Origin of the sequence: Stenotrophomonas humi (assembly GCF_001431415.1) — a bacterium.
Classification (GTDB): Bacteria; Pseudomonadota; Gammaproteobacteria; order Xanthomonadales; family Xanthomonadaceae; genus Stenotrophomonas; species Stenotrophomonas humi.
This window is the reverse complement of the sequence record NZ_LDJI01000003.1, coordinates 1-115,343: the sequence shown is the minus strand read 5'-3', so window position 1 is coordinate 115,343 and position 115,343 is coordinate 1. Positions and strand designations below refer to the sequence as shown.

Annotated in this window: 87 protein-coding genes, 2 pseudogenes and 1 riboswitch (1 of these 90 running past the window's edge); of the genes and pseudogenes, 41 read left to right on the top strand and 48 right to left on the bottom strand. The window is 63.9% G+C overall.

Going from position 1 to position 115,343, the window contains the following annotated elements; translation table 11 throughout:
* Window positions 1-357 carry the start of a threonine/serine exporter family protein gene (locus tag ABB26_RS01125; protein WP_057631731.1) on the bottom strand. The gene continues 915 nt to the left of window position 1, outside the view, so the window shows 357 of its 1,272 coding nt (coding positions 1-357); the start codon lies at window positions 355-357; its stop codon lies beyond the left edge, outside the window.
* A gap of 84 nt (window positions 358-441) precedes the next feature.
* On the opposite strand from ABB26_RS01125, the gene ABB26_RS01120 reads away from it, so the two are divergent.
* From ABB26_RS01120 to ABB26_RS01105, 4 genes are read left to right on the top strand one after another with little or no spacing between them, the layout of a single operon-like run.
* Window positions 442-1,554 (top strand): ABC transporter permease, encoded by a 1,113-nt coding sequence (locus ABB26_RS01120; protein ID WP_057631781.1) that lies wholly within the window; start codon window positions 442-444, stop codon window positions 1,552-1,554.
* Window positions 1,555-1,572: 18 nt separating this feature from the next.
* Window positions 1,573-2,385 carry an ABC transporter ATP-binding protein gene (locus ABB26_RS01115; RefSeq protein WP_083490622.1) on the top strand — a complete coding sequence of 271 codons (813 nt, stop codon included), beginning with the start codon at window positions 1,573-1,575 and terminating at the stop codon, window positions 2,383-2,385.
* 2 nt (window positions 2,386-2,387) lie between these two features.
* Window positions 2,388-3,314, top strand: coding sequence for an MlaD family protein (locus tag ABB26_RS01110; protein ID WP_057631729.1), 927 nt, complete (start codon window positions 2,388-2,390; stop codon window positions 3,312-3,314).
* On the top strand, window positions 3,311-3,967 hold the full coding sequence (locus ABB26_RS01105; RefSeq protein ID WP_057631728.1) for an ABC-type transport auxiliary lipoprotein family protein: 657 nt from the start codon (window positions 3,311-3,313) through the stop codon (window positions 3,965-3,967). Before ABB26_RS01110 ends, ABB26_RS01105 begins: the two co-directional genes overlap by 4 nt.
* On the opposite strand, the gene ABB26_RS01100 is transcribed toward ABB26_RS01105, so the two are convergent.
* Complete coding sequence (locus ABB26_RS01100) at window positions 3,912-4,526, bottom strand: alpha-ketoglutarate-dependent dioxygenase AlkB family protein (RefSeq protein WP_057631727.1); 615 nt, start codon at window positions 4,524-4,526, stop codon at window positions 3,912-3,914. The genes ABB26_RS01105 and ABB26_RS01100 overlap by 56 nt on opposite strands.
* A 123-nt stretch (window positions 4,527-4,649) precedes the next feature.
* Between ABB26_RS01100 and ABB26_RS01095 the strand changes: the two genes are divergently transcribed.
* Window positions 4,650-6,728, top strand: a complete 2,079-nt coding sequence (locus ABB26_RS01095) for a glycoside hydrolase family 99-like domain-containing protein (RefSeq protein WP_425477228.1) — start codon at window positions 4,650-4,652, stop codon at window positions 6,726-6,728.
* Window positions 6,729-6,771: 43 nt separating this feature from the next.
* Here the strand turns inward: ABB26_RS01095 and ABB26_RS01090 are convergent, their stop codons facing one another.
* Together ABB26_RS01090 and ABB26_RS01085 are read right to left on the bottom strand one after the other, a co-directional pair.
* Complete coding sequence (locus ABB26_RS01090; protein WP_057631725.1) at window positions 6,772-7,404, bottom strand: CoA transferase subunit B; 633 nt, start codon at window positions 7,402-7,404, stop codon at window positions 6,772-6,774.
* Window position 7,405: 1 nt separating this feature from the next.
* Window positions 7,406-8,140 (bottom strand): CoA transferase subunit A, encoded by a 735-nt coding sequence (locus ABB26_RS01085; RefSeq protein WP_057631724.1) that lies wholly within the window; start codon window positions 8,138-8,140, stop codon window positions 7,406-7,408.
* Window positions 8,141-8,282: 142 nt separating this feature from the next.
* Here ABB26_RS01085 and ABB26_RS01080 point away from each other — a divergent pair, with 142 nt between their 5' ends.
* Both ABB26_RS01080 and ABB26_RS01075 read left to right on the top strand, forming a co-directional pair.
* Window positions 8,283-9,629, top strand: coding sequence for a phosphohexomutase domain-containing protein (locus ABB26_RS01080; RefSeq protein WP_057631723.1), 1,347 nt, complete (start codon window positions 8,283-8,285; stop codon window positions 9,627-9,629).
* An 8-nt stretch (window positions 9,630-9,637) separates the two neighbouring features.
* Window positions 9,638-11,041, top strand: a complete 1,404-nt coding sequence (locus ABB26_RS01075) for a mannose-1-phosphate guanylyltransferase/mannose-6-phosphate isomerase (RefSeq protein WP_057631722.1) — start codon at window positions 9,638-9,640, stop codon at window positions 11,039-11,041.
* Between the two features lie 58 nt (window positions 11,042-11,099).
* Here ABB26_RS01075 and rfbD read toward each other — a convergent pair whose 3' ends face one another.
* The 4 genes from rfbD to rfbB are packed head-to-tail and all read right to left on the bottom strand — an operon-like array spanning window position 11,100 to window position 14,556.
* Window positions 11,100-12,005: a dTDP-4-dehydrorhamnose reductase gene (gene rfbD, locus ABB26_RS01070; RefSeq protein WP_057631721.1), complete on the bottom strand. Its 906-nt coding sequence runs from the start codon at window positions 12,003-12,005 to the stop codon at window positions 11,100-11,102.
* The gene (gene rfbC, locus ABB26_RS01065; protein ID WP_057631720.1) at window positions 12,002-12,559 is read right to left on the bottom strand and encodes a dTDP-4-dehydrorhamnose 3,5-epimerase; all 558 of its coding nucleotides are present in this window, start codon (window positions 12,557-12,559) and stop codon (window positions 12,002-12,004) included. The genes rfbD and rfbC overlap by 4 nt, the downstream gene beginning before the upstream one ends.
* Window positions 12,556-13,443, bottom strand: a complete 888-nt coding sequence (gene rfbA, locus ABB26_RS01060; RefSeq protein WP_057631719.1) for a glucose-1-phosphate thymidylyltransferase RfbA — start codon at window positions 13,441-13,443, stop codon at window positions 12,556-12,558. Before rfbA ends, rfbC begins: the two co-directional genes overlap by 4 nt.
* Window positions 13,444-13,500: 57 nt before the next feature.
* Window positions 13,501-14,556, bottom strand: coding sequence for a dTDP-glucose 4,6-dehydratase (rfbB, locus tag ABB26_RS01055; RefSeq protein WP_057631718.1), 1,056 nt, complete (start codon window positions 14,554-14,556; stop codon window positions 13,501-13,503).
* A gap of 246 nt (window positions 14,557-14,802) precedes the next feature.
* On the opposite strand from rfbB, the gene ABB26_RS01050 reads away from it, so the two are divergent.
* The 8 genes from ABB26_RS01050 to ABB26_RS01015 all read left to right on the top strand — a co-directional run bounded on the left by ABB26_RS01050 (window position 14,803) and on the right by ABB26_RS01015 (window position 23,917).
* Entirely contained in the window at window positions 14,803-15,549 is a 747-nt protein-coding gene (locus tag ABB26_RS01050; protein WP_057627298.1) for an electron transfer flavoprotein subunit beta/FixA family protein, read from the top strand.
* On the top strand, window positions 15,549-16,484 hold the full coding sequence (locus ABB26_RS01045) for an electron transfer flavoprotein subunit alpha/FixB family protein (protein ID WP_057631717.1): 936 nt from the start codon (window positions 15,549-15,551) through the stop codon (window positions 16,482-16,484). The genes ABB26_RS01050 and ABB26_RS01045 overlap by 1 nt, the downstream gene beginning before the upstream one ends.
* 246 nt (window positions 16,485-16,730) lie before the next feature.
* On the top strand, window positions 16,731-17,132 hold the full coding sequence (locus ABB26_RS01040) for a GtrA family protein (RefSeq protein ID WP_057631716.1): 402 nt from the start codon (window positions 16,731-16,733) through the stop codon (window positions 17,130-17,132).
* A complete protein-coding gene (locus tag ABB26_RS01035) occupies window positions 17,125-17,814 on the top strand; it encodes a glycosyltransferase family 2 protein (protein ID WP_057631715.1) in 690 nt (229 codons plus the stop codon). Before ABB26_RS01040 ends, ABB26_RS01035 begins: the two co-directional genes overlap by 8 nt.
* A gap of 2 nt (window positions 17,815-17,816) precedes the next feature.
* Window positions 17,817-18,152, top strand: coding sequence for a DUF2304 domain-containing protein (locus tag ABB26_RS01030; protein WP_057631714.1), 336 nt, complete (start codon window positions 17,817-17,819; stop codon window positions 18,150-18,152).
* 277 nt (window positions 18,153-18,429) lie between these two features.
* The gene (gene galE / locus ABB26_RS01025) at window positions 18,430-19,437 is read left to right on the top strand and encodes a UDP-glucose 4-epimerase GalE (RefSeq protein WP_057631713.1); all 1,008 of its coding nucleotides are present in this window, start codon (window positions 18,430-18,432) and stop codon (window positions 19,435-19,437) included.
* A gap of 53 nt (window positions 19,438-19,490) precedes the next feature.
* Window positions 19,491-21,677, top strand: a complete 2,187-nt coding sequence (locus ABB26_RS01020; RefSeq protein ID WP_152982495.1) for a hypothetical protein — start codon at window positions 19,491-19,493, stop codon at window positions 21,675-21,677.
* Window positions 21,678-21,760: 83 nt separating this feature from the next.
* A complete protein-coding gene (locus ABB26_RS01015; protein WP_057631711.1) occupies window positions 21,761-23,917 on the top strand; it encodes a hypothetical protein in 2,157 nt (718 codons plus the stop codon).
* A 2-nt stretch (window positions 23,918-23,919) separates the two neighbouring features.
* On the opposite strand, the gene ABB26_RS01010 is transcribed toward ABB26_RS01015, so the two are convergent.
* The 11 genes from ABB26_RS01010 to ABB26_RS00960 all read right to left on the bottom strand — a co-directional run bounded on the left by ABB26_RS01010 (window position 23,920) and on the right by ABB26_RS00960 (window position 37,939).
* Window positions 23,920-24,918, bottom strand: a complete 999-nt coding sequence (locus tag ABB26_RS01010) for a glycosyltransferase family 2 protein (RefSeq protein ID WP_057631710.1) — start codon at window positions 24,916-24,918, stop codon at window positions 23,920-23,922.
* A gap of 121 nt (window positions 24,919-25,039) precedes the next feature.
* Window positions 25,040-26,863: a glycosyltransferase family 2 protein gene (locus tag ABB26_RS01005; RefSeq protein WP_161808997.1), complete on the bottom strand. Its 1,824-nt coding sequence runs from the start codon at window positions 26,861-26,863 to the stop codon at window positions 25,040-25,042.
* 332 nt (window positions 26,864-27,195) lie between these two features.
* Window positions 27,196-29,373 (bottom strand): glycosyltransferase, encoded by a 2,178-nt coding sequence (locus ABB26_RS01000; protein ID WP_083490616.1) that lies wholly within the window; start codon window positions 29,371-29,373, stop codon window positions 27,196-27,198.
* Window positions 29,374-31,683 carry a methyltransferase domain-containing protein gene (locus ABB26_RS00995; RefSeq protein WP_057631707.1) on the bottom strand — a complete coding sequence of 770 codons (2,310 nt, stop codon included), beginning with the start codon at window positions 31,681-31,683 and terminating at the stop codon, window positions 29,374-29,376.
* A 4-nt stretch (window positions 31,684-31,687) separates the two neighbouring features.
* Window positions 31,688-32,413, bottom strand: a complete 726-nt coding sequence (locus ABB26_RS00990) for an ABC transporter ATP-binding protein (protein WP_057631706.1) — start codon at window positions 32,411-32,413, stop codon at window positions 31,688-31,690.
* Between the two features lies 1 nt (window position 32,414).
* Window positions 32,415-33,242 (bottom strand): ABC transporter permease, encoded by an 828-nt coding sequence (locus tag ABB26_RS00985; protein ID WP_057631705.1) that lies wholly within the window; start codon window positions 33,240-33,242, stop codon window positions 32,415-32,417.
* A 29-nt stretch (window positions 33,243-33,271) separates the two neighbouring features.
* Window positions 33,272-34,456, bottom strand: a complete 1,185-nt coding sequence (locus ABB26_RS00980) for a cystathionine gamma-synthase (protein ID WP_057631704.1) — start codon at window positions 34,454-34,456, stop codon at window positions 33,272-33,274.
* Window positions 34,457-34,548: 92 nt separating this feature from the next.
* Window positions 34,549-35,919, bottom strand: a complete 1,371-nt coding sequence (locus tag ABB26_RS00975; RefSeq protein WP_057631780.1) for a pyridoxal-phosphate dependent enzyme — start codon at window positions 35,917-35,919, stop codon at window positions 34,549-34,551.
* Between the two features lie 202 nt (window positions 35,920-36,121).
* Entirely contained in the window at window positions 36,122-36,340 is a 219-nt protein-coding gene (locus ABB26_RS00970) for an HP1242/YdcH family protein (protein ID WP_057631703.1), read from the bottom strand.
* A gap of 331 nt (window positions 36,341-36,671) precedes the next feature.
* Window positions 36,672-37,553: an OmpA family protein gene (locus ABB26_RS00965; RefSeq protein ID WP_057631702.1), complete on the bottom strand. Its 882-nt coding sequence runs from the start codon at window positions 37,551-37,553 to the stop codon at window positions 36,672-36,674.
* On the bottom strand, window positions 37,553-37,939 hold the full coding sequence (locus tag ABB26_RS00960; protein WP_057631701.1) for a DUF4398 domain-containing protein: 387 nt from the start codon (window positions 37,937-37,939) through the stop codon (window positions 37,553-37,555). The genes ABB26_RS00965 and ABB26_RS00960 overlap by 1 nt, the downstream gene beginning before the upstream one ends.
* 99 nt (window positions 37,940-38,038) lie before the next feature.
* On the opposite strand from ABB26_RS00960, the gene ABB26_RS00955 reads away from it, so the two are divergent.
* Window positions 38,039-39,169, top strand: a complete 1,131-nt coding sequence (locus ABB26_RS00955; protein ID WP_057631700.1) for a PilT/PilU family type 4a pilus ATPase — start codon at window positions 38,039-38,041, stop codon at window positions 39,167-39,169.
* Between the two features lie 45 nt (window positions 39,170-39,214).
* On the opposite strand, the gene maiA is transcribed toward ABB26_RS00955, so the two are convergent.
* Window positions 39,215-39,871, bottom strand: a complete 657-nt coding sequence (gene maiA, locus ABB26_RS00950) for a maleylacetoacetate isomerase (RefSeq protein ID WP_057631699.1) — start codon at window positions 39,869-39,871, stop codon at window positions 39,215-39,217.
* Window positions 39,872-40,109: 238 nt separating this feature from the next.
* Complete coding sequence (locus tag ABB26_RS00945; RefSeq protein WP_057631698.1) at window positions 40,110-41,099, bottom strand: fumarylacetoacetate hydrolase family protein; 990 nt, start codon at window positions 41,097-41,099, stop codon at window positions 40,110-40,112.
* A gap of 373 nt (window positions 41,100-41,472) precedes the next feature.
* Between ABB26_RS00945 and ABB26_RS00940 the strand changes: the two genes are divergently transcribed.
* Window positions 41,473-42,873, top strand: coding sequence for a DEAD/DEAH box helicase (locus tag ABB26_RS00940; protein ID WP_057631697.1), 1,401 nt, complete (start codon window positions 41,473-41,475; stop codon window positions 42,871-42,873).
* Window positions 42,874-43,175: 302 nt separating this feature from the next.
* On the opposite strand, the gene ABB26_RS00935 is transcribed toward ABB26_RS00940, so the two are convergent.
* Entirely contained in the window at window positions 43,176-45,752 is a 2,577-nt protein-coding gene (locus ABB26_RS00935; RefSeq protein ID WP_057631696.1) for a M14 family zinc carboxypeptidase, read from the bottom strand.
* Between the two features lie 205 nt (window positions 45,753-45,957).
* Window positions 45,958-48,588: a TonB-dependent receptor plug domain-containing protein gene (locus ABB26_RS00930; RefSeq protein WP_057631695.1), complete on the bottom strand. Its 2,631-nt coding sequence runs from the start codon at window positions 48,586-48,588 to the stop codon at window positions 45,958-45,960.
* A gap of 198 nt (window positions 48,589-48,786) precedes the next feature.
* Here ABB26_RS00930 and queD point away from each other — a divergent pair, with 198 nt between their 5' ends.
* The 4 genes from queD to ABB26_RS00910 all read left to right on the top strand — a co-directional run bounded on the left by queD (window position 48,787) and on the right by ABB26_RS00910 (window position 51,004).
* Window positions 48,787-49,143: a 6-carboxytetrahydropterin synthase QueD gene (queD, locus tag ABB26_RS00925; protein WP_057631694.1), complete on the top strand. Its 357-nt coding sequence runs from the start codon at window positions 48,787-48,789 to the stop codon at window positions 49,141-49,143.
* A 267-nt stretch (window positions 49,144-49,410) separates the two neighbouring features.
* Window positions 49,411-49,773 (top strand): phasin family protein, encoded by a 363-nt coding sequence (locus ABB26_RS00920; RefSeq protein WP_057631779.1) that lies wholly within the window; start codon window positions 49,411-49,413, stop codon window positions 49,771-49,773.
* 389 nt (window positions 49,774-50,162) lie between these two features.
* Entirely contained in the window at window positions 50,163-50,645 is a 483-nt protein-coding gene (locus ABB26_RS00915) for a GAF domain-containing protein (protein WP_057631693.1), read from the top strand.
* Window positions 50,642-51,004 carry a TfoX/Sxy family protein gene (locus ABB26_RS00910; protein WP_057631692.1) on the top strand — a complete coding sequence of 121 codons (363 nt, stop codon included), beginning with the start codon at window positions 50,642-50,644 and terminating at the stop codon, window positions 51,002-51,004. Before ABB26_RS00915 ends, ABB26_RS00910 begins: the two co-directional genes overlap by 4 nt.
* Window positions 51,005-51,255: 251 nt before the next feature.
* Here ABB26_RS00910 and cobS read toward each other — a convergent pair whose 3' ends face one another.
* The 3 genes from cobS to cobT are packed head-to-tail and all read right to left on the bottom strand — an operon-like array spanning window position 51,256 to window position 53,650.
* Complete coding sequence (gene cobS, locus ABB26_RS00905) at window positions 51,256-51,999, bottom strand: adenosylcobinamide-GDP ribazoletransferase (protein ID WP_057631691.1); 744 nt, start codon at window positions 51,997-51,999, stop codon at window positions 51,256-51,258.
* Window positions 51,996-52,583, bottom strand: a complete 588-nt coding sequence (locus ABB26_RS00900; protein WP_057631690.1) for a histidine phosphatase family protein — start codon at window positions 52,581-52,583, stop codon at window positions 51,996-51,998. The genes cobS and ABB26_RS00900 overlap by 4 nt, the downstream gene beginning before the upstream one ends.
* Window positions 52,580-53,650, bottom strand: a complete 1,071-nt coding sequence (cobT, locus tag ABB26_RS00895; RefSeq protein WP_057631689.1) for a nicotinate-nucleotide--dimethylbenzimidazole phosphoribosyltransferase — start codon at window positions 53,648-53,650, stop codon at window positions 52,580-52,582. Before cobT ends, ABB26_RS00900 begins: the two co-directional genes overlap by 4 nt.
* Window positions 53,651-53,924: 274 nt before the next feature.
* Window positions 53,925-54,162, top strand: a riboswitch (cobalamin riboswitch).
* A 115-nt stretch (window positions 54,163-54,277) separates the two neighbouring features.
* Here cobT and btuB point away from each other — a divergent pair.
* Window positions 54,278-56,137, top strand: a complete 1,860-nt coding sequence (btuB, locus tag ABB26_RS00890; protein ID WP_057631688.1) for a TonB-dependent vitamin B12 receptor — start codon at window positions 54,278-54,280, stop codon at window positions 56,135-56,137.
* Between the two features lie 102 nt (window positions 56,138-56,239).
* Here the strand turns inward: btuB and ABB26_RS00885 are convergent, their stop codons facing one another.
* The 8 genes from ABB26_RS00885 to dinB all read right to left on the bottom strand — a co-directional run bounded on the left by ABB26_RS00885 (window position 56,240) and on the right by dinB (window position 66,137).
* Window positions 56,240-57,010 (bottom strand): heme ABC transporter ATP-binding protein, encoded by a 771-nt coding sequence (locus tag ABB26_RS00885; RefSeq protein ID WP_057631778.1) that lies wholly within the window; start codon window positions 57,008-57,010, stop codon window positions 56,240-56,242.
* Window positions 57,007-58,050 carry a FecCD family ABC transporter permease gene (locus tag ABB26_RS00880; RefSeq protein WP_057631687.1) on the bottom strand — a complete coding sequence of 348 codons (1,044 nt, stop codon included), beginning with the start codon at window positions 58,048-58,050 and terminating at the stop codon, window positions 57,007-57,009. The genes ABB26_RS00885 and ABB26_RS00880 overlap by 4 nt, the downstream gene beginning before the upstream one ends.
* Window positions 58,047-59,090, bottom strand: coding sequence for a heme/hemin ABC transporter substrate-binding protein (locus ABB26_RS00875; protein ID WP_245626104.1), 1,044 nt, complete (start codon window positions 59,088-59,090; stop codon window positions 58,047-58,049). The genes ABB26_RS00880 and ABB26_RS00875 overlap by 4 nt, the downstream gene beginning before the upstream one ends.
* Before the next feature lie 126 nt (window positions 59,091-59,216).
* Window positions 59,217-60,599, bottom strand: coding sequence for a YncE family protein (locus tag ABB26_RS00870; protein ID WP_057631686.1), 1,383 nt, complete (start codon window positions 60,597-60,599; stop codon window positions 59,217-59,219).
* Window positions 60,600-60,773: 174 nt separating this feature from the next.
* Window positions 60,774-61,766 carry an alpha/beta hydrolase gene (locus ABB26_RS00865; RefSeq protein WP_057631685.1) on the bottom strand — a complete coding sequence of 331 codons (993 nt, stop codon included), beginning with the start codon at window positions 61,764-61,766 and terminating at the stop codon, window positions 60,774-60,776.
* A 13-nt stretch (window positions 61,767-61,779) separates the two neighbouring features.
* A complete protein-coding gene (locus tag ABB26_RS00860; RefSeq protein ID WP_083490612.1) occupies window positions 61,780-64,023 on the bottom strand; it encodes a TonB-dependent siderophore receptor in 2,244 nt (747 codons plus the stop codon).
* A 248-nt stretch (window positions 64,024-64,271) separates the two neighbouring features.
* On the bottom strand, window positions 64,272-64,922 hold the full coding sequence (gene gph, locus ABB26_RS00855) for a phosphoglycolate phosphatase (protein WP_057631684.1): 651 nt from the start codon (window positions 64,920-64,922) through the stop codon (window positions 64,272-64,274).
* Window positions 64,923-65,033: 111 nt separating this feature from the next.
* Complete coding sequence (dinB, locus tag ABB26_RS00850; protein WP_057631683.1) at window positions 65,034-66,137, bottom strand: DNA polymerase IV; 1,104 nt, start codon at window positions 66,135-66,137, stop codon at window positions 65,034-65,036.
* Between the two features lie 211 nt (window positions 66,138-66,348).
* Here dinB and fabA point away from each other — a divergent pair, with 211 nt between their 5' ends.
* Complete coding sequence (gene fabA / locus ABB26_RS00845; protein ID WP_057631775.1) at window positions 66,349-66,864, top strand: 3-hydroxyacyl-[acyl-carrier-protein] dehydratase FabA; 516 nt, start codon at window positions 66,349-66,351, stop codon at window positions 66,862-66,864.
* Complete coding sequence (gene fabB, locus ABB26_RS00840; RefSeq protein WP_057631682.1) at window positions 66,864-68,072, top strand: beta-ketoacyl-ACP synthase I; 1,209 nt, start codon at window positions 66,864-66,866, stop codon at window positions 68,070-68,072. The genes fabA and fabB overlap by 1 nt, the downstream gene beginning before the upstream one ends.
* Before the next feature lie 189 nt (window positions 68,073-68,261).
* Here the strand turns inward: fabB and ABB26_RS00835 are convergent, their stop codons facing one another.
* From ABB26_RS00835 to ABB26_RS00825, 3 genes are all read right to left on the bottom strand, one after another.
* Window positions 68,262-68,609, bottom strand: a complete 348-nt coding sequence (locus ABB26_RS00835) for an SH3 domain-containing protein (RefSeq protein WP_057631681.1) — start codon at window positions 68,607-68,609, stop codon at window positions 68,262-68,264.
* Between the two features lie 77 nt (window positions 68,610-68,686).
* Complete coding sequence (locus tag ABB26_RS00830) at window positions 68,687-70,714, bottom strand: M3 family metallopeptidase (protein WP_057631680.1); 2,028 nt, start codon at window positions 70,712-70,714, stop codon at window positions 68,687-68,689.
* Window positions 70,715-70,749: 35 nt separating this feature from the next.
* Entirely contained in the window at window positions 70,750-71,871 is a 1,122-nt protein-coding gene (locus ABB26_RS00825; RefSeq protein ID WP_057631679.1) for a PLP-dependent cysteine synthase family protein, read from the bottom strand.
* Window positions 71,872-72,095: 224 nt separating this feature from the next.
* Between ABB26_RS00825 and ABB26_RS19105 the strand changes: the two genes are divergently transcribed.
* The 5 genes from ABB26_RS19105 (at window position 72,096) to ABB26_RS00800 (ending at window position 76,457) form a co-directional block, all read left to right on the top strand.
* Window positions 72,096-72,443, top strand: a complete 348-nt coding sequence (locus ABB26_RS19105) for a CopL family metal-binding regulatory protein (protein ID WP_161808996.1) — start codon at window positions 72,096-72,098, stop codon at window positions 72,441-72,443.
* A gap of 124 nt (window positions 72,444-72,567) precedes the next feature.
* Window positions 72,568-74,382, top strand: coding sequence for a copper resistance system multicopper oxidase (locus tag ABB26_RS00815; protein WP_057631774.1), 1,815 nt, complete (start codon window positions 72,568-72,570; stop codon window positions 74,380-74,382).
* Complete coding sequence (locus tag ABB26_RS00810; protein ID WP_057631677.1) at window positions 74,379-75,500, top strand: copper resistance protein B; 1,122 nt, start codon at window positions 74,379-74,381, stop codon at window positions 75,498-75,500. Before ABB26_RS00815 ends, ABB26_RS00810 begins: the two co-directional genes overlap by 4 nt.
* 61 nt (window positions 75,501-75,561) lie before the next feature.
* Window positions 75,562-75,858 (top strand): EF-hand domain-containing protein, encoded by a 297-nt coding sequence (locus ABB26_RS00805; RefSeq protein ID WP_057631676.1) that lies wholly within the window; start codon window positions 75,562-75,564, stop codon window positions 75,856-75,858.
* Between the two features lie 56 nt (window positions 75,859-75,914).
* A complete protein-coding gene (locus tag ABB26_RS00800; protein ID WP_211261929.1) occupies window positions 75,915-76,457 on the top strand; it encodes a DUF411 domain-containing protein in 543 nt (180 codons plus the stop codon).
* A gap of 515 nt (window positions 76,458-76,972) precedes the next feature.
* Here ABB26_RS00800 and ABB26_RS19640 read toward each other — a convergent pair.
* The 5 genes and pseudogenes from ABB26_RS19640 to ABB26_RS00780 form a co-directional block, all read right to left on the bottom strand.
* Window positions 76,973-77,341, bottom strand: a pseudogene (locus ABB26_RS19640) (hypothetical protein); the annotation flags it as partial.
* A 510-nt stretch (window positions 77,342-77,851) separates the two neighbouring features.
* Window positions 77,852-78,082: pseudogene (locus ABB26_RS19635) on the bottom strand (2Fe-2S iron-sulfur cluster-binding protein); the annotation flags it as partial.
* 707 nt (window positions 78,083-78,789) lie between these two features.
* Window positions 78,790-79,482 (bottom strand): PepSY domain-containing protein, encoded by a 693-nt coding sequence (locus ABB26_RS19505; protein WP_057631674.1) that lies wholly within the window; start codon window positions 79,480-79,482, stop codon window positions 78,790-78,792.
* Between the two features lie 57 nt (window positions 79,483-79,539).
* Window positions 79,540-82,257, bottom strand: coding sequence for a TonB-dependent receptor (locus tag ABB26_RS00785; protein WP_057631673.1), 2,718 nt, complete (start codon window positions 82,255-82,257; stop codon window positions 79,540-79,542).
* A 101-nt stretch (window positions 82,258-82,358) separates the two neighbouring features.
* A complete protein-coding gene (locus ABB26_RS00780) occupies window positions 82,359-82,760 on the bottom strand; it encodes a CopL family metal-binding regulatory protein (RefSeq protein ID WP_057631672.1) in 402 nt (133 codons plus the stop codon).
* A gap of 429 nt (window positions 82,761-83,189) precedes the next feature.
* Here ABB26_RS00780 and gloA point away from each other — a divergent pair, with 429 nt between their 5' ends.
* The gene (gene gloA, locus ABB26_RS00775) at window positions 83,190-83,717 is read left to right on the top strand and encodes a lactoylglutathione lyase (protein ID WP_057631671.1); all 528 of its coding nucleotides are present in this window, start codon (window positions 83,190-83,192) and stop codon (window positions 83,715-83,717) included.
* A gap of 209 nt (window positions 83,718-83,926) precedes the next feature.
* On the opposite strand, the gene ABB26_RS00770 is transcribed toward gloA, so the two are convergent.
* The 6 genes from ABB26_RS00770 to glmS form a co-directional block, all read right to left on the bottom strand.
* Window positions 83,927-88,939 (bottom strand): autotransporter domain-containing protein, encoded by a 5,013-nt coding sequence (locus ABB26_RS00770; RefSeq protein ID WP_057631670.1) that lies wholly within the window; start codon window positions 88,937-88,939, stop codon window positions 83,927-83,929.
* A 509-nt stretch (window positions 88,940-89,448) separates the two neighbouring features.
* Window positions 89,449-90,045, bottom strand: a complete 597-nt coding sequence (locus ABB26_RS00765; RefSeq protein ID WP_057631669.1) for a LuxR family transcriptional regulator — start codon at window positions 90,043-90,045, stop codon at window positions 89,449-89,451.
* Window positions 90,046-90,244: 199 nt separating this feature from the next.
* On the bottom strand, window positions 90,245-97,156 hold the full coding sequence (locus ABB26_RS00760) for a DUF4347 domain-containing protein (protein WP_057631668.1): 6,912 nt from the start codon (window positions 97,154-97,156) through the stop codon (window positions 90,245-90,247).
* The gene (locus ABB26_RS00755; RefSeq protein WP_057631667.1) at window positions 97,153-98,010 is read right to left on the bottom strand and encodes a sulfotransferase family protein; all 858 of its coding nucleotides are present in this window, start codon (window positions 98,008-98,010) and stop codon (window positions 97,153-97,155) included. Before ABB26_RS00755 ends, ABB26_RS00760 begins: the two co-directional genes overlap by 4 nt.
* Before the next feature lie 663 nt (window positions 98,011-98,673).
* On the bottom strand, window positions 98,674-99,105 hold the full coding sequence (locus tag ABB26_RS00750) for a CBS domain-containing protein (protein ID WP_057631666.1): 432 nt from the start codon (window positions 99,103-99,105) through the stop codon (window positions 98,674-98,676).
* A gap of 463 nt (window positions 99,106-99,568) precedes the next feature.
* On the bottom strand, window positions 99,569-101,401 hold the full coding sequence (gene glmS, locus ABB26_RS00745; protein WP_057631665.1) for a glutamine--fructose-6-phosphate transaminase (isomerizing): 1,833 nt from the start codon (window positions 101,399-101,401) through the stop codon (window positions 99,569-99,571).
* Window positions 101,402-101,616: 215 nt separating this feature from the next.
* Between glmS and ABB26_RS00740 the strand changes: the two genes are divergently transcribed.
* From ABB26_RS00740 to ABB26_RS00690, 11 genes are all read left to right on the top strand, one after another.
* On the top strand, window positions 101,617-102,885 hold the full coding sequence (locus tag ABB26_RS00740; protein ID WP_057631664.1) for an efflux RND transporter periplasmic adaptor subunit: 1,269 nt from the start codon (window positions 101,617-101,619) through the stop codon (window positions 102,883-102,885).
* Window positions 102,886-103,154: 269 nt separating this feature from the next.
* A complete protein-coding gene (locus ABB26_RS00735) occupies window positions 103,155-103,877 on the top strand; it encodes an ABC transporter ATP-binding protein (RefSeq protein WP_057631663.1) in 723 nt (240 codons plus the stop codon).
* A gap of 15 nt (window positions 103,878-103,892) precedes the next feature.
* Entirely contained in the window at window positions 103,893-105,221 is a 1,329-nt protein-coding gene (locus ABB26_RS00730; RefSeq protein WP_152982496.1) for an ABC transporter permease, read from the top strand.
* 2 nt (window positions 105,222-105,223) lie between these two features.
* Window positions 105,224-106,441: an ABC transporter permease gene (locus ABB26_RS00725; RefSeq protein ID WP_057631661.1), complete on the top strand. Its 1,218-nt coding sequence runs from the start codon at window positions 105,224-105,226 to the stop codon at window positions 106,439-106,441.
* A gap of 17 nt (window positions 106,442-106,458) precedes the next feature.
* Entirely contained in the window at window positions 106,459-107,763 is a 1,305-nt protein-coding gene (locus ABB26_RS00720) for an ABC transporter permease (RefSeq protein WP_057631660.1), read from the top strand.
* 101 nt (window positions 107,764-107,864) lie between these two features.
* Window positions 107,865-109,088, top strand: a complete 1,224-nt coding sequence (locus ABB26_RS00715) for an ABC transporter permease (protein WP_057631659.1) — start codon at window positions 107,865-107,867, stop codon at window positions 109,086-109,088.
* A gap of 23 nt (window positions 109,089-109,111) precedes the next feature.
* Window positions 109,112-110,425: an ABC transporter permease gene (locus ABB26_RS00710; RefSeq protein WP_057631658.1), complete on the top strand. Its 1,314-nt coding sequence runs from the start codon at window positions 109,112-109,114 to the stop codon at window positions 110,423-110,425.
* Window positions 110,426-110,730: 305 nt separating this feature from the next.
* Window positions 110,731-111,954, top strand: a complete 1,224-nt coding sequence (locus tag ABB26_RS00705; RefSeq protein WP_057631657.1) for an ABC transporter permease — start codon at window positions 110,731-110,733, stop codon at window positions 111,952-111,954.
* 38 nt (window positions 111,955-111,992) lie between these two features.
* Window positions 111,993-112,475, top strand: coding sequence for a nuclear transport factor 2 family protein (locus tag ABB26_RS00700; RefSeq protein WP_057631656.1), 483 nt, complete (start codon window positions 111,993-111,995; stop codon window positions 112,473-112,475).
* A 128-nt stretch (window positions 112,476-112,603) separates the two neighbouring features.
* Entirely contained in the window at window positions 112,604-113,947 is a 1,344-nt protein-coding gene (locus tag ABB26_RS00695; protein ID WP_057631655.1) for a sigma-54-dependent transcriptional regulator, read from the top strand.
* Window positions 113,948-113,957: 10 nt separating this feature from the next.
* Entirely contained in the window at window positions 113,958-115,310 is a 1,353-nt protein-coding gene (locus ABB26_RS00690) for a sensor histidine kinase (protein ID WP_057631654.1), read from the top strand.
* Window positions 115,311-115,343 lie beyond the last annotated feature (33 nt).

Here is a 115,343-nt window from a genome sequence, read left to right as displayed (position 1 = left end):
GCCCTGGGCAATGCTCATGCGCGCGGTGGACACCGCGTCGGCAATCTCATCGGCCATGGCCAGTTTATGCAGATCGGTATCGCCGGGCCCAAGGCGGATCACACGGGTGATATCACTGGAGCCGATGGCCTGGGTGGGGTCGCTGAAACTCAGTATCAAACCGGTGGGGTTTGACCAGGGCTCGCAGTCCAGATCCAACTGCTGCGCCAATGCCACCACCGCCGCCTCCAGCCGCTGCGCGGTGGTGCCGTAGCGGTGCAGGCGCCCGGCCATTTCTGAAACGAAGGCCACGCGCTGTGCATAGGTCGCCCGGCTGGGGGCTGAGACAGGAATGGAGGCAAGGGTTTCGGCGGACATGTTCGGTAGTATCGCCCGAAGCGGAAGCATTGCATCATCCGCGCTCAACGGATGACAGGTTATTCTCGGCAACGGATGCCAATGATGACAAACACCTCCCCACCCAGCTGCACGATGGAACCCGGTACCGAAGGCCAGCTGCGGCTTTCAGGCAGCTGGACGCTGTCCACCGCGCTGAGTGCGGTCAATGCCCTGGATGGCAGCGCCAAACCGGTCACGGCCATTGATGCACGGGGAATCGACCAGCTCGATTCGGCCGGCGTGCTGCTGTTGCTGCGCTTTGTGCACAAGGCGGGGCTGGCCGACGACAGCTTGCTGTTCCGCCAAGAGCACCAGGCGCTGGTCTGCACCATCGAAGAAGTTGCTGATGAGCGCCCCCGGCCACAGCGGGACTATGGCGTGGCGGCGGCTCTGGAGCGGCTCGGCCGCTCGGTGCAGGCCATCGGCCGCAACGTGGTGGTGATGCTCAATTTCCTGGGCGAGAACCTGTCCAAGATGGCACGGCTGCTGCGCGAACCACGGCGCCTGCGCCTGACCGCCACCATCAACCAGATGGAACAGGTGGGCCTGGATGCGGTGCCGCTGGTGGCACTGCTTTCATATCTGGTGGGTGCGGTGATCGCCTTCCTCGGCTCGACGATCCTGCGTGATTTCGGCGCGGAGATTTACGTGGTGGAACTGGTGAGCATCGCCTTCCTGCGCGAGTTCGCGGTGTTGCTGACCGCCATCGTGCTGGCCGGACGCACCGCCAGCGCCTTCACCGCGCAGATCGGCGCGATGAAGGCACGCGAGGAGATCGACGCCATCCAGACGCTGGGCCTGGACCCCATCGACCTGCTGGTACTGCCCCGCGTGCTCGCCCTGCTGGTGATGCTGCCCTTGCTCACCTTCATCGCGATGCTCGCCGGTCTGGCTGGCGGCATCACCGTCGGCGCATTCGATCTGGGTATCCCGCCGCAGATGTACCTGGCACGCATGCACGAAACCATGGAGGTGCGGCACTTCCTCGTCGGCCTGTCCAAGGCACCGGTATTTGCATTGATCATCGGCCTGATCGGCTGCCTGGAGGGCCTGAAGGTTGAAGGCACCGCGCAATCGGTGGGCGAGCGCACCACTTCCAGCGTGGTGCAGACCATCTCGCTGGTCATCATCCTCGACGCCATGGCCGCGCTGTGGTTCATGCACATGGACTGGTAGGCGGACCACTGGACGATGATGGCAATTCATTCCCTCACCACCGACAAACCCGCGGCTGACATGGCCATCCGCGTGCGTGGGCTGGTCAACCGTTTCGGCAGCCAGACCGTGCATGAAGATCTGGACCTGGACGTGCGGCGCGGCGAGATCCTCGGCGTGGTCGGTGGCTCGGGTACCGGCAAATCGGTGTTGATGCGCTCCATCCTGGGCCTGCGCAAACCCGATGCCGGGCAGATGGAAGTACTGGGCATCGACGCACGCTCGGACAACCCGGCCGACCGGCTGCAGATCGAGCGCAATACCGGCGTGCTGTTCCAGGATGGCGCCCTGTTCTCCTCGCTAACCGTCGGCGAGAACGTGCAGGTGCCGCTCAAGGAGCACCACCCGGAATTGAACGAACGCTGGCATTACGAACTGGCGCTGTTGAAAGTGAAACTGGCCGGCCTGCCGGCCGATGCCATCAACAAACTGCCGTCGCAGCTGTCTGGCGGCATGCGCAAACGCGCCGGCCTGGCCCGCGCACTCGCGCTTGACCCGCCACTGCTGTTCCTGGACGAACCCACTGCCGGCCTGGATCCCATTGGCGCGGCCGCGTTCGACCATCTCATCAAGACGCTGCAGGAAGCACTGGGCCTGACGGTCTTCCTCATCACACACGATCTGGACACGCTTTACGCTATCTGTGACCGGGTGGCGGTGCTGGCCGACCGCAAGGTGGTGGCGTGTGCACCGCTGCCGGAGATCGAACAACTCGACCATCCGTGGATACGCGAGTATTTCCACGGCCCCCGTGCCCGCGCCGCGCGCGGCATCCAGTCCGAGAACGCCTGACCATGGAAACCAAAGCCAACTACGTCCTGATCGGCGCCTTCACCATAGTGGTGGCCATGGCGCTGCTGGTGTTCGGCCTGTGGGCTGCCAAGTATTCCTCCGACCGCACCTGGCAGGAGTATCGCGTGGTGTTCACGGAAGCCGTCACCGGCCTGTCGGTAGGCAGCCCGGTGCAGTACAACGGCATCGCGGTGGGCTCGATCACCGAACTGACGCTGGCCCCGGATGACCCGCGCAAAGTCATCGCCCGGCTACGGTTGAACTCGACCACACCGGTAAAGACAGACACCCGCGCCAAACTGGCCATCACCAGCCTCACCGGGCCGTCCATCATCCAGCTCAGCGGCGGCACGCCCCAGGCGCCGGCACTGACAGCCTCCAGCCGCGAGCCCATTCCCACCATCGCCACCGCACCCTCGGCATTGCAGAACATCACCGACGTGGCCAACCGGGTGGTCGAGCGCATGGACCAGCTGCTCAGCGACAAGAACGTGGACCGCATCTCGACCACCCTGGCCCACCTGGAAACCATCAGCAGCGGCCTGGCCGACCGCGATGCAGGCACGCAGGCGCTGCTGGTCGAAGCGCGCGATGCCGCGCGCAACCTCAACACCACGCTCAACACCGCCAACGGTGCCATCGCCAACCTCGACCAGAACGTGCTGCGGCAGCTGCCAGCCACGCTGGACAAGCTCGACACCAGCCTCAGCAAACTCGACTCGGCGGCCGGCAATGCCGACGCCATCCTTGGCGAGAACCGCGCCGCCATCAACAGCTTCGCCAACGACGGCTTGGCCCAGCTCGGCCCGACCCTGACCGAACTGCGAGGCCTGATCCGTGACCTGCGCCGCGTCAGCGACCGGCTGGAGAACAACCCGGCCCGCTACCTGCTCGGTCGCGATGCCCCCAAGGAGTTTGATCCCAAATGAAGCGCGCCCTGCCGACCCAACTGCTCGCCCCGTTATGCCTGCTGGTGTTGTCCGGCTGCTCGGTCCTTGCCGGCGGCGACCGCCAGTCCACCACCATCTATGCCCCGCAGGTGCGGGTCGCCGCCGACCCCGCGTGGCCGCAGGTGAACTGGCAGCTGTCCATTGCCAAGCCCAGCGCCGCGCGCCTGGTCGACAGCCCGCGCATCAATGTGCGCCCTACGCCCGGCGAACTGGAGGTCTACCGTGGCGCGACCTGGTCGCAGCCGGCCACCGACATGCTGGAAGACACCCTGCTGCGCGGCTTCGAGGATTCGGGGCGGATCAGCGCGGTGGCCCGCATCGCCACCGGCATCCGTTCGGACTACAAGCTGACCACCGACCTGCGTCGCTTCGAGGCCGACTACCGCGGCGGCGACATGCCCGCAGCCACCATCGAACTGAACGCCAAACTGATCCACAGCATCGACCAGCGCGTGGTGGCCTCACGCACCTTCCTGGTCGCCGAGCCGGCAACCTCCACCGAACTGCCCCATGTTGCCCATGCCTTTGAAGGCGCGTTGGACAAGGTAGCCACCGAGTTGATCGGTTGGACCCTGGTCAGCGGCCAGCAGGATGCCGCTCGGGCCACCGGCCTGAAACCCAGCGGAAAGTAAGGTTGATCCGCTCGCCCAGCGGGCGGGCGGTCTTCGGCAACGCATGCTGGTAGAAGCGCTGGGTATCGCCGGCCATCACCAGCAGGTCGCCATGGGCGAGCAGGAACTCGGCCGTCAGCGCATGATCGTCACGCCGGCGAAGGAGGAAGCGCCGGGCTGCGCCAAGGCTCAACGAGGCGATTACCGGGCGCTCCGCCAGTTCAGGCTCATCATCGCTGTGCCAGCCCATGCCGTCGCGTCCATCGCGATAGCGGTTGATCAACACGCTGTTGAACCGCGCCGCGCAGGCCTGCTGCAGACGTTCGCGCAAGGGCAACAACGACGGCGGCCAGGGCTGCGGCACGAAATCCGCACCTGAATACCGGTAGTGCGCCTGCGGATCGCCGATCCAGCAACTCAGCCGGGGTGAGTCCACCCAGCGGCCGAACATCCGGATGCGGTGGACGTCCCACGGTACCGTTTCGCCCAAGGTGTGGAGCAAGGCATCCGCCTCGGCGGGCTGCAGCCAGCCGGGAAGGTGGCGGATGTCGGCGTCGGGGAGCTCGCGGGGGAACAGCATGGCCGAACGCTAACATGGCAATTGGGTTTGCCGGGAAAGCCACAACATCCGAGAATGCCAACCGCATATGCTTTTCGGAGTTCGGATGCCCGCCTCTCTTCATCGTCCGCAGGTCATCGGCCCGTGAACAACAACCGTCTGCGGCAGGCGCTCTACCCATTGTTGCGCAGCCTGTTCCGCGCGCTCCCACTGAGCGAGGGGCAACGCGATCGACTGCGGACACGGCTGATGAGCCGTCATGGGGATTGGATACCGCTTCCAGCACGCGGGCGTGACAGTGCCCATGAGGTCACCGGACACTCGACGACACGCCCGTATTGGCGTGCCGACGAAGCAGCCATTGGCCATGTGCCATACAAGCAAGCGCCCTTGCCATCCCCCGTGCCGGCGACATTGGTGGCTTTCTATCTTCCCCAGTTCCACACTTTTGCGGAGAACGATGCCTGGTGGGGCAAAGGATTCACCGAGTGGCGCAATGTCACCCGAGCGCTGCCGCAGTTTGAAGGTCACATCCAGCCACGCCTGCCCGCCGATCTCGGCTTCTATGATCTAGGCAACCCTCAGATCATGCGCGATCAGGCTCAACTGGCCGCCGAGTATGGCATTGGTGCCTTCTGCTTCTATTTCTATTGGTTCAGCGGGCGCACCCTTATGGAGGCACCGCTGCGTCAATGGTTGGCCGACGACAGCATCGACCTGCCTTTCTGCCTGTGCTGGGCAAACGAGAACTGGGCAAGACGTTGGGATGGTCGCGACGAGGACATCCTTATCGGGCAACAACATAGTGCGGAAGATGATCTGGCCTTCATCAGCCACATCGCCCCTTACCTTCGTGATCGCCGGGCGCTCAAGGTCGACGGCAAGCCGATGCTGTTGGTGTACCGACCCAATCTACTGCCCGATGCCCGTGCAACGGGACAACGCTGGCGTAACTGGTGCCTGGACAATGGCATCGGAGAGATCCACCTGGCCTATGTCCAAGGCTTCGAGCGCCCCGATCCCCGCGACATCGGCTTTGACGCTGCGGTCGAATTTCCGCCGAACATGAGCAACCCACGCTCACTTTCGGCCAATCAGTGGCTGATCAACCCCGATTTCCAGGGGGATGTACGGGACTGGCGTGAGCTTGCCCGGGAAGTTTCCAACCGGAAGCTTCCCGACTACACGCTCTATCCGGGAGTCAACCCGGGTTGGGACAATGAAGCCCGCCGCTCCGGTCGCGGAAGGGTCTACCTGCATGCATCGCCACGCGGCTATTGCGATTGGCTGCACACAACCCTCCACAAGCGGCTTGCTGATACACCGCCAGCGCAGCGCGTGGTTTTCATCAATGCCTGGAACGAATGGGCCGAAGGGGCAGTACTGGAACCGGATGCGCGCCTGGGCCATGCGTGGCTGGCCGCAACCCGACAGGCACTCAAGCCTCGGACTGTCTCTGTACGTCGGCCATGTATCGTCATACATGCTTGGTACCTGGACGTGCTTGAAGAGCTGCTGGGCATCGTTGAATCCAGCGCACTGCAGGCACGTATCGTGATAACCACCACGCACGAACACGACACGGACGTGCGCCGAATTGTTGCCAAGCATCGACTTGGCGACGAAATAGACGTGCTGGCATTCGCCAACAGAGGACGGGACATCCTGCCCTTCCTGCATGCAGCCAATCGTCTGCTCGACGAAGGCGAGGATGTCGTGCTGAAGCTGCACACAAAGCGCTCGGTCCACCGCGGCAACGGTGACCAATGGCGCAGGGAAATGGTGGACAAGCTGATTGGGAATCAAACTGGCCAAACCATCCTGGAGTATCTGCGCCTACATCCTGATGTGGGCATGATCGCTCCTGCCGGCCATCTGCTTCCTGTCACACAGTTCATGGGAGGCAATATCTCCCATCTTGAAAAGCTGCAGGCCCGCCTGGGACTTGACGAGGACATCGAGGCCGATCTGTTCGCTTCTGGCAGCATGTTCTGGGTGCGGCTGTCGGCGCTACGCCCGCTGCTGGATGCGCATCTCCATACGAGTGCGTTTGAATCTGAAACAGGACAGATCGACGGCACACTGGCGCATGCCATCGAGCGGATAAGCGGTGCGGTTGTTCATGCCGCGGGCTTCCAGATCATCGAAACATCCACGCTGACCGGTAACTCAAACCAGGATCCAGCGCCTGATCACGACTACGCGTACGCCCGCCGTCGGTAACACCCAGGACTGCGGGCCGAAAGTTCGGCCCGCAAGACCCGGCTCACGCGTGCCCGAACGTCACACCCGTCTTTTCCTTCAGCTCTTCATCGCTGACGCCAGGTGCAGCCTCGACCAACACCAGGCCCTCAGGAGTGACATCGAACACCGCGAGGTCAGTGATGATGCGGTTGACCACGCCCACGCCGGTCAGCGGCAAGGTGCATTCGGGCAGCACCTTGTGCTCACCGTTCTTGGCGGTGTGCTCCATCAGCACCACCACGCGCTGCACCCCGGCCACCAGGTCCATCGCGCCGCCCATGCCCTTGACCATCTTGCCGGGCACCATCCAGTTGGCAAGATCACCCTTGTCGGTGACCTGCATCGCGCCCAGGATGGCCAGGTTGATGTGACCGCCGCGGATCATCGCGAACGAGTCATGACTGCCGAAATAGCTGGCACCGGCACGCGCGGTGACGGTCTGCTTGCCGGCGTTGATCAGGTCGGCGTCGACTTCGCTGTCGGTCGGAAACGGCCCGATACCGAGCAGGCCGTTCTCGGACTGCAGCCAGACATCCATGCCTTCCGGGATATGGTTGGCCACCAGCGTCGGCAGGCCGATACCGAGGTTCACGTAGGCGCCGTCGGTCAGCTCACGGGCAGCACGCGCTGCCATTTCGTCACGGGTCCAGGCCATTTCAGTTCCCCTCCTGACGCACGGTGCGCTGTTCGATGCGCTTCTCCGGCGTTGCGTTCAATACGATGCGATCCACGTAGATGCCCGGCAGGTGCACCTGGTCCGGGTCGATCGCGCCAAGCGCCACGATCTCCTCCACTTCGACCACGCAGACCTTGCCAGCCATGGCGCAGGCCGGGTTGAAGTTGCGCGCGGTCTTGCGGAACAACAGGTTGCCCGCGGTATCCGCCTTCCAGGCCTTGACCAGCGACACGTCGGCCTTGAGTGCGGTTTCCAGCACGTAGTGCTTGCCATCGAACTCGCGCGTCTCCTTGCCTTCGGCCACGATCGTGCCGTAACCGGTGGCGGTGAAGAAGGCGGGGATTCCGGCGCCGCCCGCGCGCAGACGCTCGGCCAGGGTGCCCTGCGGATTGAACTCCAGCTCCAGTTCGCCGGCCAGGTATTGCCGCTCGAACTCCTTGTTCTCGCCCACATAGGACGAAATCATCTTCTTGATCTGGCGGGTTTCCAGCAGCTGGCCCAGGCCGAAGCCATCGACACCGGCATTGTTGGAAATGGCGGTCAGGCCCTTGACCCCGCTGTCACGCAGCGCGGCAATCAGCGCCTCGGGGATGCCGCACAGTCCGAAACCACCGACGGCCAGGGTCTGGCCATCGGCCACGATGCCGGCCAGGGCCTGCGCGGCGCTGGGAAACACTTTGCCGCGCTGCCCGGTCGGGATTGAGAGATCGCTCATCGCTTCACGCCCACAGTAGTAATGATTCCCGCATTCTAGCCATTGTCCGCCGCCAGCCGCCTTGGACGTTCGTCCAGTCCACAGACAGCTTTGCGCCCCTGAGCCGATTAAACTAGCCGTCTATCACCCGCAGGACGCTTGCATGCCCCTTCCCGCCTTCAAGGCTTATGACATCCGCGGCCGCGTGCCCAGCGAACTCAACGAAGACATGGCCCGCAAAATCGGCAAGGCACTTGCGACGCAGCTCGACGCCGGGCCGGTGGTACTGGGCCATGATGTGCGCCTGACCAGCCCGGGCCTGCAGGATGCACTTGCTGATGGCCTGCGTGGCGAGGGCCGCGACGTCATCGACATCGGCCTATGCGGCACCGAGGAAGTCTATTTCCAGACCGGCCACCTTCACGCGGCCGGCGGGGTGATGGTCACTGCCAGCCACAACCCGATGGACTACAACGGCATGAAGCTGGTGCGTGAGCAGGCCAAGCCGATCAGCTCGGACACCGGCCTGCTTGCCATTTCCGACGCAGTAGCCGCCGATGACAGTGCACCGCAGGCACCCCGCGCCGGACAGGTGGCCGAGCACGACAAGAGCGCCTACATCCAGCACCTGCTGAGCTATGTGGATGCGTCCACGCTGAAGCCACTGAAGCTGGTGGTCAACGCGGGCAACGGAGGCGCGGGTTCCATCATTGATCTGCTGGCCCCGCACCTGCCGTTCGAGTTCGTGCGCATCTGCCATGAACCCGATGGCAGCTTCCCGAACGGCATCCCCAATCCGTTGCTGCCGGAAAACCGTTCCGCCACCGCCAATGCGGTGCGCGAGCATTCCGCGGATTTCGGCATTGCCTGGGACGGTGACTTCGACCGCTGCTTCTTCTTCGACCACGATGGCCGTTTCATCGAGGGCTACTACCTGGTTGGCCTGCTGGCCAAGGCCATCCTGTCGCGCAATCCGGGTGGAAAGATCGTCCACGATCCCCGCCTGACCTGGAACACCGTGGAAATGGTGGAAGCAGCCGGTGGCGTGCCGGTGCTGTGCAAGAGCGGCCATGCCTTCATCAAGGAAAAGATGCGCGCGGAGAATGCCGTGTATGGCGGCGAGATGAGCGCGCACCACTACTTCCGTGAGTTCGCTTATGCCGACTCGGGCATGATTCCGTGGTTGCTGATCGCTGCGCTGGTCTCCACCAGTGGCAACTCGCTGGCCGATCTGGTCGAAGACCGCATCGCCCGCTTCCCCTGCAGCGGTGAGATCAACTTCAAGGTCAGCGACGCCAAGGCGGCCGTGGCACGCGTCATGGCGCACTTCGCCGAACAGTCGCCCGCGCTGGATCACACCGATGGCATCAGTGCCGATTTCGGCCAATGGCGCTTCAACCTGCGCAGTTCCAATACCGAACCTTTGCTCCGCTTGAATGTGGAAACCCGGGGCGATGCCGCATTGCTGGCCGAACTCACCCGCAAAATTTCCGAACTGATCACCGCCTGAGGAACGCCATGAGCCCGATCCTGCCTGTCATCCTCTCTGGTGGTTCCGGCACGCGGCTGTGGCCGCTGTCGCGCGAAGCCTATCCCAAGCAGTTCCTGCAGCTGTCCGGGACACACAGCATGTTGCAGTCCACCTGGCTGCGCGTGGCCGATGTGGCCGCGCTGCCACCCATTGTGGTGGCCAACGAAGCGCACCGCTTTGTTGCCGCCGAGCAGCTGCAGCAGGTGGGCACGACGCCATCGGCGATCCTGCTGGAGCCGATTGGTCGCAACACCGCCCCGGCCATCGCCGCGGCAGCACTGGAAGCACGCCGCAATGGCGATGATCCGTTGCTGCTGGTGTTGCCGTCGGATCACCTGATCCGCAACGTCGAGCACTTCCATCAGGCCATCACCCTGGCCGCCACAGTTGCCGAACAGGGCAAGCTGGTCACTTTCGGCATTCAACCAACGGCCCCCGAAACCGGCTACGGCTACATCAAGGCAACCGCCGGCGAAGGTCCCCGCGCCATCGAGCGCTTTGTCGAAAAACCCGACCTGGCCACCGCCGAGGCTTATGTCGCCTCGGGCGAGTACTACTGGAACAGCGGCATGTTCCTGTTCCGCGCGTCGCGCTACCTGGAAGAACTCGAACGCCTGCAGCCGCAGATTCTCGCCGCCTGCCGCGCATCGTGGGACAAGGCACGCCGTGACAGCGATTTCATCCGCCTGGATGCCGATGCATTCGCGGCCAGCCCATCCGACTCCATCGATTATGCGGTGATGGAAAAGACCAGCGACGCCGCCGTGGTGCCACTGGATGTAGGCTGGAGCGATGTCGGTTCATGGACTGCGTTGCGTGATGTGTCAGAGCAGGATGCCGACGGCAACGCGCACAACGGTGATGTCATCGCCATCGATTGCCGCAACACCTTCGCCTACGGTGAGCGCCTGATTGCGATGGTCGGACTGGATGACGTCATCGTGGTTGAGACCGATGACGCGGTACTGGTCGGCAGGTCCGACCGCATGCAGGAAGTGAAGGATGTCGTGGCGCGCCTGAAAGCCGACGGCCGCAGCGAGGCCACCTGGCACCGCAAGGTCTATCGCCCTTGGGGCGCGTATGACTCCATCGATCATGGCGAGCGTTTCCAGGTCAAACGCATCACCGTCAAGCCCGGTGGCACGCTGAGCCTGCAGATGCACCATCACCGCGCCGAGCATTGGATCGTGGTCAGCGGTACCGCTGAAGTCACCCGCGGTGATGAAGTGCTGTTGCTTGCCGAGAACCAGAGCACCTATATCCCGTTGGGTGTTACGCACCGCCTGCGCAACCCGGGCAAGCTGCCGTTGGAGCTGATCGAAGTGCAGTCGGGCAGCTATCTGGGCGAGGATGACATCGTGCGCTTCGAGGACACGTACGGTCGCGCCTGAGCCACCGCCATCGTCCCCATGAAAAATCCCGGGCATGCCCGGGATTTTTCGTTTCCACTTATGCCTTGGCGGAAGCCAGCTCGCCAATGATGCGATGCAGGCCCTGCTCCCATGGCGGCAGCACGATGCCGAAATCCTGCTGCAGCTTGCGGTTGTCCAGTACCGACCACGAGGGACGTTTGGCCGGCGTTGGATACTCGGCGCTGCTGATCGCATGCACCATCGGCGCCTTCGCAAGCAGCCCCGCGGCTTTGGCCTCATTGAAGATCGCCTCGGCAAAGCCGTGCCAACTGGTCTGCCCGGAGGCTGTCAGGTGCCACGTGCCGGAGAGCTGATCCGGGTGCTGCAAGCCCTTTACGGTCACGTCGGCAATCAGCGCAGCCGGTGTCGGCGTGCCGACCTGATCGGCCACCACGCGCAACTCGTCGCGTTCGGCGCCCACGCGCAGCATCGTGCGCAGGAAATTCCCGCCATGCGATGCATAGACCCACGCAGTGCGGAAGATCAGATGACGGCCGCCGGCTGCACGAACCGCCTCTTCGCCATCGCGCTTGCTGGTGCCATATACGCCCAGCGGCGCGGTCGGCTCGTTCTCGCGGTATGGCGCAGTTCCTTCACCGTTGAACACGTAGTCGGTGGAGTAATGCACCATCGGCACGCGATGTGCAGCGCACCACCGCGCGATCACTCCCGGCGCCTGCGCATTGACCAGAAACGCGGCCTCAGACTCCTGTTCCGCGCGGTCCACCGCAGTATAGGCCGCAGCATTGATGACCACCGATGGACGCAGACGGTCAAGCAGTGCAGGCAGGCTTTCAGGCTCGCCGAAATCAGCGATTTCGCAGACGCGACCATCAGGCAGAAGGCCGCTGCGTGTCGTTGCCACCACATTGCCCAACGGTGCCAGCGCGCGCAGCAGTTCCTGGCCAACCTGGCCGTTGCCGCCGAAAACAAGGACTGTCACGGCATATAGACCGGCAGGCGTTCTTCCGCGATGTCCTGCAGGAAGGGCGCATTCTCGTCCTTGGCCGACAAGATCGGACCGCTGATCGGCCAATCCACGCCGATGGAGGCGTCGTTCCAGCGCACAGCGGCATCCACGTCCTTCAGGTACACCTCCGTGCACAGATAACTGAACACCGCGCGCTCGGAGAGCACAGCAAACCCATGCGCGAAGCCTTCCGGGATCCAGAACTGGCGCTTGTTCTCCGCGCTAAGGATCACCGCCTCCCAACGACCAAAGGTCGGCGAGCCGCGACGGATATCCACCGCCACGTCATACACCTCACCTTCCAGCACGCTGACCAGCTTGCCCTGCGGACGCGGCCACTGGTAATGCAGGCCACGCAGCACCCCCTTGCTGGAAGCGGAAACATTGCTCTGCACGAATTTATCGGGCAGACCCAACGCCCCGAACCGCTCGGCATTCCAGGTTTCGAAGAAGAAGCCACGCTCGTCGCCAAACACCGCCGGCTCGATGACGACGCAACCCGGCAATGCGGTTCCAATTACCTTCACGGAACAATTCCTCGTTCAACAAGCTTCTTCAGATACTGGCCATAGCCGTTCTTGGACAAGGGTGCAGCCAACGCCAGCAACTGTTCGCTGCTGATCCAGCCCTGGCCGTAGGCAATCTCCTCCGGACAGCAGACCTGAAGGCCTTGGCGCGTCTGGATGGTTTCGATGAAATTGGAGGCTTCCAGCAGCGACTGGTGCGTGCCCGTATCCAACCAAGCAAAACCGCGACCCAAGGCTTCAAGCTGAAGTGAACCTTCGTCCAGATACCGTTGATTGAGATCGGTGATTTCCAGCTCATTACGTGGCGAGGGCTTCAACGCCGCCGCATAGTCGCTCGCATTTCCGTCATAGAAGTACAGGCCGGTTACCGCATAGTTGGAGCGCGGCTTCTCCGGCTTCTCCACCAAACCGACAACCCTTCCCTCCTTGTCGAACTCAGCCACGCCATAGCGTTCCGGGTCATTGACCCAGTAGCCGAACACGGTTGCGCCCTGCTGCTGGCTATCGGCACGCTTGAGTACTTCACGCAGACCATGGCCGTGGAAGATGTTGTCGCCCAGCACCAAGCAGCTTGGCTGGCCAGCGACAAAATTACGGCCAATCAGATACGCCTGCGCCAGGCCATCAGGGCTCGGTTGCACCGCGTACTCGATGCTCATGCCCCACTGCGATCCATCCCCCAGCAACTGCTGGAACAGCGCCTGCTCATGCGGCGTATTGATGATCAGCACCTCGCGGATACCCGCCATCATCAGCACGCTGAGCGGGTAATAGATCATCGGCTTGTCGTACACCGGCAGCAGCTGCTTGCTGACCCCTTTGGTGATCGGGTACAGCCGCGTGCCGGAGCCGCCAGCGAGGATGATGCCTTTACGTCGCGTCATGGATTTTTCCTTGGAACGCCCAAACACAAATGTGCAGGCTCTTGCTGGGTTTTCACATCAAGCCGCGGTACCGATGCGCTGCAAACGATAGCTGCCATCAAGCACGCCATTGACCCACTCCTGGTTATCCAGGTACCAGTCAACCGTGAAGGCGATACCTTGTTCGAACGTATACTTCGGCTCCCAGCCCAACGCGTTCTTGAGCTTGGAAGCGTCAATCGCATAGCGGCGGTCATGACCGGGGCGATCCGTGACATAGGTGATCTGGCTGCTGCGCGGCTGCCCGTCGTCACGCGGACGACGCGCATCCAGCAACGCACAGATCGCCTGCACTACTTCAATGTTCTGCTTCTCCGAATTGCCACCCACATTATAGGTCTCGCCAACCATGCCCTTGGCCAGAACGGTGCGGATTGCTTCGCAATGGTCTGCAACGAACAGCCAGTCGCGCACCTGCTTGCCGTCACCATAGACAGGTAAGGGCTCCCCGGCCAACGCCTTGGCGATTACCAGCGGGACGAGCTTTTCCGGGAAGTGATACGGACCGTAATTGTTGGAGCAGTTGGTGGTCAGCACCGGCAGTCCATATGTATGGTGAAACGCGCGCACCAGATGGTCCGACGCCGCCTTCGAAGCCGAATACGGCGAGTTCGGTGCATATGGTGTGGTTTCGGTGAACTTACCGGTTTCACCCAGCGTGCCGTAGACCTCGTCAGTCGACACATGCAGGAAGCGGAATGCCTGCGCCTTGTCGGCCGGCAGCGCCTTCCAGTAGTCACGCACCGCCTCAAGCAGGCCCAGGGTGCCGACGACATTGGTCTGGATGAAGGCACCCGGCCCATCGATGGAGCGGTCCACATGACTTTCCGCCGCAAAATTCAGCACCGCATCAGGCTGATGCCCAGCCAACAGACGCGAGACAAGCTCACGATCCCCGATGTCTCCCTGTACGAACACGTGGTCCGGATTACCGTCCAGACTCGCCAGCGTCTTCAGGTTGCCGGCGTAGGTAAGCGCATCCAGGTTAACGATACGGACGCCCTTGCTCACCGCCTCCAGCACAAAATTGCCGCCGATAAAGCCGGCACCGCCGGTCACAAGCCAAGTAGCCACGCCACGATCCTCCTCGCTGTCGCCAATTGCAGCGAACTAATCCCATAAGGATATAACGCGAGCACTTCCGGCCAGCCTCCCCCGTTGACAGCACATGGACTATTCCCGAATTATGTCCGGACAATTGCTGCTAAGCAGCATCACCATACGCATTCGCATGGAAGCACCTACCCGGCTAGAATCGCGAACAAACACCAATCACCGGCTTGCGTCGGCCCCCTCAGCAATCGAAGGACCCTGCAGCACATGAAAATCCTCGTCGCGTACAAGCGCGTGGTGGACTACAACGTCCGCATTCAGGTCAAGCCGGATGGTTCCGGCGTGGTCACCGATGGCGTCAAGCTCTCGCCGAACCCGTTCGATGAAATCGCACTGGAAGAAGCCCTTCGCCTGCGTGACAAAGGCATCGCCACCGAAGTCGTCGTCGCCACCATCGCGCCGGCTGACGCCCAGGCACATCTGCGCAACGGCCTGGCCATGGGCGCCAATCGCGCCATCCATGTGGTTACCGACCAGGCCATCCAGCCGCTGACCGCCGCTCGCACCCTGCTCAAGCTGGTGGAGAAAGAACAGCCGGACTTGGTGATCCTTGGCAAGCAGGCCATCGACGACGACGCCAACCAGACCGGCCAGATGCTGGCAACGCTGTGGGCGCGCCCGCAGGCCACCTTCGCCTCCAAGGTTGAGATCGCCGACGGCAAGGCGACGGTCACGCGCGAAGTCGACGCAGGCCTGGAAACGCTGGAAGTCGATCTGCCGGCGGTGATCACCACCGATCTGCGCTTGAACGAGCCGCGCTTCATCAAGCTGCCAGACATCATGAAGGCCAAGGCCAAGCCGCTGGAAACCCTGCAGCTGGCCGACCTGGGCGTTGAAGCCGCCGATACGTTCAAGACCACCCACTACGCCGCCCCGGCCAAGCGCAGCAAGGGCGTCATGGTGAAGGATGCCGCCGAACTGGTGGCCGCACTCAAGCAGAAGGGGTTGCTGTAATGGCCAAGATTCTCGTCATCGCCGAACACCTGGACGGCAAGCTCAACAGCGCCGTCGCCAAGACTGTCTCTGCCGCCGCTGCCGTCGGTGGTGACATCGACGTGCTGGTGCTGGCCGCCGACCCGGCCGCCATCGCCGCAGAAGCCGCGCAGATCGCCGGCGTCAGCAAGGTGCTCACCCTGGCCAACCCGGCAAACGAGCACGCCCTGGCCCAGGTGCAGGCCCCGCAGATCGCCAAGGCTGCCGCCGGCTACAGCCACGTGTTCGGCGCCTCGACCACCACCGGCAAGGACCTGGTCCCGGCCGTGGCTGCGCTGCTCGGCGTCAACCAGGTCTCCGACCTGATGAGCGTCGAAGGCCCGCACACCTTCAAGCGCCCGATCTACGCCGGCAACGCCATCATCACCGTCGAGGTGCCGGCCGACCAGGTGGTCGTGGCCACTGTGCGCGCCGCCTCCTGGCAGGAAGCAGCAAAGGGCAACAACGCCCCGGTCGAAGCGATCAGCGTCGACGCACCCCTGCCGTCGCACACCCGCTTCATCGGCCTGGCTGCGGGCAAGAGCGACCGCCCGGACCTGCAGAGCGCCAAGCGCGTGGTCTCCGGTGGCCGTGGCGTGGGCTCGGAAGAGAACTTCAAGGTGATCTACCAGCTGGCCGACAAGCTCGGTGCCGGCGTCGGTGCCTCGCGTGCTGCCGTGGATGCCGGCTATGTGCCCAGCGACATGCAGGTCGGCCAGACCGGCAAGATCATCGCCCCGGAGCTGTACATCGCCGTGGGCATCTCCGGCGCCATCCAGCACCTGACCGGCATCAAGGACGCCGGTACGATCGTGGCGATCAACAAGGATGGCGATGCGCCGATCTTTGAGATAGCGGATATCGGACTGGTGGGTGATTTGTTTACCCTGCTGCCGGAGTTGGAAGCTGCTCTGTGAGTGATACGACCCGGTGCATCTGACCGCACCGGGTCCCGGCGACGCACGCCCATGCCGATGTCGTCGACGGCGTCAAACGGCTATGATCCAGAGCTGCGGTCACGACGCGGTTTCGGCGCGCATCGCCACCTGATACCCCGGATACGCCATTGCCATGCCCGTCCTTGCTTTCCCACCGCATTGCCGCTTGGCGAACCATCCTGCCGGTTTCCGCCGAAGCCTCCCCCCTGCCCATGCGGAATCGTCATGAATCCAAGGCTGCTGCGTTTTCTCATCTCAGGCTGCAGTGCAGCGGCGATTGAATATCTGGTCTTCATCCTGCTCCAGCGCTCGCTTGGGCTGGACTGGCTGATCCTCAGCCAGTCAGCGAGCTTCGGCTGCGGCCTAGTTACCAGTTATCTGCTCAACCGGGCCTGGGTATTCAAAAGCAGCAACCAGGCCAGCACGGAACTGGTAAAATACGTCGCGCTGGCGGTCGTCAATCTACTCATCGGCAACATCGCGATCACTGTGCTAAGCGGCCCAGTCGGAATCAACCAGTATGTCGCCAAGGCCATCGTCATGGTCTTCGTAGCTGCTTGGAATTACATCATCATGTCGACCGTGATTTTCCGGACGCGACAGGAAAAGGCACCAGGCCATGAATGAAACATTCGACAACGTTGCATTGATCATCCCTGCCTACAATGAAGGCGCAGCCATCGCCGGGACCATCGACGGAATTCCCGCCGAGTTCCGCAACATCATCATCATCGACGATGGCAGCCGGGACGATACGCGCGAACGCGTGGCCGCCACTCGTGCCAAACTTGTTAAGCATCCGATCAACCTGGGCCAGGGCGCCGCGCTGCAGACCGGTATCGATTTCGCTCTGCTGGATCCGCGGATCGAGTACTTCGTTACCTATGACGCCGACGGCCAGCATCGCATCGAAGATGTACGCTCGATGCTCACCCACATCAAACAGACCGGTGTAGATATCGTGCTGGGCTCGCGCTTCCTGGGTGAGGCTATCAACATGCCCACGATGAAGCGCGTCATCCTCAAGGCCGCCGTGTGGTTCTCCAACATTACCTCCGGCGTGAAGCTGACCGACACGCACAATGGCCTGCGGGTGTTCAGTCGCGCCACCGCACAAGCATTGAAACTGGAACTGCCGGATTTTTCGCATGCCTCGGAGATCATCGAGCGCATCGGCGAAAAGGGCATGAGATATGCCGAAGTCCCCGTTACCATCATTTACACCGACTACTCGCGTAGCAAGGGCCAGTCGATGATCAATGCCGTCAACATCGGGTTTGATGCCCTGCTAAGAAAGGTCATAAAGTAACCATGCTCATCCGCTCACTCCTGATTGCCGCCATCCTATGGATCGCGTGGTATTTTCTTTCCTCGCGTGGCACCAGCCGATCAAATGCCTTCAAGAAGGTTCTGCTGGTTGCTTTCGTCATCTCGGCGATAGTCTCGATTCTGTTCCCGAATCTTCTGACGATGCTGGCGAACATGCTTGGGGTGGGCCGCGGTAGCGACCTGCTGCTGTACGGGCTGACACTCGTAGTGGCATTCCAACTGTTCAATACCTACGCCAAAGACAAGCAGAACCAGAAGCAGATCGTACATCTGTCAAGGAAAATTGCGATCCTCGAAGCCGAGCGCGGACAGGACTGAGCCGGCTCCATCAGCGCCACACAGGAATGGCCTATACCCCTACGCATGGGCGCACCCCGGGTCCAGGACGGGGCACATCGGCTGTCCGTTGCCTGCCCCGAGCACGTACAATCGCCGAGGCAGAGCAGGCTACAGCCTGTCGCAAGGGACTGCAGCGACATAGACGGCCGTTTTCGCTGGCAACCGCCTCGCGAAACACTAGGCCAAGCGCTGATGTGGCAGTACAAGGCTAGGCAAGTGGACAACATCCAATTTGCCACCAAACAGGGGTTTGGTTTTGACCAACACAATTCTCGTGACCGGCGGGGCAGGCTATATCGGCTCCCACACTACCGTGGCGTTGCTGGAGGCCGGCTACGACGTGGTCGTAGTCGACAACTTCAGCAATAGCGAGCGATGGATTCCCGACCGGATCCAGGCATTGGCGGGACGCAATTTTCGCTGCATCGAGCTGGACCTGTGCGATGCCCCGGCGCTGACGCGATGCATGGCCGAGGTACGCCCAGAAGGAGTTATCCATTTCGGTGCACTCAAGTCCGTCGGCGAGAGTTTCAGCCAGCCGCTGCGCTACTACCAGAACAACATCGTCGGCACCCTCAATCTACTGCAGGCGATGAATGCAGTGGGCTGCCAGCAACTGGTATTCAGTTCTTCGGCAACCGTCTATGGGATTCCGGACCACTGTCCAATTCCAGAAGACGCGTCGCTGCGCGCGATCAACCCCTACGGCCGCAGTAAACTGATGATGGAGGAGGCGATCAACGACATCGCTCATGCCGTCGATGGTTTCCGCGCGGCGATTCTGCGCTATTTCAATCCTGCTGGAGCGCATCCCAGTGGCCGCCTGGGCGAACTCCCGCGCGGAGCGCCGAACAATTTGGTGCCGTTCGTCGCCCAGGTAGCGGCCGGCCTGCGCCCGGAGGTCAAGGTGTTTGGCAGCGACTACGCCACCTCCGACGGCACGGGCGTACGTGATTACATCCATGTCATGGACCTGGCCTCAGCGCACGTCAACGCCCTACGCCACCTGGCAGGATCAACGCAGACAGTGACACTGAACCTAGGCACCGGTCGCGGTTACTCGGTGCTGGAGATCATCCAAGCCTTCGGCCGGGCTTGCGGCCACCCGGTACCCTACCGACTGGATGCACGTCGCCCAGGTGATGCTGATGCCTGCTATGCCGATCCGGCACGTGCCGAGGCCCTGCTGCACTGGCGCGCCGAGCGCGATCTTGAGCAGATCTGCGCCGATGCTTGGCGGTGGCAGCAGCACTTGTCTGCCTGATCTTCCGCCAGCTTCCGATCTCGCCCCGCTGCCACACGATATACAAGGTACCCATGCAAACAGCTTCCATGCTATCGGAACGCCACCAGCGTTCGGTCCTGTTCATCACCGTACTCCTGTCCCTGATAGCCGGCAGCTCATTGATTTTCCGTACCCCTGGCGCAGAACAGCTGAGTTCTCTGCAGGCATTGCTCCCGGTATTGGCAACCGCGGTGGCGGCCAGCTTCGCGCTGTATTGGCCGGTGCGTTGGCTGGCCAAGGCGATGCGCCCCCTATCTCGGCGCACTATCGCACTGGCGCTCTGTGGGGCGTTTCTAGCAGGGCTGCTCTGGACTTGGCTGCTGCCAGTACGCCCGGCCCCGGACAATCAGCTGGATATCGCGGTAGCAGCGCTCGGAACTAAGTCGCCGCAAGCGGTGTCCTCGGAGGTATGGGTACGCTTGGAAGTGGATGGCAAGAACGTTTCGCCCTCGACGTTCAAACAAAGCGGCGATTGGATCATCAACGGTGAGTTCCTGGTCTCCGCCGCCGGCAAACAGCCTACTGTCGCCGAATGGCATGGCAGCTACGCACAAACGGCACGCCTAGTGTTCGTCTCGCATTCTTGGTCCGGTCAGGCTCGCGTGCAATGGGGTGACCAGACTCGCGAGCTTGACCTGTACGCACCAGAGGGCAGCAGCCGCAGCATTCACTTGGGTGGGATCGAACAGACCGACCATGTACTCAGCTACCCTGATCGCAATGCCCGGCAATTCTGGGTTCAACTCTGCGACAGCGCCCTGGTAGGCTTGCTGCTGTTACTGGCTTACTTCGCATTGTCACAGCGCGCCGGCCAGCCCGCCCCTGCACGCGTTGGCAACCCTGGACTGCTACGCGAATCCCTATGGCATGCGTTGCCGCTGGTGGTGATTGGCACGTTGCTGATCGGAATATTCTACCCGGCGCTGATGACTTCGGACTCGTTGGATCAGTGGCGCCAATCCGGCTCGGGACAGTTCAACGATGCCCACCCGATTCTGTACGGATTCTTCCTTCTGGCCGTGCGCTGGGTCCATGGCGGTGCTGCGCTGGCAGCTTTCGTCCAGTTGCTGTTGTTCGCTGCCGCGTCTGGCTGGCTGATCGCCTCGATCCGGCAGGCGATGCAGGCGCCGCGCTGGGTCGGCCATGCATCGGCGGTGCTGCTCGCGCTATACCCACTTGTCTCGCTGACAGCGGTGACTCTGTGGAAAGACGTGCCCTATTCGGCTGCAGTGATCGCACTGTGCGCGCTGTTGATCGACAAGTCCTTCGGCAACGCGCGCAACGCGCTCAGCTGGGGTGGTGCAGCCGGCTTGGCGGCATTGGTGTTCGCCTGCATGGCGCTGCGCCACAATGGCCCTGCAGTGAGCGTCGCGGCAATCTTGGTCCTCTGGTTTGCGCTACCAGGTTCACGCAAGCGCGTGCTGCTCGCGGCCATCGTCGCCATTGCCGGTCTGTTGCTGCTCAAAGGCCCGATCACCGATCTGGCAGGTGCCTCGCGAGGAACGGTCAGCTTCATACCCTATTCCCACCATCTTGCGGCTCACCTCGCCGCCGGCCACACACCAACGGATCCAGCCGAAGCTGCGTTGCTGCACCAGATCAACGGCACCGACGCAGACTGGGCGTATAACTGCGCCACAGTCAATCCGATCGTGTTCAACAAGAACTACAACAGTGCACTGGCCGCAGCCAACAGCGGCGCGCTGTTCGACATCTGGGCGAAGTTGGCGATGGCACGGCCAGATATCGAGATCGATCACTTGGCCTGCTCCAGCGCGTTGATTTGGCATGTCACCGATTCTCCGTTCGATCCGCTGTACCTGTCCGGGGTTGGCCTGTGGGCACCCCATGGAGAGGTATCCTGGATCACCGGATTGCCGGGCGACCCGGTTCCAGACTCGATGTCCCCCCCTCTGGCCCAGTGGTTCGGCACCTTGGTGCTGCAGCCGGACATGCAGGTCTACTTGCGTCCGGCAGCCTTCCTGTTGGCGCTTGCATTTGCAGCCGTGGTCGGCTGGTCGCGCCGGCGTGACTGGCACGTGCTGGTGGTGATGGCCTTGCCGCTGGCACATACCGGCTTCTTGGCGATTTCCATCGTCGCGCAGGATGCGCGCTATCAACTGCCGATCTACGTCGTCGCGCTGGCCTGCATACCATCGCTGCTTGCGGCAGCACGTCGGCCATCCCACGTGCCACTGGAAGCCTCTACACCGGCCTGACCCGACCGCGGTGCCAGCAAGCATTCGGACCCAGCTGCTCATCGATGCGGCCATAAACCGTCAGTTGGAAGCAAGTGCCCCTGATGAATGACATGAACCAGCACTCCAACTCGCCGCTTTCTGTAGTCCTCGCCACGTCCACAGGCGTCATCCTGGCCACGGCGATCCTCTACTCGATCCAGGCCTTCTCTAGCCTGTCGTGGTTTATCGCAGCGTTGGCGTTCGTCGCAGTCACCATGGTCGCTGGATGGACCTGTTTGGCGATACTGCGCCGTTGTCGCCGCCCGCTGGCCTCGCTTGGCATTCGTCGCGTGCTGGGCTGGGTGGCCTTGGCCACAACGCTGGGTTGGCTGTTGACCTGGATGGTGCCGATCCCGCCGATGCCAGGTACACCATTGACGATCACCGTCGATGCGCTGGGCACACTCTCGCCGCAATCCCAGGGGCGCGAGGTATGGGCGCGTCTGGTAGTGGATGGCAGGATCGTGCCGCTGGATGAGGTCGCACGTACGCCCGCGTGGGACTCTGCCAACGATTTCATCGTCTCACCCATGAAAGCACCGCCCGGCCAGTTCACCTGGACTGGCTACTACCGCCATGGCGCCAGTCTGATGCTGATGACCCATGCCTGGTCCGGCAACGCGCGCGTCAGCTGGAACGGCAACAGCCGCGACTACGATCTGTACTCGCCTGAGGGTAACGACTTCACCCTGCGACTGGGCGGCATCAGCGAGAGCCCGCAACGCCTGCTGCTGCCCACCCGTACTCCTCTGCAGTACTGGGTGCAATTCTGCCAGTCGGTGGCACTGGGCCTGATGTTGCTGGGCGTGCTGGCCGTCGCCCGCCGCTGGCCACCGGTACATGCACACCCTGCCGCCCGTGAGTCCCGCAGCGTGTTAGCCGAGAGCCTGGTCGCTGCCGTGCCTCTGCTGGTAATCGGCACGGCATTGTTGGCGATCTTCTTCCCCGCGATCATGACCGTCGATTCACTCGACCAGTGGCGACAGGCGGAAACCGCCCGCTACAGCGATGCCCACCCCGTCCTTTATGCTTTCTATCTATGGGCCATCCAGCAGATCCGCCCCAGCCCGACACTGGCGGCATGGGTGCAGATGGCAGCGATGGCAATGGCATCGGGCTGGCTGGCAACGGTGGTGCGCCGCGCATGCCGAGCACCGCGTTGGACCTCGCTGGCGGGCGGCGCGCTGCTGGCCATCTACCCACTGACCGCAGTCACCTCGATCACGCTGTGGAAGGACGTGCCCTATGCCACCAGTGTGATTGCGTTGACCGCGCTGGTGGTTGGCGCGGTGTTCTTTCAGCGACCTGACCTGCGCCGCTGGTACACCTGCATGGCCTTGGTGTTGCTGGCCACCGCCTGCATGGCGCTGCGTCACAACGGACCACCCGTGGCAGCCGCCGCATTCGTGATTCTACTAGTGCTTCCCGGCAACCGCCTGCGCGTACTGACCTGCATGCTGCTGGCCGTGGGACTGACGTGGGCGATCAAGGGACCGATCACCGACAAGCTGGACACCCACCGCACCAGCGCCGCCTACATGGCCTACTCGCACCACCTGGCGGCGCATCTGGCGGCCGGCCAAGTTCCCGATTCACCCGCAGACGCCGCCCTGCTGCGCAGCGTGGACCGCGGCGCCAGTGATTGGCGTTACCGTTGTGCGATGGTCAACAGCACCATCTTTGACGATGCGTTCAGCATCCCCACTGCGGTCGCGCATAGCCCTGACCTGTTTCGGATCTGGCTGGAAATGGCACTGAAGCGGCCAGACATCGAGGCTGGTCACATCCTGTGCGCCAGCGGCATGGTCTGGCGCTATCGGGTAACCAACAATGGTCCGCTGTACCTGTACGCGATGGGCATCGAAATGGACGGCGAAAAATCCGTGCGCTGGGTGCAACCCAATGTGGATGGGCCACAGGCAGCATCGATGCTGCCCGGCACCGCACAGCGCGTTGGCCGGGCGTTGATGAAACCGTGGCTGCAGAGGTTCTGGCGTCCGGCACCGTTCCTGATCGGATTGGTGTTGCTGACACTGGTGGCCTGGCAGCGCAGCGGGGACCGGCGCGTGCTGCTGATACCTGTGCTGGTACTGGTGCACAGTGCGGTGCTGATGGTGGCAATCATCGCCCAGGATGCGCGCTACCAGTTGCCGCTCTACGCCATGCTGTTATGCATGGCACCGTCTTTGTTGCTGGCCCGGCGCGACAACGGGCGCTGAGATCACGGCCCGGCGCGACGCGCCGGGGCGACCTTGCCGTGTCGCAACAGACGCCGATGCAAGGTCTGCTTGGGGACGGCAGAAGTGTCGTAGGCGAGGAAGGCGAGCAGCAACTGCAGCCCGGCCATCAATGGCAGCACCGCCAGCATGATGGTACCGACCGGCGTACCGACACCGCCCTGGGCCGAGTGGATCCAGTGATAGGCACCGAATACCGTGCCGAATACCAGCAGCAGCAACGACATCACCAGTTCGATCGAAGCCAGCGTCATGTCACGAAGATAGTAGTTGTAGACAATTCGCTTGAGCACATTGCGCAAGTGCTTGACGAAGAACTCACCGACGATGCTCGACACTTTAAGCCCACTGACTTCATCTCCGTAGCGGGCATCCATCGGAATATCCATGACAACCGCACGTAAGATGTTCAAGCGGAACAGGATGTCGCTTTCGAAAAAATAGCGCGTACTGATCGACTTCTGCGGCAGACGACGCGCTACTTCTGCGTGGATGGCGGTATAGCCATTGGTCGGATCGAAGATGTTCCAGTAGCCGGTGGACGCCTTGGTCATGAACGACAGTCCAAGGTTGCCAAGGCGGCGCAGCAGCGGCATCGACTTGATCTCATTCAGGTCGAAGAAACGATTGCCCTTGGTGTAATCGGCATCACCAGCCAGGATCGGAGCCACGAACAGATCGATCAACGATGGGTCCATCTGGCCGTCGCCATCGACTTTCACGATCACCGTCGCGCCGTCTTCGGTGGCGCGGCGGTAACCATGTAGAACTGCGCCACCGACGCCCAGGTTGACCGGATTGCGCACCACTATCACCCGTGGGTCCTGGCAGGAGCGCTCGATCAGCTCGCCGCTGCCGTCCGGGCAACAGTCATCCACGCAGTAGATTCGCTCCACCGAGGGGCCGAACTCCGCCAGCAACGGCAGAATGTGCCTGGTCACTTTGTAGCAGGGAATCACCACGGCCACACCAGTCTTCCACATCAGTCTCTCCACTTACATTGACTCCCTGCTGATCCCAGCGCAGCAACCGTTTCCGGGAGCTGCATTCTCCAACTGCACCACGACCACCGCGAGCAGGCATTGCAATAGCAGGTCGCCCTGCTCAGCGGCCCCGCCGCTGCAGGCGGTTGCGCAACGCACGCAGCCCGGCCGACAGCCGAAACGCCGCACCAACGATCCGGCTGCCGCGCAGGCGCGCCGCCTCATCGAGCGTTGCCCGCACCTCGGACAGCAACAGCCCGTGCAGCGGGTCGCCATCTGTCTCCAGCGGTGCGGCAACTACCTGCAGTGTCTGCGCACCAACGGCAATCTGCGCGCCCTGCAATGTCGCACGTGCGCCCATCTCGGCAACCAGTTGAGCATGCCGGCGCCGCATCTGTGGGGCATGAATCATCGAATCCGGCCGCTTCCGATACAGGAAATTGACATCGCTGGTCACCACAAAGCGACTGCCGGACGCGAGCGCTCGCCGATAGAAATCCCAATCTTCGTAGGCCCGGAGGGATTCGTCATAGCCCAGCGCGCGCATGACATCGCGCCGCCCCAAGCAGGTCGCGGTCGAATAGCGGTTGGCGTAAAGACCGGATTGCCAGGCCTCGCCAACCAGTGCGATGCAGTGCTGGAAAGCGACATCCTGAAATCGTCCCGAAGTGGGTACATCGTCGAAATAAGCCGCCTGCGGCACCACGAAATCGAACGTTGCTAGGCGATCAAGCGCGGCTACGGCTTCGCCGACGAAGCTTGGCGCGATCAGGTCATCCGCATCCAGTGTCAAGACGTACTCGCCGGCGGCGGCGGCCAACCCGGCGTTACGTGCCGCGGCCAGACCCTGATTGAAAGGCAGGCGGATAATCCGCAGGTCTGCCTGCGGCACACATTGCAACGCATCGAGCAGCGCCACCGCGAGCGGATCGGTCGAACCATCATCGACCACTACGATTTCAACGTTCGGATAGTCGCTGGCCCGCAGGTTGGCCAGCGTGGCTGGCAGGTACGCGGCTAGATTGAAAAAGGGCACCAGCACGCTCACCAATGGCGCGGTGCGTTCCCTCGGTGTCGTGATGGTCGCTGGTGAAGGTAGTGGCCGCGCAACACCAGTGACCTGCAGGTAGCTTTCCGGTGTCCACTGCGCAGCGCGCTCCAGCGCATCCCGCAGCGCACGCGCGCTGTCGTCATAGCGCAGTGCAGGCCCGCCATCGCGCCAGCCCGCTGCGATGTCGAAGGCGGGGTTGACCGCATTGACGATACAGCGACGCCCCTGCTCACTAAGCGTACGAGCTAGATCAGCACGTGCGCTCCAGCGATCGGCGAAGACCACCGTCCCAGGGCCTTCAGCGGCGAGCAGGCAGGCCAGGCTTGTCGCGCGGAAACGCCCACGCCAAGCCACCGGCACCTGATCCAAGCCGCCGTCAGCACTACCCTGGAACAGCAACAGGATGTCGCCATGATCGCCATCGCTGTCTGTAAGCAGACCGATCACGCCTCGAATGAACTGCCGGACGGCTGCCGGCTCGGTCGCGATGCAGGCGATTCCGGCGAAGGGAGTACCTCTCGACCTGGCCGCTACTTCACCATGCTGCGTGGGCTGCAAGCGCGCCTCCCAGGCAGGTCCGTCCAAGCCCACTGCGTGCGCGATCGCGCCGCCGATGGCCGAGTTGTCGGCCAGCAGCTGGTCGCAATCGACCAGGCAGCGCCGCTCCATGTCACAGCGCAGCAGATCGTCGGTGGACAACGCCTGCCCGGTCCGCGCCGCTTCAAGGCTGGTCAGGGCAGTCAAGCGTACAGCGACCGTGGCGTTAACGAACGCCTGCCGCAGCGCGCGTTCCTGCAGCAGCCAAAAAGCAGGCGCGCCCAAGGCGGGAAGTTCGATCCGGGAAATCGGCCCGATCTCGCGCTCCAACCGCTGCAGGCAGTGCAGCAGCTGCATGGCCTGCCAGCCTTCCTGCAGTCCGGACACCGCAGGTGGACCCGGGTAGCGTCGCGCGCCCATGGCGGATGGACCAGCCTGTGCGGCGTCCACGTCGATGAGGACCACACCTTCGGGAAGATCCAGTGATGTCACCGCTCCGCACTGTGCCGCCCCCAACAGCACCACGTGGCTGCCGGCAGGCAGTGTCGACAACGCATCGCGCACTGCACGGCCGTCAGCATCCTCCGCCACAAGTGATGCTGTGTGACCGACGATGACGAACATGCACACTCTCCAGAAGGCAGGAGGGGACGGCCTTACGCCGCCCCCGTCGACAGGGAATGCCGGACTCAGCGCAGCCGCTGGTAAAGCGGACGCAACCGGGCAATCAACCGCTTGCCAAGCCGCAAGGTCCACGGCGCCCGGCGCTGCAACAGGTTGGCCAACGCCAGCGTGTAGCGCACTGTTTCGCTGTCCATCAATTCCTGCAGGCGGTGCGAGGTTTCATCCATGCTCATCAGGGTGACCGCGCCACCGCTGCCCTGCACCGACATCGCGTAGCCCGGCACGCGCAACGCTCCCAGGCGCACGCGCTTACCGTGCAGCAGGCGCCGCTGTGCCTCCATCACTGCCGCACTGACATCGCCATGCAGCGAAGACAGCAACGGATAGGCCGGTTTGGACATCACATCCACTGACGAAGAGGCGATGAAGCGGACGCCCTGCTGGCAGGCGCGCAGCAACAGCTCCCAGGTTTCGTTGGCAGGAATCGCCTCGTCGAAACCGAGAGCACGCGCCCGCTCGGTACGCATGACGAAGCTGTCCGGGGCGAAGCGATTTTCGTAGAGGCCCGCCAGTCGCGCTTCACCATAATGAACATTGCAGTGATCGAAGCCGGTCTCGCGGTCGCCGACGCCGGGCAAGGTGGCTGCCAGCCCGTGATGGGACACCACCACGTCGTAGGCAGGTCGCGTCGCCAAGCCACGCACCGCGGCACCCAGGAAGTGCGGCGCCAGTTGCTCGCCGGCGCGCAGGAACAGCACATGTTCGCCGTCCACAGCAGCCAATCCAGCATTGCGCGCCGCAGCTGGGCCGGAGCGCACCGGCAGGCGCAGCACCCGTACCCGCTTGTCGACACTTTCCAGACGCTTGAGCACTTCGCGACTGATCGGGTCGATGGAAGCGTCATCCACCACTACCACTTCATGCACCAGGCAGCTCGAAGCCAGCAGGCTGTCGATACTGGGCATCAAGCCACGGCCAGTGTCCTGGTTGATCACGATCGCGCTCAACCGTGGCGGTTCGAGCGGTGCCTGCGGTGCGGGCGCGATGGCCGCCTGCCACGGCACGGGCGTGCTTGGCTGTGTAACCGGCACCTGACGCGGACGCGTATGCGAGAACAGTTCACCCAGGGCATGAGACAAGCTGGCCGGTGTCCCATCGAACTTGACGCAGTTCTGCCACGACTGCCACGGCGTATCATCGCCGAACGCCGGATTGCGGTCGTTGAGCACGCATATCGCACCCGACAACGAGGCCTCGTAGGCGGCCAGGCAGAACGACTCCCAGGGCGATGGGAAAATGCACACAGACCCGGCAATCATTTTTTCGCGTATGGCTCCGTTGATGCCTTTGGCGAAGACGACGCGATTGGCCAGATCGGCAGGCACCAGGTCCATGATCGACTGCTGGTAGGCAGCATCGAAAGAATGCGCAAGGAACACCGCCTTGCCATGGTACGCCGGGTTCTCCCGCATGAACTGCACGCAGCCGCGGATGAACACGTCGGGGCGTTTGATGTCTTGCAGTTTGGAGGTGAACAGCAGGTCGGTACTGTCCTCCAGCGTCACCGATGCGGTGGCCAGCGGCAAGGTATCGAGCAGCACCGGCGGCGAATGCACGCACGAGCGCTGCGTCCAGTCATCCACCTCAAAACCGTAGAAAGCCCTGAACGCCTCGGAGACTGGGGCCAACTGGCCGACGATCAGATCACAGTCGGCCAGTGCTTTGCGTTCGACGTCGTATAGGCTCAGGCCGTGAATGCTTTGTGCGCGCGGCTCGAAGTCGGCCAGAATGCTGTCGGTGGTATGCAGGCGCACCGCCAGGGTGGTCTCGGCGAAATCATTGCCCAGCAGTTTTTCCTGGGTGGAGGCAAAGGCCGCAGCCCCCCAATCCACAAACTCCACGTAATCCAGCGCGCCGTGCTGATCCTGCAATGCACGCAGGCCCTGCAGGATCAACACCGATTCCCAATGCAGCACCGTGTTGTTGAAAGCCGCGTATGGCGGGTAGCGCCGCCCGCTGTCGTCGATGGTCTGGTAGGTGCCGATATGCGTAGCGTGGAACTGGACGTCCGGATAGGCACTGGAAAAGGCATGCGCATCCACGCCGTCACCCACGTACAGGATTGCCGTACGTTCGCGCTCCTGCTGGGTCGATGTCATCAGAATGTTGGCAACGACACGGCCAATCCCACCTGCGGTAAAGGGGAACAACTCGCGCGTTACAAAAACTCTCAGTCCAGTCATTTACAGCTCCATGAATTCTGCATAGCGGGTGTTCGAAAGCTCGATCAGTTGGGCCGAATACGCTCCCATCATCTCCTCGATCTCAGCATCCGGCACACTCAATATCCGTGAGATGGTCGCGCTGACGTCGCTTACGTTGAGTGCGTCACGCACCTGGGTCAAGCGCACATAGTCGTGATCTTCCAGCGCATCCAGGCCGAGGCGGCCGCGTACGCTGGGAGTGCCAACCGCGAGCGCCTCCAGTTCGACCATCGGATGGCAGTCCACCACCGAGGCATTGAGCACGATATCGCACAGCGACATCGTCTCCATCATCTGTGCCTGGTCGAGCTTGGCCAGCACCTCGATCTTCTTTTCGGTGCTGTAGGGCAGTTGGAAGTCGCTCGCCATCACCCAGATGTTGTCGACCGCGGGACAGGCCACCGCGGCGGCCACGTTGGTCGACAGGTTTTTATGCACCAGATTCCAGGATGGTGAGAAGGCGATGGCCTGCGCGTGGCGACGGGCATGCCGCGGCATGCTGCTTTCGAAGCGCGGAGGCATGTTGTAGATCTGCGCCTGCCAGCCAACCGAACCAATGGCAGCATGGGTTCCGCCACGCATGCCCTGGATGCGCCGGATGTAGCCCTGCCGTGCCAACTGCAGGGCCAGCGCGAAAAAGCGGCGCTCTTCGTTGTGCACCCACATCACCGGCGCGCCATGCCACACCAGGTTGATGTGGCTGAAGCCCGCTGCGGAAAGCCCCTTGATCCAGGCTGCCATCGCATTGGAGAAGCCATGCACGACCACGCGGTCAATCCGTTCAGACTCGAAACGACGAGCGACGGCTTCGATATCGTGCACCGAAGGCCGCTCGGATGCGGACACCGCCAATTTGTGCCCTGGCAGCGCACCCGCGGCGGCGCGGATGCCGAACCACTCCTGGTGCATCACATGGCAGGCGCGTTCATGCCCTGGAACCAGTTGGGCAAACCGGGTGTCGCGCGGCGCATCGAACTGGAACAACGGTGCGGCGGCCGCTAGCTGCGGCTCGGCGGCGCGCAAGGGCTGTGGCGGGGCTATCGGTGCTTCTTCCTCCCTGGCCAACCACTGGCCGATGCGCTCGCGCAGGCCGAGTTGCCATTCAAATCGCTCAGCGCGTGCGGCATGGTCGGCACGCAGTTGCGACAATTCTTCGCCGCTCGTGCTGCGTAGGCTGTCCAGCTGCTGCTGCATCTCCCGCCGAATCGCACCGACCTGCTGCTGCCCTTCCAGACGTGCCGCTTCAAGTTGCTGCTGCCCTTCCAGGCGTGCCGCTTCAAGTTGCTGCTGCCCTTCCAGGCGCTCCGCGCCGAGCTGCTGCTGGTGGGCCTGGCCCAGTTCACGTAGTTGGTCACCCAGCTTCGGCAGCAAATCCAGCACATCGGTCAGGTGCCCGCTCCCCGCCCGCTCGCGCAGCGCTGGAGGCAGCACTTCGGCCACGGCCTTGAAAGCGGTGACCGCGTGCTGCTCAGCACGCCGGTACAGTTCCACGGCATCGCGAAGCTCAGCCAGCTGGCTACCGCTGACATTGATCTCGGTTTCCAGCCCGCGCACTACCGTTTGGGTATTGTCATGGCTGCGCAGCAGGTAATCGGCCTTGCCGGTGGCCTCGAAACCATGGTCGCCGGGAACCCGTACCCGCCGTTCAGATCCGGGCGCGATTTCGCGCAGGAAGTAGATGCCATGATCGGCAAGGATACCGTCGTCCACATCCACGTCCATGTCCGCTGCGGTGGTGTAGGCGAAATCATGGCTCCAGCAGCCAGCATGCCAGAGGTTGCCAAGCATGCTGATGGCAACCGGACGGTTCTCCACCAGGCAGATGCAGCCGCCCGGGGCCAGCACCGCGCGCATCCCCGACAGAACCTCGCGCGCCTGGTCGGGTGAATTGTGGATCATCACCGACACGGTGAAGATCACATCGAAGCGCTGCTCGCCAGCCAACGTCGGCAGATCCTGACCCACCATCACCCGTCGGGCGATATCGCCCGCATAGCGGGCCGGCGGCGCACCGAACAGTGGCTCGACCATCGCGTCGGAAATATCGTATCCGTAGTAGTCGACGAATTCGTGCTCGGCCAGTACCCGCGCCATTCGACCGAAGCCAACACCATAGTCCAGGACCCTCAGCGGAGTGCCGCGCTCGGCCGCAAGGCTGCGCAGCATATCCACCAGCCACTGCTCCTGCTGGGCGTAGTTGTTGTTGCCTGCCTCGCGCCTGACCTTCTGCTGGTCGGCGTAAAGGTTTCCGTCCCTTGACAGCCAATAGTCCCGGTTCTGGGTATTCATGCGCTCAGGCTGCTCCCCCGCAAGGTACGTCGCTGGTCACTTGTCCATGCTCGAGATGCATGATGCGGTTGCAGTTGGCAGCGATAATGTCCTTGTTATGACTGGCCAATACCAGAATGCTCGCCTTCTGCACGATCTCCGACAGGCGCTCCTGCGCACGCGCGTTGAAATCCGCATCGCCCACGCCCAGCCATTCGTCCATTAGCAGGATGTCGGCATCGAAACTGGTGGCGATGGAGAACGCCAAACGCACCAGCATGCCGCTCGAATACACGCGAACCGGCATGTTCACGTAGGGACCAAGACCGGAAAAATCGCAGATCGCCGGCACTTTCTTGGCGATCTCGGCAGGCGCAAGCCCATGCAGGAGACCCTTGAGTCGGATGTTCTCCAGGCCGGTGGCCTCGAAATCCATGCCCATGGTGACATCCAACAGATTGGCGATGCGGCCGCGGCTGCGCACGTAGCCCGAGGTGGGTTCGTACACGCCTGCCAAGGTCTTGAGCAATGTGGTCTTGCCCGCGCCGTTGTGGCCGATCAGGCCCAGTTTGTCGCCCTCCCTCAGTTCGAAGGAAACATCCTTGAGCGAGTCCACGACGGTCACGTTGCGGCTGGTCGGCGCCACGCGGCCACCGGTGACCGCCGACATGATTGCGCCCTTCATCGAGCGGTTGTTGGTGCCGTAAATCGGCAACTGCACACTGCAGTTGACGACACTGATGTTGGTCATATCAAACCCAGAAGGAGATCTTGTGGCGGTTACGCGCCAACAGGGGAATGGCGATCAGGTAGGCCATCGCGATAAAACCAGCTACGACCCAATACGAATGGGAGGGCGGCACCTTCCCCATCAGCGGTTCGCGGACCAGCTGAATGAAATGGTAGATCGGGTTGAAGTCGGCCACCCAGCGATGCGGCCCGAGCATTTCCGCCTTCCAGATGATGGGCGTCATGAAGAAGCCCAACTGCATGAAATTGGCGATGGCCGGCTGCAGATCGCGGTAGCGGGCGGCCATCAGGCCGAACAGCGCGGTCATAGGGATGGTTGCCAGCACAATCGCGATCACCCCGGGAATTGCCAGTAGCCAGACCAACTCGGGTTCGACCTTCAGATAGATGGCGAACGGAATATAGGCAATGGCACCGTGCAGAAACACGATAAAGGTACGGGTTACCAGCCGCATCACATGCAGCATCATCGGCAGGCGCATCGAGCGGATCAGGTTTTCCGAAGCGGTGAAGGTTGTACATCCCTCCTGCACCACTGTGGAAATGTAGATCCAGACGATGTCACCCAACGCGATGTACGGCAGATACTCACGCAGATCCATCCGGAACAGCTGGCTGTAAAGCAGGCCGATGCCCAGAATCAGCACGAACATGCTGATCGTGATCCAGAACGGCCCCAGCACCGAGCGCCGATATTTGTGCTTGGTATCCATCATGGCCAGGGCAAGCCACGCCCGCCAGCTGTGCATACCGTCCATCACATCGACAGCAAAGGCGCGCATCGGCGTCAGTTCAGTATCACGGACATGACGCCGGTTGAGCGTTGCCACGACAGGCTGCACTGAAGATACGTCTACGGTCATTGCAGCGCCCTCTCAACATCCACGATCAAATCGTCCAGCGCCTCTACGCCGACGCTCAAGCGCACCAAAGCATCACTGATGCCGAGTTGTTCACGGCGTTCAACAGGAATCGAGGCATGCGTCATGACTGCCGGGTGGTTGACCAGGCTTTCCACGCCGCCAAGTGACTCGGCCAGGGTGAACAGCTCGGTGCGTTCGCAGAAACGTTTGGCCGCCTCAAACCCGCCCTTGAGCACGATGGAAACAATGCCGCCGTAACCGGCCATCTGCTTGCCCGCCAGCGCATGCTGCGGGTGCGAGACCAGGCCTGGGTAGATCACCTTCTCCACCGCCGGGTGCTTTTCCAGCCACTGCGCCAGTTCCAGCGCATTGGCGCAATGCGCCTTCATGCGCAGCGGCAGGGTCTTCAGCCCACGCAGGGCCAGGAAACTGTCGAACGGGCCCTGCACGCCACCGATGGAGTTCTGCAGGAAGGCCATCTGTTCGGCGAGTTCTGCGTTGTCACCGACCACCACCATGCCACCCACCATGTCCGAGTGACCGTTGAGGTACTTGGTGGCCGAATGCAGCACCAGATCCGCGCCCAGTTCCAATGGACGCTGCAGCATCGGCGAGGCGAAGGTGTTGTCCACCACCACGATCAGGCCATGACGCTTGGCGATGGCGGCCACCGCGGTGATGTCCACGATCTTCAGCATCGGATTGGTGGGCGTTTCGATCCACACCATCTTGGTCTTCGGCGTGATCGCAGCTTCGAATGCAGCCAGGTCGGTCAGGTCGACGAAGCTGAAATCCAGCGCGGCGGTGCGGCGACGCACTCGCTCGAACAGGCGGAAGCTACCGCCATAGATGTCGTCCATCGCCACCACGTGGCTGCCGGCATCCAGCAGTTCGATTACGGTGGAGCTGGCGGCCATGCCCGAGGCGAAGGCAAAGCCACGCGTGCCGCCTTCCAGCGAAGCCACGCAGCGCTCGTAAGCGAAGCGGGTCGGGTTGTGCGTGCGCGAGTACTCAAAACCCTGATGCTCGCCCGGGCTGGACTGTGCATAGGTCGAGGTGGCGTAGATCGGCGGCATGACGGCGCCGGTGCTGGGGTCAGGCGACTGCCCGCCGTGGATGGCCAACGTGGCAAGCGACAAGGCGCGCTCGCCGTCGTGGCTGTGTGAATGTTGATCCGTCATAAGGGCTTCCAGCTAAAAGAGAAAAGTCTATCAGTGCGGCCTGAACCAGCTATTGCAGCACCTCCCCAAAGGTGTCGCACGCCACGCCGCAATTACTGAACCCTGCGACGCAGGTAGTTCAGCAGATCGATGCGGGTAATCAGACCAAGGAAGGCATCTCCGTCGGTGATGATCGCCACCTGGCCGCGGTCGAACACCGGCAGCAGCGCTTCGATCGGCGACTTGACGTCCAATCGATCCAGCTTGCTGACCATCGCCACCGAAACCAGGTCGCGGAAGCGTGCTTCATCGCCGTACACGTGCAGCAGCACGTCGCTCTCGTCGATGATGCCGACCAGCTGGCTGCCTTCCATCACCGGCAGCTGCGACACGTCGTACAGCTTCATGCGCTGGTAAGCCGTGGTCAGCAGGTCGTTCGGGCCGACCACCACCGTGTCGCGCTGGCTGTAGGGACGCAGGATCAGGTCGCGCAGGTCACCGTACTGGGGGCGCTCCAGGAAGCCGTTGTCCAGCATCCAGTAGTCGTTGTACATCTTGGACAGGTACTTGTTGCCGGTATCCGGCACCAGCACCAGCACCTTCTTCGGCGTGGTCTGCTCGTGGCAGTACTTCAGCGCCGCGGCCAGCAGCGTGCCGGTCGACGAACCACCGAGGATGCCCTCCTTGCCCAGCAGCTCGCGCGCGGTGTGGAAGCTCTCGGCGTCGGTGATGGCGTAGGCCTTCTTGACCCGGCTGAAATCGGAAATGCCGGGCAGGAAATCTTCGCCGATACCTTCCACCAGCCAGCTGCCGGACTTATCGCTCAGCGTGCCTTCGTTGATGTACTGGGTCAGGATCGAGCCGACCGGGTCGGCCAGCACCAGCTCGGTCTTCGGCGAGAGCTTGGCGAAAGCGCGCGACAGGCCGGTCATGGTGCCGGAACTGCCGCAGCCGAACACGATCGCATCCAGGTCGCCGCCCATCTGCTCGATGATCTCCGGGCCGGTGCCGAACTCGTGCGCGGCCGGGTTGTCCGGGTTGCCGAACTGGTTGATGAAGTAGGCGCCGGGAGTGCGCTCGGCGACGGCCTGGGCCAGGTCCTGGTAGTACTCGGGATGGCCCTTGGCCACATCCGAGCGGGTCAGCACCACTTCGGCACCCATCGCCTTGAGGTTGAAGATCTTTTCCCGGCTCATCTTGTCAGGCACCACCAGGATCAGCTTGTAGCCCTTCTGCTGTGCCACCAGCGCCAGACCCAGGCCGGTATTGCCGGCGGTGCCCTCCACCAGCGTCGCACCGGGCTTGAGATCACCGCGCTTCTCGGCGGCCTCGATCATCGAAAGACCGATGCGATCCTTGATCGACCCGCCCGGGTTGGCACTTTCGAGCTTCAGGTACAGCTCGCACACACCGGCATCCAGGCGCTGGGCCTTGACGATGGGCGTGTTGCCAATGAGTTCGAGGACGGAGGAGTGGATTGCCATGGTCAGCTTCGGATCACGCCGCAACGCGGCTGGACTTCCGATTATCCGACGGATGCTGCCGAAAGTCAGGCAAACGCACCTTATTGCATCAGTACCGATCCGCATCAGTGCGGGGCTTACGGCCCGCAATGGCGCGGACAATGACGGCCGACGAGGGGGCCGTCACCGTCCGCGACGGTAATTTCAACGCGTGGGGAAGGTCTTAATTGATGGTGCTTTCGTACATCCGCAGGAGCCGCTGCTTGGCCAGCAGTTTCTCCCGCTTCATCTGTCCCAGAGTGACATCGTCAATGGGAAGTACCCCAAGCTGGGCGTCCATGCATTTCTTGTTCAACTTCCGGTGCTGCTGGTACAGCAGCCTGAACTCGGGGTTGGCCTTCATCAAGGCGTCGATCTCACTCTGCGGCTGCCCTTCGAACATGACTGAACCTCCTTCATGCAGAAACAAGAACGCCCCGGCCGGATGGCACGGGGCGTTGCAGGATGGAGCGCCGGAACCGCGAACGACGGAACCCACCGGCCTTCTCCCGACGAACCTGCCGGGAGCCTTCGGAAACTGGTTCGCGCCACTGTTGCACCGGCTCGGCCCTCCTCTGTCCGGATGGCGAACTTGCCACCCGGACAATTGACCCTACGCCTGCAAAAAGGTTCCGGCAAGTGCTTCGCGCGGCCAGTTTGATGAAGCCTCCTTAAGGGGGCATTCAGTCGCCGAGAACAAACAAAAACATAACAACATCAGCCATTTATGAACATCACGGCGCGATGATGACTTCTGCCGAACGGGCACGCGTGGAGGCCGCCTTCTTGCCCGCGACCTGGACCCGGCCGGCGCTCACACCAGCGGCCACCAGTGCGTCCTTCAGCGCCTGCGCACGGCGCTGACCGACGCCGTTGGCACTGTCGTACGCCTCGATGGTCACCCGTCCCTTCTTGCCGATGTTCAGGTACTCGGCGAGCGCCTTGGCCTGATTGGCCGCGCCTGCGGACAGGCTGGCCTGGCCGGCAGCGAACGCATCGCCGGTCAGGGTGAACACCTCGCCGCGGCCGTCGAACTTCGATGCCGGCAGCCTCTGGCCGGAGACCAGCTCGGCCTCCTCGCGGGCCAGTTTGGCGGCATTTTGCTGAGCGGCACTCAGGCGTTGCTGCTGACGGCCCGCCACGCTGGTCAGCGCGGTTTCCGCATCCTGGCGGGCCAGGGTTTCGGCTTCGGCCGCCAGACGCAGACGCTCGGCCTCTTCGGCCTGGATCTGCGTCTGCATGCGCAGGCGTTCGGCTTCCTGGCGGGCCTTGGCCACTTCGCGCCGGCTGGCTTCAATCAGGAGTTCACTGCGCGTGCGCTCCAGCTGGTCGACCTCACGGGCGGCCACGGCGGTACGCGCAGCGGTTTCGGCGATGGCGACGCGCCGCTCGGCCAGGTAACGCGCGTTGTCCAGTTCCTTGCGCTTGGCCTTGGCCAGCGCGGCGATGGCCTGCTGGGCCTGCAGCTTCTCGAACGACGCCGCGTCGGCGGTCCGCATATCGGCCTGCAGCGCCACCAGGCGCTGGCTCAGCGACGCCACCGCCGGATCTTCCGCGGCAACGGCCATCAGCGGCAGCGCGAGCAGGCCCGCCATCACAAGATTCCTGATGAACATCAGCGGCCCTCCCCGTTCGCCAGTTGGCGTTGCAGTTGTTCAACCTCGGCCCGACGCTGGGCCAGCTGGGCCTGCGCCACGGACTCCTCGCTCTGCGCGCGCGCCAGATCGGCGTCGGCAGCAGCCCGCTGCGCCAGCACCGGCGCCTGCTTGCGCTGGCTGCGATCGGTGGCGGCACGCTGGGCCTGCTCCAGCTGCTGGCGCGCCATCGCCATCATGTCCGGGGCGTACTGGTCGGCGTCGGCGCGGTCGGCGCGCTCCACCGCCTGCTGCGCGGCGAGCAGGTCAGCGGCGGCCGGATCTTGCGCAAAAGCGCTACCAGACAGCGCGGTTGCGCACGCCGTCACATACAGGAGACGTCGTAATTGTGCGAAGCTTGCTTTCATTGGGGAGGCCGTTGCCTGAGTGACTGAGCGCGGCCATTGTGGTCAAGGCTATGGCGTGCTTGCAACGACAAGTCGCCGTCTGTTGGGGAAATATTGCGTATGGATATCGGCTACTTCCTGAAGCTGATGACCGAAAAGAACGCTTCGGACATGTTTTTGACCACCGGAGCGCCGGTCTACATCAAGATCGAGGGCAAGCTGTATCCGCTGGGGAGCACCGGCCTGCCACCGGGAATGGTCAAGAAAATCGCTTACTCGCTGATGGACGAGGGCCAGGTACCGCAGTTCGAGCGCGACCTTGAGCTCAACATGGCCATCGCCCTGACCGACGCCGGGCGCTTCCGCGTCAACGTGTTCAAGCAGCGCGGTGAGGTGGGCATGGTGATCCGTGCGATCAAGAGCCATATCCCGAGCATCGAGGAGCTGCACCTGCCGCAGGTGCTCAAGGACGTCATCATGACCCCGCGCGGTCTGGTGCTGGTGGTGGGCTCGACCGGTTCGGGCAAGTCCACCTCGCTGGCGTCGATGATCGACCACCGCAACAGCACCTCGACCGGACACATCCTCACCATCGAGGATCCGATCGAGTTCCTGCACAAGCACAAGATGTCCATCGTCAACCAGCGTGAGGTCGGCCTGGATACGCATGCCTTCCACAACGCGCTGAAGAACGCGATGCGTGAGGCACCGGACGTGATCCTGATCGGTGAGATCCTGGATGCCGAAACGATGGAGGCAGCCATCGCCTTCGCCGAAACCGGCCACCTGTGCCTGGCCACGCTGCACTCCAACAATGCCGACCAGACCATCGAGCGCATCCTCAACTTCTTCCCGGAAAGCGCGCACAAGAACGTATTGATGAACCTGTCGTTGAACCTGCGCGCGGTGGTTTCACAGCGTCTGGTCAAGGGCGTGGATGGCCGCCGCCGGCCGGCCAGCGAGGTGTTGATCAATACGCCGATGATTCGCGACCTGCTGCGCCGTGGCGAAATCCATGCGATCAAGCAGGCCATGGAAGAGTCGCTGGAAGAAGGCATGCAGACCTTCGACCAATGCCTGTTCCGCATGGTCAAGGAAGGCCTCATCGAACAGGAGGAAGCGCTGCGCGCAGCCGACTCACGTGATGGCCTTGCGCTGAAGTTCCGCCTCTCGGAAGGCTCCACAGGCGAGCATGATCCGTATGGTGATTTTTCCGCCACCGCACCGGCGGCGATCAGTCACGGATTCTGAGTACGGGCGTAAGCACCCTTCTCCCGTAAGAACGGGAGAAGGGCTTCAGATCGCGTCCGGCTGGTTTTCCGGGCGTGCGGCATCGAATGCCGGCAGGGCAAGGCAGGCTTCCTCGATCCGGCACAAGGTCGGATACGGATTCAGATCCAGGTGGAAGCGGCGTGCGTTGTACAGCTGCGGCACCAGGCAGCAATCGGCCAGGCCGGGTTCGGCACCATGGCAGAAGCGGCCTGTGTCGAACGAGCCCACCAGCATTGCCTCCAGCGCAGCAAAACCGGTACGCATCCAGTGCAGCACCCACTCATCGCGCTCGGGCTGCGGCACGTTCCATTCGTGGTCGAAGAACTGCAGCACACGCAGGTTGTTGAGCGGATGGATATCGCAGGCCACCAGCTGCGCCAGTGCACGCACGCGCGCACGCCCACCGGCATCGCCCGGCAACAGCGGCGACTGCGGATACACCTCTTCCAGGTATTCAAGAATGGCCAACGACTGGGTCAGCACGCGCTCACCGTGACGCAGGGTCGGCACCAGCTCCTGCGGGTTGAGCGCGGCGTAGTCCGGTGCATGCTGCTGGCCGCCATCGCGCACCAGATGCACCGGCGCGATGCTGTAATCCAGACCCTTGAGGTTCAGGCCGATACGCACGCGGTAGGCAGCACTGGAGCGCCAGTAGCTATAGAGTTTCAGGCCATCTTCCATGGGGGATTTCTCCTGTCGCGTGGACGACACAGTAACCGGTGGCGGTGAGGGTTCCTTCACCATCGGTCAGACAACCGAGCCGCCAGTCGGACGACTGATTCAGGCCGACAGCGCAGCCCGTAACAGATGATTTTTCCGCCCGGATCCCAAGCGTGACCAGCGGACGGCAAGGCGATGTCGGGACGCCATCAGCACCCCGAGATCGCGAATTCCGGCGCGGCCTTTGCCGCCCCCGGACTCAGGGGCGCGATGCCTGCTCGATACGCTGCTCGATGGCACCGAAAATGCTGTTTCCGTCGCGGTCGAACATCTCGATACGCACCACGTCGCCGAAGCTCATGAAGGGCGTGGACGGCTTGCCGTCACGCAGGGCTTCGACGGTGCGCTGCTCGGCAAAGCAGGATGCGCCCAGCGAGGTGTCCTCGTTGGCGATGGTGCCCGAGCCGACGATGGCACCGGCCGACAGCGGACGGGTCTTGGCCGCGTGCGCCACCAGCTGGGCGAAATCGAACTGCATGTCCACGCCGGCTTCCGGTGCGCCGAACCACTTTTCATTGATGTGGGTGACCAGCGGCAGATGCACCTTGCTGCCCTGCCAGGCGTCGCCCAGTTCGTCCGGGGTCACGAATACCGGGCTCAATGCCGAACGCGGCTTGGACTGCAGGAAGCCGAAGCCCTTGGCCAGCTCGCCCGGAATCAGGTTGCGCAGGCTGACGTCGTTGACCAGGCCTACCAGTTGGATGTGGCCGGCGGCCTGTTCCGGCGTGACCGCCATCGGCACGTCGTCGGTGATGACCACGATCTCGGCCTCCAGGTCGATGCCGTAGTCCTCGCTGACCACCTTCACTGCGTCGCGCGGGCCATAGAAGCCGGCACTGGTGGCCTGGTACATCAGCGGATCGGTATAGAACGATTCGGGCACCTCGGCGCCGCGCGCCTTGCGCACACGGGCCACGTGCGGCAGGTAGGCGCTGCCGTCCACGAACTCATAGGCGCGTGGCAGCGGCGCAGCCAGCTCTTCCATTTCCAGTACGAAGCTATCGGCAGCGTCGCCGGCGTTGAGCTGCTCGGACAGGGCGTTCAGGCGCGGGGCCAGGTTGGACCAGTCCTCCAGCGCCAGTTGCAGGGTGGCGGCAATGCCGCTGGCACGCACGGCGCGGGTCAGGTCACGCGAAACCACGATAAGGGTGCCGTCGCGGCCGCCTTCCTTCAGGGAACCAAGCTTCATGGGAACGTCCAGTCTGCAGAAGAAACAAGTTTCAATTGTAATGAATATGCCGGCCGCCACCAGCGCCCCCGAAGGAATGCTGAACGGGCGTTTTTGTACCTATCCGGACAATCCCCTAGACTAGCGCGGTCTGCCAGCGGCCGTCCGTTTCCCTCAGGGACCGCCGGCGGTGCAGGACACCGGCTTTTCAGGCCTGTCCGCCCGCCCGCCCCCACTCCGACGCCAATCGTTACGCATACCAACCAGCGCACCGCTCTGGTTGCATCCAGATCTTGCAGCGCGGTTTACGGGAACGCTCCGAGATCAGCTGGTCTTCAATGACCAGCAACGCAAGCCCCTTTGGGCGCGCGTTATTCATGTTTCGGAGTACTCCATGTCGTTTGAAAACCTGGGCCTTGCGCCCTTCCTGCTGCGCGCGCTCGCCGAGCAGGGCTACGAAAACCCGACCCCGATCCAGGAGCAGGCCATCCCGCTTGCACTGGAAGGTCACGACCTGCTGGCCGGCGCTCAGACCGGTACCGGCAAGACCGCCGCGTTCGGCCTGCCGCTGCTGCAGCACCTGGGCACCGCGCCGCAGAGCGTGGGCAACGGCCCGCGCAAGCCGCGTGCGCTGATCCTGGCACCCACCCGCGAGCTGGCCACCCAGGTACATGACAGCCTGCGTGGCTACAGCAAGTACCTGCGCATCCCCAGCGCCTGCATCTACGGCGGCGTCGGCATGGGCAACCAGCTGGACGTGCTGCGCCGTGGCGTGGACCTGCTGGTGGCCTGCCCGGGCCGCCTGATCGATCACCTGGAGCGTCGCAGCGTCGACCTGTCGGGCATCGAGATCCTGGTGCTGGACGAAGCCGACCGCATGCTCGACATGGGCTTCCTGCCGTCGATCAACCGCATCCTGGCCAAGCTGCCGCGCCAGAACCGTCAGACGCTGCTGTTCTCGGCCACGTTCGAGGAAAGCATCAAGCAGCTGGCGCTGGAGTTCATGCGCGACCCGAAGCAGATCCAGGTCACGCCGAAGAACACGGTGGCCGAGACCATCACCCACCGCGTGCACCCGGTCGATGGCGCCCGCAAGCGCGAACTGCTGCTGCACCTGCTGGCGCAGGATTCGCGCGTGCAGACGCTGGTGTTCGGCCGTACCAAGCATGGTTGCGACAAGCTGGCCATGTTCCTGGAGAAGTCCGGCATCAAGACCGCCGCGATCCACGGCAACAAGAGCCAGGGTCAGCGCCTGCGTGCACTGGCCGATTTCAAGGCTGGCCGCGTGACCGTGCTGGTGGCCACCGATATCGCCGCGCGCGGCATTGATATCAACGAACTGCCCAAGGTCATCAACTATGACCTGCCGATGGTGCCGGAAGATTACGTGCACCGTATCGGCCGTACCGGCCGCAACGGCTCCACCGGTGAGGCTGTCTCGCTGGTGGCACAGGACGAAGCCAAGCTGCTGCGTCAGATCGTGCGCCTGCTCGACCGCGACATGGATATCCGTGACGTGCCGGGCTTCGAACCGCAGACCCCGATCCGTTGGGGCAACAGCGCGCCGGGCAAGGCTGAACTGCCGGGTGGCCAGAAGGCGCCGCGTCGTGGCAACGGCGGTCATCCCGCGCGTCGCCCGAACAGCGATGCACCGCGTGGTGGCCGTGGCGGCCAGTCGCAGAAGCCGGGTGGCCAGCGCGCTGCCGGCAATGGCCAGCAGCGTCGTGACGCGCACCCGGGTGGTGGTCAGCGTCGTGGCGGTGGCGGGCGCAGCCAGAGCCGTACCAGCGCGTAATCCCCGTTTTTTGTTGGGATGAGTGAAAAAGAAAGGCCGACGCATTGCGTCGGCCTTTCTGCTTTTGGCTTTGCGCTTTGGCTTCCATCCCTTCTCCCGTAAACGGCGTGAAGGCATGCGGTATGCGAGCCACTGAAGCGTGCGTGGCCGGGGCGCGGAGCGAGGTGCCCGGCAGGGGCGGATGAGGGCAGCTTTGGCTTCGGCAATAGCCTGCAACTGCATGTTTCAGCCTCGTCGATCTGCCCTCTCCCCTACCCCTCTGCCGTGAACGGGAGAGGGGCCGTCATCCTCGAGGCTCTGCTTTACTCGCCACGCTGCCGTGGCGTGCTGAGATGGTTGGACTGCAGCAGCGCATTGAGCAGCAGGCGCTCGGTGCCGTGCCAGTACTTGCGGTGCGCCGGGTCATCGGCGAACAGCACCACGTTGCCGTTGCCGGTCGGCACTACCTGCAGATAGCTGGAACCGGCCACGCGTGCGCGGTTCGCATCGGAGAGGTACCCATTCACCACCGGCTCGCGGTCGATGGTGACCACGTTGAGAAAAGCATTCTTGACCGGCTCGAACACCAGCCCGCCTTCCTTGTTCACCCAGATGCGGCGCTGCTGCACACCGAAACCGAGCGGATGGGTCGGATCGATATCCGCACTGAGAATGTTGCCGCTGACACGGCCGAGTGCGAACACGTCGCGCACGGTACCGAAATCCAGGCGCTCGGCGTCGTCCTTCTTGTCACCCTCGCGCAATTTGGCCTCAGCCAACCCCTTGTCAATCGCCCAGCGCGCGCCACCGCCATATACCACCAGGGAACCGCCAGCGGCGATCCAACGCTTGAGCGCAGCCACGCCGGCATCGTTCACGGTGCCGTACGTGCCACCGGACAGCACGATGGAGGTGTAGCGCGACAGATCCGCGGTGGCCAACTGCGCCGGATCCAGCTTGGTCGACGGCAGGCCCAATGAGGTGTCCAGCGCAAACCAGGCCGAGCCGATCTCGGTTGCCGACACGCCCTCGCCCATCACCAGCGCGATGGTCGGTGCGCGCAACACACGCACGTTGTCGCTGCCAAGGTCGATGCCGCTGGCAGCGCGGCCGCTGGCCAGCGCATGCACGGTGACGCCCGCCTCCTGCGCCCGTGCCAGCACCTTGGCCTGCAATGCGTCCGCATCCAATGTCTGCCCGACCACGGGAATCACCACCGCGCCATGACCGAAGCTCACCTCACCGGCAGCGGTCGCCGCAGTGAACGGTTGATGTGCGGTGCGAACACGCACGCCATCGCGCAGCAAACCACCGAGCAGACGATAGCTGCCGAAATCACGCGCATCGGCAACATAGGCAAACCCGGCGCGTCCACCATTGATACCACCCTGTGCCGTCGGCACGGTATCTACCTGCGCACCGCTCGGCAAGGCACCACGACTCCCCGCGTAGCGCAGCCCATAGGCTGGCGCGACGGCATAGGACGTGCCGCTGTAGAACACATCGCCCTTCACCGGCGGGGTGAACTCGAAGATCGAATGCGCAAGACGAAACTGCGGCTGGCGCGCCGGCACCACGTAGGCCGAGCCAGCCTGGAAGCGCTTGCCATCAACCTCGACATCGCGCGCCAACGCGTGCACCTCGATGCGATGCTGCAGCAATACCGCCAGCAGCCTGTGCGTGAGCGTGGCATCGGCCACATCACCGAAGACCCAATCATGTACCGGATACGCCGCCGCCTGTTTCAGGGCACTGCGGAAGAACTCCTTCTGCAATGCGAACAGGCGCGTCCGGTCCTCCACCGCACCCTGCACGCTGGCCAGACCGGTCGCCACCTGGTTGCGGATGGTGAAGTTGAAATGCAGCGGGCCGTTGACCGACTCCTGCACCAATCCACGCGAGCTGGCCTGCTCGACGGTCACGCCGACCGCACCGTGGAAATCCGGGTAGGTGGAGCCGTAGATCGGCGAGAAGTTATCGAAGTTCTCACCGGTGTAGTACAGCGAGCCCAGTGCATCCAGCGCCTGTGCGTGGAAGCGTGCCAGCCACTGGTTGGCCGCATAGGAGGACTTGGGCAGCAGCGGGCTCTCCATGCTTTTCGGCGAAGGCTCGAAGTAGTACGTGCTGTCCTTTCCCATCTCGTGGAAATCGATCTGGATGTTCGGGTACCAGCGATGGAACTGGGCGACCTTGGGCCAGCTGTCGGCCTGTGCCAGGGCAAGCCAATCGCGGTTGAGGTCGGTGAAGTAGTGATTGACGCGGCCGCTGGGGAACGGTTCAACGTGCTCCTTGTCGGCGGGATCGGCCGACGGTGGGCGAGAACCCCAGCCGTTGTGCCAGCTCGCGGCGCGGTCGCGACCATCCGGGTTCTGTGCCGGGTCGATGACGACCACCGATTCGTCCAGCCAGCGGATGGTTTCCGCATCCTGGTTTGCCGCCAGGTAGTACGCGGTCAGCATCGCGGCTTCGCCGCTGGAGGTTTCATTGCCATGCACGCTGTAGCCGAGCCAGACCACAGCAGGTGCGTCATCGCCTGGGGCCGGCTGGGCAGGATCGACCAACGCCTGCCGCTGTGCGGCGATCTGCGCGCCGCGGGCGTGGTTGCGCGCTGAGCTGATGGTCACCAGCAGCAGCGGTCGGCGCTCGTAGCTTTGGCCGATGACTTCGACCTTGACCCGGTCAGACAACCGCGCCAGTTCGTTGAAGTACGCCACCAGCTGATCGTGGCGTGTGTAGTGGCTGCCGATGTCATAGCCGAGGAACTGCTGTGGTGACGGCACCTTCGCGTCGAACTGCTGCGCTGTGGGGAAGTAGTAGCTGTTCTGGGCGTGGGCTGGTGACAGGTTTGCGATCAGCGCCAGTAGCAGGACTGGCAGCAGCCGCGATATGCGGAACGACATGGGTGTAGCTCTCCCCCGGCCATGCGGCCTTCGTTGCGAAGTTCAGTGATCGAAAGCGAGAAGGCCGATGGTGCCGGACCATGCTCGGCAAAGGCCTTCCTTGTGATGCCCCAAGCGCAGCGTGGTTGCGCGCTACAAGAGCGGCCCTCACCCCAACCCCTCTCCCGCACGCGGGAGAGGGGCTTTGGTTGCTGCGTGGTGTTGGTCAGAAGCGATAGTCGAAACCGACCGTGTAGTAGCGCCCGCGCAGGTCGTACTGGCTGAAGTCGTAAGGCGCACGCACGCCCGGGAAGGTGGCGTCATACGGCGGCTGGCGGTCGCCGATGTTCTGCACCTTGGCGTAAAGCGTCAACTTTTCGATCCCGGTGTACCCAAGGTACAGGTCGAACTGGCTGTAGCTGGCCACGTCCTTCTGCACGGCCTTGGCTGCGGCACTGCCTTCCTGATCGTAGCTGCTGGTGTAGTACCAGGTGAGTGCGGTGCGCCAGTCACCCAGCGCCCAGTCCAGCGTGGTGGTGGCCTTGGTATCCGGCAGCGACGGGCCGAGATTGGAACCGGCGTAATCCACCAAGGGGCCGCCAGTCACCTGTGGGCGCTTGTAGTCGATGACGTAGGTCAACGCACTGGAAAGACCGAAGTCACCGGCACGTGCGGTCGACCAGCGCTGACGCAGTTCCACGTCGATGCCCGAGGTCTGCAGCTCGCTCAGGTTCTGGTAGCGGTTGTAGACCGCCAGCAGCTTGCCGCGCGCATCGCGCACGACGTTGGCTGGATTGTTCTCGGCAACCAGCGTCGTGGTGTTGCCGCTGCCGATCAGGTTGTCCAGCTTGATGCGGTAGTAGTCCACGCTCAAGCTGGTGTTCTCCCACGGCGAGAGCACGAAGCCGGCGTTGATGCTGCGGGTACGTTCCGGGTCCAGGTTGTTGTTGCCGACGGTGAAGAAGGTCGGGTTCTGGCGCGAACCCGGTACGTCCGGGTCATGCGGATCCACCACCGAGCCATAGGCGATGCTGGTGGACGCCGAGTTCTCCGACAGCGAGGGCGCGCGGAAGCCGCGTGAAGCAGAAGCACGTACCAGCAACCAATCCTGCGGCTGCCAGCGCAGGCCCAGCTTCGGCGAGAACGCATCACCGAAATCGCTGTAATGGTCAGCGCGCGCGGCCGCCTGCAGTTCCAGCGTGCTGTGCAGCGGCACATTCACTTCCGCGTAGGCAGCGGTGACCTGCCGTTGACCGTGCACTTCGGCGATGGCCGGGCGCACCTGCAGGCCGGCGTCGATCTGCCACGGATTGTCGGAGTCGAGTTTTTCCTGGCGCCATTCAACGCCGGCGGCAAAACCAATCGAGCCGGCCCAGGTTTCACCCAGCGCGCCGGATACCTTGGCATCGATGCCCTTGAGTACCGAATCCGCCGGACGCAAGGTGCTCAGGCCGATGGCCGCCAGCACGGCAGGATCGGTGGCTGACGGGTTGAGCAGGTTGTAGCTGCCAGAGGCCAGCGCGTCATACAGCGCCCAGCGATTGGCGAAACCACCGGCGACGGTTTCACGCTCCTGGCTGGCCGCCTGGAAGGCGCCCACTTCCCAGTCCCACTTCTCGCCCTGCCCACGCAGGCCGAGCACGCCACGATAGGCACGTGAGCGATTGGTCTTGAGGGTGCCGCCCAGATTGAAGAACGTGTATTCAATCGGTACCGCTACACCATACGGATTGTAGGGATTGCCCGCCGGCAGGTTGGAACTCACCGGCTCGGCCAGGCCGGTGTCGGCATTGAGTGCGAAGCGGCCACTTTCCAGAGTGAAGAACGGGCTGGAACCGAACCACGACACACCCTTGATGTCGCTGTAGATCACCTCGGCGAACGCATCGACCGAATCGCTCAGGCGCAGCGTGCCGTTGACGTAAGCCTGCCAGCGCTTGGTCGAAGGAATCAGCGTGGTGTACGGCGCCTGGTTGAAGGCGCAGGTGTTACCGGCCAGCCCGTCGATCGGACCACTGGCGGTGAGCACGGTCCCCTCCGGGCAGTTGCCGGCGGCATCGAGCATCGCCACCGACTTGCCGCCGATCAGGAAGCGCGCGCCCTTGGCCGACCAACCGTTCCAGCGACCACCTGCCTTGTCGGTATAGATGCCCGAGCGGGTGAGGTCGCGTTCGTCCTGATCCAGACGATCACGGTTGTAGCCTTCCAGCGAGACCAGGATGTTGTAGCCATCACTGGCCAGGTCACCGATGCCACCAACGAACTTGAGATTCTGCTGATCCAGCCCGCCCGCATCGGCGGTACCAGCACTGACGCCCACTTCAGCGCCTTCGAAACCCTGACGGGTGATGATGTTGACCACGCCGGCCACCGCATCGGAGCCGTACACCGCCGAGGCACCGTCCTTCAGCACTTCGATGCGTTCCACCGCGACCAGCGGCAAGGCGTTGAGGTTGACGAACGTGTCGGACAAGCCACCGGACGGGAAGCCGTAGTTGGCCAGGCGGCGGCCATTGAGCAGCACCAACGTGTTCTTCTGCGACAAACCACGCAGACCGATGCCGGCCGAGCCCGAGGCCCAGCCGCTGTTGCTGGTTTCGTTGGCGGCATTGCCGGTGTTGGCCGAGATGGAGCGCAGCAGATCGGCGACGGTCGCCTTGCCGGATTGCTCCAGCTGCTGGCGTTCGATGACCTGCACCGGATTGGCGGTTTCGGTATCGGTGCGCTTGATGTTGGAGCCGGTCACGCGCACCGCGTCGAGCGTCTTGCTGTCGTTGGCGGCGGTTTCGGCGGATGCAGGGGAGGTGACAGCGATGGTGGCAGCGATGGCCAGGGCAAGCAGGGAGCGATTGAGCATGAAATTCTTGGGGGAGAGAGCGGGAGCGACCGCTGCAGTAGCTCATGCACGGCAAATGTCCGGCCAATAACATCCCTTCATGCGGACATAACAAGTTGTTACATCTCTCCATCAAGATGGATGAATAAATTAAACCTATCCTTTCGACAGCCCCGCCCGGCTGATCGCTTCACGCCGCGCGCGCCCTACAATTGCGCCATGGATATTTTCAAGGTTTTCACCCTCGAGGCCGCCCACCGGCTGCCCAACGTCCCGCCGGGCCACAAGTGCGCACGGTTGCACGGTCACTCATTCCGGATCGAGCTGAAGGTCAGCGGCGAGCCGGGCGAGGACACCGGCTGGATCATGGATTTCAGCGACCTCAAGGCCGCCTTCCGGCCGCTGTATGACCAGCTCGACCACAACTACCTCAACGACATTCCCGGGCTGGAGAATCCCACCAGCGAGCGTCTGGCGATGTGGATCTGGGACCGTCTCAAACCCGCCCTGCCGCTGTTGAGCGAAGTGGTGGTGCATGAGACCTGCACCTCCGGCTGCAGCTATCGCGGCCCATGAACCGCGAAGCCCTGCTGCCTCCAACGCTGAGGCAGCCATAACCCGGGTAAGGCCACCAGCGTAAGCGCGGACGAACCGGCCTTTGGCAATGTCGCCCAAAGGCTTGGAGCGCGTTGATCCATTGCGGAGGTAGCCTCCCGCTCGCTCCACCTGCGGCGCGGAGGGAATCCGCGAAGCTGAACGGTTATGGGATTCGACAGTCAGGATGTTGCGCCGCGTCATAATCACGTTATGCTGCAACGCAACAACGGTGCTCCGGAATTCGCGATGTCCGCTCAAGCCAACGATTTCAGCCGCTACACCCAACAGTTCGCCGCCGCGGCCAATCGCGCCAACCGGCTGACGTTGGAGACCGCTGAAAGCGTGTTCGGCGTGCAGCTTCGCACCCTGGAGCGGAACACCAACGCCACCGCCGGCTTCTTCGGCGAGTTGACCCAGGCCGGTGCGCCACTGGATCTGCAGACACTGCTGCCCAAGGGGTTGCAGGTGGCCCGTGACAACTTTGAACGTCTGTCCACGGCCAGCCAGGAAGCCATCGGCCTCAGCCTGAAGACCGGAGAGGCGCTCGGCGAGCTGGCACGCCAGCCCTTCGCGACCGCCAGGGCTCAGGCAACGCCGAAAACACGTTGACCCCCCAACGAATTTGCGCGGTCCCTCCCCCGCGCAACCCGGACCCGGCAGCATCCCCTCCCGCTGCCGGGTCTTTTTTTTGCCCGGATTTCAACGAGCGGTTCTGCAGCAACCGTACCGATGCGCGCACGGGTTCCAGCGCGACAACGACCCAGCCCTGCCTGATGCCGGGAACTTCATTGCCGACTACAGGCGAAAGCACCTGCGTACTTCACGCATGTTGCGACCCGCCGCGAGCGCCCATGACGGTAGCCGCGCCCCAGCCGATCCGAAGCCCGCTGGGCAAGTCATCCGCATGCATGCAATTCACGCACCCGGCCCGGCAACGGGATGGCGCCTGGCCGCTGCATCTGGCAGATTCGCCGACCTGCAGCAGTTAGACTCCAACGATGTTCAATGCCAATACGCTCACCGGCAGCAAGCCGGAACAGTACGCCCAACTGCTGGCCCAGGCCCGTGCGCTGGTGCATGGCGAGGCCAATCACATTGCCAATGCCGCCAACCTGTCGGCGCTGGTCTATCACGCGCTGCCGCAGCTCAACTGGGTGGGTTTCTACTTCTACGACGGCAAGGAGTTGGTAGTTGGCCCGTTCCAGGGTTTGCCGGCCTGCGTACGCATCCCTCTGCACAAGGGCGTGTGTGGCGCAGCGGCCAGCAGCCGCCAGACCCAGCGGATCGAAGACGTGGACGCCTTCCCGGGGCACATCGCCTGCGATTCGGCCTCGCGCTCGGAGCTGGTGGTGCCGCTGGTGCGCGACGGCGAACTGATCGGCGTGTTCGATATCGACAGCCCGGTGATCGCGCGCTTTGATGCGCAAGATCAGGCAGGGCTGGAAGCCATTGCCCAGGTGTTCGTCGAGGCGCTGCAGTGAGTACCACCAAGTTGCGCAACATCGGCCCCAAGAGTGCGGCATGGCTGCGTCAGGTGGGGTTGCGCAGCGAACAGGACCTGATTGCGACCGGTGCGGTTGGCGCTTTCATGAAAGTAAAACGCGCCGGCTTCAAGCCCAGCCTCAACCTGCTGTACTCCCTTGAAGGTGCACTGGTCGGTTGCCATTGGCAGGAAATACCCGAAGCACGTCGCCAGCAACTGGTCACCGAATACGAAACCGCCGTGGGTGAACTACCCGCCGCACGCGGCGCACAGGTGGCCGGGCCGGTGCATGAAACCCGCATGCAGGTGGATGCGGATGATGAAGAGACCGACGAGATCCGCTTCGGCGACGATTGAAGCACCGCACTGTGGAGCGGCCTTGGCCGCGATGCGGATCGGTTGATGTTGTTGCCATGGACGCAACGCCACTTCTACGACAGGGATTTCGAGGCTTCGCCCGTGCCCTTACCGCCCCTTCGGGGCACCTCGCTCCGCACCCCAGCCACGCACAGCCTGCGTGACGTTCAGTCATGCACAAACCAGTGGCTCGTATGCCACATGCCTTCATCCCGATTGCGGGAAAAGGGAGTGAAGCGCAGCGCCTTCGATCAGCCGAACGGCAGTTCGATGCCCGCCAGCAGCACCAGCGTCAACAACAGCAGGGTTTCGGTGACTTCAACACTCGCGCCGAGACAATCGCCGGAAATGCCACCGAGCGTGCGTCGCCAGTACCTGGCAATCAACGGCACCAGCAGCAACGCCAGCAACAACGGCCACGCGACGAAGGCGGTGATCACCGTCAGCAATGCCGCCCACAACCACATCGACCGCAGGCTCAACTGCCAGGAAAAACGCTCGGCCATGCCGGCTGCATGCAACGACGGCAGCAGACGGCTCCACCACAGCGTGCCCCAGCGTGCCCATGCCGGTACCAGCACAATGCCGTACCACAGCGGGCTCGCGGCCAACTCGGTAAGCAGCACGAACTTCAACAACAGCTGCATGATCAGCGTGACCACGCCGAACACGCCCATGTGCGGATCCTTGAGCACTTCCAGAAAGCGCTGCGGATCACGATGGGCGGCACCAAACGCATCGGCCACATCCCCCAGGCCATCCAGGTGCAGCGCGCCGGTCACCCACACCCACACCAGCAGCGCCATCACGCCGGCCAGCCAGGGGCGCTCACCAAAGCCATACAGCGGCAGCGCCAGCAGCACGCCGATGATCACACCCACCAGCGGGTAATACACCGCCGAATGGGTGAGATCGTCCTGACGGAAGTCCTTTATCTGCGGGGTCGGAAGACGGGTCAGGAACTGGATGGCGAGGATCAGCCGGCGCACGGTCATGGTTGCCGCAGCTCCAGCAGCTCACCCCACAAACGCCCGTCATCGCCCCGCTCCACGCGCAGGCGCACGCGGGTGCCGTAGTCGATGCGTACCGCCCACAACATCGACAAAGGCATGCCGCAGATGCGTGAGATCGCCAGCCGCAACACGCCGGCATGGCTGACCACCAGCACCGGCAGACCGTCACCGTCGTCCTCATCCACCAGGCGGTGCAACTGTTCTTCCACCCGCGCCTGGAACTGCTGCCAGGACTCGCCGTTGGGCGGCACCACGTCATGCGGCTCTTCGTAGAACGCAGCCAGCTGTTCTGCCGGCAGTTCGTCGAAATGCAGGCCATCCCAATCACCGAAATCCAGCTCGGCCCAGTCCGGATGTATCTCGCAGAACTGATTGCTGCCGGCAACCAGCGCATGTGCGGTGTCCAGCGCGCGACGACGCGGCGAGCTGATCACCCGGCTCCAGCCGATGCCTGCATGGCAGCGGTACAGCGCGTCCATCGCGCCGTCGATCAATGGCGGGTCGGTGCGGCCGTCAAGGTGGCCCTGGCGACCGGTGGAAGCGTGACGCATCAGGTCCAGGATCATTGCAGGCCGCCGCGATCAGCCACGGACGCTTCGGCAAAGGTCGCCATCTGGTTGTGCAGGGCGCAGGCCATGCGCACCAGCGGCAGGGCCAGCGCTGCACCGGAGCCCTCACCCAGGCGCAGGTCCAACGCCAGCAGCGGCTGTGCCTGCAGCGTTTCCAGCAGGCGGACATGGCCGCGCTCGGCCGACTGGTGCGAAAACAACAACCACGGCCGCACACCGGGATTGATCCGCACGGCCGCAAGCGCAGCCGCACTGACGATGAAGCCATCCACCAGTACCGGCACCTTGCGCTGTGCCGCGGCGATCATCGCCGCACTGATCGCGGCGATTTCCAGACCTCCGACGCGTTGCAGCGCTTCGCGGCCAGGCACATCTGCGGCATTGATTGCTTCGCCATGCAGCGCCAGCGCGCGGGCGATGATGTTCTTCTTCTGCACCATGCGCACAGCATCCAGGCCCGTACCGGCACCGACCAGCTCATCCAGCGGCAGCGGACCAAGCACCGCCGCAAGCGCGCTCGCAGCGGTGGTATTGCCGATACCCATTTCACCGAACACCAGCAGCTCGGCACCATCCACACAGGCGGTTTCCACTGCGCGACGGCCGGCCGCGAAAGCAGCATCCAGATCATCTGCATCCATCGCCGGGCCGGTGCTGAAATCGTCGGTGCCATGACGGCGCTTGTCGCTGACCACGCCGGTGATGGACGTGGTGGCGCGGCTACCGACATCCCACACATGCAACGGCAGGCCCAGCTCGCGCGCCAACACAGCAATGGCAGCGCCGCCGGCAGCGAAGTTGCGCAGCATCTGCACGGTGACTTCAGCCGGGTACGCCGACACGCCCTGCCCGGTCACACCATGGTCGGCGGCAAACACCACCACCGGCACCCGCTGCGCCTGCGGTGCATCGCTGCCCTGCAGCGCGGCCAGCTCGATGGCCAGCGTCTCCAAGCGACCCAACGCGCCTTCCGGCTTGGTCAACTGGCGCTGGCGGGCGATGGCGCGCTGGCGGTGTTCCTGTGACGGCAGCCCACAGGCCTGCTCGAACCATGTTTCTGTCACGACTGTTCCAAATACTGCGATTGCGGTGCGCATTCTAGCCGGAGCGCCGCGAGCCGGGCCGTGGTCAAGCACCGCGCACGTGCAAGAAGCAGCCTTGGCTGCGAGCAGGTAAAGGCGCCACTCGTGGACCGGTCCGCCATTGCAAGCATGCCTTCTGCGTTTGCACCGCCGGCTTCGCGGCCGGGGCCGCTCCTCCGGGCCAGGGGCTGGTGTCCCAGGAGCTCAATCGGGCTGTTCCTGATATCCGTTCAGTACCGCCCGAGCCTCATGGCATAGAATGCGCGCACTTTCGGGTGACCGACCGGCATGCGCCGGCCGGTTGAAACGGGAAGCCGGTGCCGCGCACTGCTGGAATTCCAGCCGCACGCCATCCCGGCGCTGCCCCCGCAACGGTAAGCAGGACAAGGCCAGGCAACACCGCCACTGTGCGACGCACGGGAAGGCGCCTGGTCGGAAGCAGCCATGCTGCTTCGCCTGCGAGTCCGGAGACCGGCCCGAAAGCCGACTGGTTGCGATGCGGAGGGCATGGCGGCGGCTGTGGCGCCGTGTGCGCGACCTCCGTCACTTCTCTCCCATGGCAGCCCAACCCATCCGCCTGCGCGGGAGCGTGCAGGTCCAGGAGCTTCCATGAAACTGCATTACCACACCCTTTCCCTCGCCCTGGCGCTGGCACTGCCGGCCGTTGCCGCTGCACAGAACGCACCGACCGAGCTGGACGACGTCACCGTCACCGCCACCCGCACCCCCGTTGCCATCAAGGACAGCGTGGTGCCGGTGCAGCTGATCGATCGCGACCAGATCGACCGCAGCCAGGCCAACACCGTGCTGGAACTGCTGCGCGGCCGCGCCGGTCTGGACTTCGTCAACCAGGGCGGTACCGGCAAGATCACCTCGCTGTTCCTGCGCGGCGCCAACTCCAACCAGGTGCTGGTGCTGGTGGACGGCGTGCGCGTCGGCTCGGCCACGTCCGGCATGGCGGCGTTGCAGGACCTGCCGGTCGACCAGATCGAGCGCGTTGAAATCGTGCGCGGCCCGCGTTCGAGCCTGTACGGCTCCGAAGCCATCGGTGGCGTGATCCAGATCTTCACCCGCACCGCCGGCCAGGGCCTGCAGCAGAACCTGTCGATCACTGCCGGCAGCAACAACCTGCGCCAGGCCAGCGCCGGCTTCAGCAATCGTGGCGAGCGCGGCTGGGTTTCGGCCCAGGGTGGCTACCAGAAGACCGACGGCATCAACGCCTGCCGCGGCACCGCCGCTGGCTGGGGCGCCGGCTGCTTCGCCGACGAGCCGGACCGTGATGGCTACCGCAACACCTCGATCAACGTCCGCGCCGGTTACGCGCTGACCGACACGCTGAGCCTGGAAGGCCACGTGCTCAACGCCGACAGCTTCAACGAATACGACGGCAGCATCTTCGGTGGCAACGAAGCCGACAACGTCCAGCAGGTCTACGGCGGCAAGCTGGCATGGGCCGCTTCCGATGCGTTCCAGCTGACCGCACAGGTCGGCCGCAACCGCGACCGGGCCGACAACTACTTCGCCGCCAACGGCACCCGCACCTTCGCCAGCAATTTCGACACCCGTCGCGACACCGCCAGCGTGCAGGGCGACTTCCAGTTCGCCGAAGGCCAGCAGCTGACCGCCGGTGCCGACTGGCAGAACGACAAGGTCACCAGCTCCACCGCCTACGACATCGAGGACCGCGACAACCTCGGCGTGTTCGTCGAGTACCAGGGCCAGTTCGGCGCGCATTCGCTGCAGGCCAGCGTGCGCAATGACGACAACGAGCAGTTCGGCAACCACACCACCGGCAGCCTGGGTTACGGCTTCGCCTTCGGCAATGGTTTCCGCCTGACCGCCAGCGCCGGCACCGGCTTCAAGGCACCGACCTTCAACGACCTGTACTACCCGGGCTTCAGCAATCCTGAGCTGAAGCCGGAAGAGTCCAAGAGCCTGAACATCGGTATCGCGCAGTACGCCGACAACTGGAACTGGACCTTCAACGCCTACGAAACCCGCGTGGACCAGTTGATCGGCTACGACAGCAATTTCGATCTGGTCAATGTCGCCGAAGCCCGCATCCGTGGTGCCGAGCTGACCGGCTTCCTGTCGCTGGCCGGTTTTGACATCAACGCCCAGGCCAGCTTCACCGACCCGCGCGACCACACCTCCGGTTCGGCCACCTACGACAACCTGCTGGCCCGCCGTGCGCGCACCAGCGGTCGTGTGGACGTGGACAAGAGCTTCGGCCCGCTGCGTCTTGGCGTGACCGCTGCCGGCAGTGGCCACCGCTTCGACAACGCTGCCAACACGGTGCGTCTGGCCGGTTACGGCACCGTGGATGTGCGCGCCGAGTACGCCATCAACGATGCATGGAGCGTCCAGGCCAAGGCCGCCAACGTGTTCGACCGCGAGTACGAAACCGTTGCCTGGTACAACCAGCCGGGCCGCGAGTACCAGCTGACGCTGCGTTACCGCTCCAAGTGAAGTAACGAGCAATGAAAAATGCCCCGGTTCACCGGGGCATTTTTTTTTGTTGTAGAGCAGAGCCATGCTCCGCTGAGGCGTTGCCGGCAAAGTCCCAGCCGATCATTCGTCGCAGGGCACCACCAGCGGTACACCACGGGTGGGATGTTCGATCACCTGCACCGTCTGCCCGTAAACCTGCCCGATGATGTCGCGAGTCAGCACCGCGCGCGGTGCGCCATCGGCGGCGATGCGGCCTTCGCACAGCATCACGATGCGATCGGCATAGGCCGAGGCCAGGTTGAGATCATGCAGCACCACCACCACGCAGCGGCCCTGCCGGGCCAGTTCGCGGGCGCTGTGCAAGGTGCGCTCCTGGTGACGCAGATCCAGCGCGGCGGTGGGTTCATCCAGCAACAGCACCGGCGTGTGCTGCACCAGCGCGCGGGCCAGCGACGTACGTGCGGCCTCGCCACCGGACAGCGTCTGCACATCGCGTGCAGCCAAGGCGCTTACGTCCACTTCGGCCATCGCCTGCGCGACGATACGCGCATCTTCAGCCGGATTGGATGGATGCGGCAAACGCCCCATCGCCACTACTTCCTGCACGCTGAAGGCGAAACGCACCGCGTGATCCTGCGCCATCACCGCACGCTGCAACGCCAGTTCGCGCACCGGCCAATCGGCCAGTGCACGCCCCGACAACAACGCGCCGCCCTGGTTTGGCACGGCATCACCGGCCAACAACGCCAGCAACGTTGATTTGCCTGCGCCATTGGGTCCGACCAGCGCGGTGAGCGTGCCGGCCTGCAGGCTCAGGTTCACCCCGGACAGCACCTGGCGATTGCCACGCATCACCCCGGCGTTGCGCAGCTCCAGAAGAGGCGTAGTCATGCCGGCCCCCGGCCACGCTTGCGCAGCACCAGCCACAGGAAGAACGGCGCGCCCAATGCCGCCGAGAACAGGCCCAGCGGAATTTCGGAAGGGGGATCGAGCGTGCGTGCGGCGGTATCGGCCACCACGATCAACAACGCACCAGTCACGCCCGACAGCGGCAGCAACCAGCGATGCCCCGGCCCGGCGAGCATGCGCACCAGGTGCGGCACCACCAGGCCAACAAAGCCGATGCTGCCGGCGAACGCCACCGCCGCGCCGACCAGCAACGCACTGAACACCACCAGCAACAAGCGCGTGCGCGCCACATCCAGGCCGATATGCCGCGCCTGGCGTTCGCCCAGTGCAAGCATGTCCAGCGGCGTGGCCAGCCGCCACAGCGCCAGCAGGCCGATCACAAACACCGGCGCCACTGCGGCCACGTCGCTCCAGCTGGCCTGTGCCAGCGAGCCCATCTGCCAGAACACCAGCGATTGCAGTTCGCTCTCGCTGGCGATGTAGGTCAGGAAACCCACCGCCGCCGAGCACGCCGCACCGATGGCGATGCCGACCAGCAGCAATGTGGCGGTGCCCTCACCGCGCCCGGGCCGCGCCAGCAAATAGATCAACGTGGTGGCACCAGCGCCACCGAGAAAGGCAGCAATGGGAATGAACCAGGCGCCCAGCGTTCCGGCGCCAAGCACGATCGCGGCCACCGCACCCAGCGATGCGCCCTGGCTGACGCCGACGATGCCCGGATCGGCCAGCGGGTTGCCGAACAGTCCCTGCAGGGCGACACCGGCCATCGCCAGCGATGCACCCACCAGCGCCCCGAGCAGCGCGCGCGGAATGCGCAACTGCCAGACCACGCCCATGTCGCGGGCACTGATCGACGATGAATCAACCAGCCCCAATTTCACCGCGATGGCCTGCAGCACGTCCGACGGCGGCAGCTTCAGCGGCCCGGTGCCGAAGGACAACAGCACCGCCGCCAGCAGCACCGCCAGCAACATCCACAACAACAGCGCGCCGTTGGGCCGCCGCACCTGCCCGGACATCATTGGCGCGGCAATTCCGCCAGGGCCTGCGCCAATGCCAACGCACCGGCACCGGAGCCCACGCTGGTGGACTTCAGTTCGATATCCGGCATCACCCACACGCGATTGGCGGTGCCGGCCGGGGTGTGCCTGAGCGTCGGATAGGCCTTCCACAAACCGGCGTCACCGCCGAACAGGCGCAGGTCGTTCTCGGTCACCAGGATCACCTCTGGTGCCGCCGCCACCACGCCTTCATTGCTGAGCTGGGAGTAGTTCGCCACGCCGGCCTCTTCGCCGATGTTGATGCCACCGGCAATGCTGATGAGCTGGTTGGCGGCACTGTCGGCGCCGGCAACGGTCGGCAAACCGCCGGCGCCACTGGCCGACAACGCGATCACGCGCGGACGATGTGTCTGTCCGCTGGCGATGGCAGCAGCCTGATCCAGCTGCGCCTGCACCCTGGAAGCCAATTGCTGGCCCTGCGACGACAGCCCGACGGCTTCGGCCACCTTGCGCACCTTGTCCGGCGAAGTTTGCAGATCGTCGATGACCACCGCGGCATGGCCCGTCGCACGCAGGCGTTCGGCCAGCACTGCGTGGCGGCGCAGGCTGTTGCCCAGGAACAGGCTGCCTTCCAGGCTGAGCACGCCTTCCACGCCGGTGGTGCGGTTGAACAGAAAGTGCTTCTCTGCCGCCTTGCCCGCTGCCGTTGCCGAGCGTTCCGGTGCGGCGTAGACATTGCCGGACAAGCCCAGTGCCTCAAGCACCGCAATCACGTCATCGCCACCGGCAATGATGCGGCTGATGTCGCTCACTTCGACATCGGCGCCATCGTCCGAATGCACCTTGGCCGGCAACTGCGCCGTGCCAGCTTCCACCTGCGGTACATCCTGTCCAGCGACGCGCTTCCAACCCTGCGGCAGCGCGACGGCATCCACGTACGCGGCAGCGGCGGTCACCCGTGCAGGCGTTGCCTGTTCCGGTGTGGGCGCACGCTCGCAACCGGCGCCGAGCAGAGCCAGCATCAGGCCGATGCCCGTCGGCAATGCGGTGGTGGTTTTCATCATGGTCTCCTCGACGGTTGCGGTTGCCGGCGCTCAATGCTGCGGCGGACCCTTCATGGCACTGCGGGAGATACCGTTGCCGGCACCTCCCGCTCGAACTGACAGCACCACGTGCAGACGTGGCGATTACTGCTTCGGTACGAAACGGGTGATGCGGTCACCCTTGGCGTCGTCGGCACCGCGCGACTTGTTGACCGCGAACATCACCGTGTCCGGACCCTTGCTGACGTGGTTCGGGTAGGTGCCACCATCCAGATTGGCCACGATGCTGCCGACCTCGTCGACCACGGTCACCGTGCCGGCGGCACGGTTGCTGACGTAGGCCAGACGCGTGGAAGGGCTGTAGGACACGTTCAACGCACCGGCGCCGACGTACACGTCGTGCTCCACCTTGCCGCTTTCCGGGTCGACGATGAGCAGGTTGTCGCTGCCCTGCGAGACCACCAGCAGACGCTTGGCCAGCGGGTTCCAGGCCACGCCGATGGCATCGCGTGCGCCAGCCAGCGGGAACACCTTTTCCACCTTGCCGCTGACGCCGTCGATCACAGCCGCTTCGGCCACGCCCAGGCTCACCGTATAGATCCTGCCGGTGGCCGGATCGATATCCAGGCTGGTCGGGGTGAAGGTTTCACCACGTTTGCTGGATGCGATGGTGATGTTCTCCAGCTGCTGCAGCGTGCGCGTGTCGAACACGCTGATGAAGTCCGCACCGGTGGCCGACACGTAGGCCCGGTTGTGCTGGGCATCGATCACCACGTCGCGCGAATGCGACACCGCACCGACCGGGAACTGTTTGACCAGCGCCAGATCCGACTGCCGGTACACGGCCACGGTGTCCTGGCGGGTGTTGGTCACCCAGACATTGCCGTTGGCGTCATCCACACCGACGCCGTACACGGCGAACAGGTTGCCGTCGTTGCCCGGTGCGGCCTGCGGCGATACGCGGGCGATGACCTGCAGGGTTTCCGGATCCACCTTGAGCAGCTCGGACTGCTTCACCGGCGGGCGGCCGACCGCACTGGTCACGAACGCGGCCTTGCTCTTCGGGCTGTACGCCACCTGGTACAGGCCCTGCGCGAGCTTGTTGCTGGCCGCCTGGATGCTCTCCTGCCCGGACAGCGGCACATCACGCGAGACCTTCAGCTCGAAGATCGACGCTGCATCCGGGCCGCTGGCGCGCACCACGATCGGCTGCTGGCCCGGCACCGCGTCGGCAGGAACCGCCAGCTTGCCGGTGAACTTGCCTTCGCCGTCGGCCACGTAGGGCTGTGCGTTGAGCACGCTGTCGCCGCGCAGCAGCGTCACCTTCTGGCCGGGCTTGAAGCCACTACCCTCAAGGCCGGTTTCGCCGCCCGGCAGCACCACCGGTGCGGTGGCACGCACGCTGCCCTTGAAATCGTTGTCAGGCTGGCCGAACACCTGCGCGCCGGCGATGCCGGTAGCCAGCAGCAGGGCCAAGCCGAGTACGGCCGGGCGTGGGGAACGGGAATGGGAACGAATGACCGTCATGGCGCTTTACCTCATCAAGGGATGCATGCCCTCGGCATGCAGTTGGGGGGGGTTGCCTGGGCCATGACGCGGCCTGGGTAATTCACATGCCGATGGGCGCGCGGCCCATCGTGTTTCATCGTCAGGATCAGCCGGCCGCAACGATGCGGCACACGCTGATCGCAGTCGTTCGCATCAGGGACGCGGCTCGCCACTGCGGTCACGAATGCCGCCAACCAGGTGCAGCGTGCGCATCAGCGAGGCACGGAACATCGGGCCATGGCTGAGTCCGTTGAACTCGATGTAGTCGGTCTCCAGCCCCGGCACCTGTTTCAAGCGCACGCCCAGTTCGGCCGCCGCCCCCGACGGTGCGCCCGAAACACGCTTGAGGTGGGCCAGCACGCGCGGATTGGTCATGTCGCGATTGCTGAAGTCCGGCGCGCGTTCACCGCCGCCGAGCATCAGCAGCAACCTCGCCGGATGACCGGCGTTGTTGGCGATGAACTGCTGCTCCGGCGCGCCGAGCATGGCGCCCTGCTTCCACCACAACGAAGGGCTGGCCGCCGCGTAGGTCTGGAAGGCTCCGGCACGGCTGTACAAGGTATGCAGCACGAACAGGCCACCCAGCGAGTGGCCCCACAGCGTCTGCCGGCCAGCATCGAGCGCGGCGCGGCGCGCCACTTCCGGGCGGACCTGGCGCTCCAGCGTTTCCAGGAATGCATCGGCACCGCCGCCAATCACCGCACCGCTCTCCGATTCATCGGCGACCAGCGTGTAATCGCGGGTGCGTGCCGGGGAATCGATGCGCAGCGGGTTGTCGTAGCCGACGAACACCAGCAGGCTCGGCGTGGTCTGCGCCAGCTCTTCCAGCACGCTGTCGTCGAACTCGATCAAGGCCGCATTGCCGTCGAGCATCCAGATCGCCGGGAAGCCAGCAGCCGGCGCCTTGCCGGTGGGAATGCCCAGATTGACCCGCCAACGACGGCTGCCGTCCTGGCTGGTCACCACGAAACGCTCGAACCGGTAATGCGCGGACGTACGCTCGGCCACCGTCTCACCGATGACCTGCGCCGGATTGCGCTGCTGCGCCATCAACGCCGGCGAAACCAGCAACCCCATCATTCCCGTTATCGCCATGGCCATCGTCGCCATGGCGCGACCGATCACGCCGCGCATGCCCTTGTTCATCGCTGAATTCCCGTCAGAAACCGACTGTCAGATTCACCCAGTAACTGCGACCGGGCTCGTTGTAGGTATCGGCGCCCGCACCTGTGGCACTGGTGCTGGTGGTGCCTTCGCGGAACAAGCGCTTGTCGAACAGATTGTTGATTCCGGCACCCAGCCGCACCTTTGGCGTGATGCGGTACTGGCCGCCCAGGCTCCACAGGTCATAGGCCGCACGCGTATCCGGCGGCAGCACCGCACCGGTGGTGCTCGACTGCGTGGCCGACTCCTGCTTGCCGTAGAAGGTGCCGGTCAGCATGAACGACAACTGCGTGTTCACCTGCCAATCCAGGAAGGTGTTGACCGTGTACTCGGGAATGATCGACAGCGGCTGGTCGGTGATCCTGTCGACGTTCTCGATCATCCAGGTGACATTGGTGTTCCACGACAGCACATCGCCGCCGCCAACCAGCGGCACCTTCAAGTTGCCTTCCACGCCGCGGATGATGGCTTCCGGCGAGTTGGTCCACTGGAACACCTGACCCTTGGTGTCATTGGTCACGCCGATGCGCTCCTGACCAGCGACGATCTTGTCCTTGTAGTCGTTGTGGAAATAGGTGACCGAGGCATGCCAGCCATTGTCCGGCGCCCACTCCACGCCGATTTCTTTGTTGATGCTGGTCTCCGGATCAAGGTCCGCATTGCCCATCACATAGCAGCCCGAGCCCATGTTCGGACTCAGCACCGGGCAGCCGTTGCCACGCGTGTAGTACAGGTAATCCGGGTTGGCCTGGTACAGGTTCGGTGCCTTGAACGCACGCGCGATGCCGCCCTTGATCGCCCAGTCCTGGGCCAGCTTGAACTGCACGTTGAGGCTGGGGCTGACGTTGTTGCCGAACTGCGAATGGTGGTCGAAACGCACGCCCGGGGTCACCGTCCAGCGGTCACCGAAGTACAGGTTGTCCTCGATGAACACCGCGGCGAACTGCTGGTCGCTCTTGCCGGTGCGGGTGCCGGTGTAGCCGGGGATACCGCCACCGCTGCTGGAGCTTTGCGTGACCGAGTACGGATCATCCAGCTTCATGTCGCGGTATTCGAAGCCCAGCGTCGCCACCTGCTCGATGCCGCCCCAGTTGAAAGGCACGTTGATCTCGCCATCCACGCGCGCGGAGGTCAGCTCGGAAGTGGAGAATGTCGCGCCCTCGTTGATCGAACCTTCCGGACCACCGGCCAGGCCCTCGTTGAGGCGCGTGTTGTCGGTGTCTTCATAGGCGGCGGTGATGCGCGAAGTGCCCCAGTCGTAGCTGCCGCGATGGGTCAGGCCGAACGAGCGGCGCAGCATTACGTTGGTCTCGGCGCCGAACAGGTCGTTGAGGCGCTGGAAGCCGTCACCGCTGACGCCGCGCTCGCCGGAGTAGATATTGCCCTGGCGGCTGACGCTGGCATCCAGTTCCAGCACGTGGTTGTCGTTGACGTCGTAACGCAGCAGTCCGCTGATATCGCGGTTGCGCACGCCTTCGCGCCCGGCCGGCGGCGTCACCCCGGTGGCGAATTCTTCGTTGAGCTCCAGTGCATCCGGCTCGGTCTTGTTGACGTTGCCGAACAGCCGGAACGACAACCGGTCACTCAACGGGCCGGACAACTGGAAGCCAACCCGCTCGCTGTCGCCTTCGGCGCTGTGTTCGGCTTGGCTGCCGTACAGCGTGAGCGAGCCGGTCAGGTCACCGGTCGGCTTCTTGGTGATGATGTTGACCACGCCACCGGACGCGCCGGAACCGTAACGCGCCGCCGCCGGGCCACGCAGCACTTCGATGCGCTCCACCGCTTCGGCCGGCACCCAGTTACTGTCGCCACGGCTGTTGCGTTCACCGCTGCGCCCCATGCGCACCGAGTCGCGCGAGCTCACCGGGCGGCCGTCGATCAGGATCAGCGTGTTCTCCGGGCCCATGCCGCGAATGTCGATCTGGCGGAAGTTTCCGTAAGCACCGGAGGCGGTATTGCCGGTCAGGTTGATGCCCGGCATGCGGCGGATCACTTCGGACAGGTCATTGGCCGGCGGCAGGCGTTCCAGGTCCACCGAGGTGATCACCGAGGTGCCCAGTGCCTGGCGCGCGATCTGTTCTGCGGTGACGTGAACCGTGTCGATGTCGGTGGCATCCGGCGCGCCTTCGGCGGCTACCGGGCCAGCAATCAACGCAGACAGCGCCAAGGCAACGGCAAGCGGGCGGCGACGGGACAACAGGACACGCGCGGGCAACCGCGACGAAGAACGACGGGACATGGCAAAGCCTCTCGACAGTGGGGGTGCGAACCTCTGGCGAACGGCTTGAGGTACGGCAGGTATCGATTGCAGCGACCGGGATCAGGCACCGGCTCACTGCGGAATGGCCGCATTCTACACTAAATGATAATGATTATTACTTACTTTGAGGCGCGACAAAGCGCCGCACGGCCGGTAGAACGCGACCATGCGGCGCCGGGGTTTACCGAGAAGTCCCCCGCCGAGCGTGGCTCGGCACTACCGGCGGGTCACGCGATGTGGCCCAACAGCTCCGGCAACGTATCGATCACCGCCACTGCATCGGCGGCATCCAGATCCAGGTCGCGCGTATAGCCGTAGCGCACCAGCACGATCGGCATGCCGGCAGTGTTGGCTGCGTGCAGATCGGTCGCCGAATCACCCACCATCAGGCAGCCCTGCACCGGCTGACCAAGCAAGGCGGCAACGTGCTGCAGCGGCTCAGGCGCCGGCTTGCGCTGCGGCAGCGAATCGCCGCCGATGATGTGCGCGAAGAACCGATCGATAGCCAGGTGTTCCAGCAATGGCGGCACCAATGCCGACGGCTTGTTGGTGCAGATCGCCATCGGCAGGCGCTGTGCCTGCAGTGCTTCCAACGTTTCGAGCACCCCGTCATACAACTGCGGGCTGCGTAGCAGGCACTCATGATAGTGGCGCATGAAGCTGGGCATCACCTCATCCAGCGTGCGGTCGACGCCTGCATCGCGCAATGCGGTGGTGACGAGCTTGCGCACGCCCTCACCGATCCAGCTGCGCACCGTGGCTTCACTCACACGCGGCAAGGACAGATCGTCCAGCGTGCGGTTCACTGCTTCGGCGATATCACCGGCACTGTCCACCAGTGTGCCGTCCAGATCGAAAACCACAGCCGAAGTCACCACGTGCTCACACTCCACTACGGAAAGCGCTCGATTGTAACGGGAGGTTCCTGCTCGACTGCAGGATCACGGACTTCAAGCCCCGCGCGCGCGTTGAAGTCAAGCAAAGGGGCTTCAAACACCGGGCAGCCAGTCATCGCGCTGCACATCCCGGAACAGATCCCCCTGCACCATCACATCCTCACGATCGCGAAACCCCGACAAGCCCACGCCCACCAGGCGATACAAGGTCTCCGCCGGCAGTTGCACGCGCTGGCACAGCGCCAGGGCGATATCGCGCAGTTCTTCCACCGATGACGGCGCCGCGTCCGGCGTGAAGCTGCGGGTGAGGATGCGGAACTGCGCGGTCTTGAGCTTGAGCACCACCGTGTGCCCGACCCGCTCGGTGCGGCCGGCTGCACGCCAGGTCCGCTCCGCCAACTGTGTGATCATTTCATCGAACGCACCCAGCGGCAGATCCTCGGCAAAGGTGTCTTCCGAGGAGATCGACTGCACCGGCTGATCCGGCTCCACCGGTCGCTCATCAATGCCACGCGCGCGACGGTAAAGGCTGCCACCGAAGCTGCCGAACAGCGCTTCCAGCTGCTCCAGCGGCAGCGCACGCAGGTCGCCGACGGTCGCGATGCTCAGCGCCGACAACTTTCCGGCCATCACCTTGCCCACGCCCGGTATGCGGCCGACCGGCAACGGCGTCAGGAACTGCTCCACCTTCGACGGCGGCACCACGAACTGGCCATCGGGCTTGCGCCAATCGGAGGCAACCTTGGCCAGGAACTTGTTGGGAGCGATGCCGGCCGAGGCGGTAAGCCCGGTGACTTCGCGGATCTGCGCGCGGATGGTGCGGGCGATTTCGGTGGCGATGCCATCGCAGGTCGGTGAATCGGTCACGTCCAGGTAGGCCTCGTCCAGCGACAGTGGCTCCACCAGCGGGGTGTGCTGCAGGAATATCTCGCGGATCTGCCGCGAGACCGCCTTGTAGCGGGCGAAGTCCGGCGGCACGAAGATCGCGTCCGGGCACAGCCGCTCGGCCCGCAGCGCCGGCATCGCCGAGCGCACACCAAAGGTGCGCGCTTCATAGGACGCGGCACAGACCACCGAGCGGGCTCCCTTCCAGGCCACCACCACCGGCTTTCCGCGCAATTGGGGGTCATCGCGCTGCTCCACGGACGCGTAGAAGGCGTCCATGTCGACATGGATGATCTTGCGAAGCTGGGCCACGACAACAGTCCGAAACGGTCGCCAACATGATAGCTGTTGTCGCTAAATGCACACTTGTCCTCACAATTGTGCAATTCAATATCGTCGATAAAAGCCGCCGAACGGCAGCGAACTGCGTCGAACATACGCCGCCGTCCAGTGAAAACATTTGATTGAACGCAGGTGCTGACGCATGCTCGGCGGCTCGTTCCTGGCTTTGGATTACCCCCGGATGACCCGTCTGCACTCGTTCTCCCGCGACCAGCTGCTGGCCAGCGCGCGTGGCGAACTCTTCGGCCCCAACAAGGGCCGCCTGCCCAACGACCCGATGCTGATGTTCGACCGCATCACCGACATCCGCGAGGAAGGTGGCGCGCATGGCAAGGGCCTGATCCGGGCCGAACTCGACATCAAACCGGACCTGTGGTTCTTCGGCTGCCACTTCATCGGCGACCCGGTGATGCCCGGCTGCCTGGGCCTGGACGCGATGTGGCAGCTCACCGGCTTCTACCTGACCTGGCTGGGTGCCGAAGGCCGTGGCCGCGCCCTGGGCTGCGGTGAGGTCAAGTTTACCGGCCAGGTGCTGCCCAGCGCCAAGCTGGTGCAATACGAAATCGATGTCTCGCGCGTGATCAACCGCAAGCTGGTGATGGCGCAGACCGACGCCCGCATGCTGGTCGACGGCCGTGAGATCTACTCCGCCAAGGACCTGCGCGTGGGTCTGTTCACTTCAACCGAGAGCTTCTGATGCGTCGTGTCGTCATTACCGGCATGGGCATCACGTCCTGCCTTGGCAACGATCTGGATACCGTTTCCAGCGCCCTGCGCGAAAGCCGTCCCGGCATCGTCGCGGCCCCCGACCATGCCGAAGCCGGCCTGCGCAGCCAGGTCACCGGCACGGTGCAGCTGGACATCGAAGCGCAGGTGGACCGCAAGCTCAAGCGCTTCATGAGCGATGCGGCCGCCTACAGCTACATCGCCATGCGCGATGCGATCACCGATGCCGGCCTGGAAGAAACCCAGGTCAGCAATCCGCGTACCGGCCTGATCGCCGGCTCCGGCGGTGGCTCCAGCGAGTGGCAGGTGGAAGCGGCGGACCTGCTGCGCAACCGTGGCGTGCGCAAGGTGGGCCCGTACATGGTGCCGCGCACGATGTGCTCGACCGTGTCGGCCAACCTGGCCACCGCGTTCAGCATCAAGGGCCTGAGCTACTCGCTGTCGGCTGCGTGCGCCACCTCGGCACATTGCATCGGCGCGGCGGCGGACCTGATACGTCACGGCGCACAGGACGTGATGTTCGCCGGCGGCGGTGAAGACCTGCATTGGTCGATGAGCGTGATGTTCGATGCGATGGGCGCGTTGTCCACCAGCTTCAATGAAACCCCGGCCACCGCCTCGCGTCCGTATGACGCCAAGCGCGACGGCTTCGTCATTGCTGGCGGCGGCGGCATTCTGGTGCTGGAAGACTACGACCACGCCATCGCGCGCGGCGCCAGGATCTATGCCGAACTGGTCGGCTACGGCGTCACCTCCGACGGCGCCGACATGGTCGCCCCGTCCGGTGAAGGCGCGGTGCGCTGCATGAAGATGGCCATGGCCACGGTTGATCGCCCGATCGATTACCTCAACACCCACGGCACCTCGACGCCACTGGGCGATGTGACCGAGCTGGGCGCGGTGCGCGAAGTGTTCGGCGACGCGGTGCCGCCGCTGTCCTCGACCAAGGCACTGTCCGGCCACTCACTGGGTGCGGCCAGCGTGCACGAGGCGATCTTCTGCCTGCTGATGATGCGCGACGGTTTCATGGCCGGCTCGGCCAACATCGAAACGCTGGACGAGCGTGCCGAAGGCTTCCCGATCCTGCGCCAGACGCAGGACGCCAAGCTGGACACGGTGATGTCCAACAGCTTCGGCTTCGGCGGCACCAATGCCACGCTGATCTTCGGCCGGGTGTGATGCCTGGTTGAGATTGATGCAATCAAGAACAGCCGCGAAAGCGGCTGTTTTTGTATCTGTGCATGCGTGATGGATGCAATGCAGGAGCGGCGTAAACCACGAAGCGGATGCCGCATCAGATCACGTGCATTCCCAGCAATTGCAGAATTTCCGGCTTCGCGGCTTACACCGCTCCTACGAAAACCGGGATCAACCACCCGGCCGCGCGGTCTCGATCACCACGCCCATGTCCTTGCCGGCATCGGCCAGGCGCACGCGCTTGCCGTCGCTCTTGGCGATGAGGTAATCGGCCGCGACCCACCCGCTCTTGCCACCGGCACGCACGTTGCACCACTGCAGATCGTCCAGGCAGCGCTGCACTTCCACCGTGGTGCCCACAGGCAGCACCGCCAGGCGCTCGGCGCGCTGGTCGGGGGCGCTGCGAAGATTCAGGCCATTGCTGACCTGCGCGGCGGGTTCGTTGATGCGCGGTTGGAACCACAGAACCGCACCGATGATGGCCGCGCAGGCGGCTATGCGGGTGATTAGCCGGGGCATGTGATCAGGGCTGGGGAAATCGTCCCCTAGCTTGATCCTCAACACCCCGGCTGACCAGCCCCGGGCGCGGACTTTATTCAGGCAGACATGCCGCTGTGACGCAGCAAGGCGTCGATCTGCGGATCACGGCCACGGAACGCACGGAAGTTCTCAGCCGCGCTGCGACTGCCGCCCCGCGACAACACTTCCGCACGGAACCGCGCACCGGTCTCCTGCAGCTTGTCCGGTGCTTCCTCGAAGGCGGCATAGGCGTCGGCACTGAGCACCTCGGCCCACTTGTAGCTGTAATAACCAGCCGCGTAACCGCCGGCGAAGATGTGGCTGAACTGGTTCGGAAAGCGGTTCCAGGCCGGCGGGAAGTTCACCGCCACTTCCTCACGCACACGCTCCAACAGTTGCAGCACGCCTTCCTGTTCCGGCTGGTACTGGCTGTGCAGCAGCATGTCGAACAGGGCGAATTCCAACTGACGCACGGTGAACATGCCGCTCTGGTAATTCTTCGCCGCCAGCATCTTGTCGAACAACGGACGCGGCAACGGCGCACCGGTGCTCACATGCGCCGTCATTTCCTGCACCTGGTCCCACTCCCAGCAGAAGTTCTCCATGAACTGGCTTGGCAATTCCACGGCATCCCATTCCACACCATTGATGCCTGCCACCGCCAACTCGCCGATGCGGGTCAGCAGCTGGTGCAGGCCATGGCCCATCTCGTGGAAGATCGTGGTGACTTCGTCATGGCTGAAGGTCGCCGGCTTGCCGTCGCTGCCACGGCCGAAGTTGCACACCAGGTACACCAGCGGTGTCTGCACGCCGGCAGCGGTGTCGCGACGGTTGCGGCAATCGTCCATCCACGCACCGCCGCGCTTGCCCTCGCGTGCGTACAGGTCCATGTAGAACTGGCCGACCAGCGCACCGTCGGCGTCCACCAGTCGATAGAAACGTACGTCTTCGTGCCAGACCGGCGCGCTGTCGGGCTGCACCTTCAAACCGTACAGACGCTCGATCACGCCGAACAAACCCGCCAGCACCTTCGGCTCGGTGAAGTACTGCTTCACCTCCTGCTCGGAGTAGCTGTAGCGTGCCTGCTTGAGCTTCTCGCCGACGTAGGACAGATCCCACGCCTGCAGATCTTCCAGGCCCAGTTCGTCGCGTGCGAAGGCTTCCAGCTCGGCGCGGTCGCGTTGTGCGAACGGCTTGGCACGGGCGGCCAGGTCGCGCAGGAAATCCAGCACCTGCGGCGCATCCTTGGCCATCTTGGTCGCGATGGAGTACTCGCCGTAGTTGGCGAAGCCGAGCAGTGCGGCCAGTTCGGCGCGCACCGCCAGGATGCGATCGATGTTGCCGCTGTTGTCCAGCGCGGCATCACCGAACTCGGAGGCACGCACCGCACTGGCGTGGTACAGCTGTTCGCGCAATGCGCGGTTGTCGGCGTAGGTGAGCACCGGCAGATAGCACGGCATCTGCAGGGTCAGCTTCCAGCCTTCGCGACCGTCCTTCTGCGCGGCGGCGCGGGCGTTGGCGATGACATCGACCGGCAGCCCGGACAGTTCGCTTTCGTTGTCCACGTACAACGCGAACGCGTCAGTGGCGTCGAGCACGTTCTGCGAAAACTTTGCCTGAAGCCCTGACAGTTCTTCCTGCAACTGCGCGAAACGGGCCTTGTCGGCTTCGTTCAACTCGGCGCCGCCCAAGCGGAAATCGCGCAGTGCGTTGTCCAGCACCTTGCTGCGGGCCGCGTCGTAGCCGGCCGCTTCCGGCGCGGCCGCCAGCGCCTTGTACTGCGCGTACAGCGCCGGGTTCTGCGCCACCGCGCTACCGAAGCGACTGATCTTCGGCAGGTTGGCGTTGTAGACCTCGCGCAGCTCCGGCGTGTTCATCACCGCCTGCAGATGTGAAACCTGGCCCCAGGCGCGATAGAGACGTTCGGTAGCGTCATCCAGCGGCGTCACGAACGCTTCCCAGCTGACCGGCGTCACTGTCTCGGCCGCCTTCACCGCGGCTTCGGCCTCGGCCAGCAGGGCATCGATGGCCGGGGTCACGTGTTCCGGACGGATTTCATCAAAACGCGGCAGGCCGGAGAAATCGAGCAGGGAATTGGTGTTCATGTTTGTCCTGAAAAACAGCGCCGGCCTGGCCGGCATCACTGTTGATATGGCGACGGTTCCAGCCACGCACAAGGCAGTTCCAGCGTGCCCTGCCCGGCAACGGCGGCGGCGATGACGGCATCGGCATTGACCACGTCGATGCCCTGCTGTTCATACCAGGCCGGGTTGTAGTAACTGTGCGCGTAGCGTTCGCCGGCATCACACAGGATGGTGACGATGGAGCCGCTGCGGCCGGCATCACGCATCTGCTGGGCGGCATACAGCACGCCGATGAAGTTGGTGCCGGTGGAACCACCGACGCGGCGACCCAGCGTGGCGCTGACGTGGCGCATCGCGGCCAGGCTCAGTGCATCGGGCACCTTGACCATTGCATCGACGCTGGTCGGGATGAAGCTGCGCTCCACGCGCGGGCGACCGATGCCTTCCACGCGCGAACCGCCTTCGCAGGTCATCTCGCGCCAGCCATCGCCGGCCAACGCGGCGCAATAGCCATCGTAGAAGACCGACACTTCCGGGTCCGCGCACAGGATCAGCGTGTCGTGGCGCCGGTAGCTGACGTAGCGCCCCAGCGTGGCGGCGGTGCCGCCGGTGCCGGGGCTGCACACGATCCATTCCGGCACCGGGTGCGGTTCTTCGGCCATCTGCTTGAAGATGGATTCGGCGATGTTGTTGTTGGCACGCCAATCGGTGGCGCGCTCGGCGTAGGTGAACTGGTCCATGAAATGGCCGCCGGTTTCGCGCGCCAGCCGTTCGGATTCGCAGTTCAGATCGCAGGCGCGCTGCACCAGATGGCAACGACCGCCGTGGAATTCGATGGCGGCGATCTTCTCCGGCGAGGTGCTGGCCGGGATCACCGCGATGAACGGCAGGCCAAGCAGGCGCGCGAAGTAGGCTTCGGACACGGCGGTGGAGCCGCTGGACGCCTCGATCACCGGACGGCCCTCACGCAGCCAGCCGTTGGCCAGCGCGTACAGGAACAACGAACGCGCCAGGCGATGCTTGAGGCTACCGGTCGGATGGCTGGACTCGTCCTTCAGGTACAGCTCGATGCCGGGAAAGCCCGGCAGGTCCATCGGGATCAGGTGGGTGTCGGCCGAACGGTTGAAATCGGCTTCGATCTTGCGGATGGCCGACGCCACCCATGCACGCTGGGACATGGAACGCCACTTCAATGAAGACTGGTGGGGATTCTACTGGCTGGGGCGGATATTGGCGGGTGCGGGGAAGGTTGGGGAGGGGTGCCGTTGTGGCTTCACTCCGTTGTAACCCGACTTCCATCGCCAGCCATCCCAAAAAACAACAATTCGTTCAGTTCTTGCCCTACCCGGGAATGCTATGGTTCAGGCCTGTTTATGGACGCCACTCTGTGCCGCGCATTCTGTTGCCCCTGCTGCTGTGCCTGTCCCTGATCGCCGGTGCGATCGGGTCGGTGTGGTCTGCCACGGTGATGGCCATGCCGATGCAGACCATGGCCATGGAAGCCGGCGACAGCGCGCACGACTGCTGCCATGAAACAACCAGCATGCAGTGCGACGCGGACAGCGCCGACAAGGCACCTTCCAGCTGTGCCGACGGCAACCACTGCGACTGCAAACAGCATTGCAACATGCTGCCGTCCACGGCGATGACCCGCCTGGGGACGACACGCCACGCGCTCGCGCCGATACCACCGGTGCCTTCGCACGATGATGTGGCACCTGGCCAGCTCAACCGGCCTCCCATCGCCTGACCTCCCGCGGCGCGCCCACGCGCCGCTCAGATGCCTGCGCCTTTGCGTTGCAAGGGTGCTTCCTTGATCTGTTCAGGACATGCCGTGACATAACGTGTCGCGCGCGCATGACCGGGAGTTCCACATGTCATCCGATTTTCTTTCCGATTCGCGCTCGGCGCTGTCGCGACGACGTTTCGTGCAGGGCCTTGCCCTGGGCGGTGTCGTTGCCGGTGCCGGGCTGGGCCGCATTCCCAGTGCCTTCGCCTCAACCGCTGCCATGGCGGTGCCGGCCACCGAGTTGCGTGGCACCGAACTGAGCCTTGCCATTGGCCGTTCGTCGGTCAACTTCACCGGCCGCACGCGCGGCGCCATCACCGTCAACGGTTCGCTGCCGGCGCCGATCCTGCGGCTGCGCGAGGGCGATCTGGTCAACCTGCGCGTGGCCAACACGCTCACCGATGAGATCACCTCCATCCACTGGCACGGCATCCTGCTGCCGGCCAACATGGACGGCGTGCCGGGCATGAGCTTCAACGGCATCGCACCAGGCGAGGCCTACCAGTACCGCTTCCAGCTCAAGCAGTCCGGTACTTACTGGTACCACAGCCATTCGTTGTTCCAGGAGCAGGCCGGCCTGTATGGGGCACTGATCGTCGACCCGCTGGCGCCACCGCCGTACCACTTCGACCGAGAGCATGTCGTCATGCTCTCGGACTGGACGGATATGGACGTAAATGCCCTGCACCGGCGCATGAAGAAGATGCCGATGCACGACAACACTTACCTGCGCACGGTGGGTGATTTCCTGCGTGATGCGCGCAACGATGGCCTGCGCGAGACGCTGTCCGACCGCGGCATGTGGGGCCGGATGCGGATGACGCCGTCTGACATCTCCGACATCAACGCCCACACCTACACGTACCTGATGAACGGCACCGCGCCGGCCGGTAATTGGACCGGGCTGTTCCGCAGTGGCGAAAAGGTGCTGCTGCGCTTCATCAATGGCGCGTCGATGACGTACTTCGACGTGCGCATCCCCGGCTTGAAGATGACCGTGGTCGCTGCCGATGGCCAGTACATCCACCCGGTCAGCATCGATGAGTTCCGCATCGCCCCGGCCGAAACCTTCGACGTGATCGTCGAGCCGACCGGCCAGGATGCGTTCACGCTGTTCGCGCAGGACATGGGCCGCACCGGTTACGCCTGCGGCACGCTGGCAGTGCGGCACGGCCTTCAGGCACCGATTCCCGCCATCGATCCGCGCCCGCTGCTGACCATGAGCGACATGGGCCACGACATGGGCAGCCATGGCGGCCACGCCGGAATGGAAGGGGGCTGCGGTGCCAACATGGGCAAGGGCATGGAAGGTGGCTGCGGCGCGGCGATGGGCCACGATGCACATGCCGGCCATGGTGCCGCGGCTGGCGACAAGTCACCCAAGCACAAACCCAGCGAAACCGGCAATCCGCTGGTGGACATGCAGACCGCAGCCACCGAGCCGAAGCTGGACGATCCAGGCATCGGCCTGCGTGGCAATGGCCGCAACGTACTGACCTATGGCGCGATGCGCTCGCTGTTCGACGATCCGGATGGACGCGAGCCGGGCCGGGAGATCGAGCTGCACCTGACCGGGCATATGGAAAAGTTCGCCTGGAACTTCGACGGCATTCCCTTTGGCGGTGCCGAGCCGATCCGCCTGAACTATGGCGAGCGCATGCGCATCGTGCTGGTCAACGACACGATGATGCAGCACCCGATCCATCTGCACGGCGTGTGGAGCGACCTGGAAGATGCCAACGGCCAGTTCCAGCTGCGCAAGCACACCATCGACATGCCGCCAGGCACACGCCGCACGTATCGTGTTCGTGCCGATGCACTTGGCCGCTGGGCCTTCCATTGCCACCTGCTCTACCACATGGAAGCGGGAATGATGCGCGAAGTGAGGATCGACGCATGAAGACGATCTCCCACACCGTGCTGTTCATCGCGCTGGCTGCCAGCGGCACCGCATTCGCACAGGATCCGCATGCGGGCCACGGTGCAGCAGCCAAACCTGCGGTGGATCCGCATGCCGGCCACGTCATGCCCAAGGCAAAGCCCGCTGCACGGACGCACGACGCGCATGCAGGCCATGCAATGCCGGCACCTGCGAAGGATGACCCGCACGCGGGCCACGATATGAAGGCAACGGGTCACAGTGCCCAGGGGGGCGCTGATCCACATGCCGGTCACGCAAAGCCCGGGCCTGCGAAAGATGATCCCCACGTGGGGCACGACATGTCCGGCATGGACCACAGTGCCCATGGTGCTGATCCACACGCCGGCCATGCCATGCCTGCAAAGGCAGCCAGCGACACGCCGCTCGAGCCGATTCCGGTACCGACCGCCGAAGACTTCGCCAACGCATTCCCTGTGTTGAAGCCGCATGCGATGGAGCACGCACCATCGTTCAACAGCCTGGTGGTATTCGACCACCTGGAGGGCTGGAACAACGATCACGGTAGTGGCCAGGCCTGGGGTATCGACGCCTGGTTCGGCAACGACATCGACCGACTGTGGGTGCGCAGCGAAGGCAGCCGCAGCGACAGCAAACTCGGCGACTGGTCGGTGGACGCGCTGTACGGGCGTTCGATCACCCCGTGGTGGGATGTTGTCGGCGGCGTGCGACATGACAACAGCCGCGAAACGCCCGACCTCACCCGCGCGGCCATCGGCTTCCAGGGCATGTCGCCGTACAAGTTCGAGGTCTCGGCCATGGCCTATTTCGGTGGTGCGCGCAAAGCCGAGCTGGCATTCGAAGTCGAGTACGACGTGCTGTTGACCAACCGCTTGATCCTGCAGCCGGTGATCGAGGCCAGCATCGCTGCCGACGACGATCCGCGGCGTGGCGTGGGCAGCGGCCTGGGGCATGTCGAAACCGGCCTGCGCCTGCGCTACGAAATCACCCGACGCTTCGCGCCATATGTCGGTTTCCTGCACGAACGCAAGTTCGGCCGCACCGCCGACCTGCACCGCGATGCCGGGGAAGGCGTGAGCGATTCACGCTGGGTGGCCGGCCTGCGTTTCTGGTTCTGATCCTGCGCGGCGGCACGCCAACCGGCGTGCCGCCCCTACTCTTTCGAATACGGAGAACTACATGAAGATTCTGCACACCCTGCTGCTCAGCGTAACGGCTGCTTTTGTCCCGGTCGCACTGGCCAACGCCCAGCACGCCGGCCATGGCGCACATGACCACAGCGCACATGCGGCCAAACCCGCCGCTACCGACAGCGAAGCGACATTCAAGCGTTTCGACGCCAACAACGATGGCTTCGTCACCCGTCAGGAACTGCCGGCCAAGCATGCATTGCTGCCGCACTTCGACATGAGTGATACCAACGGCGACGGCAAGCTTGATCTCAACGAGTTCAAGCGCGGTCTGTCCATGCTCTGACCTACCCGTCGCGCCGTGGCGAACCCGGCGCGACACTCTGCAAGGAAACAAACACCATGAAGATTCCATCGAAGATATCGTTCTACGGTTTGGCACTGGCAGGCAGCACGCTGCTGATCAGCGCCTGCAACGCCACACCTGCCACGTCCGTGGTGGCTGCCACCGCCAATACGACCACCGCCGCCGTGGCCGAGGTCGCTGCAGCGGCGGCAAAGCAGGCGCTGCCGCTGGTGAAGGTATTCAAGGACCCAAACTGCGGCTGCTGCGGCGGCTGGGCCGAGCATATGCAGGCGGCCGGTTTCCCGGTGCAGATCAACGACACCACCGACATGGGCGCGGTGAAGGAACGGCTGCAGATCAGCGACAACATGATGTCCTGCCACACCGCGGAGATCGATGGCTATGTGGTGGAAGGCCACGTGCCGGTTTCAGCGATCCAGAAGCTGTTGGCCGAGCGCCCGAAGGCACGGGGCCTGGTGCTGCCGGGCATGCCGATCGGTTCACCGGGCATGGAATCACCGGATGGCTTCAGCCGACCGTTCACCGTTTCGCTGCTTGGCGAAGACGGCAGCTTGAGCGAGTTCTCGAAGCACGAGTGAGTTGAGATGCAGTCCCCTCTGCCATACGCGGCAGAGGGGAGAACGCCGCACGCACACAGCGATCTCGCCGCTCTCCCGCACGTGGGGCGATGCGGGAGTTGCGGCGAGGGCTGCTTTCGAAACATGCAGAGCAAAGGCCTCCCCTCATCCGCCCCTTTGGGGCACCTTCTCCCGCACGCGGGAGAAGGGACGGAGCCACATGCAATGAGCGATCTGAGCCCCTCTCCCGTGTGCGGGGCGATGCGGGCTTGCTTGCGAACCACGGGTTCGCAGCCCGTTGAGCGCCCTTCGCGCCAGCGCGAGGGCCGGGGCGCGAAGCGGGGGTTGGGGTGAGGGCTGCTTTCAAACATGCAAAGCAGAAGCTTCCCCTCATCCCTCCCCTGTGGGCCCCTTCTCCCGCACGCGGGAGAAGGGACAAGGGCTGCGCGTATCAAGCAATCAGCAAAAGGCCCTCAGCCCCTGCGCACACCTTTCCCCGTCCACTGAGAAAGGTGTGACGCAGCAGCTCGCCCACTTCAGATCTTGAAGTCGTCGTAAGCAATCCTCGACTCCTCCACGCCCAGCGTGCGCAGCAACTGTCGCGTCGCCGCCAACATCGCCGGCGGGCCGCACAGGTAGAACTCACAACCGGCCAGGTCCGGATGCTGTCGCAACAGATCCTCATGTATCGCGTCATGCACACGCCGTGCTGAACCACCTTCGGTATCGCCCGACCACACCGGATGCCAGCTGAAGTTGGAATGCTGTTCCGCCAGCGCCTGCATCTGCGCTGCATACGGACAATCACGCGCGTTGCGAGCGCCATACCAGTAATGGATGCGTTCGCCCCCACCCTCTTCCAGACGCTGCTGGATCATCGCCCGCAACGGTGCCATGCCGGCACCGGCGCCGATGAAGATTTTTTCGCGCTCGACACCGCTCAGGGCAAAGTCACCGAAGGGCCCGCTGTAACGCACCCGGTCACCTTCGCGCAGGGTGTACAGATAGGTTGAACCCTTGCCGGGCGGATGCCGTCTGCTCTCCTGCCAGCCCGGGCTGAAACGCGCCAGCAACACCAGCTGCCCTGCGGCGGCGCTGACCGGCATCGCCAGCGAGTACGAACGGCGCACGGCCACCTTGTTCTGCAGAGTCGCCGGCAACGGCAGTGGCGTCCAGTCGTCACGATGATCGTCCGGATGCCACAGCGCACTGCGCGGCAGCGCGTACTCGGGGACATGCAGCTGCAGATAACAGCCCGGCTGGAACTGGGCATCGGCCGCATGCTCGGGCTGCAGATGAATCTCGCGCAGGAACGGTGTCACCGCTTCAACCTTCACCACCGTGGCCCAATGCTCGGTCCACAGACTGGCACCACCGGCCACTTCGATTTCCAGGTCCTCATCCACCGGCAGGTTGCAGGCCAGGCGACAGCCAACCTTCAACTTTGCATCGGCCAGATGCGAACGATCCGCTGCGGTTGCTTTGCCTGCACCACCGCGCACACGTACTTCACACAGACCGCAACTCTGACCACCGCCGCAGTTGGACGGCAGGTTCACGCCCTCGCGTGCCAGCGCCACATACACGCTGTCGCCGTTGGCGGCCGTCACCGTACGCAGGTGTGCGCCACCGGGAGCGAACACCATCAACTGACGCTGCCTGCGCCAGCGGCGTGGGATGAATTCCTGCAGATGGAAGCTGGTCACCAGCAACCAGAAGCCGGTCAGCGCCAGCCACAGGCCACCGATGCCCATGCCCACCACCAGCGGCTTGTTGAAGTTCACCCGCTCGCTGTAATCCATGATGTGCAACATCCAGAAGATGTCGAACAACCGCCACGTCGCGTTGCGGTGCTCCATCACCTGGCCGCTGTGCGCGGACACATAGATCGTGCTGTCCTGCGCATCGCCGAAATCCACGCGCCAGACCGGGTCTGGATTGGCACGCGTTTCCAGCGTCTTCTCCAGGTATTGCGGGGTCGCAGGCACGCCATCGCCACGATATGCGGCCTGTGCCACACGCAGCGCCAATGCGGCGTCGACATCGATGCGCCGCCCGTTTCGTGCATCGATGACCTCGGTGCCCTCCGGCGACTGCAGGCGATACACCGGCTGTTGCAGCAGCCAGCCGCTGTCCAGTGTCGCCGCCGGATGTTTGGCTGCCCGCAATGCCTGGGCAGGCGACACGGTATCAGCCGGCCAAGCGGGCACGTCCATCTTCGCTGCACGCTGTGCATTGCCTTCGATCTTGTCGGGGTCCAGCAGACTCATCATCAAGCCACTGCCCAGCCACACGACGAACTGCAGGCCAATCAGCAGGCCCACCCATTTGTGCAGGGTTCGCATCCAGGGCGTCATGCCGGCCTCCGCTTGCCGAAGCTGTAGAACAACAGCCAGATGCCGCTCAGCGCGAAGCCCAGGCCAACCACCGATGCCACGCGCAACAAGGTGTTGTTGACGTCGCTGCGGTTCTCGTAATCCATGATGTGGAACATCCACAGGAAATCAAACCAGCGCCACAGGCTGTGGCGACGCGCGAGCAGCTCGCCGCTGTCAGGCGACAGGTACAACGCCGTGTCGCCACTGTCGGCAAAATGCACGGCCCACATCGGCACCGGGCGGGTCTTCACTTCCGACGGTGCGCGGGTGATCCACTCCACCCGGGTAACCTCGCCCTTTCCCTGGTACAGCGAACGCGCCAATGCGATGGCCGCATCACGGTCCAGCTGCGGCATGCGCTCGCCACTGGCCGCATCGACGAGGAACTTGCCACCGTCCTGCCGCACTTCATACACCTCGCGTTCCAGCACATGCTTGAGCCGGAACGATTGCAGCTGCGGGTAGCGTTCGACCAGCACGTCGGCGCCCACGCGCGCAGCCTGTGGTGGCAGCGGATCACCGTGCACATGTGCCAGGTGGTCGCCATGGATCACGTCCAGCGGCACCACGGTCATGTACACACCACTGAGCATCCACAACAGCGCCTGCACGCCGATGATCAGGCCGATCCATTTGTGGGCGCGACGCGCCCAGAAAGCGGGTTTCATCTACATCATCCTCAGTCTGCGATGCGCCCCGCCGTTTGCACGACGGGGCGCCTGCGATCACCAGCGATAGCCGATGCGTGCGTACCAGCGGCGACCCAGCAGGTCATACGTCATGGTGTCGGTGTTGGCATCGGTATAGCTCTGGATGAAGGGCGGCTTCTTGTTGAAGACGTTGTCCAGGCCAAGCGAAACATCCAACGCCTTGCTCACGGCGTACTTGAGCTGCAGGTTGTGATAGAACACCGACGGCGCATGGTCACCGATATCACCGCGCGTGGCGTTGATGTCATCAGTCCGGCCGATGTACTGGGTGGACCAGGTGCCAGACCACTTGTCGCGTGCCGCATTCAGTGCCACCAGGCCACGCCACTTGGCATAGCTGCCTCGACCGCCGGTGATCTTGCCCGCGTATTCGATCACCTCGGCCCCTGCGTACGGGCGCACGTCATAGCGCTGCAGGTAAGACACATCGGCGCTGACGCTGGCGTCGAATCCGGCCATCTGGAACTCATACAGCGCGCCGAGATCAACGCCACTGACCCGCTCGTTGGCCGCATTCACCGGCTGCGAGGACAGGTAGTCGACTTCACCGGTACGCGGGTTGCGGGTGAAATTGCTGGCATCACAGAATGGGTGGGCCAAGCCCGGCGTGTTGTAGCAGATCGCAAGCTTGGTCGACCCGGCAATGCGCTGGATCGCGTTCTTGATGCGGATGTTGTAGTAGTCCAGCGTCAGCGTCAGGCCGGAAGCGAACGCCGGTGTCCACACCACGCCTGCGGTGAACGAGGTGGCGTCCTCCGGCTTCAGATCCGCATTGCCACCGGAGGTGGTGAGGATGCTGTTGCCCGGCTGCACATACCCAGCCGGCACGCCATAGGCCTGGCAGTTGCCACGCACCACCGAACCGGCCGGCAGGCTGCTCCAGTTGCTGCACGGGTCGGTGGTGGTCAGGTTGCCTTCGGCCACACCGCCAAACAGTTCCGGAATATTGGGGATACGGAATGCGGTGGCGTAGGTGCTGCGCAGTTTCAACGACTCGTTGACCTGCCAGTCCAGGCCTGCCTTGTAGTTGTAATCGCGCCCGAACAGATCGTAGTCCGACGCCCGCCCGGCCAGGTTGAGGTACAGCGAATCGGCAATGACGCTGTCCTGCAGCAGCGGGATCGCCAGCTCGGCGAATACCTCCTTGGCGGTGTATTCACCGTGGATGGGATCCTGCTGGTTGGTGTTGCCGATGCCCAGCACGGTGAGCGGATCCGGATCACGCCAGCCGCGTTCCTTGCGCACTTCCACACCGGCCGCAAAGCCCACCCAGCCCGCCGGCAGCTCGAAGATCTGGCCACTGAGATTGGCGGTGAAGCTCTTCTGCTCGTTGCCGCCCGTGTCGCGCGAGTTGAACAGGATGTAGTCCAGCACCTGCTGGCTCAGGTCGCCATAACCCAGGTAGTCACCGCACGGAATCGCCGCACCCGGCAGCGGGCTGCAGATGCTGCGATCAAGCGTTTGTTCCACACGGTCGAGGTTGGCAACCTTGTCCGAGCCGTCCACGCCGGTGTTGCGCCCCCAGTTGAACGCCGCCGACCAGTCCCAGCTGGTGCCGAGCTGCCCCTTCAGGCCAGCGACGACGCGCCAGGTATCGGTTTCCTGGAAGAAGTGACGCGGGCCGGCTTCTTCCAGACGCCGACGCTGCAGCAGCAGATCCTGCCCGGTCGGGTTGGTCGGATGATCGGCGGCGATGTTGATGGGCCGGTACACGCCCAACGCACCGGCCGTCGCCAACTGCTTGGACTGGCGGTTGGTGTACATCATCTCGACGAACGCGGTGGTGGTGTCGTTGATCTGGCTGTCGCCGAACACGCTGAAACTCAGGCGTTCAATCGGGTTGACCGCGTTGAGCGTGTGGTTGCCGTTGTAGTTGTGCTTGGCCGCCGAATACGGTTCGTAGAAGTCGCCGTTGCCGCCCAGCACCTGGTTGAAGTTGACGCGGCTGCCATCGGCCAGCAATGCGCGGCCACCCACGGTGGTGGAGCTGCCCGAACACACCAGCTTGCCGTCCGACTCGACCAGGCCGCACGGCGCACGCGTGGCCATGTTCACCGAACCGCCATCGTAGTAATTGATCGCCGTCATCAGCGAACCGCGCTCGCCGGTGATGCCCCAGGTGAAATCGACCGACGTTTCCTCGCCATCACCTTCGGCGGTCTGGCCGTAGCGCACCGCTACTTCGGCGCCGTCAAAACCCTGCTTGGTGATGATGTTGACCACGCCGGCCACCGCGTCGGCGCCGTAGATGGCCGAGGCGCCATCCTTCAACACTTCCACGCGTTCGATCAGCGATACCGGAATCACGTTCAGATCGACCGAGCTGTTGGCGCCGGTGCCACCGTTGACGATGCGGCGGCCATTGAGCAGCACCAGAGTGCGGTTCGCGCCGAGGCCACGCAGGTTGACCTGGGTGGTGCCGTAGCCGTTCTCGGCCCAGTAGGCGTTGCTCTGGCTGCCGGCATAGCCGGCCGATGCCGGCAGGCGCTGCAGCAGCGTTTCCACCGAGGTGGCGCCGGAACGCTCGATGGCTTCGGCATCAACGACGCTCACCGGGCCGACGCCGGACAACTGGGCGCGCTTGATATGGCTACCGGTGACCTGCACGGCATCAAGCGTGCGCGCGTTTTCCGGCTGGTCTGGGTTCTGCTGCGCATGCGCGGTCTGGCTGGTGGCGGCCACGCACAACACACTGCCAATGGCCACGGCCAAGGCATGGGACTTCAAATACATTTCTCTCTCCCGCTGGGTAAACCTGTCTCTGGGCGATGTCCGCGTGCACAAAGGGCGCACGCAGGGGCACTGCAACGTCGTGATGACGCAGGGACGACAGGTCAAGCGATGGGAGGTCGGAATACCCGCGAAAGTTTGCTGGCTGGCAGCTCAAGCACAGGCAATGCGGTATCGAGCGATACCGGGGGATGGGTACCGGCAAACAGCTTCACCGACGTGGGGGGATACAGCACCAGCACGCAGACGCATTCGCAGCCGGTGCTGTCCACGCAGGTGCAGTCGGCATGATGCGCCGGCATGGTGCCGCGGCCGTGGTCGCCATGGGTTTGGGCCAGCACCGGCTTGGCCGGCTCGCAATCGGGATCTACCGCACCAGCCCCGGTGTCGGTGGCCACACTGGCCACCGTCTCCATCGCCATCCGCGCGCCCGCCCATGCCCCAAGCACGCCTTCGGCTGCAAGCACGCAGATCAGCAGCAGTGGCAGCCACAAGCGGTACGGCATGGTGTTCCCGAGGACTCCGTCTATTTGTATATACAAACAATGAATAACGCGTCGGGAGAAGACCTGTCAACTCCCTCGTGCCTCCCAGCGCATCCTTTTCAGGGCACGCACCCTGCGCGCTACCGGTGCAGCCCTTGCAGCGGCGTCATCTCTGCCCCATTCAAGGAACAGGCAACTGCCCTTCAGTTCCTGGCAAAGCGAGAATGACTACCCTGCAACGCAGCATAGCCAGCGCATCTGACACCGCCAAGATGCGCAAGGCATGACATTGATGATTTTTTCTGTTGATGCAAACAAGCTGCGCTGTCTATCGCGCCACTGCTTTCAACCGCAACTTTTTTCCTGCGACGTTGATTGCAGATGCAACTTGAATCACAGCCAAGAACAGCCCGTTCCGCCCTCCCCATTCACGACACCAGGACGTACCCCATGAGCCTCCAAACCCTCCACCAACAGCCCGGCGTGACTGCGCAGGTGCCGGCCGAAACCAACGGTTTCGTCTTCAACCACACCATGCTGCGGGTCAAGGACATCCATGCATCGCTGGATTTCTACACGCGCGTGCTGGGCTTCCGGTTGATCGATCAGCGCGACTTCCCCGAGGCCGAATTCAGCCTGTACTTCCTCGCCTATGTACCCGCTGGCACGCAGATTCCCGAGGACGATTCAGAACGCCGCCTGTGGATGGCCGGCATCCCCGGCGTGCTGGAACTCACCCACAACCACGGCACCGAGCAGCAGGATGGCCCGGTCTACCACGACGGCAACAGCGACCCGCGCGGCTTCGGCCATATCTGCGTATCGGTACCTGACATTGAAACGGCATGCGCGCGTTTTGAAGCATTGAACGTGGCGTTCCAGAAGCGCCTGACCGATGGCCGCATGAAGAACCTGGCCTTCATCAAGGACCCGGACGGCTATTGGGTGGAGATCATCTCCAACACCGTGCGGCCGTGATCAAGGACTGAAGATCGCGGGGGCGGAGCATCTGCTGCCGCTCCTCGCGGCCCTCGAACAACCTTGGGGCACGCATCGGCCCCTATGACGATGACATGCAACCGGTCCCCGCCCCCGCCGTTGGCGGCGGAGGCGGGAGTGGATCTGACCTGTGGGAATCGATCCCGGCCTCTGCACCAGATCCCGCATGCCCAACCTGTGGGCATCACTCAGAAGCCCAGGCGCCAGTTCAACTGTGCGCCCAACTCGCGGACGCCATCACCGCTGCGCGCCTGTGCGGCCAGTGACAATTGACTGCGACGCCCCGTCGCCACATCCACTGCGGCTTCAGCGACCAGGGCATTACGCGCGCGGGCCGTGGACAGCACCTCGAACACATCACCACCAGCCACGAAATGTTGGCGACTGGAAGCGGACAGATCAGCGCTGGCATGCTCCCAGCCCAGGCCGACGCGCAGCAGTGCTGGTGCCGCAGCCGAGCCACCACTGACATCCCAGATGCCGCGCACGCCGATACGACCGACCAGGCGTTGCGCATCATCGTCCTGCACTGCCAGGGCCGCCGAGCCGCCCCACTCCTGAGCGGCGTCGCTGTGCAGCCACTGGCCGGTGACCTGCAGGTAGGGTTGCATCTGCATCGTTCCCAATGCCCTCGTCCAGGCCAGTTCGAGCTGTGCGGTGGTGGCCTGTGCGTCGTAGCTGGCGCGCAGCATCTGCGTGCCGACGCTGTCCAGCTGCACGGTGCGTTCGCTGTCGATGCGGTAACGGCTGTACGACACGTTGCCTGCCATGCTCAAGCCACCCCATCGGCCCTGCGCATACAGGCCCACCACGGTGTCCTGCGCCTTGGCCAACGACTCGTGGCGAGGCAGACGCTGCCGCAGACGTTGCGTACCGATCACCGCACCCAGCACGCCCTGTTCGCCCAGTTGCAGGTCCGCACCAAGCAACATGCCATCGCGATAATCGTGGGACTGCGTGCCGTTACCATCACCGGCCTGACGCGTGCTGCGACCGCTGCCACCCAGCCACAGCGTGCCGCGTTGCCCCTGCGTCTGGGTCACATCGCCGTGCAGGCGGCGATTGACCGCATCGTCCACAAAGCGGTCATCCAGCAGCAGCGCGCGGGTGCCGGCATGAATCTCACCGGAGAGCGCATCAAACGCGCCGCGCGCGGTGGCGCCGTCGAACATCAGCAGCGTGTTGTAGAGCACCAGTGCCTCGCCCGACTGCGGCAGCGTGTTCAACGCCACCGCGGTAGCGTGCTGGTTCCGGGTTTCCGCCGCCGTGCTGAAATCGGAAGGTTGATCGATGCGTAGTACCAACGCGTTGCCGCTGTAGTCCAGTGCAAGCGGCAGGAAAGCAGACGGCGTAACCAGCCTCCCGAAGCCGCCGGTGATGCCGCCATCGGCGCTGAGCAGCGTATAGCGGTAGCCGTCGCGGTAGCTGGTCTTCTCATCCAGCGCGATCACCTGCAGCGTGCCACCCTGCAGCGTTGCCACACCGCCGGCATGCACCGCATCACCGTGACTGGCATCGATCTCCGCGGCGTAGGTGCTTCCTGCTGTCAATAGCAGGTCACCACCAATCTCCAGCCGCCCGATGCTGTTGCCCGGTGCAAGCGTGCCAGCCAGCTCCAGGCTGCCGCCGATATAGCCATTGCCGACCAGCGCAGCAGCGGCATTGACCTGCATATCGCCGCCCAACTGGCCATTCAGGCGCAGCGTGCCTGCATCGACCGTCATGCGGCCAACGAATGCACGGTTGTCGCCGTCGAGCAGCAGGCTGCCGCTGCCCTGCTTGGTCAACGTGCCATCGCCGATGAAGCTGCCGCTGAACTGGGCAGCGTCCGTATCGCCGAAGCGCAACGCATTGCTGCCAACCGACACGATGCTGCCGTTCACGCCGGCCAGGCTGCCGACGGACTGCACCCTGGCCGTGCGGCTGATGTCGAAAACGGCATCACTGCCGGTCAGCGCCACATCGCCGTGCTCATCCAGCGAGCCGGCACCAGCGATGGCCAGCGTGCCGCCCTGGATCGTCGTGCCGCCGCTGTAGGTGTTGGCGCCGGCCAAGGTCTGCGTTCCACTGCCCTGCTTGACGATGCCGCCGCTGCCGCTGAGCACGCCGTCGAAACTGCGGTTCGTTGCATCGCCAAGAATCAGGTCGTTCGCACCCAACACGATGCTGCTGCCTTCAACGCCACTCAACGCCGCAACGCGACGGTCGCCATCGGCAGCACTCATGTCCAGCGTGGCGCCGGCATTGCCAAAGGAAAGCGCGCCACTACCGACGCCACCAGCCCCGCTCAGCATCAGTGTGCCGCGCTGGATATCGAAGTCACCGGTCGAACTGTTGGCCCCGGTGAGTGTCAGTGTGTTGCTGGACTCCTTGATGAAGCCGCCGCTGCCGCTGATCGCATTGCGCATCGTGAAGTCGTCGGCGCGCGCGATCACCAGCAGGCCCTGGTTGATGATGGCGCCGTCGCCCAGGCTGCCGCGGGTGCTGCCCGCCGCACCGGTGCCCAGCTGCAGGATGCCTTCGCTGAGCGTGGTGCTTGCGGCGTTGAGATCGCGATCGATGATCCATGCACCGGCGCCACGCTTGTCCAGCTGTCCCGAGAAACGGGTGTCGCCAACCACCGCGTGTGAATGCAGATAGGCAAGGCCGTCATCGACATCCAGCGTGAGCGTGGAAGCGGCATTGCTGCCGATATCCAGATCACCGCTGACCGTGCTGTAGGCGTGCAACGTCACCTGGTGCTGGGCGTTTTCAGCCAGCTGCACATCACCGTCGAGCACGCCTGCGTTGTCGAGCATCACCGCCCCGCCCGAGCGCACCGCGACGTCAGCGCCGATCACCGCGCCGGCCGCGTTGTGGACGTCACCACCGCCCAGCAGATCCACCGCCAGCGTTGCACCGACGATGACGCCCTGGTTGCGGATCACCGCGCCACCGAGACCGCCCCCCACCGGCGTGACGCCCGCATCCACGCCGCCGGCGTTGTCCAGCGTGCCGCCGTTGTCCAGGATGAGCGCGTTGGACAGCAGGTTGCCCGCTGTCACCTGCAAGGTGGCATCCCGCCCGGCGTGGTTGTCCACCCGCACCGCGCCGCTGCCCAGCACGGTGTTGCCGGCCACCACCAGGCTGCCCTCACTGACCTCGGTACCGCCGCTGTAGCTGCTGGCCGCATGCAAGCTGAGCGTGCCGGCACCCACCTTGCGCAGCGCATTGCCGCTGCCATCCACCAGCGCCACGTCCAGCTCTGCGTGCACGCCGCCATCGATGTTGATGGTGGCGGCACTGCCGCTGGCCGGGCTCAATGCCAACTGGCCGCCCGTGCCGGCATTCAGACGATAGCCATCGGTCTTGAACTGCAGCGTGTCGAAGGACTGCATGCCCTGCACATCCACCGCACCGGCCGTGCCCATGAACACCGCCACCGAGCCGCTCCAACCTGCGGCCGTGGTGCCGCCGGCATCGGTCCAGTTGTTGCCGCTGTTGCTCCAGCTGCCGTTGCCACCCACCACACCAGTGCCGGCGCCGCTTGCTCTGCCATTCCAGAACTGCAGCGTGTGGCCACTGGCCAGCACCGACAGGCTCACCTGGTGCGTCGTAGCCGTATCGATCAGCGCGCGGGCGCCGGGCGATGACGCAACCGTTGCGGTGACGCTGTCAAAGCCACCGGACAGCGTGCCCCCATAGTTGAACAGCCGATACCAGCCGGCCGAGGACACGCTGGCCTGCAGGCTGCCACCCAGCGCCAGATTGCCGCCGACTTCGATCAGGTCGTTGTTGACACCGCCCACCACGCCGGGCTGATTCAGTTCGACCACGGTGGTGGCGCCGTCATGCAACGTCAGGTCACCATCGATGGTCAGCGTGCCGGGGCTGTTGCCGGGAGTCAGCCTGGCACCGTCGCGCACCTGCACGTCGCCGCCGATGCGGCCACTGCCGGCGAGCGTGCCGCCGCTGTTGACCTGCACATCACCACCAAGCGCGTTGTTGACCGACAGGATGCCGGCATTGACCGTGGTGCGCCCGCTGAACGCACTGCTGTCGCCGCTCAGCATCAGCGTGCCCGCGCCCTGCTTGTTGAGACCACCACCAGACGGCGACGTGAACGCCGTGCCCACTCCGATGTTGAAACCGGCAGTGTCAAACCATGCGCCTTCGCCACCCACCGCGAGCGTGGAAAACCCGGGAAGGAAACTGAGCTGGTTGCGCGTGGCCTGCAGGATGCCGCCATCGAGGTTGAGCGTGGCGTCACCGCCGCCGTGAATCAGTTGTCCGGTAATGAGCACACCGCGTCCATCCGTGCCGTTGCCAAGCAGGTTGAGTGTGCCCTTGCCATCGCCCCCTTCGGCCAGCGTCGTGGAGCTGCTGGTTACGGTGCCTGCCTTGTCGATGTCGAGCATGCCGCTGCCACTCATGCCTATCCACAGCAGGTCTTGATTCTCCCAGCGTGAACCGCTGCCGCGGACCACAACGGTACCTTCACTCGTGGCTTCGATACCCACCATGCTGCGGCCCCTGCTCAGCACCTGCCCGCCCTGCTCGACCAGCAGGCTTCCGAAACCTGCCGGGCCCACCTGCAGCTGGCCGGAGTTGGTCCAGCGTGATCCCGTTCCCGACACCGACATCGATCCGCTGCTGCCAGCGTAAGCACCCACGAAAACATGATTACTGGTGCCGCTGCCGCCCGCGCTCACGCTGAATGACCCCGCGCCGGTAAGGCCCAGGATCAGTTGTGTAATTCCATGCAACTCCGCATCCGCACCGCTGACAGCCATCGTTGCGTTGTTTGCAGGGTCAACGCCAACCTCGACATAGCCGTCACTCAGGCCCAACGTGCCGTGGACCTGCAGGGTGCCGTCATGGATCCGGACGCGGTTGGCTGCACCGACTTCACCGGCGCGCAGCGTCAATATGCCTGTGCCGTACAAACGCACCACATCGACAGCAACAGGCACACGGCCCGTACCCCAGGTTGCCGCATCGTGCCAGTTGGCCATTCCACTACCGAACCAATTCTGGTCGGCAGCCTGCGCGGCCGGGACCGTCAGCGCCATGCACAGCGCCGCGCCCAGCAGCTGGGCAGACATGGCACGTGCAGCGCGCTGGCGCGTGTGTCCGCCACACCCCGCCGCGCAGGACAGCTCCGAGGCAACCTGCATCACGCCGAGGTTGTGATTGAAGATCAGACGATAAACACGATTCATGCGGTGCCCCCAAGGCGAATGCCGGGCACAACCGCCCGTTGTTGCGAAGATGAAAGCGATGGCCGAGGCACACGCCGTACGGATACAGGCGCGGCATGCTGAGGCGGTGCGTGCGTCTGGCAGTGCACGCGCCGAGCTGGCGGTCGTCCTCGCATGCCAGCGCCGCCACGTGGCGTCCCAGACGCACGCACCGACAGCACCCTGCATTCGTCGCATCGCGACAACAGCACAGCCAGCGGCGGCCTTGCGACTACAGCGTTGGCACCATCAGGCGATGTCATCCCCGGCCGAGCGGACGGCTCGTTGTCGAAACAAGCAGCGGCGCGAACGCACAGCGTCCGAGCCGCCATACCAGAGGTGCAGGCACAAGACGGGCGTCGCCGTCCGCTTTGCAGCAAGCGTCGATGCATCACCCGGGCATGCTAGGCAACCCATCGCGATTGCCCAATCCTGCTATTTAGCAGGGTGGACAGACCCTGCCGAGCACCGTGCGTGATCGAGCGTCCACTTCACAGATGGGCATCTATCTTCAGTGACTTCAGCCACAGGCTCATCAGCCCGGCACGGCCGCGCACACCGAACTTGCGGAAGATCGCCGAGACATAGGAATGCGTGGTTGATACCGCCAGCCCCAGCTGGTCGGCGATCTGCTTTTCGGTGGCATCGGTGAGCAGCAGGCGCAGCACCTTTTTTTCATGCGGCGCGAGATTGGCCTTGGCCAGCAAGGACTCCACCGTCGAAGGCGCGTTGCAACGCAAGGCGGTGACGTCGCGGGCAACGCCGATGCGCAGCTGTTGCGCCTGCAGCCAGCGCGCCGACCAGCTCACATGGACCGCGTTGCCCTGCTTGTGCAGGTAGCGGTTCTCGAACCCTACCCGTGCCCCACTGCTCACCACACTGCGGGCTTCCCGCAACGTCCGGTCCTGCTCCTCTGGCATCACCAGGTCCAGCAGCGATACGCCGACCAGCTCACCCGGCACATAGCCGAAGATGTCCTCGCACGCGGCGCTGGCGTATGTGATGCGATTGCCCGCCCCCACCATGAACACCGCATCGGGCAGCTGGTCGTAGATTTCGAACGCGTTGTCATTGCCGATCGGCGTCATTGCCTTCCCCTGTGAGCGCTGCCATTCCCAGGCGGCAGACAGTCCATGATCCACCGCGCATGGAACGATGGGCCGGATCACCTGTCAGCGCAGATCGTACCGGAGCGCGGCGCAAAGAAACGAAAAGCCCGGCACGGGGCCGGGCTGGACGCCGCTTTTTGCAGGCCCCGGCAATCATTGCCGGGGCCTGCACAGTGGTTCAGGGATGGACGTCGCCGCCACGCATCTGGCCATTGCGACAACGCCGGCCCTGGCAGCCCATCATCTGGCCATCGGCCGAATAGGCGTCCATGTCCATCGTTGAAGCACCGCCCTTTCCGTACGAGACACGCAGGCCGACGCTGTTGCTGCTGTCACTGCTGCGGCCCTGGTCGCGGCCGAACAGCAACGAGATCAACCAACCGCGTTGCGTCCGCAGGTCCATACCTGCACCGAGGGTCAGCATGTCGTCGGCATAGCTGCTCATGCCCAACCGGTAACCACCCGGCACCGGCTGCTGCACGTAGTTGATGCGTGCATCGCCGGTGTTGGACAACGACTGCCGGTATTCGATCTTCCAGAACGGGCGCAGTTCCAGCGTATCGCCACGCCACAGGTAGCTGCCGTCCATGCCGACCGCCAGACCGCTGTTGTCCACCGTCTGCGCGGCGTAGTCCAGGTCGTATGCACCCAGACCATGCTCACGGTAGCTGTCCAGCGTGCTGCGGCTGCCATCGAAGCGGCCGTAACCGGCCAGCGAGAAGCGGTCGTGCTGCTGCTGGTAGCCGAAGGTAAGCGCACCAAAGGTCTGCCGGCCATCGCGCTGTCCCGATGCGGAGCGGGCCATCACCTCGCTCCAGCGCGCCATGTCCAGGTCCAGCCAGCCGTGGGCCAGCACGCCATCGACGAACAGGTGCTCGCCCGAACGCCACAGGCCGTACAGCGCCAGCGAGTACTGGTCGGCATCCATGCGTGACGGGGAATGATCCTGACGGCTGCGGTTGCGGCCCATGCTGGCCGCCGCACCCATCAAGGCGTTCTCGCCCAGCGCACGGTCCAGGCCCAGGCTGATGCCATCGGTGTGGAAATCAAACTCGCCGCCATTCTGCTGGCCACTGTTGCCGAAGGTCGCGGTGCCGGACATCCAGCCACCCCAGCCGGTCGGCAAGGCGTTCCACGAGTTCATCGGCAGCGTCACCGGCACCGACATGCCCTGGCCCAGCGCATCGCCGGCATAGGCCAGCGTCAGCGCTGCCGAGGACGGGTTGTCGCCGGAGCGCACCTGCTGCAGGCGCGCCTGGATGTTGCTCAGCTGCACGCGTGCAAAGCGCACGCTCGCGTCCACCTGCGCCTGCACCCCGCCGCGCACCTCCGCATCCAGCGTCGGGTCCGGGCGCGCATTTACCGTCAGCTCCACTTCGACCGTTGCCGCGGTGTAGCTGCCATGCGCCTGCTGCGTGGCAACCAGGGTGGCAGTGCCGGCACCGACCAGGGTCACGGTGCGACCGCTGACCGTGGCCACCGCCGCGTTGCTGCTGCTGAAGGTGAAAGCCCCCTGGCTGTCGCTGTGCGGATCGACCAGGTCGAATGCCGCTTCACCGTAGACCTTGGTCAACGCCTGTACCCATTGCAGGGTCGGCGTGGCCGCAGCGATCGCAACCTCCAGACGCGCCTGGGTTGCGGCCCGATACATGGCGTTGCCGGCCTGGTCGGCGTTCAATACGCAGTTGCCCGCCGCCAGCATCGTCACCTGTGCAGCGGACACCGAGCACACGCCCGGCGAGGCGCTGCTGAACAGCACCGGGTTGCCCGAGGCGCCGCCATTGGCCGATACCGTGAAGCTGCCGCCCTGCACGAACACCGGCGCCTGCGGATCGGTGGTCATGGCGGTGATCGCCTGCGCGGTCAGTTCCACCTTCAGCGTCAGCGAGGCGGTGCCGGTGAAGCCGTTGGCGTCGGTCACCTCCAGCGCGAAGGTGTAACTGCCTGCCGCTTCCGGTTCACCGGAGAACGTACCGTCGGCTGCCAAAGACAGGCCCGGCGGCAGCTGGCCGCTGGTCACTGCGAAGCGGTACGGCGCGGTACCACCGCGCGCCGTCAGCGCCTGCGTGTAGTCCTGGTCGCCACTGGCCGGCGGCAGCACATCCAGATCCAGCTCCACCTGCGCGGCAACCACTTCCAGAGCGAAGGCCTGCGACACATCGAACGGCCCAGCGCCGGTGCTGCTGTCGGTGGCGGTGATGGTCACGTTGAAGGTGCCCACCTGGGTCGGCGTACCAGTGAGCGCACCATCCGTCGACAGCTGCAGGCCGTTGGGCAGGCTGCCACTGCTGACCGCATAGCGGTACGGGCCGGTACCACCATTGGCGGTCACGGTCTGCACATAGGGCGTGCTGGCCTTTGCAGCCGGCAACGTAGTCGTCGTCATCACCAGCGCGGGAGCAGACACGGTGATGTCCACGCGTGCCGCTGCCGAGGTGCTGTAGGCATCCTTGGCGGCATAGGTGAACTGGTCCGGACCTGCGTAACCGGGATGCGGCTGGTAGGTGACCGTGGTGCCACTGACGGCGGCAATGCCATGCGCCGGCTGCGCGATGATCAGCACTTCATCGGCGGTGCCGGTGATCGACAGACCGATGTGGGTTGCGCCGGCGCCATATGCCACGCTGTCGCTGACATCGTTGGCCTGCAGCAGCGGGATGGTGGTGACCGGATTGGAGGCCGCCGATGCCGAACCGGTGCCAACGCTGTTGGTCGCGGTTACCGTGAACGTATACGTCGTGGCCGGATTCAGACCGGTAAAGGTGATCGGGCTGGACGCGCCGCCCTGGGTCAAGCCGCCCGGGTTTGCCGTCACCGTGTAGCCGGTGATCGCCACGCCACCGCTGCTGGCCGGCGCGGTGAAGTTGATCTCCGCCGTGTCGATGCCCTGTGCAGTTGCGATGCCGATGGTCGGCGTACCCGGCACCACCGCATTGACGGCGAAATTGCGGGTCACCTGCGGCGCCGCCAGGTAGCTGCCGTTACCCGGCTGGTCGGCGTTGATGGTGCAGGTGCCCGCGCTCAGGAAGGTCACCGCACCGAGCGAGGTGATGGTGCAAACGCCCGTCGTGCTCGAGGTGAAGGCCGGATTCAAGCCGGAGTCCGATGTGGCCGAAAACGTCGGCGTGGTTCCGAAGTTCTGCGCGCTCGGCGCATTGAACGTAATGGTCTGCGTTGCCTTCGGCGTGGTGCTGTTGGATGCAACCGAAGCAGGCCCGGTGCCGGCGACATTGTCCGCAGTGACGCTGAAGGTATACGCCTGGCCGTTGGTCAGCCCGGACACCACGATCGGAGAGCTTGCCCCGCTTACCGGCGCGACATCGGCAGGGCTGACAGTGACGGTGTAGCCGGTGATGGCCGACCCACCAATATCCACCGGTGCCACGAAGTCGATACGTGCCTGTGTGTCACCGGCGGAAGCCACGGCACCGACAGGCGCACCGGGCACAACCGGACTGACCGTGAACGAGCGCGTCACTTGTGGGGCAGGCAGGAACGATGAATTGCCTGCCTGGTCGGCATTGATGGTGCAGGTACCGGCGGTAAAGAAAGTCAGCACGCCAGCGGAGGTGATCGTGCAGACCGCCGTTGTTGATGAGGTGAACGTCACCGTCAGCAGCGACGTCGACGAAACGCCACCACCGAGGATCGACAGGTTCGGTGATGTGCCGTAATTCTGCGTACCCGGGTTGGCGAAGGTAATGGTCTGCGGCGAAGCCGGCACGATCTGGTTGGATGCACCCGAAGCAGCGCTGATCCCGGCGCTGTTGCTCGCGGTGACGGTGAAGGTGTAGGACGCGCCGTTGGTCAAACCCGTCACGGCGATCGGCGCACTAGCACCGGTGCCGCTCAGATTGCCCGGATTGGAGGTCACCGTATAGCTCGTGATGGCCGCGCCACCGGTGCTGGCCGGCGCGGTGAACATCACCTCCGCCTGCGTGTCACCGGCCATCGCCGTCCCGATGGTCGGTGCCCCCGGCACGATCGCATTGACCGCGAAGGTACGGCTGACCGTGGGCGCCGCGTTCCAGCTGCTGTTGCCAGTCTGGTCGGCGTCTACCGTGCAGCTCCCGGCGGTGAGAAAGCTCAGCACGCCATCACCGGTGATCGTGCAGACGCCAGTGGTCGATGAGGTGAACACCACCATCAGGCCCGACGTCGATGAAGCCCCACCATTCAAGACCGACAGATCGGGCGAGGTACCGTAGTTCTGCGCACCGGGATTGGCGAAGGTGATGGTCTGGTTGCCCTTGGGCGTGGCTTGGCCACTCTGAGCCGAGGCCGGGCTGGTGCCGATGGCGTTGGTCGCTGTCGCTGTGAAGGTGTACGGGGTGCCATTGCTTAAACCGGTGACCGTCGCCGTGCATGCCGAAGGGCCCGCGCACGTGCCGAAGGCTCCGCCTGGGCTGGCCGTTGCCGTGTAAGTGGTGATCGGCGAGCCACCATTGCTGGCCGGCGCGCTCAACGTCACGGCCACCTGTCCATCACCCGGCAATGCTGCACCGATGGCAGGTGCATCGGGTGCAGTCAGAATGGCCACCGGATGCGTGGACCCGCCGCTGAAGGCCGCCACGATGTTACCGGCATCGTCGGCAACATTCGTCGAACCATTGAGATTGATCTTGAGGGTACCAGTACCACTGATTCCCGCGACATTGACGTTGATCGCTGAGCCGGACGACGCCGACACGCTGGCAATCGACCCGCTCGCGCTGCCCGTGCCAACCAGCGTGAAATCATCGGTGGATACGTTGCTGACCGATTCACTGAAGTTCGCGGTGAACGCCATCGAGGTATCGCCCGCGCCGGGCGTGCCACTCACCACAATGCTGCTCACCGAAGGCGCGATGTTGTCCACGCTGGCGTTGCTGGTATCCGACGTCGAGGTGGTGTTGCCGGCGTTGTCGGTCGCAGTGACGGTGACATTGCGGCCGCTCATGTCGATGGCACCGGCAACGATGGTGTAGGTCGCCGTCCAGGTGCCGGAACTGTTGGTGGCCGCCACGGCGGAACCACCACCGAACTGGCTGAAGTTCACCGTCACGTTGGAGATCGAATCGGAGTTGTTGTCGCCACCAGCGGTGTTGTTCCAGGTGGCGGTCACCGTGTCGCCGATCCTGTAGGCACCATTGGTGCCGCTGGCGCCACTGATGCTGATCCTGCCATCGGTCACCGTGGGTGCAATGGTGTCCACGGTGGCATTGGAGGTGTCGGCGGTGGTGGTGACACCGCCGGCGCTGTTGGCCGTCACGCTGACGTTGCGGTTGGCCGTGTCGATGCTGCCTGCGGTAATCGTGTAGGTCGCGGTCCAGGTATTGCTGCTGTTCGAGGCTGCTACGGCATTCCCACCGCCGAACTGGCTGAAGTCGACAGTCACCCCCGTGATCCCGGCGTTGTTGTCACCGCTTGCGGTGTTGTTCCACGTTGCGGTCACCGTATCGCCGATCTTGTAGGCGCCCCCGATGCCGCTGGCGCCACTGATGCTGATACGCGCGTCAGTGACCGACGGCGATCCGCCCATGATGACCAGGTCCTTGTTCGCGCCCAACGAGCCCGCCGTCCCCGGCGTCACCAACGTCAGCACCGCGTCTGCACCTTCCGCATTCTTGATGGTGCCACCATTGAGTGACAGCGCAGCGGGCGAGGCGTAGTCCAGGTCTGCCGAGATGTCGCCGGCTTGCACGGTGTAGCTGAACATCAGACTGCTGCTGCCGCTGCCGCCCACATAACTCGCCAGCCTATCGGTGGCTCCGGTTTCCAGCATCAATTGTGGCGTTCCGGTAACCGTGACCGCACTGTCGAAGGCGATCTGAACACCGATTGGGTCACCCACGCCGTAGGTGCCATTGGTGTTGCTGGAACTCACATTGCTGACCTGGGGAGGCGGCAGGTCATCGATCGTGAAGCTTCTTACCCCGGCAGCCGCTACCGCGCATCCTGAGAACTGCACACTGAAGCCAGTCAGCTTGGCTTCGCTCAAGTTCGCAGGAAGGGACACGTTGGACACGCCTCCGGCGATGGGAATCGCGGCTATGATCGTCCCCCCAGTAGCCGATTGCCCGATCAGACTGGCGCTGGTGCAGCCGCTGCTCACCGAGAAATCGACATTCAACCCCGTCAGCTTGAATGCGGCCAACTGCGCGCTGTTGGCCGTGAAACTCAAGGTTGAACTATTGGGCCCCCTCACCATTGCGATGATCGAACCCATGTACCCATAAGAAGGCGCAGCAAGCGCTTCGGCCCTCATTCTTCCATCCGGGGATGTCGTAGCAGCACTGCAATATTGGTAGTTGCCGCAGAACTCGCTGCCCTGATAGTTTTTTAACGCCAGTACCGACGAAAAATCCTTCAAGCTCCGTGGCGAGAACGGCAGGGATGCGGTCACATCACCGCGCTGCACTTCCAGCTCCCAGTCGCCACCCTGCTCCGCATTGCCGGTCTTGTCGATCGACGCGGCGATGTTGAGGCCGGTGTCCGCCCGCAGGATGTCGAGCAGCTCTCCACCCTCAGCACCGGCTGCAAGATCGCAGCCGTACAGCAGCAGGTCCGCACCATCGGTCAAAGCGCCACGCAGGCTGGCCAACGTGTCCACTTCATGCTTCAACACCTGTGCGTCCACGCGGCTGTTACCCAGCAGCAACGTGCCCTGCTCGGCATGCGAAACAATATGCAGCGCCGATAGCCCGTGATAACCCGCCAACACTGCCTTCAACTGGGCCAGGCCGGACTCGCCTGCTTTCAGCTCGATGACATCGATGCCGGGTCTAAGCTCGCGCATGAACGCCGCTTTGTCGGGCACCGCTGCGTCAATGATGATCAGTTCCCGAACCGCACGGCCCGCCTGGATGGCCAGCGCCGCATTGCCTTCATTCATCGCTGCAGCAGCCATGCGACGCTTCGCTGATGCCGTCCGCTGTGGCATGGACTGGCTGCGTGATGCATCCGTGGACCGCTCGCGCCCATCAACGCGCATATAGCTACGCGGCTGGTAACCACCCCGCATCAGATAGCCACCTGCGGAGGACGCGGCAGCGTGTGCGGAGAACGGGAGCAGCAGCGTGGAAAGTGCGCCGAACAGTGCATGCTTCATGGGTTGGCCTTGGTAATGAGCGGAGCCTGGCTCTCGGAACGACGGGCGGCGATGATGCCGGCGGAGGTACCCGTCTGGTCCTGCCAGAAATCCATGTCCTGGTATTTGGTGAACAGATCCGGCGGCAGGATGCTGCGCCGGCTCTTGAATTCAACTTTGCGACGCACGTCGTGCAGCCCCTTGACGCCCAGCTGCTGGTCGAACGCCTCCTCTGCGTACTCGACGTTGTCAAAGTCGTGCACGAACGCCGCTTCCCCCAAAAACTGGTAAACCAGCTGCAGGGTGCGCTGCGGATGACGACTCAGTAGTTCGTAATCCACCAGCAACAGGCGCCCGGAGAAGTCGCCGTAATAGGCTTCCTTCAATGCGGTCCATGCACTGCCGACCGCGCCATCGGCGCTGATCAGCTGCTCGCAGCGGCTGTACACAGTCTGACGCGTGGCCGGGTTGAACATGCGGCTGTAGTCGAATGGATTTCTGCGGTGGATGGCTTCGAAGCTGTCCATCACCCAGGCCGGATTACGCACGCAGCAGATGACCTTGAAGTCCGGCACCAGGCCGGCCAGCTGGTGCATGCGCGCGGTCCAGTGGCGGTTGGTGTCAAACACCACCGGTGCGACCACATCGGCGTAGTACGCCTCCAGCATGGCCCGGCAGATCGCCTTGCGCTTGGCTTCGTCAAAGAACGCCGCCGACTCGCCGCCGGCGCCCATCTGCTCCAGTGCGCCATTGATCAGGCCCGCGACCGGGCTGCTCATCGCGGCATGGAAGCGCGGGTTCTGGCGCAGGATGCCGGCCAGCAACGTGGAGCCCGAGCGCGGCAGACCAGCGATGAAATGGTAGGTCCGGCTCATCGGCACGCGTCCAGGTAGCGCCAGGCCATGTCACGGCGGACCGCCAACCACGGGCATACGCGCACCACCAATACTGGCGGCACCGCCCCGAAACTCCTCATGCAACCCCGAATCATGATTTCCCCAGCCGTTCTTCCGGCTTCTTTGCAGCGCTAATCAATTAACCGGAGAAAGCAGCGCCACCCCATCAGCCATTTTCGCGACTTTCATCACACAATGGAGCGACTACTGTCCCGCTACCGGTTGGCCCCAACCAACGAGGCGCGAACAGTGACAGAGCCACAAGCGACTGTCTGTAGGTCGCTCCCCGACAAAAGAAAAGCCCGGCTCAGGGCCGGGCTTCTTCACAGCGTCGGGGGAGAGAGAGAACCGGGCTGCTGGGGAGGATTATCCGCAACCACGGTTACGCTTTCGTTACAGCAAGTACTCCATCGTCACACTCCCGGCGAGCTGGTGCGGCTTGTCCAAGTCAGTACCGCGCCAGAGCTGGCTACACCATCGCCGTGATGCGCCATTCACCGGTGATCCTTGGCAGCGATCCGGTGACGATCACCGTCCTCCATCGCGTGCCGCACCCGGCAACGCTGTACAGGCGAGAACGGCCCGATGCTTCCGCTTCAGGCCGTCCTCGTTTCCGCCAGCCATCGACATCAACCTCCGCTGTCAATGCGCTGCGATGTAGATGTCCTGCAGGACCGCCTTCTCCAGTTCCAGTTCGCTCAGCAGATTCTTCACGATATCGCCCAGACTCAGAATGCCGACCAGCTTGGCGTCTTCGGTGACCATCAGATGGCGATGGCGCGAATACGTCATCAGCGCCATGGCCTGCTTGAGTGTCGCATCCGGGGCAATGCCCTCAAGGCCGGCCGAGGACAGGCTGGAAATGACCCTCCTACCCGCCTGGGGGCCATCTTCGGCCAGGCTGCGCACGATGTCCTTCTCGGAAATGATTCCCACCGGAGCATCGTCTTTCATCACCACCAGGGCAGCAATCTTGTGCGCGCTCATCTTGTGTGCGGCGCCGCCGATCGTGTCTTCAACATCGATGGTGACGATTGCATCTTTTTTCGATCGCAGGAGTTCACGGACGTTCATTCTTGTTTCCTGTTACAGGCTACTGAAGTGAAGATGCGCCCTTCCGAAATGCCGTCGTACTCCAGCGGCAGATCGACCAGCACACGTCTGTTGCATGTCGCCGACCGCTGCTGCGCATCGGCTGACGAAATACCTCATCGCGGACGAGGTCGACTGCAACGCGCCGACCGTGCCCTTGATACTTCCGAGTCTACGACCGCGCCTGCACGACCAAGGTCGGCATTTTTGGGACGGTTCATCGCGGAAACCGATGGGTGAGCGGAGCATGGCATTGCGGATGAAATCGCCGCTGAATGCCGCTGCCGGGATGCACTAAAGATTTGCCACGCGCCAACCATGGGCTCACCCCATGCGTGGATACCGGGCCGAAGGCATCATCAACTGCCTGCAAAAAAAAGGGGACCCGCCTTTGTATGGCCGGATCCCCTCTTGCATGCATCACTGTGCTGTCGATGTGAGCGGCTTACTCGACCGTCACACTCTTGGCCAGGTTGCGCGGCTTGTCCACATCCGTGCCGCGTGCCAAGGCCGTGTGATAGGCCAGCAGCTGCACCGGAATGGTGTGCACCACCGCACTCAGCACGCCGGCATGGCGCGGCGTACGGATCACGTGCACGCCCTCGGAAGCATTGAAGTTGCTGTCCTGGTCGGTGAACACGAACAGCTCACCGCCACGCGCGCGTACTTCCTGCATGTTGGATTTCACTTTTTCCAGCAAGCTGTCATTGGGGGCGATGACCACTACCGGCATCTCCGCGTCCACCAATGCCAGCGGGCCATGCTTGAGCTCACCCGCCGGGTACGCCTCGGCGTGGATATAGGAAATTTCCTTGAGCTTGAGCGCACCTTCCAGAGCGATCGGGTAGTGCAGGCCGCGCCCGAGGAACAGCGCATTGGACTTGCCGGCGAAACGCTCGGCCCAAGCGATGATCTGCGGCTCCAGGTTCAACGCGTGCTGCACACTGCCTGGCAGATGACGCAACTGCTCCAGATAGTCCGCTTCCTGCTCGGCGCTGACCTTGCCCTGCAGCTTGCCCAGCACCACGGTCAGCTGGAACAACGCAGCCAGCTGGGTGGTGAAAGCCTTGGTCGAGGCCACACCGATCTCGGCGCCGGCACGGGTGTAGCAGACCAGTTCGCTGGCGCGCGGGATGGCGCTCTCAGGCACGTTGCAGATCGACAGCGTATGCAGATGGCCCAGCGACTTGGCGTACTTGAGCGCCTCCATCGTGTCCAGGGTTTCACCGGACTGGGAGATGGTGACGATCAGGTGTTTGGGATTGGCGTAGGCAGCGCGATAACGGTATTCGCTGGCGATCTCCACGCTGCACGGCAGGCCGGCAATGGCTTCGATCCAGTAACGCGCGGTCAGGCCGGCATAGTAGCTGGTACCACAGGCCAGGATCTGCACGCCCTCGATGTCCTTCAACACCGCTTCGGCATTCTTGCCGAACAACGTGGCCGGGAAGCCGCCGGCATCGATGGCCGCTTCCAGGGTGTCGCCGAGCGCACGCGGCTGCTCGTGGATTTCCTTCTGCATGAAGTGGCGGTACGGGCCCAGCTCCAGCGAGGCCAGCGATACATCGGACATCCGCTGCTCACGCTGCACAGGTGCGTTGTTGCCATCGAACACGCGCACGCCTTGGCGGGTGAGCTCGGCGGTGTCGCCCTCCTCCAAGAACATCACCCGGCGGGTGGCCTGCAGGATCGCCGAAACGTCTGAGGCAACGAAGTTCTCGCCTTCGCCCAGGCCCACCAGCAGCGGGCAGCCCATCCGCGCGACCACCATGCGCTCAGGCTCCTTGCAGCTGATCACCGCCAGCGCATAGGCGCCGGTCAGCTCCTTCACCGTGCGCTGCAATGCGCTGAGCAGATCGTCCTGATCTGCCTGCAGGTGGTGGTGGATCAGGTGCGCGATGACCTCGGTATCGGTCTGCGACTCGAACACATAGCCCTGCGCGGTCAACTTCTCGCGCTGCTCTTCGTGGTTCTCGATGATGCCGTTGTGCACCAGCGCCACGCCATGACTGATATGCGGGTGCGCGTTGGACTCGGTGACACCGCCATGGGTGGCCCATCGCGTGTGACCGATGCCCAGCGCAGACTGGAACTGTTCGGCGGTGGCCGCGCTTTCCATTTCCGCTACACGGCCGGTACGACGCACACGGCGCATCTGATCGCCATTCAACACCGCGATGCCCGACGAGTCGTAGCCGCGGTATTCCAGCCGCTTGAGTCCTTCAATCAGTACCGGAACCACGTCGCGATCAGCGATCGCTCCCACAATGCCGCACATAGTCCATCCATTCGCGTTGGTGATCGGACATTCTAAGCCAGCCATCTGGCCAGACAGCAGACATCTGCGGACAGCCGCGCCCCGGACACTGTCCGCGAAAGTGTCCGCGGACACCCGGACACGCTCAGGTCTTTATAAATATTCAATGAATTCAATATATTGAAGTTGGCACGCTGCCTGCTTAATCGTTACCAACCCTTGCAGCGAAGCCCCAGATGATCCGCGACACTTCCGCCCAGGACCAGGTTTCCACCCAGCGCCCACAGCCCATCTGGCGACGCTGGCTGTGGCCCGCCGTTGCCACCGTGGTGGTGGTTGGCGGCATTGGCTATGTAGCCAGCAGCTGGCTCGGCGCCAGCCGCTCATTCGATGGTGGGCGCCTGCGCATCGCTGAAGTCAGCCGCGGCGATCTGGTGCGCGACATCGCCGCCGACGGCCGTGTCATCGCGGCCAACAGCCCGGTGCTGTACGCCATCTCCGCCGGCACGGTCACCTTGAAGGTGGTTGCCGGTGACGTGGTCAAACAAGGCCAGGAGCTGGCCGTGATCGACAGCCCGGAGCTGCGCAGCAAGCTGGCACAGGAACAGTCCACGCTGGCCGGCCTGGAGGCCGAAGCCAGCCGTGCTGCACTGGATGCCACCCTGGCACGTGCCACCGGCGCCAAGATGTCCGACCAGGCCGGGCTGATGCGCACTGCCGCTCAGCGCGACCTGGACCGCTACCAGCGTGGCTTCGATGGCGGTGCGGTGCCGCAGGTCGACCTGGCCAAGGCCCAGGACGAACTGAAGAAGGCCCAGATCGAACTGCAGCATGCCCAGCAGGATGCGAATCTGCAGAGCCGCGGCGCCGATCTCGACGCGCGCAACAAGCACCTGATGGCCGAACGCCAGAAGGCGGTGGTGAATGAAGTACAGCGCCAGGTGGACGCGCTCACCCTGCGTGCCCCGTTTGATGGCCAGGTCGGCCAGGTACAGGCCACCCAGCACACCCAGGTGATCACCAACGCACCGGTGCTGGGCGTGGTCGACCTGTCGCGCTTCGAGGTCGAGATCAAGGTGCCGGAGAGCTTCGCCCGCGACCTGGCCATCGGCATGCCGGCCCAGCTCACCAGCGGCTCGGGCCAACCGTTCCCGGGCGAGATCGCTGCGGTTTCGCCGGAAGTGGTCAATGGTGAGGTCGTTGCCCGCCTGCGCTTCTCCGACAAGCAGCCGCCTGGTCTGCGCCAGAGCCAGCGCATGAGCGCACGCATCCTGCTCGATACCCGCAAGAACGTGCTCAAGGTCGAGCGCGGCCCGTTTGTTGAACAGTCTGGTGGCCGCTATGCGTATGTGGTCACCGGCAGTACCGCCACCCGTCGCCCGGTGCAGCTGGGTGTCAGCAGCCTGGGTGAAGTGGAAGTCGTGTCTGGCCTGCAGCCGGGCGAGAAGGTGATTGTCTCCGGCGCTGATCTGTTTGGTGACAACGAACGAGTGTCGATCAACTAAGGGGGATGGGGGACCGGGATCACGGAGAGAGGCTGCAGTCGTTCGGTTCGTCGTGAAGCCTGACAACTGGAGTTCTTCCCCGTCCGCCGTCCCCCGCTCACCGCTGTTCCGCACTGTCAAGAACGGGGGAGGGAGTGGCAGAACCGAAGGCCGAAATCCATGTGACCTGGACGAACACCCAAGTTTGCCACTCCCCGTTCCCCGCCCCTGCTCCCTGCTTCACCCCGTTTCGTGCTTCATCCCATTCCCTGCCCTGAAAGGAAACCGCCATGCTCCACATGCAATCCGTCTCCAAGGTGTTCCGTACCGAACAGGTTGAAACCCACGCGCTGCGTTCGCTGGATCTGCATGTGCGCGAAGGCGAGTTCGTTGCCGTCACCGGTCCATCCGGTTCGGGCAAGACCACCTTCCTCAACATCGCCGGCCTGCTGGAAACCTTCACCAGCGGCCAGTACCTGCTCGACGGCCAGGACGTGAGCCACCTCGGCGATGACGCCCGCTCGCGTCTGCGCAACCAGAAGATCGGATTCATCTTCCAGGGCTTCAATCTGATCCCCGATCTCAACCTGTTCGACAACGTCGACGTACCGCTGCGCTACCGCGGCATGCCGGCCGCGGAGCGCCGCGAGCGCATCGAGAAGGCCCTGAGCAGCGTCGGTCTGGGGTCGCGCATGAAGCACTACCCCGCTGAACTGTCCGGCGGCCAGCAGCAGCGCGCCGCCATCGCCCGCGCCTTGGCTGGCAGTCCGCGCCTGCTACTGGCCGACGAACCGACCGGCAACCTGGACACGCAGATGGCACGCGGCGTGATGGAACTGCTGGAGGAGATCAACAGCCAGGGCACCACCATCGTCATGGTCACCCACGACCCGGAGCTCGCCGCACGCGCGCAGCGCAACGTGCACATCGTCGATGGCCAGGCCACCGACCTGCTGCGCGAGCCGGTGTTGGCGCACGCCTCGCGCATCGCTGAAACCAACGCGCAGGGCTGAGGGTCACGCATGTCCCTGTTCTCCTACTACCTGCAGCAAGGCATCCGCAGCCTGCGGCGCACGCCGGTGCTCACCGGATTGATGGTGCTGTCCATCGCCGTGGGCATCGGTGCGTCGATGACCACGCTGACGGTGATGCACCTGCTATCGGGCGACCCGCTGCCCGGGCGCAGCCAGCACCTGTACTACCCGCAGGTAGACGCGTCCCCGCGCGGGGAAAAAGCGCGCAAGGAACCGCTGGACATGCTCGACTACACCTCGGCTGTCGACCTGTGGCGTGAGGGTCCGGCCGAGCGCAAAGCGTTGATCTCGGAAAGCCCGATCAAGCTCTCCGCCCCCGGCAGTGCAGCACCAGCCAGCATCAGCCGCCTACTGTCCACCACCGCTGATTTTTTCCCGATGTTCCAGGTACCGATGGCCTATGGCACCGGCTGGTCCAGCGAAGATGACGAGCGCCGTGCGCGCGTGGCGGTGATTTCGTGGGATCTGAACCAGCGCCTGTTCGGCGGTAAGGACAGCGTCGGGCAGATGCTGCGCATCCGCGACAGCGACGTACGCATCATCGGCGTGCTCAAGCCGTGGCGTCCGGCACCGCTGTACTACAGGGTGGCCGGTGGCCGTTTCGCCCAAGGCGACACCGCCGATTTCTACGGCCCGCCGCAGGAAGTCATGGTGCCGTTCTTCACCGGCCTGCAGATCAATGCCGGCCACTTCCAGCAGTTCACCTGCTGGGGCGATCTGCCCGAGAAGCCCGGCCACCTGGAGAACACCAACTGCGTGTGGTTGCAGCAGTGGGTACAGCTGGATACACCGGCGCAGGTCGCCAGCTACGAGCAGTTCCTGCAAAGCTACGTGCAGCAGCAGAACCAACTCGGCCGTATCAGCCAACCGGAACTGGCGCGCCTGCGCAGCCTGATGCAATGGTTGGATTTCAACGGTGTGGTGCCGCGCGATGTACGACTGCAGGCATGGATGGCGCTAGCCTTTCTGGGCATCTGCCTGTTCAACACCATCGGTTTGCTGCTGGCCAAGTTCCTGCGCCGCACCGGTGAGATCGGCGTGCTGCGCGCACTGGGCGCCACCCGCGGGATGATTTTCAAGCAATGCCTGACCGAGGCGGCGTTGATCGGTCTGGCCGGTGGCCTGGCGGGTCTGCTGTTGACCCTGTTCGGTCTGTGGAGCGTGCGCCAGCAACCGCTTGCCTACGCCGACATGATGCAGCTTGACCTCCGCATGCTCGGCTTCACCCTGCTTGCCGCCATCACCACCACATTGTTGGCAGGACTGCTGCCGGCGCTGCGCGCCGCCTGCATCGATCCAGCCCTGCAGATCAAGGCACTGTGAGCATGGACATCAAACCCATCCTGGCCACGCTGTCACGCCACCGCGTCGCCGCCACTCTGATCATTCTTGAAATCGCACTGGCCTGTGCTGTGCTGTGCAATGCGCTGTTCCTGGCGGTATCTCGCATGGACATGATCGGCATGACCAGCGGCGTGGACGAATCCACCATCGCCACGCTCAGCCTCAACGACTGCGAGGGCTGCGAACCGGCGGACCTCAATGGCCGCTGGCTGCAGCAGTTGCGCAGCCAGGCCGGCGTGCAGGCCGTGGGCGTGGTCAATGCGGTGCCGTTCGGCCAACGCGCCGGCACCGCCGGCATCAGCCTGGACCCGGAAGGCAAGCACTTCGGCGGCGTACCCCACTTCTACCTGCTCGACCCCGGCGCCATCGAGGTGATGCAGCTCAAGCCGGTGCAGGGCCGCAGCTTCAACGATGCAGACTTCCAGAACGTGGACAATTTCCTGCCAGCCAATGCGCAGGTGTGGATCACACAGGCTTTCGCTGAGCATCTGTGGCCCGGTGAATCGGCGTTGGGCAAGTCCTTCTGGATGTCCGAGTACCAGTTCACCGTGGCCGGCGTGCTTGAGCATTTCGCGCGTCCCGATCCGGGCCGCAGCGAGAATGGTGTTGCCGGGGCGCAGTGGTCGGTGATCGTGCCGGTCACGACCCACGCACAGAGTGGTACCTACGTACTGCGCGCCAACGCCAGCGACCTGCCACGCATCATCCGTGATGCCATCGCCGCCGCGCCCAAGGTAACGCCGGAGGCCATCCTGTCGATGGACTACAGCAAGCCGCTGACGCAGCTGCGCGAAACCTTCTTCCAGCAGGACCGCGCGATGACCCGCCTGCTGCTGGGCGTCTGCCTGGCAATGCTGCTGGTCACCGCACTGGGCATCATCGGCCTGGCCAGCTTCTGGGTGCAGCAACGCACCAAGCAGATCGGCATCCGCCGCGCACTGGGTGCCACGCGCGGGCAGATCATCGGCTACTTCCAGACCGAGAACTTCCTGCTGACCAGCTTCGGCATCGTGCTGGGCATGCTGATGGCCTATGCCGGCAACCAGCTGCTGATGCAGTACTTCGAGATTCCCCGCCTGCCGCTGTACTACCTGCCGTTTGGCGCCGTGTTGTTGTGGTTGCTGGGCCAGGCCGCCGTCATCGGCCCTGCCCTGCGCGCGGCTGCCATCCCACCCATCGCCGCCACCCGCAGCGCCTGACCTGCCAAGGAACGCTCATGTTCAGCTATTACTTCAAACTCGCCCTACGCAGTTTTGGTCGCAACAAGATCCTCACCGCGCTGATGGTGCTGGCCATCGCACTGGGCATCGGTGCGGCGATGACCACCTTGACCGTGTTCAAGGTGCTCTCCGGTGATCCCATCCCGCACAAGAGTGACAGGCTGTTCTACGTGCAATTGGACCCAGGCATGCGTGAGGGCTACAAGCCCGGCGAAGAACCGGAGGTGCAGCTGACCCGCTTCGATGCCGAGGAACTGCTGCGGCAGAAGAAGGCACCGCGCCAGGCGATGATGACCGGCGGTGGTGGCATCGTTGACCCGCGTGTGGATGCGCTCAAGCCGTTCAGCATTGACCTGCGCTACACCTCGGCTGACTTCTTCCCGATGTTCGACACCCCGCTGCTGTTCGGCCAGGGCTGGAGCAGCGCCGAGGACACCGGCCGTGGCCGCGTGGCGGTGATTGGCAAGGAGCTCAACGAAAAGCTGTTCAAGGGTGCCAACAGCGTCGGCAAGGAAGTGCTGGTCGAAGGCCATGCCCTGCGCATCGTCGGGGTGATGGACGAATGGGAGCCCAATCCGAAGTTCTACGACCTTTACACCGGCAAGTTCGATTCCGCCGAAGATGTGTTCCTGCCCTTCAGCACCGCCATTGACCTGAAACTGGACCGCAACGGCAGCATGAACTGCTTTGGTCGAGAAATCGTCAACGATGCGACGGCGCTGAATGTGCCGTGTGCGTGGATCCAGTACTGGGTGGAGCTGGACTCGCCCTCCGATGCCGGCACCTTCAAGGCTTACCTGGACAACTACTCCGAGCAGCAGCGTGCTGCCGGCCGCTTCGAGCGCCCGGCCAACACCCGCCTGCGCAACGTGATGGACCTGATGGAATACCGCAACGCGGTGCCGGGCGACGTGCGTCTGCAGATGTGGCTGGCGTTCGGCTTCCTGCTGGTGTGCCTGGTCAACACGGTGGGCCTGCTGCTGGCCAAGTTCCTGCGCCGCAGCGGCGAGATCGGCGTGCGTCGTGCGCTGGGTGCCAGCCGTGGCGAGATCTTCAAGCAGTGCCTGGTCGAAGCCGGCACGATCGGCCTTGCCGGTGGCCTGCTGGGCCTGGTGTTTGCCCTGTTCGGATTGTGGGCCGTGCGCCAGCGTCCGGCCGAGTACGCCTCGCTGGCACACCTGGACGGTTCGATGCTGCTGCTGACCTTCGCACTGGCCATCTTCGCCAGCATGCTGGCCGGCATCCTGCCGGCATGGCGTGCAATGCAGGTGGCGCCGGCACTGCAACTCAAGAGCCAGTAACCAGCGGCTGGATGACGGGAACCTGCGGCGACACGCACCGGTTCCCCTCCCCCTGATTCCTGTTCCCTCCTCACTCGTTTCTGGCTTCAAGGAGAACTCTCATGGATATCCGCCCCATCCTCTCCACGCTGACTCGGCACAAGACCGCCGCCGCGCTGATCGTGCTGGAGATCGCACTGAGCTGCGCCATCATCTGCAATGCACTGTTCATCGTTTCCCAACGTATGGAAACCCTGAACCTGGCCAGCGGCATGGACGACAAGCAACTGGTCGAGATCGCGCTCAGCGGCATCGGCAAGCAGGTCGATGCCGATGCACGCACCGCCGAGGACCTGGCCACGCTGCGTGCCATCCCCGGCGTTGAAAGAGTGGCCATCGTCAACCAGCTGCCGTTCCAGAGCGGCTCCTGGAACACCGGGCTGACCACCAGCCCTGAACCCGGTGCTCAGTCGGTGAACGCGGCCTATTACATGGCCGGCGAGGAAACGCTGGCGACGATGGGCCTGGACCTGGTCGCTGGTCGTGACTTCAACCCCGACGAGTTCCGGAGCAGCGCCGAGCTTGAGAAGGAACTTGACGTGAGCAAACTGCGCGCGTCGGTGATCATCACCCAACCCCTGGCCAAGCAGCTGTTCCCGGATGGCAGCGCGGTTGGCAAGACGCTGTACATGGCCAACATCCCGCTGACCGTCGTTGGCGTGGTGGATACCCTGCTGCGCCCGAACATGCAGGACAACAACCGCACCTACTCGGTGCTGACACCGATCCGCATGAACTTCTCCAACGGCGGCCGTTTCCTGATCCGCGTCAGCGACCCGGCACGTCGCGATGAAGTACTTGCCCAGTCGTTGGCAGCACTGGAGAAGAACGATCCCAACCGCCTGACCTGGCGCAAGCTCACCTTTGAAGAGGGCCGCGCCAAGTTCTTCGCCAACGACCGCGACATGATCGGTCTGCTGCTGATCGTCAGCGTGCTGCTGTTGCTGGTGACCGCACTGGGCATCATCGGCCTGGCCAGCTTCTGGGTGCAGCAGCGCACCAAGCAGATCGGCATCCGCCGTGCGCTGGGTGCTACCCGCGGGCAGATCCTGCGCTACTTCCAGACCGAGAACTTCCTGTTGGCCGGTATCGGCATCGTGGTCGGCATGCTGCTGGCCTACCTGCTCAACCAGTGGTTGATGGGCCGCTATGAGTTGCCGCGCCTGCCGCTGCTGTATCTGCCTGTGGGAGCGGTGGCACTGTGGTTGCTCGGCCAGGTCGCGGTGTTCGGTCCGGCCCGCAAGGCCGCCGCCATTCCCCCGGCCGTCGCCACCCGCAGCGCCTGATCACGGACCAGCAAGGGAACCGCATGTTCGGCTATTACCTGCAACTGGCGCTACGCAGCTTCGGCCGCAACAAGGTGCTGACCAGCCTGATGGTGCTGACCATCGCGGTCGGCATCGGCGCGACGATGACCACGCTGGCCCTGTACTTCGTGCTCTCGGGCGATCCCATTCCGCACAAGAGCGCGCGGCTGTTCTATCCGCAGCTGGAGCCGCGCAACCTGGGCAAGGACGCCACGCTGGACAAGGATCCGCTCACGCAGCTGAGCCGCTACGACGCCGAGGAACTGCTGCGGCAAAAGCGCGGTGATCGCCAGGCGTTGATGAGCGGCGGCTCGTTGACGTTGCAGCCGGGCGGCAATATCGCCCAGCCCTTCCGCGCATCGGCACGTTACACGTCAGCGGATTTCTTCCCGATGTTCGACGTGCCACTGCTCAGTGGCAATGCGTGGAGCAAGAAGGAGGATGACGAACGCGCACGCGTGGCCGTCATCCATCGCACGCTGGCTTCCAGGCTGTTTGGCACGGAAGAGGCTGTCGGCCGGGAACTGCGCCTGCCGCAAGGCACCTTCCGGGTCATCGGTGTGTCGGCAGACTGGAAGCCAGCCCCTCGTTTCTATGACTTGAGCAACCAGCGTTACGGCAGCATCGAGCAGGTGTTCCTGCCGTTCTCAACCTCCCGCGACCTGCGTCTGGATACACAAGGCAGCATGAACTGCTGGGGCATCAGTGATGACGAGGCCGAAGGCAACCGCGGCCTCAACGCACCCTGCGCGTGGCTGCAGTACTGGGTCGAACTGGATTCACCGCAGAAGGCCACCGAGTATCTGAAGTACCTCGCCGACTATTCGGATGCGCAACGTGCCAACGGGCGCTTCGAGCGACCTACCAACGTGCGTTTGCATGATGTGATGGGTTGGCTGGACTTCAATCGCATCGTGCCCAACGACGTGCGCCTGCAGATGTGGCTGGCCTTCGGTTTCCTGCTGGTCTGCATGATCAACACGGTGAGTCTGCTGCTGGCCAAGTTCCTGCGCCGCAGTGGCGAGATCGGCGTACGTCGTTCGTTGGGCGCGTCGCGCAGGGACATCTTCAAGCAGTGCCTGGTCGAGGCCGGCACCATCGGCCTGCTTGGCGGCATCCTCGGCCTGGGCTTCGCGGCCATCGGCTTGTGGCTGATCCGCCAACAACCGGATGAGTACGCCCGTCTGGCGCATATGGACCTCACCACGCTGTGGCTCACCTTCGCCCTGGCATTGCTGGTCAGCGTGCTTGCCGGCTTGCTGCCGGCCTGGCGCGCGATGCGGATTCCACCGGCGTTGCAACTCAAGAGCCAGTGAATGTGACGAGTCGGGGGAGAGAAATGCGGAAGCTGGAGCAACGCCATCGCTCACTCGTCTCCATTCACTTCAACTATCAAGGAGAGTAAGCCCCCCCTACACCCTTGCTGAAAGACCGGGATCAATGGAGAGAAACCAACAATCGATGGGAGCAGAGCCAAGCTGCGCCTCATCCGGTTGCTGGTTTCTCCCCACTGATTCCAGTCAGCACAACTGATCGCCCAGACCAGCATCCGCATCTACCCGCTACTCGCTTCTGAACACCGGGCACCGCATCGCGCCACAGCGGCCCAAGGAGAACGACCATCGACATCCGCCCTATCCTCGTCACGTTACTTCGGCACAAGACGGCCTCGCTGTTGATCGTGCTTGAGATCGCCTTGAGCTGCGCCATCATCTGCAACGCGGTGTTCATCATCAGCAACCGCATCGCCGAGCTTCAGATCGACAGCGGCGTCGCAGATGACGAGCTGGTCTACCTGGCCACCAGCAGCCTGCTGCCTGACGTCAACATGGATGCGCTGCGCAAACATGACATCCAGGCGCTTTCATCCCTTCCCGGCGTGAAGTCGGCCAGCAGCGTCAATCAGATTCCCTTTGGCGGCAATGTGTGGGGTTCGGACGTCCGTTTGGACACCGAACAGGTCCGCCCGACCACGCATGCTTCGCTCTACATGGATGATGGACAGCTGCTGCAGACCTATGGGTTGCAGGTGACCGAAGGGCGCGCCTTCAACGCCGACGAATACCTGGACAACAGCGCATTCGATCCCAACAAGATCGGCCCCTCGGTTCCCGCCATCATCCTCAGCAGATCATTGGCGCAGTCTCTGTTCCCGGGCCAAAGCGCTGTTGGCCAGTTGGTCTATGTCTGGGGCGAAAACCAGCCGCCATCTCCCGTGGTTGGCATCGTCAGCGACCTGATGACACCAGGCACTCCCGGTAGCTTCGGCGACCGCTACCACACGATGATCTTTCCGATCCGCGTCTCCAATGGTGCTTACGCGTTGCGCACCACACCGGATCAGCGCGACGCCGTGCTCGCTGCCGCGGTCGCCGCGCTGAATGCGTCCGATCCCAATCGCATCATCGAGCAGAAAGACACGTTGGCGCAGATGCGCGCCGACTTCCATCGCCGCGACCGCGCGGTGATCTGGCTGCTGCTCGCGGTGTGCATCGCGCTGCTGGCGGTAACCGCCTTCGGCATCATCGGACTGGCCAGCTTCTGGGTGCAGCAGCGCACCAAGCAGATCGGCATCCGCCGTGCACTCGGGGCGACGCGGCAACACATCCTGCGCTACTTCCAGGTGGAGAATTTCATCCTCAGCAGCGCCGGCATCGTGCTGGGCCTGCTGCTGGCCTACAGTCTGAACATGCTGCTGATGAGCCGCTACGAACTGCCGCGCCTGCCACTGGCCTACCTGCCGGCCGCCGCCGTGCTGCTGTGGGTTCTGGGGCAGATCGCGGTGTTCGGCCCGGCGCGGCGCGCAGCGGCCATTCCCCCGGCCGTGGCCACGCGCAGCGCATGACCTCCTGCCTCCCCTCGCTATTTGATCGAGCCGCATCCATGAGCAAACGTCTGCTGACCCTGTTGTTCGTTCTGGCGCCACTACCCGCGGTCTCGGCGATGGCGGCCGAAACCGTCGCACCGTCGCTGCAGGACACCATCGCAGCGCTGGACCACCGGGTGTTCGACAGCTTCAACCGCTGTACCGACCCGGCACAACTGCAGAAACACGCCGGCTACTTCGACCCGGCCGTGGAGTTCTATCACGACACCGGCGGCGTCACCTGGACCCGCGAAGCGATGTTGGCCAACACCCGCAGGTACGTCTGCGGCAACTTCACCCGCGAGTTGATTCCCGGCACCCTGGAAGTGTTTGCCATCAAGGATTTCGGCGCACTGGCCCGTGGCCAGCACCGCTTCTGCGACAGCAGGACCCATCAATGCGAAGGCCTGGCCGACTTCACCATCCTGTGGCGGCTGCAGGACGGACAGTGGCAGATCACCCGCGTGATGAGCTATGCACATCGTGCCATTACGCATTGAAATTGCATGCCGGAAGTCGGTTTGCGCGGCGTGACGCACGTCTGCCACCTGCCAGCGCCACCCGCAGCGTGTAATGTGCTGACTTCGCCGCCAGACCGGCACCCACCCACCGCCTCCTACGACACCTGATGCCGCAGATCCTGATCATCGATGACAACACCGCCGTGGCCACCGCGCTGGACGTGCTGTTCTCCCTGCACGACATCGAGACCCGCCATGCCACCTCCCCCGAGCAGGGGCTGGCGATGCTGCACGAGCAGGAATTCGACCTGGTCCTGCAGGACATGAACTTCACCGCCGATACCACCTCCGGGGAAGAAGGCCAGGCCTTGTTCCGGCACATCCGCGATGCGCACCCGGACCTGCCGGTGATCCTGCTCACCGCCTGGACGCACCTGGACAGCGCCGTGGAGCTGGTCAAGGCCGGCGCTGCGGACTACCTGGCCAAGCCGTGGGATGACGGGCGTCTGCTGACCACCGTCAACAACCTGATGGAACTGGCCGAAACCCGTCGCGAACTCGCGCGCCGCCGCCAACGCGAACTGGCCCAGCGCAAGAGTCTGCACGAGCGCTACGACCTGCGTTCGCTGGTATTCGCCGACCCGGCCAGCGAGCGTGTGATCGCGTTGGCATGTCAGGTGGCACGTTCGGAGCTGCCGGTGCTGATCACCGGCCCCAACGGCGCTGGCAAGGAAAAAATCGCCGAGATCATCCAGGCCAACTCCGCCAATCGCAAAGGCCCGTTTGTGGCCCTCAACTGCGGCGCCATTCCGTCGGAGCTGATCGAGGCCGAACTGTTCGGTGCCGAAGCCGGTGCCTACACCGGCGCCAACAAGGCACGTGAAGGCAAATTCGAAGCGGCTGATGGCGGCACACTGTTCCTGGACGAAATCGGCAACCTGTCGTTGACCGGCCAGATGAAGCTGCTGAGGGTGCTTGAGACCGGCCGCTTTGAACGGCTGGGTTCCAACCGCGAGCGCCAGGTGAAGGTACGCGTGGTCAGCGCCACCAATGCCGACCTGCCCGCGATGATCCGCGATGGCAGCTTCCGTGAAGACCTTTACTACCGCCTCAACACCGTGGAGCTGGCACTGCCGGCGCTGGCCGAGCGCCGCGAGGACATCCTGCCGCTGGCGCGCCACTTCCTCGGCGATGACGGCAAGGCCCTGTCCCCGCAGGCCGCGCAGGCCCTGCAGCGGCACAACTGGCCGGGCAACGTGCGCGAGCTGCGCAATGTGATCCAACGTGCCAGCCTGCTGGCACAGGGACCACGCCTGGAAGTGACCGACCTCAACCTCCCGCGCGCTCCCGCACGTCCGGTCACGCAGGGTGCCGAAGAGCCGGATCGCGCGCGCATCATCGCTGCGCTGGAACATGCCGGCGGCGTCATCGCCCAGGCCGCGGCCGAACTGGGCTTGAGCCGCCAGGCGCTGTACCGCCGCATGGACCGCCACGGCATCCCACGCGAATGAGAATGTCCTGGTGAAACCGCGCTCCTTCACCCTCAGCCTGTTCCTGCGCCTGCTGCCGGTGCTCGCGCTGGCCGCTGCGTTGCCGTGGATGCTGGCGTACTGGATGGACCATGGCTGGCTGGTCGTAGTGACCTCCGCCGTCATCCTGCTCGCACTGATGTGGTACGCGCTGCATCGCGCAACCTCGCCGATCCGCTCGTTGCTGCGTGCCCTGTCCGGCACCACCAGCAGCTACCGCGACGGTGAGTACAACTTTGGCGTGCATTGGCGCAGCAACGACGAATTCGCGCAGCTGGTGAAAGCCCACGCCGAACTCGGCGAGGTACTGCGCGAGCAGCGCCAGTCGCTGGTGCAACGCGAACTGTTGCTGGACACCATGGTGCAGAACACACCGGTGGCGATGCTGCTGCTCACCGATGGCGGCGACGGCATCCAGCGCGTGGCCTTCTCCAACATCGCCGCACGCAAGCTGCTGCACGGCGGCTGGAAGCTGGAAGGCAAGCGCGTGCAGGAACTGCTGGACACCATGCCAATCGAACTGCGCAATGCCATCGCACGCGGCGGTGACAGCCTGTTCGCCGTGCGTGAGCCCGATGCGCTGGAAGGCGATGAAGATGACGAGCAGATCTATCACCTCTCGCGGCGCAATTTCCATCTCAACGGCCGCCCCCACGAGCTGCTGTTGCTGCGTCTGCTCACCGCCGAATTGCGCCGCCAGGAAGTGCAGACCTGGAAGAAGGTGATTCGCGTGATCAGCCACGAGTTGAACAACTCACTGGCGCCGATTGCCTCGCTGGCCCACTCGGGCGCCGAGCTGGTGCGCCGCAACCGCTTCGACCGGCTGGAAGACATCTTCGCCACCGTCGAAGAACGCGCGCGTCATCTTGAAGGATTCATCCGCGGCTATGCGCGCTTCGCCAAGCTGCCACAGCCACAACTGCAGACCGTGGTGTGGCGCAATTTCCTGCATGGCCTGCAGCAGCAGATTCCGTTCCGCATGGAGCAGCCGCCGGAGGACCTGAGCAGTCGCATCGACCAGGCCCAGTTCTCGCAAGCCTTGTTGAATCTGCTCAAGAACGCGCACGAAGCCGGTGATGACAGCGGCGCACCGGATGATGCGGTCGAACTGCGTGTGAGCCGCCTGCCACACTGGCTGCGCATCGAAGTACTCGATCGCGGCAGCGGCATGAACGAAGCCGTGCTGCAGAACGCACTGATGCCGTTCTACTCAACCAAGCGCAACGGCACCGGCCTTGGGCTGGCGTTGACCCGCGAGATCATCGAAGCCCACGGCGGTCGCATTTCCCTGCAGAACCGCAACGAAGGCGGGCTGTGCGTCGCCATCCTGCTGCCGCACGACTGACGGCGGAACCGTAGAGCGGAGCCATGCTCCGCT

Excerpts from the sequence above, each read along its gene's own strand:
- ABB26_RS01120 (WP_057631781.1), top strand. The coding sequence starts at position 442 with ATGACAAACACCTCCCCACCCAGCTGCACGATGGAACCCGGTACCGAA.
- ABB26_RS01115 (WP_083490622.1), top strand. The coding sequence starts at position 1,573 with ATGGCAATTCATTCCCTCACCACCGACAAACCCGCGGCTGACATGGCC.
- ABB26_RS01110 (WP_057631729.1), top strand. The coding sequence starts at position 2,388 with ATGGAAACCAAAGCCAACTACGTCCTGATCGGCGCCTTCACCATAGTG.
- ABB26_RS01105 (WP_057631728.1), top strand. The coding sequence starts at position 3,311 with ATGAAGCGCGCCCTGCCGACCCAACTGCTCGCCCCGTTATGCCTGCTG.
- ABB26_RS01100 (WP_057631727.1), bottom strand. The coding sequence starts at position 4,526 with ATGCTGTTCCCCCGCGAGCTCCCCGACGCCGACATCCGCCACCTTCCC.
- ABB26_RS01090 (WP_057631725.1), bottom strand. The coding sequence starts at position 7,404 with ATGGCCTGGACCCGTGACGAAATGGCAGCGCGTGCTGCCCGTGAGCTG.
- ABB26_RS01085 (WP_057631724.1), bottom strand. The coding sequence starts at position 8,140 with ATGAGCGATCTCTCAATCCCGACCGGGCAGCGCGGCAAAGTGTTTCCC.
- ABB26_RS01080 (WP_057631723.1), top strand. The coding sequence starts at position 8,283 with ATGCCCCTTCCCGCCTTCAAGGCTTATGACATCCGCGGCCGCGTGCCC.
- ABB26_RS01075 (WP_057631722.1), top strand. The coding sequence starts at position 9,638 with ATGAGCCCGATCCTGCCTGTCATCCTCTCTGGTGGTTCCGGCACGCGG.
- rfbA (WP_057631719.1), bottom strand. The coding sequence starts at position 13,443 with ATGACGCGACGTAAAGGCATCATCCTCGCTGGCGGCTCCGGCACGCGG.
- ABB26_RS01050 (WP_057627298.1), top strand. The coding sequence starts at position 14,803 with ATGAAAATCCTCGTCGCGTACAAGCGCGTGGTGGACTACAACGTCCGC.
- ABB26_RS01045 (WP_057631717.1), top strand. The coding sequence starts at position 15,549 with ATGGCCAAGATTCTCGTCATCGCCGAACACCTGGACGGCAAGCTCAAC.
- ABB26_RS01040 (WP_057631716.1), top strand. The coding sequence starts at position 16,731 with ATGAATCCAAGGCTGCTGCGTTTTCTCATCTCAGGCTGCAGTGCAGCG.
- ABB26_RS01035 (WP_057631715.1), top strand. The coding sequence starts at position 17,125 with ATGAATGAAACATTCGACAACGTTGCATTGATCATCCCTGCCTACAAT.
- ABB26_RS01030 (WP_057631714.1), top strand. The coding sequence starts at position 17,817 with ATGCTCATCCGCTCACTCCTGATTGCCGCCATCCTATGGATCGCGTGG.
- ABB26_RS01020 (WP_152982495.1), top strand. The coding sequence starts at position 19,491 with ATGCAAACAGCTTCCATGCTATCGGAACGCCACCAGCGTTCGGTCCTG.
- ABB26_RS01015 (WP_057631711.1), top strand. The coding sequence starts at position 21,761 with ATGAATGACATGAACCAGCACTCCAACTCGCCGCTTTCTGTAGTCCTC.
- ABB26_RS01010 (WP_057631710.1), bottom strand. The coding sequence starts at position 24,918 with ATGTGGAAGACTGGTGTGGCCGTGGTGATTCCCTGCTACAAAGTGACC.
- ABB26_RS01005 (WP_161808997.1), bottom strand. The coding sequence starts at position 26,863 with ATGCAGCTGCTGCACTGCCTGCAGCGGTTGGAGCGCGAGATCGGGCCG.
- ABB26_RS01000 (WP_083490616.1), bottom strand. The coding sequence starts at position 29,373 with ATGACTGGACTGAGAGTTTTTGTAACGCGCGAGTTGTTCCCCTTTACC.
- ABB26_RS00995 (WP_057631707.1), bottom strand. The coding sequence starts at position 31,683 with ATGAATACCCAGAACCGGGACTATTGGCTGTCAAGGGACGGAAACCTT.
- ABB26_RS00990 (WP_057631706.1), bottom strand. The coding sequence starts at position 32,413 with ATGACCAACATCAGTGTCGTCAACTGCAGTGTGCAGTTGCCGATTTAC.
- ABB26_RS00980 (WP_057631704.1), bottom strand. The coding sequence starts at position 34,456 with ATGACGGATCAACATTCACACAGCCACGACGGCGAGCGCGCCTTGTCG.
- ABB26_RS00975 (WP_057631780.1), bottom strand. The coding sequence starts at position 35,919 with ATGGCAATCCACTCCTCCGTCCTCGAACTCATTGGCAACACGCCCATC.
- ABB26_RS00970 (WP_057631703.1), bottom strand. The coding sequence starts at position 36,340 with ATGTTCGAAGGGCAGCCGCAGAGTGAGATCGACGCCTTGATGAAGGCC.
- ABB26_RS00965 (WP_057631702.1), bottom strand. The coding sequence starts at position 37,553 with ATGTTCATCAGGAATCTTGTGATGGCGGGCCTGCTCGCGCTGCCGCTG.
- ABB26_RS00960 (WP_057631701.1), bottom strand. The coding sequence starts at position 37,939 with ATGAAAGCAAGCTTCGCACAATTACGACGTCTCCTGTATGTGACGGCG.
- ABB26_RS00955 (WP_057631700.1), top strand. The coding sequence starts at position 38,039 with ATGGATATCGGCTACTTCCTGAAGCTGATGACCGAAAAGAACGCTTCG.
- maiA (WP_057631699.1), bottom strand. The coding sequence starts at position 39,871 with ATGGAAGATGGCCTGAAACTCTATAGCTACTGGCGCTCCAGTGCTGCC.
- ABB26_RS00945 (WP_057631698.1), bottom strand. The coding sequence starts at position 41,099 with ATGAAGCTTGGTTCCCTGAAGGAAGGCGGCCGCGACGGCACCCTTATC.
- ABB26_RS00940 (WP_057631697.1), top strand. The coding sequence starts at position 41,473 with ATGTCGTTTGAAAACCTGGGCCTTGCGCCCTTCCTGCTGCGCGCGCTC.
- ABB26_RS00935 (WP_057631696.1), bottom strand. The coding sequence starts at position 45,752 with ATGTCGTTCCGCATATCGCGGCTGCTGCCAGTCCTGCTACTGGCGCTG.
- ABB26_RS00930 (WP_057631695.1), bottom strand. The coding sequence starts at position 48,588 with ATGCTCAATCGCTCCCTGCTTGCCCTGGCCATCGCTGCCACCATCGCT.
- queD (WP_057631694.1), top strand. The coding sequence starts at position 48,787 with ATGGATATTTTCAAGGTTTTCACCCTCGAGGCCGCCCACCGGCTGCCC.
- ABB26_RS00920 (WP_057631779.1), top strand. The coding sequence starts at position 49,411 with ATGTCCGCTCAAGCCAACGATTTCAGCCGCTACACCCAACAGTTCGCC.
- ABB26_RS00915 (WP_057631693.1), top strand. The coding sequence starts at position 50,163 with ATGTTCAATGCCAATACGCTCACCGGCAGCAAGCCGGAACAGTACGCC.
- cobS (WP_057631691.1), bottom strand. The coding sequence starts at position 51,999 with ATGACCGTGCGCCGGCTGATCCTCGCCATCCAGTTCCTGACCCGTCTT.
- ABB26_RS00900 (WP_057631690.1), bottom strand. The coding sequence starts at position 52,583 with ATGATCCTGGACCTGATGCGTCACGCTTCCACCGGTCGCCAGGGCCAC.
- btuB (WP_057631688.1), top strand. The coding sequence starts at position 54,278 with ATGAAACTGCATTACCACACCCTTTCCCTCGCCCTGGCGCTGGCACTG.
- ABB26_RS00885 (WP_057631778.1), bottom strand. The coding sequence starts at position 57,010 with ATGACTACGCCTCTTCTGGAGCTGCGCAACGCCGGGGTGATGCGTGGC.
- ABB26_RS00880 (WP_057631687.1), bottom strand. The coding sequence starts at position 58,050 with ATGATGTCCGGGCAGGTGCGGCGGCCCAACGGCGCGCTGTTGTTGTGG.
- ABB26_RS00875 (WP_245626104.1), bottom strand. The coding sequence starts at position 59,090 with ATGAAAACCACCACCGCATTGCCGACGGGCATCGGCCTGATGCTGGCT.
- ABB26_RS00870 (WP_057631686.1), bottom strand. The coding sequence starts at position 60,599 with ATGACGGTCATTCGTTCCCATTCCCGTTCCCCACGCCCGGCCGTACTC.
- ABB26_RS00865 (WP_057631685.1), bottom strand. The coding sequence starts at position 61,766 with ATGAACAAGGGCATGCGCGGCGTGATCGGTCGCGCCATGGCGACGATG.
- ABB26_RS00860 (WP_083490612.1), bottom strand. The coding sequence starts at position 64,023 with ATGTCCCGTCGTTCTTCGTCGCGGTTGCCCGCGCGTGTCCTGTTGTCC.
- fabA (WP_057631775.1), top strand. The coding sequence starts at position 66,349 with ATGACCCGTCTGCACTCGTTCTCCCGCGACCAGCTGCTGGCCAGCGCG.
- fabB (WP_057631682.1), top strand. The coding sequence starts at position 66,864 with ATGCGTCGTGTCGTCATTACCGGCATGGGCATCACGTCCTGCCTTGGC.
- ABB26_RS00835 (WP_057631681.1), bottom strand. The coding sequence starts at position 68,609 with ATGCCCCGGCTAATCACCCGCATAGCCGCCTGCGCGGCCATCATCGGT.
- ABB26_RS00830 (WP_057631680.1), bottom strand. The coding sequence starts at position 70,714 with ATGAACACCAATTCCCTGCTCGATTTCTCCGGCCTGCCGCGTTTTGAT.
- ABB26_RS00825 (WP_057631679.1), bottom strand. The coding sequence starts at position 71,871 with ATGTCCCAGCGTGCATGGGTGGCGTCGGCCATCCGCAAGATCGAAGCC.
- ABB26_RS00815 (WP_057631774.1), top strand. The coding sequence starts at position 72,568 with ATGTCATCCGATTTTCTTTCCGATTCGCGCTCGGCGCTGTCGCGACGA.
- ABB26_RS00810 (WP_057631677.1), top strand. The coding sequence starts at position 74,379 with ATGAAGACGATCTCCCACACCGTGCTGTTCATCGCGCTGGCTGCCAGC.
- ABB26_RS00805 (WP_057631676.1), top strand. The coding sequence starts at position 75,562 with ATGAAGATTCTGCACACCCTGCTGCTCAGCGTAACGGCTGCTTTTGTC.
- ABB26_RS00800 (WP_211261929.1), top strand. The coding sequence starts at position 75,915 with ATGAAGATTCCATCGAAGATATCGTTCTACGGTTTGGCACTGGCAGGC.
- ABB26_RS19505 (WP_057631674.1), bottom strand. The coding sequence starts at position 79,482 with ATGAAACCCGCTTTCTGGGCGCGTCGCGCCCACAAATGGATCGGCCTG.
- ABB26_RS00785 (WP_057631673.1), bottom strand. The coding sequence starts at position 82,257 with ATGTATTTGAAGTCCCATGCCTTGGCCGTGGCCATTGGCAGTGTGTTG.
- ABB26_RS00780 (WP_057631672.1), bottom strand. The coding sequence starts at position 82,760 with ATGCCGTACCGCTTGTGGCTGCCACTGCTGCTGATCTGCGTGCTTGCA.
- gloA (WP_057631671.1), top strand. The coding sequence starts at position 83,190 with ATGAGCCTCCAAACCCTCCACCAACAGCCCGGCGTGACTGCGCAGGTG.
- ABB26_RS00770 (WP_057631670.1), bottom strand. The coding sequence starts at position 88,939 with ATGAATCGTGTTTATCGTCTGATCTTCAATCACAACCTCGGCGTGATG.
- ABB26_RS00765 (WP_057631669.1), bottom strand. The coding sequence starts at position 90,045 with ATGACGCCGATCGGCAATGACAACGCGTTCGAAATCTACGACCAGCTG.
- ABB26_RS00760 (WP_057631668.1), bottom strand. The coding sequence starts at position 97,156 with ATGAAGCATGCACTGTTCGGCGCACTTTCCACGCTGCTGCTCCCGTTC.
- ABB26_RS00755 (WP_057631667.1), bottom strand. The coding sequence starts at position 98,010 with ATGAGCCGGACCTACCATTTCATCGCTGGTCTGCCGCGCTCGGGCTCC.
- ABB26_RS00750 (WP_057631666.1), bottom strand. The coding sequence starts at position 99,105 with ATGAACGTCCGTGAACTCCTGCGATCGAAAAAAGATGCAATCGTCACC.
- glmS (WP_057631665.1), bottom strand. The coding sequence starts at position 101,401 with ATGTGCGGCATTGTGGGAGCGATCGCTGATCGCGACGTGGTTCCGGTA.
- ABB26_RS00740 (WP_057631664.1), top strand. The coding sequence starts at position 101,617 with ATGATCCGCGACACTTCCGCCCAGGACCAGGTTTCCACCCAGCGCCCA.
- ABB26_RS00735 (WP_057631663.1), top strand. The coding sequence starts at position 103,155 with ATGCTCCACATGCAATCCGTCTCCAAGGTGTTCCGTACCGAACAGGTT.
- ABB26_RS00725 (WP_057631661.1), top strand. The coding sequence starts at position 105,224 with ATGGACATCAAACCCATCCTGGCCACGCTGTCACGCCACCGCGTCGCC.
- ABB26_RS00720 (WP_057631660.1), top strand. The coding sequence starts at position 106,459 with ATGTTCAGCTATTACTTCAAACTCGCCCTACGCAGTTTTGGTCGCAAC.
- ABB26_RS00715 (WP_057631659.1), top strand. The coding sequence starts at position 107,865 with ATGGATATCCGCCCCATCCTCTCCACGCTGACTCGGCACAAGACCGCC.
- ABB26_RS00710 (WP_057631658.1), top strand. The coding sequence starts at position 109,112 with ATGTTCGGCTATTACCTGCAACTGGCGCTACGCAGCTTCGGCCGCAAC.
- ABB26_RS00700 (WP_057631656.1), top strand. The coding sequence starts at position 111,993 with ATGAGCAAACGTCTGCTGACCCTGTTGTTCGTTCTGGCGCCACTACCC.
- ABB26_RS00695 (WP_057631655.1), top strand. The coding sequence starts at position 112,604 with ATGCCGCAGATCCTGATCATCGATGACAACACCGCCGTGGCCACCGCG.